This window comes from Cronobacter sp. HA18006 (assembly GCF_011605445.1).
GTDB classification, from domain to species: domain Bacteria; phylum Pseudomonadota; class Gammaproteobacteria; order Enterobacterales; family Enterobacteriaceae; genus Cronobacter; species Cronobacter sakazakii.
Window position 1 is genome coordinate 1,257,114 of sequence record NZ_JAANQB010000011.1, and the last position, 114,572, is coordinate 1,371,685.

The window sequence follows — 114,572 nt, forward strand, 5'->3', positions numbered from 1 at the left end:
GTCAGAGGAAATCGCTCGGCTGGTTGAGGAGCTATCCGCTCAAAGCGCTGACTTTGCCCGCCTGTGGCGTAACAACGATGTTGCCGGGCATGGAGAAGGGTTAAAGATGCTACATCACCCGCAAATCGGGACAATTGCGCTGGAGTTTTGCACCTTTTCTGTCGAAGGGAGGCCGGATCTGTCAATGATGCTCTTCAATCCAGCAACCGATGAAAGCAGGATGAAAATAGAGCGTTGGATCACCCAAAACCGTGCCCAGCGTGAAGGCTGAGTCAGACTTTCTTCAGTTTGCCATGATTAAACGTCCGTGCCTCGCTCAAAGCGGATGTTATCTTGCATTGAATGCCCGGAGACCATCACTTTAACCATGCCCGCGCGGTCTGTACATCAGCGAGCCATGTCGTGCAGCAAGGCGAAAGCCTCTCCCGCTTCATCTGCCACGACTGCTGGATGCCCTGCCCCAAAACAGATCGTTCCCCCAGCCCTGCTGGTTGAGTTTGTCCATCAAAGACATTAGCGCCTCGCTGTTCGCGCGAGCGCATTCTCACCAAACAGGTTCAGCTGCGCCACGCCCTGGCTGAAAAAGACACCCAGTATCCCCCGCTTTCTGGTACCGGTGGTCGCCATGCCATACGACTTCTAAAATTCGTGCCGTTCTTGACCGTGCGGGATATTTAAGAGAATTCTATAGTGTTATTACTATCTGCTATATGCCAGAACAGACGCTATGTTAAATTTGCGGTAAGTTAGAAAGCTATCTAACGTAATGCACAAGGAAAGGAGAGTAATTTGAATGGCAATCTTAGTAACAATACAGGCCGAGCTCGTAGTTGGTGAAGCGCAGGTGATAAAGAGCCTGGCTCCTGAGGGGATGCTGGCGGCAGTTTTTGAGGACGATGGTGAGACCGGATATTTCTACGCTCTTGATGAATCTGTCGACGGAAATCCGATTCAGGACGCGTTGCATATCTACAACGCCGAAGATATTTCTGACGGCCACGTTCCTTCTGATGTTAAAATTGGCTGGTCTGAAGATAGTCAAAAGTGCGTGCTACTGATTAACGGATACCCGCATGGAGCTTTTGATTTCGTCGGGAAAAATGGGTACTGCAGAAGTGGTTTTCCTCCACCAATAAACAAAATATGGTCGAAGTCAGGCCATGAGTGGAGCGATGCGGTAGACGATTTTTTTCGATGAGGTTCGGCAGGCCTGGCGCCTGCCATAACAATGTCCGCACATCGGGAGTTAATAGCTTCGCTATTATTTCAATCAGACTGGTGATGAAGGCGTTACTAACATCGTGGTGTGTGAATCAACAGGGAGCAGGTCAAAAGAGAAAGTCATATAGAGATATTTTATATCAATACACGGCAACAGAACTAACGTTCAGGTTCAGCCGATTAACTAAACATCACAGGTAAAAACTCATATCTGAGAATACATGTCCGCCCCGCTTTTACAGCTGTCTTTATGGATGGCAAATTTTCCGGAATGATAGTTCCTGTCAACAGAATTGGTTCCCGGCTGGAATGGTAAAGAGAGTTACAAAGCAGGCGCTGAGCAAAGGAGGCCAGAGAGCGTCCGCGAAAGGCAGGAACGATAACCTCGTCAGAAATTCGATAGCCACGTAAAAAAGCGACGTCTCCTCTTTCGCAAATTATCAGTCCTACACGGATTCCCTCTTCGTAAACAATATGCGCATCACCTTCTGAAATATGATTACTGAGCTCTTCCTCATCGACAGGGCACAGATTGCCTCTTAAGGCTGGGATAGCTAACAACGAATACTGATAGGCATCCATCAGAGCCCGTCGGCACCATTCAAAATCGACGTACTCAGCCAATCTCAGGGTTACTGTGTCATCCGGATATTCTGAAGCACCAGACAGCCAGGATGCATAGATTAATTGGTCTGTTATACCCTGATTTTTTTCGTGGCAGGGCGTGAGAATTCGAATGTACTGTGGCTTTAACTGCTCCCACTCCTGGCAGACAGATTTGAGTACAGAGCAATCTATGTTGGAGTCTGAAGCGACAATATCAATGAAAGGGTTATTGATATCGCCCCCGCGATAACGCGGACCAGTAAGAAACTGATGACCATCAATATTGAGTTTACGCTGTAAAAAATACTCTTGTGGTAAGCCAGTTTCTTTCCATGGAAAACGTGCTGAAAAGGTGGTATCCACACAGTATTTTTCCTGCTCATAAATCCATTTTTCAAGCCAGCTATAAAGGATGTCCTGTGGTATGGGCAGTTGAGCATACTGAGAGAGCATAAATTTTAGCATCATATTCATCTGACATAGCTCCAGGTATCAGGTCAATCTACTAAGATTGCCCTGTTTTCTGCTCAAACAGCAAGTAACTTTCCGAACGGTTTAGTCTACTTCTGGTTAAAGCGACTTGCGAGGCAATAGCCCTGTCAGCTTTGTGCCAGAAGCGGGCGTTGTTAATGGCATAATGTATGAATCCATGGAGAGCCGATCATCTATACTTCTGTTAATCTATACTGGAAATATTGTTATCACTAGATCTTCAACGGAAACGTTAGCTATATATGTTCTAACGCTCCCATTGAGCCAATATGTTTGTTGAGGCGCCCTTGCAGTTTAAAATGACATTAGAGGGTTACTCAGCTAAATACCCGCCATCGATTGGATAAACTCCTCCGGTACAGAACGCTGCATTGTCTGAAAGCAAAAACAATATGAAGTCTGCTATTTCTTGCATTTTTGCCATTCTTTTCATAGGGTGGCTATGTGCGAAACTACGTATAATCTTTTCAGGAAATTCACTCATTCGTGGAGTTTGGACATAGCCCGGAGCTACGGCATTGATTCGAATGCCCTGGCTTGCGAACTCTAATGCTGCGGTTTGGGTCAACCCAATTATGCCATGTTTAGCCACGGTGTAGGGTGCCAGTCCTGGAATGCCAACCAGACCATTTACTGCAGATAAATTAACTATAGAACCACCAAATTTTATCATCTCAGGTATTTCATATTTTAGGCAGTAAAAAACGCCGCTCAATGAGGTGGCAATAACCTTATTCCAGTTTTCAGCTGTCTGCTCTGTTATGTTTTTACCATGCTCACCAGTTAAGCCTGCATTATTTACAGCATAATCAAGCCTGCCGAAATGTCTGATAACCTCATCTATCATTTTCTTTACTTGTTCGGGTTGTGACACATCACATCCGATCCCCAGCGCTTGTTGTCCCTGTGAGGATAATCGTTTTGCTTTTTGGTTAGCCTGCTCTGACGACCGGGATACAATCACGACCTTAGCACCATGTTTGTGTAATTGATCTGCGACTGCCTCACCTATACCTGCAGTACTTCCTGTTATGACAGTAACTTTATTCTGGAAATTCATAACTCCCCCTATGAAGTAGAATTGAGTATTTCACCTGGGAGAGTATACAAATTAGCTGTGACAGTTTTTGTCAGTACTCTTTCTCCTCGCACATCCCTTCTTTTATCCTCCATTTTTTCAATAAAACTGTCCTGCTTTCTTTATACATGGAGTCCAGTTGTACCATCTCTGCAATTTTGTCAGTTCTAAAATGACGAAAATCATTTCTCATCTTACACCATGCAACCAAAAGCCAACATGACTCCATATAAGCCAACCCGATAGGCCATATAACTCGAGAAGAGTAATTATCCTTCTTGTCACAATACTTTATTTTGATTCTCTTTCGCTTTTTTATAGCATTGCGAATGTCTTCAAAAAATATCTCATTATTTTCTGAAGGACCGATCAAATAGGATTGACTTTCAATAAGGACTTTTAATTCATCAGGAATAACAGCATGTATTTTGGCAAGCGCACTCCTTGCTGTATTTTTGAAATCATAATCCGTATTATGAGATACCCAATTTAGCCCAAGTGTAATAGCATTAATTTCTTCATGCGAAAGGTTTAAGGGTGGCAAATGAAAATCAGACTTAACGATATAACCAATTCCAGCCTCACCTTCAATGCGTACCCCTTGATGCTGTAACGTTTTAATATCCCTATAAAGCGAGCGCACGCTTATTCCTAATCTTTCTGAGAGAGTGGATGCAGTGATCGGATATCGTTGCGCCCTGAGTATCTGGAGTAGTTCGAGAAGCCTTTCTGTTCTGGTCATGTTGATAAATCCATCTTTAACCTGCAACAAAATCTTAAAACATCTGTTGGATAAGCATCTTAGTGCAAAGTAGCGTACATGAACTGCCCCATTGATTAATACATCGCTATATTCGTAATACGTCCGTCGGCAGTGATAATGCGCAGAAGATCCACTCTTCGCTCAAAGCGCCCCTATTTTGCATTAATTCCTTATCAGATTACTTTTACAACCAGGGCATGCCCATTTTTATGCCAGGCGCGTTGGCTTCGCGGCTGCGCGCTATCACGCAGCCATCATTATTCGAGAGCGCCACGATGGGCTTACCGGCCAGATCCGGACGGAATGCCGTCTCGCAACTCGTATAGAACGAGTTCATAACAACCAGCGCGAACATTGCGGTGCAGAGTGTGTATTACGCAAATGACAACGCCGACGATGTCGAGGTCGTCGGCGTCATAAACAGCGATAGGCGGGTAAGCCGGGTTCTCGGCGCGCAGCTGCGCCACCGGGTACGTCACCAGCCTTTTAATGGTGAACTCGCCGCCAATACTGGCGACCATGATGTCGTTATGCTTCGCGTGCAGGCTAAAGTCCACCAGCAAAAGCGAGACGCCAGGGATGCCAGATTTTTCAATCTTATCAGCGAGTCAGGCCTGTTAAACCTGCATATTCATAATATCCTGGTACGCCGCAACCAGCTTGTTGCGCACCTGGATGCCCATCTGCAGCGAGATAGACGATTTTTGCAGGTCGACCATCACATCGTTCAGCGCCACGCCCGGCGTGCCGATTGCGAATTTTTCCGCCTGAGTGCGGGCGGCGTTTTGCGTATCGCTGATACGTCCAAGCGCGGCCTGTAACTCTCCGGCGAAACTCACGGAGGGCGGGGTCTCGACAGCATTATTGCGCGCCACCTGCATGGTGGCCTGCATCTGCTGGAGTACCCCTTCAATACCCTGAATAGCCATCTTTTACCCCTGGATGATTTTTCAACGGGGTGCAGAGTAACACTTTGTCAATGGGATAAAGGCTCTAAATAACGATAAAAAACCAACCTATTTGACCCATAGAAAAACGCGCGACAGCCAATAATGACCCTCGCCATCCAAGTGGAACTTTAGTCGTGCTTGCCGACCCGGGAGTCCGTTTTGCTTCATAACACGCATTATTCTGTCAACGCTGAGTCAAGAGGGGCGCAATGACTGCCGCAGCTTCAACTCAAACGCCACAAAATAAAACCGTAGAGTGGCTCAACCGCTTACGCGCAAACCCGAAGATCCCCTTAATGGTGGCCGGGGCCGCCGCGGTGGCTATTATTGTGGCTCTGGTGCTCTGGGCAAAACAGCCGGAGTACCGCGTGCTTTACAGCAATCTGAGCGATCAGGACGGCGGCGCTATCGTCACCCAACTGACTCAGATGAATATTCCTTACAACTTTGCGGATAACGGTGCCTCTATCATGGTGCCTGCCGAGAAGGTGTACGATCTGCGTCTGCGTCTCGCCCAGCAGGGGCTGCCGAAAGGCGGCGCCGTGGGCTTTGAGCTGATGGATCAGGAAAAATTCGGCATCAGCCAGTTCAGCGAGCAGGTTAACTACCAGCGCGCGCTGGAAGGCGAGCTGGCGCGCACCATTGAGACGTTAGGTCCGGTGAAGAATGCGCGTGTTCACCTCGCCATGCCGAAACCCTCTTTATTTGTTCGCGAGCAGAAATCCCCTTCCGCGTCGGTCACCCTGAACCTGCAGCCGGGCCGCGCGCTCGATGATGGCCAGGTCGCCGCCATCGTGCACATGGTGTCCAGCGCCGTTGCGGGCCTGCCGCCGGGCAACGTAACGCTTGTGGATCAAACCGGTCGCCTGCTGACGCAGTCCGGCACCGGCGCTCGTGATCTTAACGACGCGCAGCTTAAATACGCCTCCGATGTTGAAGGCCGTATTCAGCGCCGTATCGAATCTATCCTTGCGCCTATCGTCGGCACCGGCAACGTCCATGCCCAGGTCACCGCGCAGATCGACTTCTCTAATAAAGAACAGACCGAAGAGCAGTACCGTCCGAACAGCGACCCGTCGCAGATGGCTGTCCGCTCTCGTCAGCTGAACACCAACGACCAGGTGGGCGGTGCCTATCCGGGCGGCGTACCGGGCGCGCTCTCTAACCAGCCTGCTCCGGCCAACAGCGCGCCTATCGACGCGCCTGCCGGCCAGAACAATGGCCAGAACGCCAACGGTCAGAATGCGAATGGTCAGAACGCGCAGCGTACCCAGAGCACCAGCACCGCAGGTGCGAGCAGCGGCCCGCACAGCAGCCAGCGTGATGAAACCACGAACTACGAAGTGGATCGCACCATTCGCCACACCAAAATGAACGTGGGCGACGTGCAGCGTCTCTCCGTCGCGGTGGTGGTGAACTACCGTCAGTTGGGCAATGGCAAGCCGCTCGCGCTGACTGCCGAGCAGCTGAAACAGATTGAAGACCTGACCCGCGAAGCGATGGGCTACTCCGACAAGCGCGGCGATACCCTGAACGTCGTTAACTCGCAGTTTACCGCGAGCGATGAATCCGGTGGCGAACTGCCGTTCTGGAAGCAACAAGCATTCATCGATCAGCTTCTGTCCGCAGGCCGTTGGCTGGTGGTGCTGATTGTCGCCTGGCTGCTGTGGCGTAAAGCGGTCCGTCCGCAGCTGCAGCGCCGTGCTGAAGAAGTGAAGCGCGTCCAGGAAATGCAGCAGCAGCGTAAAGAAGTGGAAGAGTCCGTGGAAGTTCGCCTGAGCAAAGACGAACAGACGCAGCAGCGCCGCGCTAACCAGCGCCTGAGCGCCGAAGTAATGAGCCAGCGTATCCGCGAAATGTCAGACAACGATCCGCGCGTGGTCGCGCTGGTCATCCGCCAGTGGATGAGTAACGAGCTATGAGTAACGCTAATTCCAACGCTAATGCCAATGGTCTGTCGGGTACCGATAAAAGCGCCATTCTGCTGATGACCATCGGTGAAGACCGCGCGGCGGAGGTGTTCAAACACCTCTCGCCTCGCGAGGTGCAGCACCTCAGCGCCGCGATGGCGAGCGTGCGTCAGATCTCTAACAAACAGCTGACTGACGTGCTGGCGGAGTTTGAACAGGAAGCGGAACAGTTCGCGGCGCTGAGCATCAACACCAACGACTACCTGCGTTCGGTGCTGGTCAAAGCGCTGGGCGAAGAGCGCGCCTCCAGCCTGCTCGAAGATATTCTCGATTCCAAAGAGACCACTTCGGGTATGGAAACGCTCAACTTTATGGAGCCGCAGAGCGCCGCCGACCTTATTCGCGACGAACACCCGCAGATTATCGCCACCATTCTTGTGCACCTCAAACGTGCCCAGGCGGCGGATATCCTGGCGCTGTTCGACGAGCGTCTGCGTCACGACGTCATGCTGCGTATCGCCACCTTCGGCGGCGTCCAGCCGGCGGCGCTGGCGGAGCTGACCGAAGTGCTGAACAACCTGCTCGACGGCCAGAACCTCAAGCGCAGCAAAATGGGCGGCGTGAGAACAGCGGCGGAAATTATCAACCTGATGAAAACGCAGCAAGAAGAAGCCGTTATTACGGCAGTGCGCGAATTCGACGGCGATCTGGCGCAGAAAATCATCGACGAAATGTTCCTGTTCGAAAACCTGGTGGAAGTCGACGACCGCTCCATCCAGCGCCTGCTGCAGGAAGTGGAGTCCGAATCTCTGCTTATCGCCCTCAAAGGTGCCGAGCAGCCGCTGCGCGAGAAATTCCTGCGCAACATGTCGCAGCGTGCGGCCGATATCCTGCGCGACGACCTGGCCAACCGCGGGCCGGTGCGTCTGTCTCAGGTGGAAAACGAACAGAAAGCTATCCTGCTCATCGTCCGTCGTCTGGCGGAAACCGGCGAGATGGTAATTGGCAGCGGCGAGGATACCTATGTCTAATAAGCTTCCCTGGCAGCGCTGGATGCCGGATGACCTCTCCCCGCCTGTAATGCCGGAATTCACGGCATTCGACGAGACGGTCAGCGGCGAAAGCGAAGAAGTCGACGAAGAGCAGTTACGCCTGCAGCAACAGCAGCAGGCGCTGGTGATGATGCAAACCCAGGCGCATGAGCAAGGCTTTAACGCCGGGCTTGCCGAAGGGCGTCAGCAGGGCTTCGAGCAGGGCCGCCAGGAAGGCCATTCCAAAGGATTCGAACAGGGGCTCGCCGAAGCGCGCGCCCAGCAGGGGCCAATACACGCGCGTATGCAGCAGCTGGTCAGCGAGTTCCAGTACACCCTGGACGCGCTCGACAGCGTCATCGCCTCGCGCCTGATGCAGATGGCGCTGGAAGCCGCGCGCCAGGTGATCGGCCACGTTCAGGTGGATAACAACCACCTGATTAAGCAGATCCAGACGCTGTTGCAGCAGGAGCCGCTGTTCAGCGGCAAACCGCAGCTGCGCGTGCATCCGGACGATTTACAGCGCGTCGAAGAGATGCTCGGCGCGACCTTAAGCCTGCACGGCTGGCGTCTGCGCGGCGACCCGACCCTCCATCCGGGCGGCTGCAAAGTCTCCGCCGATGAAGGCGATCTCGATGCGAGCGTGGCGACGCGCTGGCAGGAACTGTGCCGCCTGGCCGCACCAGGAGTGGTGTAATGACCGCCCGTCTGACCCGCTGGCTCAATACGCTCGATAACTTCGAGACCAAAATGGCGCAACTGCCGTCGGTGCGCCGCTACGGCCGCCTGACCCGCGCCACCGGCCTGGTGCTGGAAGCGACCGGGCTGCAACTGCCGCTCGGCGCGACCTGTATTATCGAACGTCAGGAAGGCACGCAGCTCCAGGAAGTGGAAAGCGAAGTGGTCGGCTTTAACGGCCAGAAACTGTTTTTAATGCCGCTTGAAGAAGTCGAAGGCATTCTGCCGGGCGCGCGCGTCTATGCCCGTTCGGGGGGGGGCGAAGGGTTACAGAGCAGCAAACAGCTGCCGCTCGGCCCGCAACTGCTTGGCCGCGTGCTGGACGGCGCGGGCAAGCCGCTTGATGGTCTGCCCTCCCCTGACACCGAAACCACCGGCGCGCTTATCACCCCGCCGTTTAACCCGCTGCAACGTACCGCCATTGAAGATGTGCTGGACGTGGGCGTGCGCCCGATTAACGCCCTGCTGACCGTCGGTCGCGGCCAGCGTATGGGCCTGTTCGCGGGCTCCGGCGTCGGTAAATCGGTACTGCTCGGCATGATGGCGCGCTACACCCAGGCGGATGTCATCGTGGTGGGGCTTATCGGCGAGCGTGGCCGTGAAGTCAAAGACTTTATCGAGAACATTCTCGGCGCCGAAGGGCGCGCCCGCTCGGTGGTGATTGCCGCCCCGGCGGATGTCTCTCCTTTATTACGTATGCAGGGTGCCGCCTACGCCACCCGCATCGCAGAAGATTTCCGCGACCGCGGTCAGCACGTTCTGCTGATCATGGATTCGCTGACCCGTTACGCGATGGCGCAGCGTGAAATCGCGCTGGCTATCGGCGAGCCGCCTGCGACCAAAGGTTACCCGCCTTCGGTGTTCGCCAAACTGCCCGCGCTGGTCGAGCGCGCCGGTAATGGCATCAGCGGCGGCGGCTCGATTACCGCGTTTTATACCGTACTGACCGAAGGCGACGACCAGCAGGACCCGATCGCCGACTCCGCGCGCGCCATTCTCGACGGCCACATCGTGCTGTCGCGTCGCCTCGCGGAAGCCGGTCACTATCCGGCGATTGATATCGAAGCGTCCATCAGCCGCGTGATGACAGCCATCATCAGCGAAGAGCATTACGCGCGCGTGCGGACCTTCAAACAGCTGCTTTCAAGTTTCCAGCGCAACCGCGACCTGGTGAGCGTTGGGGCTTATGCCAAAGGCAGCGATCCGATGCTGGATCGCGCCATTACGCTGTGGCCGCAACTGGAAGCGTTTCTGCAGCAGGGTATTTACGAACGTTCCGGTGTAGAGGATGCGTTGCAGGCACTGGAACTTATCTTCCCGTCAGTTTGATGAGGTATGAGGGAGGTAGCCATGAAACAAAATGGCGCGCTGAACACGCTTAAAGATATGGCTGAGAAAGAAGTCGACGATGCCGCGTTGCGGCTTGGCGAAATGCGTCGCGGCTGTCAGCAGGCGGAAGAACAGTTGTCGATGCTGATGAATTATCAGCAGGAATATCGCAATAACCTGAATCAGACCATGACCCAGGGGATTGCCAGTAACCGCTGGGTGAATTACCAGCAGTTTATCCAGACGCTGGAGAAAGCGATTGAACAGCATCGCCTCCAGCTTACGCAGTGGAATACCAAAGTCGATCAGGCGCTCTCGTTCTGGAAAGAGAAAAAGCAGCGTCTTCAGGCCTGGCAAACGCTCCAGGACCGGCACGCCAGCGCGGCGCTGCTGGCGGAAAACCGGCTCGATCAAAAAAGAATGGATGAATTTGCCCAGCGGGCATCAATGAGGAAAGGCGAATGATTACGTTGCCCAATGTTGTGCTTACCAGTGACGTCGATGCGACTGGCACCGGTGCCGGGCTGAAAGGCGTCGATGCGAAAGGCGGCGACGCGGCGCAGGATTTTCTGGCGCTGTTAGGCCAGCATTTCTCAGGCAAGCTGCCGTTTGACGACGGTAAAACGCTGTCGCTCGCGCAGTTGCAGGGTGCCGGTAAAGAGACGCTGGCGGGTAAAACGCTGGCTGATGCCACGGCGGGCCAGCAAGGGGTGCAGAACGATCTCGCACGCCTGCTGGATCAACTGACCAACGGCGAGATCACCCCGGCCGATCTGACGCTTGCCGCCGGCGACGCGCAGGCAGTGACGGCGGACGCCGCGAAGCCCGCGCTGAAAACCGCCGGTCTTGACGACGATAAAAAACTCAGCGACGAAGATATGGCCGCGTTAAGCGCCCTCTTCGCGATGCTGCCGCAGACCCAGCAGCCGAACGCGGCGGCTGACGCACCAATGCAAACCCAGGCGCAGGGCGTTGCCGCGCTGAGCGCTAATGGTTTTAGCCCGACGGCAAGCCTGACCCAGACGCTCGGCAACGCCAAAAGCGATGCCAAAACCAGCGCGAAAAGCGATGACGCCGCCACCCCGCTGACGGCCGCCGCTGCGACTGCGCCGGTCACCGGCCAGGCCGCTTCGGATGTTGTCGCGCCGGTCTCGACGGTCGATAAAACCGCCGCGGATGTGAGCAGCACGCAGGTGCCGCATAACCTGAACCTGCACGCGCTGGCCTCCACGACCACGCAAGGCACCCAGAACACCACGCCGGCAATGACGATGCCGACCCCGCAGGTCACCGCGCCGCTCGGCACCCCGGACTGGCAGAACTCGGTGAGCCAGCACATCACGCTGTTTACCCGCAACGGTCAGCAGAGCGCCGAACTGCGCCTGCACCCGGAAGAGCTGGGCGCAGTGCAGATCAGCCTGAAGATTGACGACAATATGGCGCAGGTTCAGATGGTGTCGCCGCACAGTCATGTGCGTGCAGCGCTGGAAGCCGCCCTGCCGACGCTGCGCGCGCAGCTCGCGGAAAACGGCATTCAGCTCGGTCAGAGCAGCATCAGCAGCGAAAACTTTAGCGGTCAGCAGCAGCAAAACAACCCGCAACAGTCTGCCGCATCCCGTTCCGGCGGCGCTTTTAGCCTGAATGGTGAAGAAGAGGCGATTGCCGCTCCGGCAAGCCTTCAGGCAGCCGCTCGCGGCAATGGCGCGGTCGATATCTTTGCCTAACGCCAGAGGTAACGTGATTATTCCCGTTTTTTCCAGGCTTTGACTGCGCGCAGAGACGGGATAATCACTCTATCGCAGTACTGATACAGGAAACCCGAGTCTGATGACTGACAGCGCAATCACCAAAGGTAAAGGCCGTAAACGCTCCATCTGGATCCCGTTACTGGTCATTATAACTCTCGCTGCCTGTGCGACGGCAGGTTACAGCTACTGGCGTATGCAGCAGCATGGCACCACCGCGGCTAAAGCGGCGCCAGAACCGCCGCCAGCGCCGGTCTTTTTCGCACTGGACACCTTCACCGTGAACCTGGGTGATGCCGACCGTGTGTTATATGTCGGCATTACGCTGCGTCTGAAGGACGAGGCGACCCGCCAGCGTCTTAGCGACTATCTGCCGGAAGTGCGCAGCCGTCTGCTGCTGCTCTTCTCCCGTCAGGATGCCTCACAGCTCGCGACCGATGAAGGCAAACAGAAGCTGGTGGAAGCGATTAAACAGACGCTTTCCGCGCCGCTGGTGGCAGGACAACCGAAGCAGGTAGTGACTGACGTCCTCTACACTGCCTTTATTCTGCGGTAAAGCCATGGGCGACAGCATTCTTTCTCAGGCCGAAATCGATGCGCTGTTAAACGGCGACAGCGAGCAGAGCGCGGAACAGCAAGCGACAGGTGGCGATGGCGACATTCGCCCCTACGATCCCAATACCCAGCGTCGCGTGGTGCGCGAGCGCCTCCAGGCGCTGGAGATTATCAACGAACGCTTCGCGCGCCAGTTCCGTATGGGGTTGTTTAACCTGTTGCGCCGCAGCCCGGACATCACCGTGGGGGCGATTCGTATTCAGCCCTACCACGAGTTTGCCCGCAACCTGCCGGTGCCGACCAACCTTAACCTGATTCATTTAAAACCGCTGCGCGGTACCGGGCTGTTTGTGTTTTCGCCAAGCCTGGTGTTTATCGCGGTGGACAACCTGTTCGGCGGTGATGGCCGCTTCCCGACTAAAGTGGAAGGCCGCGAATTTACCCACACCGAACAGCGCGTCATCAACCGTATGCTCAAGCTGGCGCTTGAAGCCTACAGCGACGCGTGGAAAGCGATTAACCCGCTGGACGTGGAGTATGTGCGTTCAGAGATGCAGGTGAAATTTACCAATATCACCACCTCGCCGAACGATATCGTGGTTAACACCCCGTTTCACGTCGAGATTGGTAACCTGACCGGCGAGTTTAATATCTGTCTGCCGTTCAGCATGATTGAGCCGCTGCGCGAACTGCTGGTTAACCCGCCGCTGGAAAACTCCCGTCAGGAAGATCAGAACTGGCGCGACACTCTGGTACGGCAGGTGCAGCACTCGGAGCTGGAGTTAATTGCTAACTTCGCCGAGATCCCGCTGCGACTCTCGAAGATTTTGAAGCTGAAGCCAGGCGACGTGCTGCCCATTGATAAGCCGGATCGCATTCTGGTGCATGTGGATGGCGTACCGGTTCTCACCAGCCAGTACGGCACCGTAAACGGGCAATACGCCCTGCGCGTTGAACATTTGATCAACCCAATTTTGAATTCGCTGAATGAGGAACAGCCCAATGAGTGACATTAACAAACCGTCCGATGAAAATGCTGGTGAAATGGACGATCTGTGGGCTGATGCACTGAAAGAACAAAAAAGCACCGGCGACTCCGCAGACGATCTGTGGGCCGATGCGCTGAGCGAGCAGAAAACCGCGGGCAAGAGCTCGGCGGATAGCGTGTTCCGCGCGCTGGAAGGCGGCGACATGGTCGGCGCGCTCCAGGATATCAACCTGATTATGGATATCCCGGTGAAACTCACCGTGGAACTGGGCCGCACCCGCATGACCATTAAAGAGCTGCTGCGTCTGACGCAGGGTTCCGTGGTCGCGCTGGACGGTCTCGCCGGCGAGCCGCTGGATATCCTCATCAACGGTTACCTGATTGCTCAGGGTGAAGTCGTGGTCGTCGCCGATAAATATGGCGTGCGCATCACCGACATCATCACCCCGTCAGAACGTATGCGTCGCCTGAGTCGTTAAATGAAAAATCAGACCACGGTTGCACAGCCGGCAATGCCCGACGCCGGCTCATCCTTAATCCAGGTAAGCGGCGCGCTGACGCTGATTATCCTCTTTATTCTGCTGTTTGCCTGGATGGCAAAGCGTTTTGGCTTCGCGGCTAAAAGCACCGGGATGCGTGGTCTGAAGCTCAACAGCAGCCTGAGCCTTGGGGCTCGCGAAAAGATTGTGATTGTCGAAGTGGAAGACGCCCGCCTGGTGCTGGGCGTGACCGCCACCTCTATCACGCCCCTGCACACTCTGCCGCCTGCGCCCCCCGCGCAGGAGCCGGAAACCGTGCCGGGCGCTGAATTCCACAACCTGATGAAAAATCTGCTTAAGCGTAGCGGGAGAAAGTAATGCGTCGTTGGTTAAATCTTTCTTTCCTCGCGCTCGGCCTGCTGGCGGCGCCTGCGATGGCACAACTGCCGGGTCTTGTCAGCCAGCCGATATCGGGCGGTGGTCAGAGCTGGTCGCTGCCGGTACAGACGCTGGTGTTTATCACCTCGCTGACGTTCCTGCCCGCCATTCTGTTAATGATGACCAGCTTTACGCGCATCATTATCGTTTTCGGTCTGCTGCGTAACGCGCTCGGCACCCCGTCCGCGCCGCCAAACCAGGTGCTGCTGGGCCTCGCGCTGTTCCTGACCTTTTTTATCATGTCGCCGGTTATCGATAAGATCTATTCCGACGCCTATCAGCCGTTTAACGAAAACAAAATTTCGATGGAAGTGGCGCTCGACCGCGGCGCGCAACCGCTGCGTGAATTTATGCTGCGTCAGACCCGCGAGGCGGATCTGGCGCTGTTCGCAAAGCTTGCCAATACGCAGCCGATTCAGGGGCCGGAAGCGGTGCCGATGCGCATCCTGCTGCCCGCGTATGTTACCAGCGAGCTGAAAACCGCGTTCCAGATTGGCTTTACCGTGTTTATCCCCTTCCTGATCATCGATCTGGTGGTGGCGAGCGTGCTGATGGCGCTCGGGATGATGATGGTGCCGCCTGCGTCTATCGCCCTGCCCTTCAAGCTGATGCTGTTTGTGCTGGTTGATGGCTGGCAGCTCCTTGTCGGTTCGCTTGCCCAAAGCTTTTACAGTTAACGAGGTGCATGATGACGCCAGAATCGGTCATGATGATGGGCACGGAAGCCATGAAAGTCGCGCTCGCGCTCGCCGCGCCCCTGCTGCTGGTGGCGCTGGTGACCGGCCTGTTTATCAGTATTTTGCAGGCGGCCACCCAGATTAACGAAATGACGCTCTCGTTCATTCCGAAAATTCTGGCGGTGTTTGTGGTTATCGTGGCGGCGGGCCCGTGGATGCTCAACCTGCTGCTCGACTATATGCGCACGCTGTTTTCTAACCTGCCGTATATCATCGGCTGACGGCCGCGCCCATGCTGCAATTCACCAGCGACCAGTATCTTCACTGGCTGACTCTGTACTTCTGGCCGCTGCTGCGCGTGCTGGCCCTTATCAGCACCGCGCCTATCTTAAGCGAGCGCTCCATTAGCATCCGCGTCAAGATTGGTCTGGCGCTGCTGATTACCATCGCGCTCGCGCCCAATATTCCCGGCAGTAACGTGCCGATTTTCTCGCTCGAAGGGCTGTGGCTGGGGTTGCAGCAGATCCTTATCGGCGTTGCCATCGGCTTTACGATGCAATTTGCCTTCGCGGCGGTGCGCACCGCAGGCGAGCTTATCGGCCTGCAAATGGGGCTCTCATTCGCCACGTTTTTCGATCCGGGCAGCCGACTGAATATGCCGGTGCTGGCGCGCTTTATCGATATGCTGGCGATGCTGCTGTTTCTCACGGTTAACGGTCATCTGTGGCTTATCTCCATTCTTGCCGACACGTTTCACACCCTGCCCATTGGCGGCGAAGCGATTAACAGCAACGCTTTCATGGCGCTGACCCGCGCGGGCGGTCTGATTTTTATTAATGGCGTCATGCTGGCGCTGCCGATGATTACCCTTTTGCTGTCATTAAACCTGGCGCTTGGCCTGTTAAACCGTATGGCCCCGCAGTTGACCGTATTCGCCATTGGCTTTCCGCTGACGCTGAGTATCGGGATAATCGTCCTCGCTGCGTTAATGCCCTTAATAGCACCGTTCTGTGAACATTTATTCGCAGAAATATTTCACTTGTTGACTGATATCGTTAGCGAAATTCCTGCAAAGGGTTAACCCCTCTCTTTAAATGGTCATCCTAAGGATATTCCTAATATTGAAAATATATTCTCTGGCTGACCATACATCCCAGGCGGAATTAATGATTTTACGCCTCTCACAGAACCGGATCGCCTCTTTACTTTAAGAACTTTCCTGGCAAATTATACGTAACTTTACGGGATAGTTGGGGTCGCCTGAATGACTTCGATACCCGGCTGATACGATTCACGCTATCGGTCTGCGGTACGCCGTTTGACGCTTTATTATCCCGTAAATGCTGGTCTTGGCAGAACGGCGGTCGTTCTCAGGCTGGTGGAGCAATCGTTGTGCTTTAACGGATAACGCGTTTAGTGAGGGTAGGCTATGTCAACGATTATTATGGATCTCTGCAGCTATACCAGGCTCGGGCTAACCGGTTATTTATCGACAAGAGGAGTCAGAAAACGTCAGATATTTCATGCTGATAGTGTTGAAACTCTGGAAGAAGCCTGTCAGCTGCGTAAGCCCCATGTGGTGTTTATTAATGAAGACTGTTTTATTCACGATCCCGAAAGCAGTCAGCATATAAAGCACATCATTAATCAGCATCCCGGTACGTTATTTATCGTTTTTATGGCGATTGCCAATATTCACTTCGATGAATATTTACGGGTGCGTAAGAATCTGTTAATTAGCTCTAAATCGATTAAACCAGAGTCGCTGGACGCTATTCTGGGAGATTATTTAACCAAAGATATGCAGTGTATTGGGAAAATCAGTTTGCCTACACTCTCTTTAAGCCGTACTGAATCCAGTATGCTGAGAATGTGGATGTCTGGCCAGGATACGATTCAGATTTCCGATCAGATGAATATTAAGGCCAAGACAGTTTCATCTCACAAAGGGAATATAAAACGTAAAATCAAGACCCATAATAAGCAAGTGATCTATCATGTTGTGCGGTTGACCGATAACGTCACCAACGGCATTTTTGTGAATATGCGCTAACGCAGCACGTTAATTTACCCTGTACCCTACACGATTCGTCTCTGACGCTCGTCGGAACGATTACATGACTCATCATCATATCGCTCAGGCGAGGATGAACCCTGTCTTAAAAATAACGCCGCCCCGAATTAACGGAGCGGCGTAACAATAAGTAAAAAATATGACGTATTATTCTACCTTTTCGACAAATATCCCGTCCGGGTGATCTTTCTCATTAAAGAACCATATTCCCAGCGGATACTCCTCCAGTGAAACCAGATACATCGTACCTTCATTAAAAGGCTCAACGGCCAGCACCACGCCTGGACGACGCGGCCCGCCATCCGTTTTAACGGTAACCCGATCGTTAACGTTCATAACTGCTCCTCTTATCACTATTGTGCCAGTGTAGAACAAAACCGCTTTGCTGGCACCGAGCTGAGTGGCGCCTGCCAGCGGACAGCTATAATTAGTGTGATGGGGTCGTCTGAGGTGAATGCCATGAAACCGGAAAACCCAACGCCAGAAACGCCACAGGCTGATATTGACGCGCTGCTGGGCGCGATTGAGGTGATTAGCGAAGACGAGCGGCACACGCCAGAATGCGTCTCCCCGACGCTGGCGGATGCGCGCAGAAAGGATACGTGTCGGGAGCTTGGCGAGGAGTTTGAACTGGATATCCGCGATGCGGGGCCGAGCGAAGTGAACCATTGAGCATAAAAATATCCCGGCCTGGGGAGCCGGGATAAGCTTGCGAAAGCAAGAAGCACTTAAAATTCGTTACACCAGGGAAACTGATGTCGATGAACAACATACCGCAAAATTTTTGCCACACAAGGATATATTTTCTTGGTGAATAATACGCTGCTAATATTATGTGACCATATATTCACTGCAAGCCAACAACCGCGCGCCTTTCGTGGCAACGATCTCAAAATAACCCTGCAAAAAAGGCCGATTAATTGAGATTATTCCTGGTTAGCCAGGCAAATGGCTGCGCGTAAAAAGGAGCCACTATGGCGCATCTGAATGACGATTTGCTGGTGATTACCGACCTGGACGGCACGCTGCTTGACCCGAATACGCATGAATGGGAACCGGCGCAGGCGTGGCTTACTCGCCTTATCGACCATCAGGTGCCGGTGATTCTCTCCAGCACCAAAACGGCGGCGGAAATTATCGCCATCCAGGATGCGCTTGGTCTCTCCGGGCAGCCTTTTATTGCCGAGAACGGCGCGATTATTCAGCTTGACGCCGCCTGGGAGGATAGCCCTGACTTCCCTCGCCTGCTAAATGGCGTTCCCCATGACGACATCCTCGCCGTGATTAACCGCCTGCGCGACGAGCACGGCTATAAGCTTTTCTGCTTCAGCGATGTGGAGGAGAAAACCATTGCCGAATGGACCGGGCTTAGCCCGAAACTTGCCGCGATGGCGACGCTGCTGGAAGCCTCCGAGACGGTTATCTGGCGCGACAGCGACGAAAACCTGGCGCGCTTTACCGCAAGCCTTGAAGCGCTCGGCCTGATGATGATTGAGGGTGGCCGCTTCTGGCATGTGCTGGATGCACGCGGCGGTAAAGGCCAGGCGGTGAACTGGCTGAAAGAGCAGTACCGCAAGCGTGAAGGCACACTGCGCACCACAATCGGGCTTGGCGACGGGCCGGATGATGCCTCGCTGCTTGATAACGTCGACCTGGCGGTGGTGGTGAAAGGCTTAAACCGCCAGGGCGTGATGCTTAAAAATGACGATCCCGCCCGCGTCTACCGCACGACCGAGCGCGGCCCGGCGGGCTTTCGCGAAGGGCTCGATCATTTTCTGGGTAAGGCATAAGCCTTACCCCTCGTCACATACCTGGTTGCGCCCGCGCTGTTTGGCCAGATAAAGCCGGTGATCGGCTATCGACTGCAGATGCTCGAAATCGTAATCGCCGTCGCGTCGCGCCTCGCTCACGCCTACCGACACGCTGATACGAATGGTCGTATCCGGGCGCACCAGAATCTCCTGGCTGTTGATGCGCTGGCGTATCCGCTCTGCCACCTGGCGCGCCCCGTCAGCGGTCGTACCCGGCAGAATCACGCAAAACTCCTCCCCACCGACGCGCCCCGCCACATCCTGGGCGCGCAGCGAACGGCTTAACATGCCCGCCGCCCACGTCAGTACCTTATCGCCCGCCTGATGACCATAGCGGTCATTGATGCTTTTAAAGTGATCGAGATCGAGCTGGATAACCGAAAACGGTTCACTTTGCGCAAAACACGTTTTCGCCGCCATACGCGCGCGCTCAAAGAACGCGCCACGGTTGTACAGGCGCGTCAGCGTGTCATACCAGGCGCGCCATTTCAGCGAGCGCTGCATGGTCAGCATATTGCGCACCATGCCCACGATCACCCGCCAGGAGAGAAACAGCATGGCGGTAAAGAGCAGCCACAGCAGGCCAAGCACCATCGCCACTTTGCCGAATTTCCCTTCCGCGCTTTGCGACACCGTGGTGACTTTCACCAGCACACCGTCGAAATAATCGAGCTTCGCCCAGGTGATGAAGCGGGTATCCATCCGCGCGTCGCCCGCGTTGCCAAGCTCCATCTGGCGGGCCAGCATCGCTTTATCCTGCGCCGTGAAATGCAGCGCGGTGTCGCTGCCGGAAGCGGTCGTGGCTATCGGGCTTAGCTGGCTGTCGAAAAGCAGAATTTCGCCGCCGCTGTCGTCGTCATTCAGTGCGTTTTTCAGGAAATCGCGCATTGCGCCGATGGGGAAATCCATCGCCAGCACACCGAACCAGCGGCCTTTATCATCCAGCGGGATGCTGACGGTGACGCGCTGCCCCGTGGGCATGCTGAGATCGCGCCCGTGCAGCCAGCGCACGCCACGCCCAGGATTGCGCCGCCGCGACTGATCGAGAAACCAGCGGCTACTGACTTGCTGGTAGTAGAGTTCCGGTATGCTGCCGTGACCGTAAAACGGCAAATTAGTGAGGTAAAAACCGGCGCGCGACACATAAAAAGTGCGTACTTCCGGACGCTCAGCGCGGGCATCGGCGATGCTCAGCATGTGGCCGAGCGCCAGCGTCGCATTCAGCTCGCTATAGAGTAACGCGTCGTCGCGCTCAAGCAGCGTGCTCTGACCAATAAACGCGTCAGATACGCCCTGAATTTCCGGTGCCAGATCGCGCCCGGTCGGCAGCGTCCATTCAGGTTTATCGCGCTCCGCCTTAAACCCGGCGATGAGAGCGTCGGTCTGCGGGCCTTCTAACAGGTTATGCATGGCATAACGCATACCCGCGCGATAAAACAGCAGTTTATCGACGCTGTATTGCAGATTACGGTCCATCGCCGTGGCGATGCTGTCGAGCTGATTGCGCTGCGAGGAGATAAAAGCGTCCTGCAGAATAACTCCTTCACGCCAGGTCAGCAGCGTGGAGAAGATAAAGACGGCGCAGAAGCAGAAGTTGACGACCCGAATAGGGTTTTTGGTCCGCCAGCGGCTGATGAGTAACTTGTCAGGCACGTCAGACTCCCTGTACTGATAAAGGCTCGACTGGATGAAGCAGAGTGAAGGTCAGGCGGCTCAGATAATACCAGGCGGCGCGGATATTAAAAGTGTGGCCGTTTTTTTACGGATTGTCGCCTGGAAAGTAAAAGGATGTCATTGATCTGTTGCAGGATGGAGGGGGAAAAGAAAACGCCCGGCAGTGTAAACCGGGCGTTCTTTCAACGACATTCTTCGCGAGATTTCCTTTCGCCGGGCAGCAGTTCGTCTTCACGAAACGCTTCCCGCTGCACGCCGTAACCGTCATACCAGCGGCATTCCACCATGCCGCTTGAATAACCGGTCACGACCATGCGTTGACCGCTGTTTTTGCGCCGGACTTCATCGCTGACTAAAAAGACCATGCCTGCCTCCTTTATCAGTGTGAAAACATCCAGAAGATAGTCAACGCACGCGATTTTCGCCTGTCAGACATGCAGTTTCAGGAATATTCTCAATGCGCCGGTTTACCGCGCAGCCGTCCGATAAGCGAAACAACGGCGAGCACGACAGCGCCGAGGATAAAACCGAGCACCAGGTTTAGTACCGTGGGCATCACCGCCGCGCCCACGCCGCCCAGGCTCTGCGCCCAGTGTTCAATCCCGTGATGCAGCGGCGCGATGCCGTGTACCACAATACCGCCGCCCACCAGAAACATCGCGATAGTGCCGAGGACAGAGAGCGCCTTCATCAGCCACGGCGCCGTCACCAGCAGCCCTTTACCAACGCCGCGCGCCAGCGCCGAGCGTTTATCCGCAAGCCAGTACCCCATATCGTCAAGCTTCACAATGACGCCCACGATGCCATAAACACCGAGCGTCACAAGAACAGCGATACCGCTTAATATCAGCACCTGGTTTAAGAGCGGGGCTTCGGCCACGATGCCAAGCGTAATGGCGACGATTTCCGCCGAGAGGATAAAGTCAGTGCGCACCGCGCCTTTCACTTTATCGCGCTCGTAGAGTTTCGGGTCCTGCTTTGCTATCTCATTCAGACGCTGCTGTTTCTGCTCCGGTGTCTCTTTGTGTTTACGCGCGTGGATGCTGTGCATCACCTTTTCCACGCCTTCAAAGCACAGAAACGCGCCGCCCACCATCAGGAGCGGGGTAATGGCCCACGGCGCGAAGGCGCTGATGATAAGCGCGAGCGGCACCAGAATCAGTTTATTGAGCAGCGATCCTTTCGCCACCGCCCAGACCACCGGCAGTTCGCGATTCGCGCGCACGCCAGTCACCTGCTGTGCGTTAAGCGAAAGATCGTCGCCCAGCACCCCGGCGGTCTTTTTTGCCGCGAGTTTTCCCATCATTGAGATATCGTCCAGCAACGTGGCGATATCATCCAGCAGCGTTAATAAACTACTTCCGGCCAAAATTTCATTCCTTCGTGTTGTGATTCTGAAGTGTTAAGTATGGAGTAAAAGGCGCTACCCCGAAACTACCACCTTCTGTCAACGCAAAATTAACCTAAGCGAAACAATTAAAAATCTCGCCTCGGCAATAATTTTAGCGTTCACTATAAGCGTTCTTTATTTCACGTCGTGAGGGAGTATGCGTTTCGGTCGAGTATTACCGCTGCTTGGCGCACTGTTCGCGCTGTATATCATCTGGGGTTCCACCTATTTTGCGATTGCCGTCGGCGTGAAAAGCTGGCCGCCGTTTATGATGGCGGGCGTGCGCTTTCTCTGCGCGGGCGTTCTGCTGCTGACATATCTGCTGGCGACCGGCCACAAACTCCCGGCGCGTCGCCCGATGTTAAACGCGGCGCTGATTGGCGTGCTGCTGCTGGCCGTCGGTAACGGCTTTGTGACGGTGGCGGAGCATCAGCATGTGCCATCGGGCATCGCCGCCGTGATGGTCGCAACCGTCCCGCTCTTCTCGCTGATTTTCAGCCGTTTCTTTGGCATCCAGACCCGTAAGCTGGAGTGGCTCGGCGTGGCGATTGGCCTGGCGGGCATTGTGCTGTTAAACAGCGGCGGCAACCTGAACGGGAATCCGTGGGGCGCGCTGTTAATTCTGATTGGCTCGCTAAGCTGGGCGTTCGGTTCGGTCTACGGCTCGCGTATTGAATTGCCGACGGGAATGATGGCGGGCGCGATTGAGATGCTGGCGGCGGGCCTGGTGCTGATGGCGGCGTCGCTGTTGACCGGCGAGCGGATGACCGCGATGCCCGATCTCTCCGGCTTTCTGGCGGTGGGCTATCTGGCGCTGTTCGGCTCGGTGATTGCCATCAACGCTTATATGTATCTTATCCGCAACGTCTCGCCTGCGGTCGCCACCAGCTACGCCTATGTCAACCCGGTGGTGGCGGTGCTGCTTGGCACCGGCTTTGGCGGCGAGAGCCTGTCACAGATTGAGTGGATTGCGCTTGGCGTGATCATTGTGGCGGTGTTGCTGGTGACGCTCGGTAAATATCTGCGGCCGGCTAAACCGGTCGTTGAGCCCTGTGACGTTCAGAAGTAAACCTTAACCGGCGGGTGGCGCAGGCCGCTCGCCCTCAAGGGCGTGAATGCCCTGGATGTCTATTTCGGCATGCGCCCCGCCGCTGCAAATCCACTCTTCCAGCCGCTCGGCGAGCGCCGCGTCAGAGAGTTTCTCACGACCGCGTAACGCGCACTCCCACACTAACAGCACGCGCCAGCCTTCACTGAGCAGCGTGGCCACATCGCGCTTATCGCGCGCCACATTTTTGCCGATTTTATCAAGCCAGAAATCGGTGCGGGTGGCAGGCACTTTAAAGAGATAGCAGTCGTGATGATGCCAGAAACAGCCGTGGGTGAAGATAACGCAGCGGTAGTCGTCGAGCACAAAATCGGGGCGACCGGCGAGCGCGGCGTCCTGCACGCGAAAGGTAAACTCCTGCTCTGTGAGCAGCGCGCCGAGCCGCTTTTCAATGGCGGTATCGCGGGTGCCGATGGCGCGCATATTTTTACTGCGAACGGCCTTGCTATGAACGTCCGCCATCGCGATTCTCCAGCCGCAGCCGCACCGCCTGCGCGATACGCGGACGCAGTAACTTTGCGACCGCCGCAAAAGCAGGCACCACCACCGAGTTGCCGAACTGGCGATAGGCCTGGGTATCGGAAACCGGAATGCGAAACGCGCTGCCCTGCGGCGCTTCAAAGCCCATCAGGCGCGCGCATTCGCGCGGCGTCAGGCGGCGCGGGCGGCGCTGCTGGTTGGCGGCATCGTCGAAATCCCGCTCGCCAAGCGCTTTATCCCAGCCGCGGTCGATTAAGATTTCCGCGCCGTCTTTGTAATAACGCGCCGAGAGCGTACGCGCCACGCTTGCGGGATTTTGCGGGTCCACCAGACCATAACCAAAGCCGTTGCCCTTCGCCTGATGCTTCTGGGCGTAGCGGTAGAGATATTTCCACAGCGTCGGCGTCAGCACGTAGCGGGCATCGACGGTCGGGTCGAGCAGTTCACCAAACGCCGGGCGACGCGCGGGGTAAAACTCAGGCAGCGCGCGCAGCGTAAACCCGTCGTGCAGATTGAGCGAGCGGCGAAAGCCCACCAGCACGATGCGCTCGCGGTGCTGCGGCAGGAAATGTTTGCCGTCGATGATTTTCGGATCGTCCGGGCCCATTTCCGCGGCGTCTGCCACTTCATAGCCCAGCTCATCCAGCGTCTGCATGATGATGCGAAAAGTATTGCCCTTGTCGTGGCTTTTCAGGTTTTTGACGTTTTCCAGCACGAAAATCGCAGGCTGGCGCGCGGCGATAATGCGCACCACGTCGAAAAACAGCGTGCCCTGAGTTTCGCAGGCAAAACCGTGCGCGCGGCCCAGCGCGTTTTTCTTCGACACGCCCGCGAGCGAAAACGGCTGACACGGAAAGCCCGCCAGCAGAACGTCATGCTGCGGAATACACGCGCGGATATGCTCGGCGGCGGCCTCGTCGCTGATTTCAGGCTTATGGCTTAGCGTGACATCCCGGATATCTTCATTGAACTGATGCAGTTGCGGATCGCAATACCAGTTGGCTTTATAGGTGCGCACCGCGTGTTTATTCCACTCACTGGTAAACACGCACTGGCCGCCTGCGGCTTCAAACCCGCTGCGAATACCGCCGATACCGGCGAAGAGATCGATAAAGCGAAACGCGTAGTTCGGATGATGGCGCGGTGGCGTGGGCAGTAACGCCAGCAGGCGGCGATACTCTTGCGGGCCAAGACGCGCGCCATCCGCGTTGAGCTGCTGGCGCTTAAGCCTGGCGCGGCTCCAGCGCTTTTCGCCTGCCTCATTTAACAGCGCCACCACCGTTTTGGTGTCGTAAATCTCCAGCACTTTTTGCAGCAGCGCGTGTGCGCTCAGCGCAGGAGCGGCGTTGAACTCCGCGCCTGCCAGTCCGTCTTCAGTAACAGCGTGATTGTCGAGCATTACCTTCGCCATACAAAACCGATATAGGACAGAGTAACACACTTTCGCGCGGGGCTGCGGTTAAGGCGTAACCTGAATAAAGCGACGCAGTACCTCTTCATCAAGCTCACAAAAATCGCCCTTCAGCTCGGCGCAGAGCTTGGCCATGTAATGCACGAGAAAATCAGCGTTATGGCGCGCCAGCGCCCTGCCCGCCTCGGTTTGCATGGTGGAAGGCAGCGTCAGCAATTTTTTCTGGAAGTGATCGAGCGCCCAGGCGGTGTCGTCGAGTTCACGGTGTGCGGCAAGCGGATCGTCACTGTCGAACAGGGCGCGGCCAAGCGCGCCGGAGACATAAAAGACACGCGCAAGACCAATAGCCCCGAGCGACTCCAGCCGGTCGGCGTCCTGCACAATTTTGGCCTCAAGCGTCGTCGGCGCAATACCGGCGCTGAAGCTGTGCGCACGCACCGCATGGGCCACGTCGTCATACATTTCTCGTGGGAAATCGGGAAAGTGAGTGTCCAGAATCCGCAACGTCTCCTGAGCGGCCAGCGTCGAGGCCAGATGGCGCTGCGGATGGTTTTTCGGCAAATTGACGATGTCGTGGAAATAGCAGGCGGTCAGCACCACCAGACGGTTGGCCTCACTGCCTGCCATGATCTGCTGCGCGGTTTTCCAGACGCGGCGAAAATGCGCGATATCATGCGCTTTGTCATCCTGATTCCAGCTTTGATGCAGCCAGTCTTCAAAACGCTGCTGCCAGTGGGTGAGCGACATAGCGTCTCCTTCTACGCGGGTCAGTCCGGTTTTTTCTGTAATGCAGATCACAAAATTAGCATGCTTTATGCGCTTTTGCGCGGACGGCTTTCTGCAGGCGTAACAAATCGCTAAGTAAAAAGCACGTGCCGGGTAGCAGGGATAATGATTGATATCGGGTCCTAAAAGTCGCTCCTTAAAAAAGGAAGCATTCATCATTTATCTGATTTTTATTTTCACACACCGGAACCGGACTTTTTTCAGCGCTGACAGACCCGCTTCGTACCGTTCTTTTTTCTGAAAATTAATTATCCGAATAATAATTCAACAGGCAATTGTCTTTTATTGCTGATGCCTTTAACGCTTATTTATTTGATAGCGCGCACATCCAGAAAAACCAGCCACCATGCCCTCTGGACCTGTACTTCAGCCAGAACAACCCTTTATAAATAATTTCAACGCCCTACCAAGAACATTGATGAAAATAATGAAAGAAAAAATAAAATAACCAACACAAATATATTAATTTTCACCAGAATTCGCCCTGGGAAATAATTTTTGTGGCGTTTTTACATTCTGCTAATATGCGTGCCGCGGACGATGCTCCGTTACGTCATTCAATTAAACCATTCATTTATTTTATTTATGACGATAAGGAAATTAATAATGAAAAGAAAAGTACTGGCTCTTGTAGTACCCGCTTTATTAATGGCAGGCGCTGCGAATGCGGCAGAGATTTATAATAAAGACGGCAATAAACTCGATTTGTTTGGTAAAGTCGACGCGCGTCATACCTTTTCCGATAACCCGGGTGACGACGGCGACGGCACCTATCTGGAATTCGGCTTTAAAGGCGAAACCCAAATCAGTTCAGAGCTGACCGGCTATGGCATGTGGAACAACAAAATCATGGCCAACAGCACCGAGGACAGCAACACCTCTTACAACAAACTCGCGTTCGCGGGCCTGAAATATGGCGATTACGGCTCTTTTGATTATGGCCGTAACTACGGCGTGATTTATGACGTTGAAGCCTGGACCGATATGCTGCCGGTATTCGGTGGTGACTCTTACACCTACAGCGATAACTACATGGTGGGCCGCGGCAACGGGATGGCGACGTACCGCAACACCGATTTCTTCGGCATGGTTGACGGGCTAAACTTCGCGCTGCAATACCAGGGCAATAACGAAGACGACGGCAACGGCAACGAAGGCACCAACAACGGTCACGGCATCCAGACCCAGAACGGCGACGGTTTTGGTCTCTCCACGACCTATGATTTCGGTATGGGCTTTAGCGCATCCGCGGCCTATTCATCCTCTGACCGTACGTCAAAACAGGTTAATGAGAGCCGTGGCGATTCTATCGTCGCAGGCGGCGAACGCGCGGATGCGTGGGCGACTGGCCTGAAGTATGACGCCAACAATATCTATCTTGCCGCCACCTATGCTGAAACCCGCAACATGACGCCGTATGGCGACGGCGACGGCATTGCCAACAAAACGCAGAACATCGAAATCGTGGCGCAGTACCAGTTTGATTTCGGCCTGCGCCCGTCACTGGCCTACCTGCAATCCCGCGGTAAAGATCTGTGGTATGCCGGTAAGTACCAGGACAACGATCTGGTTAAATACGCGGATGTCGGTGCCAGCTGGTATCTCAACAAGAACTTCCTGACCTACGTTGATTACAAAATCAACCTGCTGGATAGCGACGACGACTTCTATAAAGATAATGGCATCGCAACCGACGACATCGTAGGCATTGGTATGGTGTATCAGTTCTAAGCGTTTTACTCATCCTTTTCAGGCCCGCCGCGTGTGGGCCTTTTTTATTTTCCACGCTTCTTCACGCGCGCCTTCACTCTCCCCTTTACCGGATGCCTGGCGGGCGCTATAGTGTGCCAGGACTGTATATATATCCATACTGTGGAGTTTTCCATGTTTGTTGAACTGGTTTATGACAAACGCAATGTCGCAGGCTTGCCCGGCGCGCGTGAGATTATCCTGGCCGAGCTGACCCGCCGCGTACACCGCATTTTTCCGGATGCTGACGTGCGCGTTAAGCCGATGCAGACAAACGGTCTCAATTCCGACGCCAATAAAAACGATCGCGAAAAGCTGAACCGGATGCTGGAAGAGATGTTCGACGAAGCCGACATGTGGCTGGTTAACGAATAAGCGACAGTAAAAAACCCGCCAGCGCGGGTTTTTTATTATTCAGGCTCACCCGGCGTCACGCCCGGCCAGCCCTTTTCTCCTGCTATGCCTTTGATTACAGAATAGAGCGGTACGTACCGCCTTCCACGCGTACCGCCGCGCCGTTTGACGCCGCGCCCAGCGGGCTTGCCAGCAGCGCCACCATTGAGGCTATCTCCGTGGCATCAATCATGCGCGCAGCAGCGAACTCGGGCGATACGTCGCAAAGAAATTCGCTTCAATCTGGGCGTCGGTCATGCCCGGTTGCGGCGCGGTCTGGCGCAAATATTCCATAATGCCTTCTGAACGCGTGGCCGAAGGCAACACGCTGTTTACCGTCACGCCGGTGCCTTTGGTTAACTCCGCCATGCCGCGCGCCACCGCAAGCTGCGCCGATTTGCTCATCCCGTAGTGCACCATATCCGGCGGCGTAAACGCGCCTACTTCGCTGGAGATAAAAATGACGCGTCCCCAGTTTTTCGTCAGCATTTGCGGGAAATAGTGACGGGAGAGCCGCACGCCGGACATCACGTTAACGTCAAACATCCGCAGCCACGCCTCGTCGGTGATATCCGCAAACGGCGTCGCCTCATAAAAGCCGAGATTGTTAATCAGAATATCGGTTTCCGGCTGTTGCGCCGTCAGCGCCGCGACGCCTTCCACGGTGCTGACGTCCGCCAGCACGCCGGTCACGGAGGCACCTTTCGCCTCCGCCTCAATGGTCGCGACCGCCGCCGCCAGTTTTTTATGGTCGCGGCCGGTGATGGTGACCGCCACGCCTTCCTGCGCCAGCGTCCGGGCGATCGCAAGGCCAATACCTGCCGTCGCCGCCGTCACTATCGCCGTTTTAGTGTTCAGTTGCAGATCCATGTTGGTTCCTCAGTGCAGTGCGTCAGAGATTAATGAAGACGTTCCAGCAGCGCCTGCGCCACCGCCGTTGCCGAAGCCGGGTTCTGCCCGGTGATGAGTTCCCTGTCCGTCACGATATGCGAGGTGAACGGCTCGGTATTGCTGCTGTATTGGCCGCCCGCCTGCTCGAGCGCGGTTTGCGGATAGAATTTCATCGCGCCGCCTTTCGGCAGCAGGCCTTTGGCAATCTTCTCTTCCGCATTGCTGATAACGGTCATCCGGTAACCCGCGTAAATCCAGCCCGGCTGCGCCGCGGCATGGCCGGTTTCCGCCAGCTGGCGGGTGAATGCCGGCGCATCCGGCAGCGTGGAGAGCAGCGCGATGGGGCCGTGGCAGACCAGCGCCGTTGGCTTACCGGCGGCATGAAACGCGGCCAGCGCCTTGCCGAGCGCCGGGCTGGTCAGCAGATCCTGCATCGGCGCATGGCCACCCGGAATGTAAATCGCGTCAAACTCGCCGTAACCCCGCTGCGCGGCTCGCGCCAGGCTGATCACCGGCGAAGACGAAGGCGACGTCAGTTTCAGTTTGTCGAGCAACGCGCGATGCATGCGCCACGCGTTCACGTCATTGTTGAAATACATTTTGTCATCAGAGGATTTATCGAGCGTCGGCGCCTGCCCGTTCGGCGTGGCGAACGTGACCTGGTGCCCGGCGTCCAGCAGACGTTTTACCGGCTGCATCAGTTCATTGAGATAAAAGCCAGTCTGAAACACTTTGCCGTCTTTCAGATCCAGATGGTCAGAATCCGACAGCACTACCAGCACGCTGGCGGCATGCGCACTCAGGGCAGAAAGACCAAGCGCTGCGGCGAGCGCGAGATGACGTACCATTTTCACCATGTACTCCTGTTGATGTGTTTAGATTTGCAAGCCTTGCCTGCAACTGGCGCACACTGTAGTGTTTCCTTATAAGTGGATAAACCACCGCTAAAGACATTCATTTGTTCTTCAGGAGACATAATGAGCCGACGTTTCGCCCATCTCAGCGATGTGGAAATCTTCGTGACGATCATTGAGAAAGGCTCCATCACCGCGGCGGCGGTGGCGCTCGGCACCACGGCATCCGTACTGAGTCGGGCGCTAACAAGGCTTGAGACGCGGCTTGGCGTACAGCTGGTGAGACGCACCACGCGTCAGCTCAGCCTGACGCAGGCCGGGCGGCACTATTACGAGCAGGCGTGCAGCGCTTTTGGGGTTTTTGAGCGCGCCGAGCGGGATATCCAGGGGCGCGGCGCGCAGACGGTCGGCCATATCCGGCTTAGCGCGCCGACCACCTATGGGCACTACCGGCTTCCGGCGCTGTTGCAGCGTTTCGCCGCGCACTATCCGGGGATTACCGTTGAGCTGAATATCACTAACCGAAACGTGGATCTGGTGGCCGAAGGCTACGATCTCGCTATCCGTCTGGGCACGCTGCCGGACAGCCGGCTGGTCGCGCGTAAGCTTGAAGAAGCACCGCTGTGCCTGGTCGCAGCACCCGCTTATTTGCGTCAGCACGGCGAGCCGCACACGTTAGCCGCGCTTGAAAACCACCGCTGCCTGCCGTTTATCATGCCAAGCAGCGGGCGTATCGCGCAGTGGAGCCTGTGCGAGGAGGGAGCCCCCATTGAGTGGACGCCGAAGGGGCAGATTCAGGTCTCGGATGACATTCTGGGCGTTATCTCGCTTGCCGTCAGCGGCGCGGGTATCTGTCAGACTTACGATTTTATCGCGCGCCCGCTCATGGAAAACGGCCTGCTGACGGAGATCCTCCCGCAAACCCGCGGCCGTACGCGCCCCTTTTCGCTTATCTACGCGCCGCACAAAGGGCTGTCATCCGCCAGTGAAGCGTTTATTCGCTTCATACAGCAGGCAACAGGCTAGTGGGGCTTATGACAACAGGACGGCACGGTTACGCCCGGTGCTTTTCGCCTGATAGAGCGCCTCGTCCGCCCCTTTGATAAGCTCGGTCAGACACGCCATTCTGCCGTCAGATGTCATGCTGTAACAGCCCGCGCTGATGGTCACCACGCCATCGGGCAGTTCGGTGTCGGGGTGTGGCAGCGCCTGCTCCCGCACCATGCTGACCACCTTTTCCGCGACGCGCAGGGCGTCGGCGGACGAAGCCTCAGAGAGTATGATTGCGAACTCTTCGCCACCGTAACGCGCCACCAAATTGCCATGGCTAAAAGAAGCCTGCTGGAGCACACCGCCGATGCGGCGCAGGCAGGCATCACCGGCCACGTGACCGCGATTGTCGTTATAACGTTTGAAAAAATCGACATCGATAAGAATGAGTGAGACGGGGTTTCCGGTGACAGCGGAGTCGGCCAGCGCCTGCTCAAGAAAGGCGTCAAAGCGCCGCCGGTTAGCAAGCCCCGTCAGACCATCGACCATCGCCATGGAATGCAGCGTGTGGTTGATTTTCACCAGCTCGTCACGCAGCGTCGCCAGCTCGTTGCGATCGCGGATATTCACTCTCACCTGTCTGAACAGCACCATGCCCATCAGGATAATGGCGGTCAACAGCGCACCGTTGATAAGCAAATCGGGAATACTGTTTTTAAGCCAGGTCGCGCGCAGATTGTCTTTGTCATACCCGGCCACCACGACAATCGGGTAACGCGTCGAGCGCGCAAAGCCGTAGATTCTGACGACCTGATCAAGCGCCGACAGCCAGGTGGCGCTGCCCTGGCGCGCTCGCAGCAGCACCTGCGTAAAAAGCGGGCTGTCAGAGAGATCTTTATTCAGCACGCTTTCGTCAAACGGGCGAATGTACAGCGGTTTGCCATCGACCAGCAGCAGCGCCAGGATGTCGTTATTCGTCAGTTCAAAATAACTGTAAAACTGGCGGAAATAGTCCATTTTCACGGTGGCCATTACCACGCCCGCAAAGCCGCCGGTGATGTCATTGAGGCGTAGCGAAACCGGTATCACCAGCTGGCCGCTGATGTTACTGCGCACCACATGGCCTATATGTATTCCCATCCAGCCATGATCTTTGTGGTAGAGAAAATCATCGCGGTCCGCAATGTTGTCCTCAGCAGGTTCCTGCCCGAAAGAACTGTTGCGCCATGCGCCGTGCGCATCGTAAATAAACAGCCCATCAAGCTGCGGCAGCCGCTGTTCCAGCTCGGCAAGCGATGCGTTGAGTTCGTGATCGGGAAGATAGCCATAAGCCAGATTGCGGCGGATCTCCTGGAGGGTCAGCTCTGTCTGGAGAAAAGTGTCATCCGCCTGGCGCACCTGCGAAAGCGACAGGTTAATCGCCTTGCTCTCGGCATCTTCAACCGTGCGCTCCCAGGAGAGATACAGCGTTACCGCATTGGCCGCGATGCTTCCTGCCAGCAGAATAAACAGAAAGAACGCCAGACTGCGCCCGAGCGGCGTATCCAGCGCCAGAATGCGGATAAACTGTTTTTTCTCAGGCACGGCGGCCACCTCCTGCGTATCCTGCCCGCGTTGCATTAATTTTACTGAAGTTTATCGGAAGCCGCGTCAGGCTCGTTTTTAACTCACTTTGAAAGCCCCCGAACGACAAGCCAGAGAATTCCGCGAGTTAACATCAATATGCATCAGATAAGAATAGACCTGATCGCGTCACAGGCGGCAGTTTTATGGCGCAAATCAATGGTAATCGTTAAGGGTTAGTTTGGGTGACTGACGCGCGTTGTCGCGTTTAAAAGAGAGGCCACCAGCAACATGAAAGCGGGTGAAAACTGCAAAGAAAGGTAAAAAGCATCCAGGCGAGAAGCGAAGCCGGGCACAATTCACGGCGCGATTAGTCTCAAACTTTTCTCAACGGGATTTTTATCACTGAAAAACGAGGTGGTAAGTGCTTGAATAGTGGCGGAGAGAGGGGGATTTGAACCCCCGGTAGAGTTGCCCCTACTCCGGTTTTCGAGACCGGTCCGTTCAGCCGCTCCGGCATCTCTCCGTACTTGAGGTTGCTATGATGCCAGGATCTTTGGCATTTTAACAGTCCCTGCCTCTTCGATTTTGTTCAAGTGACGAGTTTGCGAGCAATAAGATGATTAAGTGGCCCTGGAAAGCAAATCACACCGCCGCGCTGGCACCTCTTCCCTGGGAAGCGGCGCTCGCCATTCCGTTACTGGCGGGCCTGAGCGACGAACAGCAGCAGAAGCTGGTGCGCTTAAGCGAGCGTTTTTTACAGCAGAAGCGGCTGGTGCCCTTACAGGGTTTTGAGCTGGATGAGCTGAAAAGCGCCCGCATTGCCCTGCTCTTCTGCCTGCCGGTGCTGGAGCTCGGTTTAGAGTGGCTCGACGGCTTTCACGAAGTGCTGATTTACCCCGCGCCGTTCGTGGTGGATGACGAATGGGAAGACGACATCGGTCTGGTGCATAACCAGCGCGTGGTGCAGTCCGGTCAGAGCTGGCAGCAGGGGCCGATTATCCTCAACTGGCTTGATATTCAGGATTCGTTCGACGCCTCCGGCTTTAACCTTATCATTCATGAAGTGGCGCATAAGCTCGATATGCGTAACGGCGATCGCGCAAGCGGCATTCCGCTTATCGCGCTGCGTGAAGTCGCAGGCTGGGAGCACGACCTGCACGCGGCGATGGAAAATATTCAGGATGAGATAGATCTGGTGGGTGAAAGCGCCGCCAGCATTGATGCCTATGCCGCCACCGATCCGGCGGAGTGCTTCGCGGTGCTCTCCGAATATTTCTTCAGCGCGCCGGAGCTTTTCGCGCCGCGCTTCCCGTCGCTGTGGCAGCGTTTTTGTCACTTTTACGGTCAGGATCCGCTGCTGCGCTTACGCCTGCGTGAAACGCCCGCCCTTTCCGACGGCGGCCAGGTACATTAAAAGCGCAATCTGACGCAGAATTAAGCGTTTGAATACATAGCGTAATTTTTTGCGTTGACACTGATGCGGGGCATGATTATTATGCGCCCCGTTCACACGATTCCTCTGTAGTTCAGTCGGTAGAACGGCGGACTGTTAATCCGTATGTCACTGGTTCGAGTCCAGTCAGAGGAGCCAAATTCAAAAAAGCCCGCTTTTTAGCGGGCTTTTTGCTTTTCTGCTTCCGTTATTCTCTCCCTCTTTACCGCATATTCCTCTGCCCACCCGGCATCTCTGAGTTAATTGGTCCTTAAACGTCCGTCACGGCGCAAAACGGTTTTCACCCGGCGGCTGGCGCTGTAGTCTCAGTAACGGCTTTTTTTGGCTGCGTACGATGTGAGTAACCTTCAATCTGCTTTGATAACAATAACAATACAGAATGTTGACGAATGGACAGGACAACGATGGATTCCACAATCACAACTCCCCGCCCTGATGAGGCGCTCCCTGCCTGCAATCGCGCGCGCCGCGCGGCCTGGGGCAGCTTTGCCGGCGCGGTCGTAGACTGGTTTGATTTCTTACTCTATGGCATTACCGCGGCGCTGGTGTTTAACACCGAGTTTTTCCCGCAGATCTCACCGGCCATGGGCACGCTTGCCGCCTTCGCTACCTTCGGCGTCGGCTTTTTATTCCGTCCGCTCGGAGGAATTGTCTTTGGCCACTTCGGCGATCGCCTGGGCCGTAAGCGGATGCTGATGATGACCGTCTGGATGATGGGCATCGCTACCGCCTGCATCGGCATTCTGCCGTCGTTCGCTACCATTGGCTGGTGGGCGCCGGTGCTGCTGGTGACGCTGCGCGCGATTCAGGGGTTTGCCGTGGGCGGCGAATGGGGCGGCGCGGCGCTGCTTGCGGTGGAAAGCGCCCCCGCCGGGAAAAAAGCGTTTTACAGTAGCGGCGTTCAGGTGGGATATGGCGTAGGCCTGCTGCTCGCCACCGGGCTGGTGTCGATTATCAGCTACCTGACGACCGATGCGCAGTTCCTGAGCTGGGGCTGGCGCTTGCCGTTCCTGTTCAGCATTGTGCTGGTGCTGGCGGCGCTCTGGGTGCGTAACGGTATGGCGGAGTCCGCCGAATTTGAGCGCGCGCAGGCAGCAAAGCCCGCGCAGGCGAAAAAGCGACCGCCGGTCTTTGAGGCGCTGGTACGCCACCCTGGCGCATTCCTGAAAATCATCGCCCTGCGCCTGTGCGAACTGCTGACGATGTATATCGTTACCGCCTTCGCCCTTAACTATTCCACGCAGAATCTGGGTCTGCCGCGCGAGCTGTTTCTTAATATCGGCCTGCTGGTGGGCGGCGTGAGCTGCCTGACCATTCCGCTGTTCGCGTGGATGGCCGATCGCTACGGACGCCGCCGCATTTACATCACCGGCGCGCTGCTCGGTGCGCTGAGCGCTTTCCCTTTCTTTATGGCGCTGGAAGCGCGCTCGATTGTCGGCGTGATGATTTTCTCGCTGATGCTCGCGAATATCGCGCACGATATGGTGGTCTGCGTGCAGCAACCGATGTTTACTGAGATGTTCGGCGCGGGGTATCGCTACAGCGGCGCGGGCGTCGGATATCAGGTGGCTAGCGTGGTGGGTGGCGGCTTTACGCCCTTTATCGCCGCCGCTCTGCTGACTTTCTCCGGCGGCGCATGGCATACGGTCGCGATTTACCTGATGGCGGGCTGTCTGCTGTCGGCGCTGACCGCGCTTTTTATTAAAACGCCACAGGCGCAGTAATCGTCACGCTCCGCCAGCCCTGCGCTGGCGGGGCGTTTACCGCTAAATCTGATAATCGATCACCACGTCACTTGCAGGCTCAAGCGCCTGCTGTTTAATTTCGTCAACCGACAGCCCGGCGTTGCACAACTCAATAAAGCGCCAGACGTAATTGCGCTGAAGCTGCCCGCGTTTCAGGCCCAGCCAGACGGTGTTAGCGTCGAACAGATGCCGCGTGTCGAGCCGCGTGAGCAGGCTCTCTTCATGGGGTTCGCTCGCCTGCTCTGCCACCAGCCCAATGCCAAGACCCAGTTCCACATACGTTTTGATAACGTCGGAATCCTGCGCGCTCAGCACGATATCCGGCGTCAGCCCTTTACGGCTGAAGGCCTCATCGATGCGCGAACGGCCCGTAATGCCCTGCCGGTAGGTAATAAGCGGCCAGCGGCTAATCTCTTCAAGCGTCAGGGGGTTGGCCTGCGTAAGGGGGTGATCCTTCGGCACCAGCAGGCTGTGATGCCAGCGAAACCACGGATAAGCCACCAGGCCCGGATCGGCGCTTAAGCGTTCACTGGCGATACCGATATCCGCCGTGCCGCTTTGCAGCAGCGATTCTATCTCCTGCGGCGTGCCCTGGATGAGTTCAAGACGCACCTCGGGAAAGAGCGAGCGAAAGGTTTTAATCACCGACGGCAGGCTGTAGCGGGCCTGGGTGTGCGTCGTGGCGATGGTCAGCACGCCGCTGGCGTCGTTGGTAAAGAGATCGGCCAGGCGGCGCACGTTGCTGGCCTCGTTAAGAATGCGCTCGGCAATCACCAGCAGCGCTTTGCCAGGCTCCGTCATGCCCAGCAGCCGTTTGCCGCGGCGAATGAAAATTTCAATGCCGAGCTCTTCTTCAAGTTCGCGAATATGGCGGCTGACGCCAGACTGCGAGGTATAAAGCATATTGGCCACTTCGGTGAGATTGAAATCCCGCCTTGCCGCCTCACGAATAATTTTCAGTTGCTGGAAATTCACAGCGCCCCCGGGAGCGATTCAACATGACGCTATTGTTAAAGTCCCCCGGCGGGCATCACAAATAATAAAAAGCTGTCTGTTATTCCTTTGGGGAATATCTGTCAGCCCACCAGCAGCAGTTCGCGGTTTTCCAGCGCCGGGCGCGCCACCAGTGACAGCAGAATATCTTTCACGGCCTGCGCCTGCGGCGTTAACGGCACGCGGGAGGAGACATTGAGCGAGAGCGGCAGCGTCATCGACGGGCTGGTGATACGCGCGAGCCAGCCGTTGGTGGAGCCTGCAAGCGAGCGCGCGGCGGATTCCGGCAGCACCGTCACGCCCATGCCGCTGGCGATGGCCGCGCTCAGCGTGGACACCGACTCGATTTCGCCGATGATTTTTGCCGTCAGGCGGCGCAGCGAGAAAGCTTCATCGACGCGCTTGCGCACGGCGCTGTAATCACGCGGCAGGAAAAGATTCATCTGGGCGACGCTCGCCAGATCCACGCTCTGCCCAGGGCAATCGCGCGTGCCGACCAGGAACAGATCTTCTTTGATAAGCGGCTGGCTGGTGAGCCCGGCCACCGGCGCGCGGTCATACAGCACCGCCATATCGAGCTGGCCGCTTAGCAGTTTATCGTTCAGCGTCGCACCGCTGTCTTCATGCAGGTAAACCAGCACGTCCGGGAGTTCGGCGCGCACGGCCTGCAGCAGCGGCATGGTTACTGAAGAGGCGGCGGTACCAGGCGCGAGGCCAATAGAGACCTGGCCCTGTAGCGTCTGGCCGACATTATGTACGGCGAGCTGCGCCTGTTCGCACTGGCGCAAAATGGTGCGGGCATGCGCATAAAGAATTTTCCCGGCTTCCGTTGGCGTGACGCCCCGTTTGGTACGAATCAACAGTTGCTGATCCATCTCCCCTTCCAGAGTCGCCACCTGCTGGCTTAACGCGGGCTGCGCGATGTGCAGCACTTCCGCCGCCTGCGTCAGGCTACCGATATCGACGATTTTCACAAAGTATTTCAGTCGTCTTAAGTTCATTTTGCCTCCTGTACGGAATGCCAGAGCCAATGCCGGCGATGATGTCGTAACAGGTTTTGCAAGATGCTTGCCAGTTTTTGAAAAGCGGGAGCGGCTAATATAAATGCTTAAATTATAAGAGAAAGCGATAACTTATCGGTTTACAACGTTGAAACACTGTTTTGCTTATGCCCCATAAGAGGTACGGTTGCACCAGAAGAGTGCAAAGGCGGTAGGTATCGGCTGGTTGACGCTTTTCTCAGCAAACGAATTTTCTGGTGCGTTCAGGGCTTTACAACGCCAGGCGACCCCGGTACTATGCGCCCCGTTCACACGATTCCTCTGTAGTTCAGTCGGTAGAACGGCGGACTGTTAATCCGTATGTCACTGGTTCGAGTCCAGTCAGAGGAGCCAAATTTAAAAAAGCCCGCTTTTTAGCGGGCTTTTTGCTTTTCTGCGCTACGCTAGCAGCGCCATCCCATTGCGGGGGCGATATGGCGCAGCACCGATTCAATCACATGCACGTTGTACTCCACACCCAGCTGATTCGGTACCGTCAACAGCAGGGTATCCGCTTCGGCAATCGCGTCGTCCTGCTTAAGCTGTTCGATGAGCTTCTCCGGTTCAGCCGCGTAGCTGCGCCCGAAGATGGCGCGCGTTTTCTCATCCAGAAAACCGACCTTATCGCTGTCATCACGGCTGTTGCCAAACCAGGCGCGATCCCGACTGTCCATGAGCGGAAAAATACTGCGGCTCACCGATACGCGGGGCGTGCGCGTATGCCCGGCCTCTGTCCAGGCGGCGCGGTAGGCGCGGATCTGCTGCGCCTGCTGAATGTGGAACGGCTCGCCGGTTTCATCGTCTTTCAGGGTGGAGCTTTGCAGATTCATTCCGAGCTTCGCCGCCCAGACTGCAGTGGCGTTGGAGCCTGCGCCCCACCAGATGCGCTCGCGAAGTCCCTCAGACCACGGCTCAAGCCTCAGAAGGCCTGGCGGGTTAGCAAACATCGGTTGCGGATTGGGTTTGGCGAAGCCTTCCCCGCGCAGCACTTCCAGCAGCGTCTCAGTGTGACGGCGCGCCATGTCGGATTCGTTTTCACCGGCGGCAGGCTCATAGCCAAAATAGCGCCAGCCATCGATCACCTGTTCCGGCGATCCGCGGCTGATACCCAGCTGCAGGCGACCGCCTGAAATAAGATCCGCCTCCCCTGCGCTTTCCGCCATATAGAGCGGGTTCTCATAGCGCATGTCGATAACGCCGGTACCGATCTCAATATTGCGTGTTCTGGCCCCGATGGCGGCCAGCAGCGGAAATGGCGAGGCGAGCTGGCGCGCAAAGTGGTGCACGCGGAAATACGCGCCATCCGCGCCCAGCTCTTCCGCCGCGACGGCCAGATCGATGGATTGCAGCAGCGCATCTGCGGCGGTGCGCGTGGCGGACTGCGGCGACGGCGTCCAGTGGCCAAATGACAAAAAGCCTATTTTTTTCATGTTGATCCCGTTTTCAGGGCGAGCATATATGGCGCAACCGATATCAATCACGCCATGCCCACCGCGTTGTCTGGTTCAGATACCCTACTCTGTGCTGATAACGGGAAAGAATAAATGCCCTTTGTTTAACATAATGGTTCAAATTTCTTGAAGAAAGGGCTGGCGCGAAAGCTGAAATGGCATGACGGGTTGGCAGAATAAGGCTGACGGCAGTTTCCGATGCCAGCCTTCGTGAGCTTGCTTATCTGGCCGTTGGCCAGCTTACCGACGGAGCGCGGTTGAGTAATGGCCTTGCAAACAGATACCCCTGGAAATAGCGAATGCCCGCCGCTTCCAGCCAGCACCACTCTTCCACTTTTTCCACGCCTTCAGCGACCACCGTTATCTCAAGCTCGGCGCAGCAGCGCACGATGCCGTGCACGATGGCCTGCTTCGGGCCATGCAGGTGAATATCGGCGACGATGCAGCGATCGATTTTGATGCGGCCTGGCTGGAAGCGGGTCAGCAGCGACAGACCGGCAAACCCCGCGCCAAAATCGTCTATCGCCAGGTTAATGCCCGCGGCACGCAGCTGGCGAATGACGCACTCAAATTCATCAAAGCGCGAGATAACCTCGCTCTCGGTGACCTCAACAATCACCTGCTGCGGCAACAGCCCCTGGCGCGCAATTTGCGCCAGCAGGATCTCCACCGCATGCGGGCACTGCACCAGCGATCCTGGCAGCAGGTTAACCGAGATCATCTGGCTGCCGATATTGACCGCTTTCGCCAGTGCGAACGCGATTTCTTTGGAATGCAGATCGAGATCGTACAGTGCTTGGCTGGACAATGACGCAAACAACGCGGCGGGCGAGCCACCTTCCGGGGAGCGGATCAGTGCCTCATACGCTTTAATTTTGCAGGTCGTCGGCTCCACAATCGGCTGCAGGGCAAACTGGCAGGCGATATCCGCTACGGCAGGTACTAAGGTAGGCGGCGGTGGTGGCGGCGCAGCATCGACCCGCCAGGCATCAGGCTGAAACTGACGGGAAAGCTGCTGGCTGTCCTGGCGGCGCAAAAAAGAGCGGATAAACTGATACACCCGCGCTTCGCGGGCGAGATTAAACGGCACTACGCTTGATTTAACCACCGCCTTCAGCACCGCGTGGGCTTTGACGTTGCGCAGATCAAAGAGCGCCATGCCAACATTTTCGAAATGCCGGCGCGGGGCGTAGTCGCGCATCAGTTCAACAACGAAGTCGTGCCGTTCGTCCTGGCTGATACGACCAAAAAGGGCTTCTACCGCATGCAGCGGCCCTTCCAGCACCTGAAGAAACTGATGACCATCAAAGACAAGAATACCGCTGACCCGCATCTGCGCATTCCGCGTCTGTGCCTGCCTTACAATCACCTGCAGGCTCGCCTGGTCGATATCGCCTTTCAGCCGACTGCGGTAAATCAGGGTAGATAGCATCGTTTTCCTACGTGTTCAGGTCATATAAAAAATCAGTATACCCTGTCGCTTTTCACCGCAAGCGGCGAATTTGCCCGCAAAAAGTCGCTCACTATGGGCTATTGCGACTTTAATTAATAAAAACAGATGTATAACCAGTGAAAATATTTATTCATAAAGCGAATACGTTAAGACGTGAGCTGACCAGGCCCATTGCGCACAATCTCAGCAAGTAAACACTTTACAGATTTATGCCATTGCGCCATTCCTTTATGTTTCATAAACCTGTGAAATAATTATCAGAGACAGCCCATCTCCCCGCCGAGCTATGTGGGATCAGGAGAACCGATGAATACCACTGCAACACCACTGACGCCCGACGAGGCGCTCGACAAACTGGAAGCGTTATATGATGACGCGGTTAACGCGCTGCGCGAGGCAATCGCCGCCTATATTAACGAAGGCCGCCTCCCCGATGAGACAGCGCGCGCGCAGGGTTTATTTGTCTATCCGCAGTTGCGGGTATGCTGGGATGGTGACGGCAGCAAAGCGCAGAAGACGCGCGCTTACGGGCGTTTCACCCATCCGGGGTGTTACACCACCACCGTTACGCGTCCTGGGTTATTTCGCAGTTATCTGCGCGAACAGCTGATTCTTTTGTATGAAGATTACGGCGCGACGATTGAAGTCGGCCCGTCACAGCATGAGATCCCCTACCCGTATGTGATTGACGGCTCGGCGCTGACGCTGGATCGTTCGATGAGCGCCGGTCTGACCCGCCACTTCCCGACCACCGAGCTGGCGCAGATTGGCGATGAGACCGCCGACGGGATTTTCCACCCGACTGAATTCTACCCGCTGTCGCACTTCGACGCCCGCCGCGTCGATTTCTCGCTGGCGCGTCTGCGCCACTACACCGGTACGCCGGTCGAGCATTTCCAGCCCTTCGTGCTCTTTACTAACTACACGCGCTATGTCGATGAGTTTGTGCGCTGGGGATGCAGCCAGATCCTCGATCCGGACAGCCCGTACGTGGCGCTCTCGTGCGCGGGTGGCACCTGGATCACCGCCGATACCGAAGCGCCGGAGGCGGCGATTTCCGATCTCGCATGGAAAAAACACCAGATGCCCGCCTGGCATTTAATTACCGCCGATGGCCAGGGCATTACGCTGGTGAATATCGGCGTCGGGCCGTCGAATGCCAAAACGATTTGCGATCATCTCGCGGTGCTGCGCCCGGATGTCTGGCTGATGATTGGCCACTGCGGCGGCCTGCGTGAAAGCCAGTCGATTGGCGACTACGTGCTGGCGCACGCGTATCTGCGTGACGATCACGTGCTGGACGCGGTGCTGCCGCCGGATATTCCGGTGCCGAGTATCGCCGAAGTGCAGCGCGCGCTCTATGACGCCACGAAGCTTGTGAGCAATATGCCGGGTGAGGAAGTGAAACAGCGTCTGCGTACCGGCACGGTGGTGACAACCGACGACCGCAACTGGGAGCTGCGCTATTCGGCCTCGGCGCTGCGCTTTAACCTGAGCCGCGCGGTGGCTATCGATATGGAAAGCGCGACTATCGCCGCCCAGGGTTATCGCTTCCGTGTGCCTTACGGCACGCTGCTTTGTGTGTCCGATAAACCGCTGCATGGCGAAATCAAGCTGCCGGGACAGGCGAATCGCTTTTACGAGGGCGCGATTTCCGAACACCTGCAGATTGGCATTCGCGCCATCGATTTACTGCGCGCGGAAGGCGAACGCCTGCATTCGCGCAAACTGCGCACCTTTAACGAGCCGCCCTTCCGCTGATTAACGCAACCCCGGCGTAGCGCTGGCCGCGCCTGGGTTGTGGAATTATTCAGCAAACGGTTCAGCATTTCACATTCAGGCTTTGACAACCCGAAACGCTGCCGTTACTATGCGCCCCGTTCTCGCAATTCCTCTGTAGTTCAGTCGGTAGAACGGCGGACTGTTAATCCGTATGTCACTGGTTCGAGTCCAGTCAGAGGAGCCAGATTTTAATCCTGTGATGTGCCAGTCAATCCTGGGATGCTAAAAACAAACTAACCCGGCGCTTCTGCTAAAGATCGCCGGGTTTTTTGTATCGTAAATTTACGCGCTGGCCTCACGGCTCGCGGGATGTCTCTGCTTCGGCTTTATCCAGTTGAGCGCTGGCTTCGTCAAAGCGGGCAAACCAGGCCATGGACGACGCTTTTTCAAACTGTAAGTTTTCATAGCCTGAAAAAAAGTGCAGGCCATTATGCCCGTCATACCGCACCGGGCGAATAATCTGGTTGACCTTAATCAGGAGTGGCGATAATCCTTCCGTTTTCATGTCACCCAACGGCGGAGGAAGCTCTCCGGCCTTAAGGATCACACCGTTGCTGTAGGGCAACAGCGTGATTTCCGGCGTTTTAATCAGGCGATGCGTTAACTGCTCTGCACCCCCCAGCTTTTCCAGCCACGGGGTGCCGAGAATGGTGTACCAGCAGGCGCCTTTTAAACTATTCACTGCAACTCTGCCTTCGAGCGTACCAATAGAATCCACCATCACGCCGGAAAAACGCTGCGCCAGGGCGTACTCATACGGGAATATTCGTTCACGCGAATAAGGAAGAATAAATGACAGCCCGGCATAGCCGCTTTCCACGGCAAAGGTGTTACACAGCCACAGCAGCCAGCCTTCATATTGTGCTTTACCGTCAGGCTCTTTCAGCAGCGAGAGCGGAAATGTCAGTTTAATAACGGAGCGATCAGTATCTTTATGGAAGATACGTTTGCCCATAATTAATATACTGTAGTCAGGCGCTAAAAAGTCTTTCTCTGCGCTGCCCATATACCAGGAAAAGATCTCTTCAGGAGTTGAATCGATAATCTCCTGCCGCTTTCTGGCGTAATTTTTCTCCGTAATTCCAACCCAGTTTTGGGTGAGATGCTTTTTCAGATACGGCTTAAATTCCGTATAAAAACGATCGACACACTCCACCATCCTGCGGCGCACGTCCGGTGTATGCCCGTCCTTAAAAAATACTGTGATAATCAGACCAAGATTAACTGCCGGACTGCCGTCTCTATATTTCACTGACGCTTCCGGCAGCCACTTCTCAAGATAGTTCAGCTCAAAATCCCGTAATACCATACCTGCTCCTTTTAACCGGCACCCAGCGCCGCTGCGCCTGCGCCACCGCCGAGAATTGTTACAAGGGTTTCCCAGGCGGTTATCGCCAGACGAATAATCAGAAGAAATGCGCTAATAATGGCCTCCGGAATACCCAGCGTCACTACCAGCGCGCCGACGCAAATAGCCACCAGGATAACGCCCACCGTTTTCGCTACATTCGTTAAAATCTGTACCCAGTCCACCTGCTTGAGCAGGTCCAGCGTCATATCCGTGGCGTATTGGATTTCCGCCCATGCAGCTTTTATCCGGACATTGCTCCAGGATTTCACCGCCTTACCGGTTTTACTGGCCCATATCCAGACCTCACTTCCCTGCCGGTAGATCCACTCCCCGCTGTCGTTAAGCCAGCCTGCCGTCGAGTTCAGGAGCTGTTGTGTCTCTTTTGATAGCGAGCTCCAGCCTTCAGCGACGCCACGAATCACGCCATCGCTAAGACTGGCCACGGCTTGACCGGCGTATGTCCACGGCTCCATTCGTGCGGCTACTGGTGTGGAAGGCGGGCGAGGCATAAATATCGGCGGGTAGAGAAACAGCGGCCAGTATTTTGCCCCGCTGGTTTGCCAGGCTTTCATCGTCACATTCACGACCTGATCCACCCACTGCTTCTCTTGCGGGCGGCAGTCGTGGATCTCCAGAATGGTCATGCGCGTAGCATCGTCACCAACGATATGCATGTATTCATCAAACTGATCCTCAAGGAGTTTATCCCCCGGAAACTTGACCTCTACCAGACGGGCCAGATTGTCGCCATGCATACCCGGAGGATCATCGTGATCCGGCCCCGCCAGCCCAGGCCAGCGATCCTGTTTGTCTTTCACGATAATGACGTCAGGACGTCGATAAATTCCTTTACCGGGTACCGGGAAGGGATTGGTGGTGTGGCGTCTGCGAGCGCCGTCGTCTTGCTTCAATGTATGGCTAAGAAATGGACGTGGCGGCGTGGTGCGCATATCAAACGGCACTTCTGCTTTGTAATACCAGTAGTAATTACGGGCGATTTCATCCGCGCGGATAAGTCCGCTCATCATGAGCTGTTTAAGGCTCATCTGGTACGTTTTTCCTTCACGACAAATTTTTGCTGCCAGTTGAGGAAAACGCATGGCGTATTCCACCTTAAGATGCAGATATTGGCGGTTTTCATTAGTGGGCAGACGCGACTGTTTTTCGACCATCTCAACCCCTGTCGTCGTGCAGTCCCACGGCTGATTTTTCTCGCCGGTGGGGGTGTCGGGCGCGGTTGTCGGTATGTCCGGTAAAGCGGGCATGTCCATTATGACGGGTTCTCCCTGAGTTCGGTTTCCAGTTGATATACATTCGTTTCGCCTACAAACCACATTGACTCTTCCGGCGATGCTGTTTTGTGCAGAATATGCAGTTCCACATCTTCCGGTTGGCGGGTATAGACCGGTACAGAGCGGCCTTCAGTATCGCTGTATCCAGCAATCGTCTGGCCAGAGGGTGTGGTGAGGCGGTAAGGCGTGTTGATGAGAATATTGCCGTGCTTGTCCTGTAGCTGATAAATCGCGGAATATATATAGGCCGTTCCCACGCGTTGTACTTTTAATGGCATATTCTTCGGCGCGCCCACCATTGTCCGCTCCACCTTGCGTAAATACGTGGCCGTCGTTCCGTACTCTATTTTCCCCTGCTCTATTTTCAGGTAGCTGCCGCCGCCAATCAGCGTCACCTTCTTTTTGCCGGCAAACAGCATATCGCTTGTCGAAACCAGACTTATTTTTTGCTGCGCGCTCAAAGACATCGTGCCGTTCTGTGCCTGAAACTGCACCGGGCCTTCGCCGGAGATAACATTCAGTTTGCCTGTGTGGGCAAACAGGCCGATTTTTTCACCGGCGTTCAGGGTCATGTTTCCCATTGCGCCTGTACTCAAAGAGCCTCCGGCATTCATTACCACATTCTTGCTGGCCGTCATCTGTAGATGTTCGCCGCTGGTGAACGCCGTTCCCTGCGGGCCGTGGAAATGCACCATCTGGTTTAACGGCTTTAACCGCGCATTAAACATCGCCATCTGGCTCGCAATATCTGCTTCCAGCGCCTGTGCCTGCGCTGCGGCGTCAGCTAACTGTTGGATCTGGTTAAGGCAAATTTCTATTTCTCTCTGCGCCACCTCCCTTTCCAGCACCTCGCCTGCGGCTTTCGTCTGGCCGTCTGCAGTGACAAACAGCCCTTTCGCCACGCGGATAACGCCATATTCATCCGTTCTGAGTTCAAAACCCGCGCCACGCTGTTGACTCTGTTCATCCGTGATGTGGCCCTGATTCAGAGAAGATGCACCGTATGGAGTGGTGAGTGCGACGTGCTCCTGCCCGCGCAGATCCTCCATCCGCAGTTCATTGTGCGCCGCTGTGCGCAGAATGTTCTGGCTGCGGTTATCGCGCGTGACGATGTCGGCATGTTCAGCGTCGTGAAACGCATGGGCGATATAAGGGCGGTCGATATTGCCGTCGTCAAACGCAATGCTGACTTCGGTGCCGTCCAGAAGCGGCGTGTGCCAGCCAAAGGCATCACCCGCATACGGCTTTGCCTGACGAACCCACAGGTAGTGATAGCCAGGCTCAGCATCTTCCCGCCACTGGGTGATGAGTTCCCGCTGCGGATACGACCGCTCCAGACGGAAATCAAAATCCGGCCCTTCCAGGCCTTGCGCGCGCAGTATCTGCTCCAGCAGTTCAGGCACAGAGAGATTCTGGTAAACCGCGCAGCGGCGGGTCAGGCTCAGTAACGCCAGCCGCGAAGCGAGCGTCACCGCGTAGTGCGTCTGGTCTGCTGATGTCCCCAGCCATTCAAAACGGGTTATGACGCCATATACCACGCGGCCAGAAAGCATACTCAGGCTGGCGTATTTCAAAAGAACCTCATCAGGCGCAAGGTCGCTCTGCGGTGCAGTGAATTCAACGCGCCATTCGTATGGCTCGCTAAGGGCTTCGCGACCGTGAAAATTAAGTACGTCGGGCCTCACCCAGCTGTGAGCAATTTCAAGCGTATACCGTGAAGGCTCACCAACCCCTTTACCGGAAATAGTCATCCTTCATTCCTTTGAAAAAGATTGCCGCGTCTGGCAATCGTCCGATCAGTTTTAATAACGAAAAAAATAACAGGATAAGCCGCAAAAAATCCGGGTCAATCCGGGAAAAAGTAATAAATAATTTTTAGTCAGGTATATTTCGATGCGAATGCCTGCTATAGCCATCACGCAGAAAAAACAATGCGTAATATTTATTTTTCGCTACCGGAATATAGAGTCAATTATATTTATCATGCGAATTGATTTATTAAATAAATAATGAAAATGAATGGATATATAAACAAAATATTTTCAGGGAGTATGGAATATCGACTGGCTGGCAAAGCGTCTTCAGAAGACGCATCAATGGGTATAAAAAGCCCGCTTTATAGCGGGCTTTTGGCTTCAGGTTTACATCGCTCTCGGTTGCCCCGGCGGTGCGGGGGTGTCCAGTACCACGGGCCGCTTCGGCGGGCGTGGATATTTTTGCAGCCACTTGCCACTCACCATGCGCCAGTAGAAGAAGACGCCGCGCACGGCCCAGTCGAGGAACATGCCGAGCCACACGCCCACAACGCCCATACCGAGCACAATCCCGAGCGTATACCCCGCCACGACGCGACAGCCCCACATGCCGAGCATCGACACCCACATCGCAAAGCGTGCGTCGCGCGCGCCTTTAAGCCCCGCCGGGAGCACCCACGAGGCCGCCCAGATTGGCATAAACGCCGCGTTGAGCCACAGCAGGACTTTTACAACCTCTTTCACATCGTCTTCATGGGTGTAAAACGAGGCAAACAGCCCGGCGAACGGCGCGCTCACCCAGGCGATGGCCGTCAGCATGATTGTCGAAAGCCAGAAGACGTGGCGCAGTTCGCGTTCCGCCTGGCCAATCTGGCCTTTGCCGAGACGTTTACCGGTGATAATAGTGGAAGCCGAGCCGAGCGCGTTCCCCGGCAGGTTAATCAGGGCGGCGACCGAGAACGCGATAAAGTTACCGGCAATCACGTTGGTGCCCATGCCCGCCACAAACATCTGCGTCAGCAGTTTGCCGCCGTTAAACAGCACCGATTCAATGCTCGCAGGCAGCCCGATGCCGAGCACTTCCCAGAGAATATTGAGCTTAAGCGGCGAGAAATAGCTTTTGAGCGAGATGCGCAGCGCCGGGTTAAAGCCGATCATCAGCACATAAAGAATGGCGATAGCGCCGATATAGCGCGAAATAGTCAGCCCCAGCCCGGCGCCGATAAAACCGAGGCCGTGCCAGGAAAACAGCCCGTAAATCAAAAAGCCGCTGATCACGATATTCAGGATGTTCATCCCGCCGTTAATCAGCAGCGGGATTTTGGTATTCCCCGCCCCGCGCAGCGCGCCGCTGCCGATAAGCGCGATGGCCGCCGCCGGGTAGCTCCAGGCAGTCAGTTGCAGGTAAATGAGCGCGAGTTCTTTGACCTGCGCCGTCGCCTCGCCCGCCACCACGTCAATGATGTATTCACCGGTCACATGCACCAGCGCCGCCAGCAGAATCGAGACGATAGTCATCAGCACCAGCGACTGCCTGGCCGCCGCCCTCGCCCGCTTGCGATCGCGCTTGCCAAGGCTGAACGCCACCACAACGGTCGTCCCTAAATCGACCGCAGCGAAAAAGGAGAGCACCACCATATTGAAGCTGTCGGCGAGGCCCACGCCCGCCATCGCTTCTTTGCCGAGCCAGCTTACAAGGAACGTGCTCAGCACGCCCATCAGCAGCACGCAGGTGTTTTCCAGCAAAATAGGCACAGCCAGCGGCGTGATTTCGCGCCAGAACAGAACCCGATAGCTTTTTCTTTTCTTGTACCAGGGCGTACGAGCGATAGCCTGGCGAACGGTGGTGGTTACACTCAAAATGAACCTGCGCGTGAAAGTTGAAACCTCATTTCAAATAATGAGTTAGAACCCGCATTCCTGCAAAGGCTTTCCAGAGATATTGTTGGAAAATAGCGCGTAATGTTCAGAGAATGTCCGAACACGCAGGCCGAAGGAAAATGGCATTTGACAATTGGCGCGGGGCCGCTATGATTAGCCTCCACACGATTCCTCTGTAGTTCAGTCGGTAGAACGGCGGACTGTTAATCCGTATGTCACTGGTTCGAGTCCAGTCAGAGGAGCCAGATTTAAAAAAGCCCGCTTTTTAGCGGGCTTTTTGCTTTTGGATGCTCGCGCGCCAGGAAAGACGTGCGCCACACCGCAGACATAAAAAAACCGCCGAAGCGGTTTTTTTAACTTATTCTTCGCCTTTCGGCTCGTGCACTTTCAGCTCGCCCATCGCTTTGAGCTTTTTCGAAATCTCGCGGCGCTCTTTGGAGATCTCGGCGTTTTTGATGATGTAGTCATCAACGCGGTCTTCGTAGTCGCTCTTCATGCTGGCGATAATGCCCTGAATGGCTTCCACGCTCATGCCCGGTTTGATGTAATCGCTCAGGTTGTCGAGCAGCAGTACGCGCTTCTGGTTGTCACGAATTTTCTTCTCGACGTCCTGAATTTCACGCTGCAGCTTGTTCTTACGGCGGAACAGACGCACGAACTCAAGAACGTCCTGGAATGAAGGTTTGCTGTTTTCCATTTTTACACCCCTACTGAATTTAAGACTCGGATTCGTTTAAACAACCGCATGGCGTAAACCTTACTGTCAGCGGCGGTTGATGACAATGGTTTTATCCCGTTCAGGATGCCTGTGGTTATCATAGCCTGAAACGGTGCTGAATCGAAACAAGCGCCGGTCGTCTGCAGATTATTTGCGCAGCGCCCGGCAAATCAGCTGTGAAAGGCGCTCCAGCTGCTGCGCCAGTTCCATGCTCAACCATACATAGCCGTGAATCGGCGTTTCGACCAGCGCACCCTGCTGCCCTTCGCTCATCAGTGCGCGCAACTCCTGGGCGATTTCCGCGAGCTTCTCGCGGTTGGCCATGACCGGCGACGGGTTGCCTTCGCGCAGCGCCTGTGCAATCGCCGCCAGCGTGTTCTCCGTCATCTGCTGCGAATCGCGCAGGGTACGGGCGTTAATCATCAGGAAGTGGCTTTCGCGCGAGGCCCACCAGGCGTTGATCTGCATCTCAAGCGTACAGACCATATTGCGGCTGGTGGTCTGGATAGCCTCGAAAATCGCCCGCTGAATGTGCGTCTCCTTGCTGGCGGGCGTGATAAACGCGCGCAGCTTCACGACGCTGCCGAGGATATTTTGCAACGGTTTATCGAGTCGCGGGCGCTCCACCAGATTTGGCGACAGCCCGGCGTGATAAATCTTCGCGAAATCGCCGACAAAATTCGCCATCTGGATACGCCAGTGAATAAACGCCCGCTGCGGCCAGAGGCTTGTAAAAAGCATCGCCAGCAGCGAGCCGAAAATCACGTCGCCGCCGCGCCAGAGCGCGACCAGCATGTCGCCCTGCGGCGCGCCGACCACTACCGAAAGCGTGATGCCAATCAGCAGCGCCTGATAAGGCCGTTTGCCGAGCGCCAGAAAGCCGCACAGAAACATCGCCAGCGCGCACCACAACAGCATCAATGGCAGCGACCAGCCTTCGAGTTGCAACGCCACCAGCCCCAGCGCCGCGCCGAGAATAGTGCCGCCAATGCGCTCAAAGGCGCGCGGAACCACGTTCCCCCAGAATGAGATTGGCCCCATCACCACCACCAGCGTGATGAGCGGCCAGGTGCCTTCCGGCACGTTCAGCATCCGCACCAGTAAAAACGTCAGGATAAACGCCAGCGCAATGCGCACGCCGTGCACGATGCGGTAATGCTGGTAGAGACGAATTTCAAAAGAGGAGAGCGATTTATCGGCACGCACGCTGACTTTCCCGTTAACAGCCTTGATGAAACGTCGCTTCAGGCGAAACGCCTGAAAATGAGGGGCGCTATTTTCTGACAAAAATCGGGGAAAAGCTGTAACTTTTCAGAGAAGTCGTACGAATTATCGAAGAATTAACGTTATTTTGCCATTTACTTAACAAAAAGCGCGCCCGCCGCCATCGCGGGGGCGCGACTGTATTATTCGCCGGAGGTCTGGACCGGGATATACATGTCGATATCCCAGTAGCCGTCGCGCTTGCCGTCGTTGAGGTAAATTTCAAAACAGGGGCGCGCGGCCATCTGGTAGCGCACGTCCTGATGCAGACGCGTAAAAAACGCAAGCCACGGCGTGCCGAAATCGTTGTTCTCAACGCGGGCGCGCGCCACCGCGTACTGGCCGCCCGGCAGGTCCGTCAGGATCACGCCGACGCTGTTTTCCGGCAGAGTGAAATCCGCCGGCACTTCAACCACCGTATCGGCGCGCAGCTTCTCCGGGGCGACCTGCTGCGGATTATCGTAATAGACCGCCAGCCACGCCTGCGGCTGGATATGAAAGTTATCCACCCACAAAGAGAGCTGTTCAAACCCCTGCGGCACCGTTTTCTCCCACGGGCCGACCAGATGAAAACCGGCGATTTTACGCGTTAAGACATGCTCGATGGTGTAATCCATGTTCACTCCTCGCTGTTCAAAATAGCGAGTATAGTGTGCGGCGCTCACGCGGGTGTCTGTGAGCGCCTTCGCGTTGGGAAAAAACGCTTACAGGGTCAGATGCAGCCAGTCGCCAAAGCGCGAGAAGACGCCGCCCTTTTTCACCTTCTCAAGCGCCACCAGCGGCATACGCGCAATAATCGTATCGCCATTGTAGAGTTCTATCTCGCCCACTCTTTCATTCGCGTCCAGCGGCGCGTCGAGGCGCTCGCGATCGAGCAGATATTTCGCCTTCACATTCGCGAGCTGCGTCTTCGGCAGCGTCAGCCAGAAATCGCGATCGGTGCCCACTGCCACCTGCTCGTCTTTACCGTACCAGACGCGCTCGGTGCCCACTTTCTTGCCCTTTTGCAGGATCTCCACGGTATCGAAGGTCTGCTGGCCCCAGTGCAGCAGTTTACGCGCCTGGTCTTCGCGCCCTTTCGGGCTGTCAGCGCCCATAATCACCGCGATCAGGCGGCGCTTGCCGTCAACGCTGGAGGCTATCAGGTTAAAGCCCGCGCCGGAGGTATGGCCGGTTTTCAGTCCGTCAACATTGAGCGTTTTATCCCACAGCAGGCCGTTGCGGTTCTGCTGGGTGATGCCGTTCCAGGTCAGGCTCTTTTCGCTGTACATATGGTAAAACGCCGGCTCGCCGTGGATGATGGCGCGCGATAATACCGCCAGATCGTAAGCGGAGCTGTGCTGCCCCGGCGCGTCCAGCCCGTGTACTGTTTCAAAATGCGTGTCTTTCAGGCCGAGCTTCTGAACGTAATCATTCATCATCGCAACGAACTGCGGCTGGCCGCCCGCCACGTAATCGGCCAGCGCCACGCAAGCGTCATTGCCGGAATCGACAATCAGGCCGCGGCTGAGGTCGCGCACCGTGACACGATCGCCCGCCTTCAGGAACATCAGTGACGAGCCCTCAAACACCGGGTTATCTTTCGCCCAGGCGTCCTTCCCGACCGTCACCACGTCATCTGGCGTGATGCGATGGCTGTCGATGGCGCGGTCCACCACATAGCCGGTCATTAATTTGGTCAGGCTCGCCGGGTTACGCTGTTGATGCTCGTTATTCGCCGCCAGTATTTGTCCGGTCGTATAGTCCATCAACACATAGCTGCCCGCCATAATGGCTGGCGGTTGCGGCATGGAAAGCGCGGCGGCGTTCGCCTGCGCGGTAATACCGGCCAGCATGATGCAGGAAACGGCAATCATTGGTCTAAATTTCAACAGCATATCCTCTGTAACTTCGCGATGGGGCGCCTTTTTTACGGCAGTTTTTATTTCCTTGCTCCGCTAAATTGCAAGGAAATATGAATAAGACGCGTCTTAACTAAAATTGCCACCGTTTCGTTTACCTACCGATAACATGCTGCGGAAAATCTGATAATAAACATTTCACGTACTGTTCCGATTGTTATAAAGGCCGACTCTTTTTAGCCTGGTGACTTTTAAAAGGCTGAGGAGAAGGGTATGGCGCAGGGTAAAAGCTGGTCGCCGGAGCTTGAGGGGTTACGCGGTCTCGCGTCGCTGTGGGTGCTGCTGGGGCATATTTGTTTGCTGGTGCAGTGCCGCATTCCCCTGTTATACGATCCGGGCATGGGCGTCGATCTGTTTATTTTGCTGTCGGGCTTTCTGATGGCGAAGAATTATATGGAGCGTCGGGACATTGAGCCGTGGACCAGTGGCCATACTATGCGTAATTTCTGGCTGCGCCGTTTTTTCCGTATCGCGCCGCTCTATTATTTCCTTCTGTTGTTAGCGCTTATTTTCGGCGCGGCGTTCGGCGAATGGCGCGATGTCATCGCCCAGGCCTGGCCGTCGACGCAAACCGAAAGCCAGCGCTATGCCGATACGTCCGCGGGCAATATTCTCGCGCATATTTCGTTTGTCTTCGGCGCTATCCCTTATTATTCGTTCCGCACGGTCTTGCCGGACTGGAGCATCGGGCTCGAAATGCAGTTCTACGTGCTGTTCCCGTTCATTATGCTGCTGGTGATGCGCTGGGGATTCTTTGCCGCCGCCTTCGCGGTAATGGTGGCCTGCTTTGCGGCGCGCTGGGCATTTCCGGGGTATTTTGAGGCGTTCCCGATGCCTTCGATGATCCTGATTAAGCTGCCGCTGTTTGTCGCAGGCATGCTGATAGCCGCCGCCGTGCGCGAGAGCCGCCGCCTGTTGCTGCTGCTGGCGTTCCTGGCGCCGGTACTCGCCTGGCAGATGCATATCGCGGTGACGCCGGTTCGTCTTATCGCCCAGTGCGTGATGATTGCCGGGCTCGGCGCGCTGCTGTGGCAGGCGCAAGCGGGCTCGCTGCTGCATCAGGCGATGCGGCTGCCGCGCTGGCTGTTGACGCGCCGTATCAGCCAGTTCCTTGGCGATGTCTCCTATTCGGTCTATCTGCTGCATCTGATGATTGTGATTCCGGTCATCGGCCTGCTGGTGGAGCACAGCGCGTTTGAGCAGTACGCCTCGCCGGTGCGCCTGCTCATCGCCGCCGCCATCAGCCTGCCGGTGACGTACGCGCTGGCGACGGTTCTTTTCCATCGCGTGGAGAAACCGGGCATTGCGCTCGGCAAACGGCTGATTACCCGCAAACCGGTGCAGCCGGAGCAGGTCATGCCTTAAGGCCGCTGCCACTTCTTCCTGAGAGGGCTATGGTTTACCATAGCCCTGTTTTTTTTTACTTACTCTGGATGGTGACCTGGTGTCTGATTCTGCCGCGCAACCGACTTTTCTGTTCCACGATTACGAAACCTTCGGCAAAAGCCCCTCGCTGGATCGCCCGGCGCAGTTCGCTGCCCTGCGCACCGATGAGAATTTCACGGTTATCGGCGAGCCGGACGTCTTTTACTGCAAGCCCGCCGACGATTATCTCCCCCAACCAGAAGCGGTACTGATAACCGGTATTACGCCACAGGTGGCGCGTGCGCGCGGCGAAAACGAAGCGGAATTTGCAAGACGCATCCACGCGTTGTTCACCGTGCCAAAAACCTGCGTGGTCGGCTATAACAACGTGCGCTTCGATGACGAAGTGACGCGCAATATTTTCTATCGCAACTTCTACGACCCTTACGCCTGGAGCTGGCAGAACGATAACTCGCGCTGGGATCTGCTGGATGTGATGCGCGCCTGCTACGCGCTGCGCCCGGAAGGCATCGTCTGGCCGGAGAACAGCGACGGGCTGCCGAGCTTTCGCCTTGAGCATTTAACCGTCGCCAACGGGATTGAACACGCCAACGCGCACGACGCGATGGCGGATGTGTACGCCACCATCGCCATGGCGCAGCTGGTGAAAACCCGCCAGCCGCGGATGTTCGATTATCTCTACACCTACCGCAGTAAGCAGAAGCTGGCGACGCTGATTGATACCGTTCAGATGAAGCCGCTGGTGCACGTTTCCGGCATGTTTGGCGCATGGCGCGGCAATACGAGCTGGATAGCGCCCGTCGCCTGGCACCCGGACAACCGTAACGCGGTAATTGTGGTGGATCTGGCTGGCGATATTAGCCCTCTGCTGGAGCTGAACGCCGACGATCTGCGCGAGCGGCTCTACACGCCGAAAGCGGCGCTCGGCGACGCGAGCGCGGTGCCGGTGAAGCTGGTGCATCTCAATAAATGCCCGGTACTGGCGCAGGCCAATACGCTGCGCCCGGAAGATGCCGAGCGTCTTGGCATCGACCGTCAGCACTGCCTGAATAATCTCAAGGTGCTTCGCGATTCGCCGCAGGTGCGCGAAAAACTGGTGGCGCTGTTTGCCGACGCGCCGCCGTTCCCACCTACCGATAACGTGGATGCGCAGCTCTACGACGGCTTTTTCAGCGACGCCGATCGCGCCGCGATGCGCATTGTGCTGGAGACGCCGCCGCAGAATCTGCCGGCGCTCGATATTACGTTCGTGGATAAGCGTATTGAGAAGCTGCTGTTTAATTACCGGGCGCGTAATTTCCCCGGCACGCTCAGCGAGCAGGAACAGGAGCGCTGGCTGGCGCATCGCCGCGACGTCTTTACGCCGGAATTCCTCCAGGCCTACGCCCAGGAGTTAGAGATGCTCTACAACCAGTACGAGAGCGACAAAGAGAAGACGGCGCTGCTGAAAGCGTTGTATCAGTACGCGCAGGAGATTGTCGGGTAAGCGCGGGGGATACCGGCGTGACGGGATAAGGCGGGTGCGCTTCGCTTACCCGCCGCCCCGACCCATCGAAATCCCAATCCACCGCCCCGCCCCATCGACATCCCAACCCGCCGCCCCAAAAACTACCGGCAATAAAAAAGGCTCCCTTCGTGGAGCCTTTTCGTTATGCGTGTATCGCGGTAATTACGCGATATCTTCACGGTACTGCGGTACCGGGTTACGGAAGCTGCGGGTCACGCACGCCAGGTAAACCACACCGATACCGGCCCAGATCAGGCCCAGCACCATGGAGCTTTCTTCCAGGTTCAGCCACAGGGCACCTACGGTCAGCGCGCCGCACACCGGCAGCAGCAGGTAGGTGAAGTGGTCTTTCAGCGTCTTGTTGCGGCCTTCGCGGATCCAGAACTGTGAAATCACAGACAGGTTCACGAAGGTAAACGCCACCAGCGCACCAAAGTTAATCAGCGCGGTCGCCATTACCAGGTCGAAGTTAATCGCCATCAGCGCAATCGCGCCCACCAGCACCACGTTCAGCGCCGGGGTACGCCATTTCGGATGCACGTAACCGAAGAAGCGGTTCGGGAACACGCCGTCACGGCCCATCACATACATCAGACGCGCAACGCCTGCGTGCGCCGCCATACCGGACGCCAGTACGGTCACGGTAGAGAAAATCAGCGCGCCGACCTGGAAGGCTTTACCTGCCACGTAGAGCATGATTTCCGGCTGGGACGCATCCGGATCTTTAAAGCGCGAGATATCCGGGAAGTAGAGCTGGATAAAGTAAGTCGCGAAGATAAAGATCAGGCCGCCGATCAGCGCGGTCAGGAAGATAGCGCGCGGAATCACACGTTCAGCGTCTTTGGTCTCTTCCGACAGGTTGCTGATGCCGTCAAAGCCGGTAAACGAGAAGCACAGAATGGTCGCCCCGGTGATCATCGGGATGACGTGCGCATTCTCAGACCAGAACGGACGTGAGCTCGTCAGCGTACCCGCGCCTTCGCCGTGCGCTACACCGTAAATCACCATGCCCAGAATCACGGCGATCAGCACCACCTGCAGCACCACGATAATGGTGTTGAAGTTCGCCACGCCTTTAAGCGTACGCATGTTGAAAACGGTCATGAACGCGACCAGCAGCACCACGAAAATCCATGACGGGATTTCCGGCACCAGCGCTTCAAAGTAAATTTTCGCGAGCAGAATGTTGATCATCGGCGCGAAGAGATAATCGAGCAGCGACGACCAGCCCACCATGAAGCCCACGGTCGGGTTAATCGCTTTCTGCGCGTAGGTGTACGCCGAGCCCGCAGACGGGAAGCGTTTCACCAGTTTACCGTAGCTCAGCGCGGTAAAGAGGATAGCGACCAGCGCGAAGGCATAGGCGGTCGGCACGTGACCGTCCGTCAGGCCAGATACAATACCGAACGTATCGAACAGCGTCATAGGTTGCATATAGGCGAGGCCCATCATAACAACCGGAATCAACGTAAGCGTTTTACGTAATTCCACGCGAGAGGTTTTTGGAGTTGCATTAAGCGACATAATTATTCTCCTTTACGGTGAACATCGCCGCATAAGCGAAAAATTGCCCCATTTTCTGTATTCCTCAGCGACAACAACTGTCGGATTTTAAGTATGTATCTATCCGGTACGAAGCCCGGCCTCTTGAATTTAATTACGATGCTCTTGACTGCAAAAAAATAACCGACGCGTTGACGTCGGTTAATATCTTATTTTGCAGGGCGCGTATTTTGCACCACTTTGAGGCAAGATGACAAGACGTTGAGACCTTCTGTCACAATTTCTTTCTCAGCGGTGAGCGGGATAAGGAAACGGATGACGTTCGCACGCACGCCGCAGGTCAGTAAAATCAGCCCCTGACGCCCTGCCTCCTGCACCAGTTGCTGGGTCAATTCTTTGTCCGGACGATGGCTGTCGCGCTCATGCACCAGCTCCATCGCCACCATCGCGCCGACGCCGCGCACATCGCCGATACAATCATACTCCTGCGCCAGCTCTTGCAGACCGCTCATCAGCAGTTCGCCCTGGGCGATGGCGCGCGCGTTTAATTGCTCCTGCTCAATGAGATCGGTCACCGCCAGCGCCGCCGCGATACTTACCGGCGAGCCTGCGTAAGTGCCGCCAAGCCCGCCCGGCAGCGCTTTATCAAACAGCGCCTTTTTCCCCACCAGCGCCGAGAGCGGGAACCCGCCCGCCAGGCTTTTGGCCATGGTAATGAGATCCGGTTCGACGCCTGAATGCTCAATGGCAAACGTTTTGCCGGTCCGGCAAAAGCCGCTCTGGATCTCATCAACAATCAGCACAATGCCGTGTTTATCGCACAACGCGCGCAGCTGCTGCATAAACTCGGCAGAAGCGGCGTAAAACCCGCCCTCGCCCTGTACCGGCTCGATAATAATCGCCGCCACCTCTTCCGGTGCCACGTCCGCGGCGAAAATCCCCGCCAGCGACGCCAGCGCCTGGGTGTCGCTCACGCCGAGATATGCCGCCGGGTAAGGCGCGTGGTAAATCCCTGCCGGGAACGGGCCATAGCCTTTTTTATAGGGCTGCACTTTGCCGGTGAGCGCCATGCCAAGCAGCGTGCGGCCATGAAACGCGCCGCGAAACGCAATCACCGCCGAGCGCCCGGTGGCGATACGCGCCACCTTGATGGCGTTCTCCACCGCCTCAGCGCCGGTTGAGAGAAACAGCGTCTGGCACGGCTCGCTGATGGGAGCCAGCCTGTTCAGGCGTTCCGCAAGCTCAATGTAATTGCCATAAGGCGTTACCTGAAAACAAGGGTGCGTAAAATTATCGAGCTGCGCCTTCACCGCCGCGATAACCGCCGGGTGGTTGTGCCCGGTATTGAGTACCGCAATGCCGGAGGCGAAATCAATATAGCGCTTCCCCTCCACGTCCCAGATCTCCGCGTTCTTAGCCCGCGCCACAAATACCGGCAGCGCGTTACCCACGCCCTGCGGCACCGCTTCCTCACGTCGCGCCTGCCACTGCTGATTGCTTTGCATCATTGACTCCTGTGCGCAAAAAGCCTCCGCCCAAAAAGACGGAGGCAACATTATTTTCATCGCTATATCGGGGGGCGTTAACGTCTGGAAAAAGCGTTACGGCAGTTATTACATCGCGAAAAAGCGTGGCGAAAACCGCTTAAATAACGCCCGTTATCAAAACATAGCTCAAGGCGGAGGTTCTGCCAGAGCGGGCGCGTGGAAAGTTGACCCGCTGCGAATGCTCAACTACAGGATCTGTATCCCAGCGAAACAGGCGAGCCAGCATGACCGTAAACACACCGCCGCTCATCGGCGTATTGATGTGTCAGAGTAATCAGGACGAGCAGTTAATCTTAACGGTGGAAAATCTTTATCTGGCACCGCTTTATCACTCTGGTGCCGTGGCCATTCCCCTGCCCCACCATCTGGCGGACGATCCGCTCTACCTGGCGGCAGCGCTGAAATCGCTGAGCGGGATTTTTCTGCCTGGCAGCCCGTGCAACATTGAGCCGCACCACTACGGTGAAGAGGCGCAGGAGACCAGCAACGATCCGGGGCGCGACAAACTGGCGCTGATGCTGGTGCGTCACGCGCTGAATACCGGCCTGCCGCTGCTCGGCTCGTGCCGCGGCGTGCATGAAATGGCCGTCGCCACTGGCGGCAAGCTCTGGCGGCAACTGCATAATGTCGAAGGGCTGCGCGAGCATGAAGTGAACCCGAACGGCAGTCCGGAGGCGAAATTCGCGCCAGTACACGGGCTTGAGATTACGCCCGGCGGCTGGCTCGACAGCTGGGTCGCGCCCGGCGAAGCGGTGCGGGTCAATACGCTGCATCAGCAAGGGATACGCGAGGTGAGGCCCGGCGTGTTTATCGAGGCACGCGCCGACGACGGGCTGATTGAGGCTATCAGTATTCCGGAGCACCCGTTCGCCTTCGGGGTACAGTGGCACCCGGAATGGGGCGCGCTGCACGACGAGCCGCTCTCAAAACAGATTTTTGACGCCTTTGTGGCCGCCTGCCGCGTCTGGCAGGCTGACCATCAGGCGCTTACTCCATTGGCATAACGAGCGGGTCCGGATAGAGATACTCGAACCCCAGTTCATGGCAGATCCGGTTGCCGTCAATCAGCTTGCCTTTGGTGCCCGCCGGGCTCTCACTAAAGCGCGGCGGCTCAAGGCCAAGCTGGCGCGCCATCACCGGATAAAACTCCGCGCGCGTCGGGTGTTGCGGGGCGCACAGGTTATAAATATGCCCGCCTTTGGGCGACTGCAACAGGAGGGTAATGGCACCGATCACGTCCTCAAGATGCACGAGATTGACGCCATGTCCGCCGTTCGGGCCCGTTTTACCCGCAAAGAAACGCCCCGGATGACGCCCCGGGCCGACAAGCCCCGCCAGGCGCAAAATATCCACTGACGTACCCGGTAAATTATGCAGCCATTGCTCAAGCTCTCTTAACACGCGCCCGCTTTCAGTGACCGGATTTGCGGGCGTCGTTTCTTTGCAGATGCCTTCCGCCTCGCCGTAGACCGAGGTGGAGCTGGTAAAAATGATCCGTGGGATCTGGTGCGCCAGGGCGCTGTCCACGACCTGCTGCACCGCCTGTAAGTAATATTCGCCGTTGCCGCCGGTACGCCGCGCGGGCAGCGTCACCACCAGCGCGTCGGCGTTAAACAGCGCCTCCAGATCGTCGCTGTCGCACACCATTTCCGGCAACAGCTCCAGCTGATAGCTTTCGATACCGCACATACGTGCGGCTTCCACGCCGTCAGCCGTGGTTTTGCTGCCAGCGACCTGCCAGCCACGGGCGTTAAGCGCGAGCGCCAGCGGCATACCCAACCACCCTAATCCGACAATCGCGACCTTTTTCATTGCGTTCTCCTGCTCCGTCTTTGCGTCTGCCTCTTTTCAGGCTACGCCAGCCGCCGCAGGCTGACAATTGATGTAGTGAATATGAAAGGTTTTAATGATGAAAAAAAGCCCTTGCCTTCTCTGCCCGGTATGGTTTACGGTTAAGACAGGTTTTGAATAAGCATTCAACAAGAGAATTTTATGACACGCGTTCAGTTTAACAACCACCACCATCACCATCATCCTGATTAGTCTTTCAGGCGATGTGTGCTGGAAGACGATCGGATCTTCCAGTGGTGCATGAACGCTAAGAGAGCCCCCGGAAGATCATCTTCCGGGGGCTTTTTTATTGGGCGTTGGCAGACGAATTTAACGAGATCAACAAGGATAAGGCGAGATGACAGACAACAACCGTTTACGCATAGCTATTCAGAAATCCGGCCGTTTAAGCGATGATTCGCGCGAACTGCTGGCCCGCTGCGGCATAAAAATTAATCTGCACACCCAGCGTCTGATTGCGCTGGCGGAGAATATGCCTATCGACATCCTGCGCGTGCGCGATGACGATATTCCGGGCCTGGTGATGGATGGCGTGGTCGATCTCGGCATCATCGGCGAAAACGTGCTGGAAGAAGAGCTGCTGACCCGCCGCGCCCAGGGCGACGACCCGCGCTACTACACGCTGCGTCGCCTCGATTTCGGCGGCTGCCGCCTCTCGCTCGCCACGCCGGTCGATGATGTCTGGGAAGGCCCGGAAAGCCTGAATAACAAGCGTATCGCCACCTCTTACCCGCACCTGCTTAAACGTTATCTCGATCAAAAAGGCGTGCAGTTTAAATCCTGCCTGCTGAACGGCTCGGTGGAAGTCGCCCCGCGCGCCGGGCTTGCCGACGCCATCTGCGATTTAGTCTCCACCGGCGCGACCCTTGAGGCCAACGGCCTGCGCGAAGTGGAAGTGATTTACCGCTCCAAAGCCTGTCTTATCCAGCGTGACGGCGAGATGCCCGCCGTGAAGCAGCAGCTTATCGACAAACTGCTGACCCGCATCCAGGGCGTTATCCAGGCCCGCGAATCGAAATACATCATGCTGCACGCGCCAACGGAGCGTCTTGATGAAGTGATAGCCCTGCTGCCAGGCGCGGAACGCCCGACCATTCTGCCGCTGGCAGGCGATCAGCAGCGCGTGGCGATGCACATGGTCAGCAGCGAAACGCTGTTCTGGGAAACGATGGAGAAGCTCAAGGCGCTGGGCGCGAGCTCTATCCTTGTGCTGCCGATTGAGAAGATGATGGAGTAACCGCCATGACTTTTACGACCGTCATCGACTGGAACACCTGTAGCCCCGCACAGCAGCGCGAGCTGCTGATGCGCCCGGCCATTTCTGCCTCTGAGAGCATCACCCGCGCCGTGGCGGAAATCCTCGATAATGTAAAAGCCCGCGGCGACGCGGCGCTGCGCGACTATAGCGCGAAGTTCGATAAAACTGACGTGGCCGCCCTGCAGGTCAGCGCGCAGGAGATTGACGCCGCTGCCGCGCGCCTTGACGACAAGGTGAAACAGGCGATGGCGGTGGCGGTGGCGAACATCGAAAAATTTCACCGCGCCCAGCAGCTCGCGCCCGTGGATGTCGAAACCCTGCCCGGCGTGCGCTGCCAGCAGGTGACGCGCCCGGTGGCGTCGGTCGGTCTCTATATTCCGGGCGGCTCCGCGCCGCTCTTCTCAACCGTGCTGATGCTGGCGACGCCTGCGCGCATCGCGGGCTGTCAACGCGTGGTGCTCTGCTCGCCGCCGCCCATCGCCGATGAAATTCTCTATGCCGCGAAGCTCTGCGGCGTGCAGGAGGTCTTCCAGGCGGGCGGCGCGCAGGCCATCGCCGCCCTCGCCTTCGGCACCGAAAGCGTGCCGAAAGTGGCGAAAATTTTCGGCCCCGGCAACGCCTTTGTGACCGAAGCCAAACGCCAGGTGAGCCAGCGTCTCGACGGCGCGGCGATCGATATGCCTGCCGGGCCTTCCGAAGTGCTGGTGATTGCCGACAGCGGCGCGACGCCGGATTTCGTCGCCTCCGATCTGCTCTCGCAGGCCGAACACGGCCCGGACTCGCAGGTTATCTTACTGACGCCGGACGCGGCGATGGCGAAGGCGGTCGCCGACGCCACCGCCCGCCAGCTGGAAGCACTGCCCCGCGCCGACACCGCCCGTCAGGCGCTCGCGGCAAGCCGCCTTATTGTGGCGCGCGACCTCGCCCAGTGCGTGGACATCTCTAACCAGTACGGCCCGGAGCACCTGATTATCCAGACCCGCAACGCCCGCGAGCTGGTCGATGGCATCACCAGCGCAGGCTCGGTGTTTTTGGGCGACTGGTCACCGGAATCGGCGGGCGATTACGCCTCCGGCACTAACCACGTGCTGCCGACCTACGGCTATACCGCCACCAGCTCAAGCCTCGGTCTTGCGGATTTCCAGAAGCGCATGACCATCCAGGAACTGACGCCCGCCGGGTTTTCCGCGCTGGCAGAGACCATCGAAACCCTGGCGGCGGCAGAACAGCTCACCGCCCACAAAAACGCCGTGACGCTGCGTGTGGCAGCCCTGAAGGAGCAAGCATGAGCATTGAAGAACTGGCGCGCGAGAACGTGCGCAATCTGACGCCCTATCAGTCTGCGCGCCGCCTCGGCGGTAATGGCGATGTCTGGCTGAACGCCAACGAATACCCGCAGGCCGTGGAATTTCAGTTAACCGCCCAGACGCTCAACCGCTACCCGGAGTGCCAGCCGAAACTCGTCATTGAGCGTTATGCGCAGTACGCGGGCGTGAAGCCAGAGCAGGTGCTGGTCAGCCGCGGCGCGGATGAAGGCATTGAGCTGCTGATCCGCGCGTTCTGCGAGCCGGGGCGCGACGCGGTGCTCTACTGTCCGCCGACCTACGGCATGTACAGCGTCAGCGCCGAAACCATCGGCGTGGAGTGCCGCACCGTGCAGGCCATCGACGGCTGGCAGCTTGACCTTGCGGCGATTGCCGAACAACTCGACGGCGTGAAAGTGATTTTCGTCTGCAGCCCCAATAACCCGACCGGCCAGCTGATTAACCCGCAGGATCTGCGCACGCTGCTGGAGATGGCGCGCGGCAAAGCCGTTGTGATCGCCGATGAGGCTTATATTGAATTCTGCCCGCAGGCGACGCTCGCCGGCTGGCTTGGCGACTACCCGCACCTCGTCGTGCTGCGCACGCTCTCCAAAGCCTTCGCGCTTGCCGGGCTGCGCTGCGGCTTTACGCTTGCCAATGAAGACGTCATTAATCTGCTGCTGAAAGTGATTGCCCCCTACCCGCTCTCCACGCCCGTCGCGGATATCGCCGCCCAGGCACTGAGCCCGAAGGGCATTACTGCGATGCGCGAGCGCGTGGCGCAGGTGCTGGTCAACCGCCAGTTCCTGATAGCGGGTCTGCGCGAGACGCCGTGCGTCGAGGCCATTTTCGACAGCGAAACCAACTATGTGCTGGCGCGCATCACCGCCTCCAGCGCGGTATTTAAATCGCTGTGGGATCAGGGCATTATCTTACGAGACCAGAACAGACAACCGACACTCAGCGGCTGCCTGCGCATTACCGTCGGCACCCGCGAAGAGTGCCAGCGCGTAATTGACGCCCTGCGTGACCAACCCGGCCTTGCGGCCACGGAGCGAGTATGAGCCAGAAGTATCTCTTTATTGACCGCGACGGCACCCTGATTGCCGAGCCGCCGGACGATTTCCAGGTGGACCGTTTTGACAAACTCGCCTTCGAGCCGGATGCGATCCCGGTGCTGCTGCAACTGCAAAAAGCGGGCTTTAAGCTGGTCATGATCACCAATCAGGACGGGCTTGGCACCGACAGCCTGCCGCAGGCGGACTTTGACGGCCCGCATAACCTGATGATGCAGATTTTCACCTCTCAGGGCGTCCTGTTTGAAGACGTGCTCATCTGCCCGCATTTCCCGACGGACAACTGCGACTGCCGCAAGCCGAAAGTGAAGCTGGTGGAGCGCTATCTGGAGCCGGGCGTAATGGATGCGGCGAACAGCTATGTGATTGGCGACCGCGCCACTGACATTGAACTTGCGGAAAACATGGGTATTCAGGGGCTGCGCTATAACCGCGCCGACCTGAACTGGACGATGATTGGCGAGAAGCTGACAAAGCGCGACCGTTTCGCACAGGTCTCCCGCAACACTAAAGAGACGCAGATCGATGTGAAAGTCTGGCTCGACCAGGAAGGCGGCAGCAAAATTAACACCGGCGTCGGCTTCTTTGACCATATGCTCGACCAGATTGCCACCCACGGCGGCTTCCGGATGGAGATCGCAGTGAAGGGAGACCTTTATATCGACGATCACCACACCGTGGAGGATACCGGCCTTGCGCTGGGCGAAGCGCTGAAACTGGCGCTTGGCGACAAGCGCGGCATTAACCGCTTCGGCTTCGTGCTGCCGATGGATGAGTGTCTGGCGCGCTGCGCGCTGGATATTTCCGGACGTCCGCACCTTGAGTACCGCGCCGAGTTCACTTACCAGCGCGTAGGCGATCTCAGCACGGAAATGGTGGAGCACTTTTTCCGTTCACTCTCTTACACCATGGGCGTAACGCTGCACCTCAAAACCAAGGGTAAAAACGACCACCACCGTGTGGAAAGCCTGTTTAAAGCCTTTGGCCGCACGCTGCGCCAGGCGATTCGCGTGGAAGGCGACACCCTCCCCTCCTCAAAAGGAGTGCTGTAATGAACGTGGTGATTCTGGATACCGGCTGCGCCAACCTCTCTTCCGTGAAGTGGGCGGTGCAGCGTCTGGGTTACGAACCGCTGGTCAGCCGCGAGTCGGATGTGGTGCTGCGCGCCGATAAGCTCTTTTTGCCGGGGGTGGGCACCGCTCAGGCAGCAATGGATCAGCTGCGCGAGCGCGAACTTATTGACCTGATTAAAGCCTGCACCCAGCCGGTGCTGGGGATATGTCTCGGCATGCAGCTGCTGGGGTCGCGCAGCGAAGAGAACAACGGCGTAGAGACGCTGGGCATTATCGATGAACCCGTGCCGCATATGACCGACTACGGCCTGCCGCTGCCGCACATGGGCTGGAACCGCGTCTACGCGAAAGCGGGCGACCGTCTGTTCCGCGGCATTGAAGACGGCGCGTATTTTTACTTCGTGCACAGCTACGCCATGCCAGTGAACCCCTGCACTATCGCGCAGTGTAATTACGGCGAGCCGTTTACCGCCGCGGTGCAGAAAGATAACTTCTGGGGCGTGCAGTTTCACCCGGAACGCTCCGGCGCCGCGGGCGCGCAGCTGCTGAAAAATTTCCTGGAGATGTAAATGATTATCCCGGCATTAGATTTGATTGACGGAAAAGTGGTGCGTCTCCATCAGGGCGATTATGGCCAGCAGCGCGACTATGGCAGCGATCCGCTGCCGCGTCTGCAGGATTACGAAGCGCAGGGCGCGCAGGTGCTGCATCTGGTGGATTTAACCGGCGCGAAAGACCCGGCGAAGCGCCAGATCCCGTTGCTGCAAAAGCTGCTGGCAGGCGTGAGCGTGCCGGTGCAGGTCGGCGGCGGTGTGCGTACGGAAGAGGACGTGGCCGCGCTGCTTGAAGCGGGCGCCAGCCGTGTGGTGGTGGGTTCCACCGCCGTGAAATCACCTGAAACGGTGCAGCAATGGTTTAAACGCTTCGGCGCCGATGCGCTGGTGCTGGCACTGGATGTGCGTATCGATGAAGCAGGCCGCAAGCAAGTGGCGGTCAGCGGCTGGCAGGAAAACTCCGGCGTTACGCTGGAGGCGTTGGTGGAAAGTTATCTGCCGTTCGGCCTGAAGCATGTGCTCTGCACCGATATTTCTCGCGACGGCACGCTTTCCGGCTCCAACGTGGCGTTGTATGAAGAAGTATGCGCCCGCTCTCCGCAGGTGGCGTTCCAGTCCTCCGGCGGCATTGGCGAACTTAATGATATTCGCGCCCTGCGCGGCACTGGCGTTCAGGGCGTAATTGTCGGGCGCGCGCTGCTGGAAGGCAAATTTACTGTGACGGAGGCGATTCAATGCTGGCAAAACGGATAATCCCCTGCCTGGACGTGCGAGACGGCCAGGTTGTCAAAGGCGTGCAGTTCCGTAATCACGAGATTATTGGCGATATCGTGCCGCTGGCAAAACGCTATGCGCAGGAAGGCGCCGATGAACTGGTCTTTTACGATATCACCGCCTCCAGCGATGGCCGCGTGGTAGACAAAAGCTGGGTTTCCCGCGTGGCGGAAGTGATAGACATCCCTTTCTGCGTAGCGGGCGGCATCAAATCCCTGGACGACGCGGCGCAGATCCTCTCTTTCGGCGCGGACAAAATCTCCATCAACTCCCCTGCCCTGGCGGACCCGGAGCTCATCACCCGACTTGCAGACCGTTTTGGTGTGCAGTGCATTGTCGTAGGCATTGATACCTGGTTTGACAGCGAGACGGGCAAGTATCACGTGAACCAGTATACCGGCGACGAAAGCCGTACTCGCGTCACCCAATGGGAAACGCTGGACTGGGTAGCGGAAGTGCAGAAGCGCGGCGCCGGCGAGATAGTCCTTAACATGATGAACCAGGATGGCGTGCGCAACGGTTATGACCTGACGCAGCTTAAAAAAGTGCGCGAGGTCTGCCGCGTTCCGCTGATCGCTTCCGGCGGTGCCGGCACCATGGAGCACTTCCTGGAAGCATTTCGCGACGCGGACGTGGATGGCGCGCTGGCGGCATCGGTATTTCACAAACAGATTATTAATATTGGCGAACTGAAAGCATTTCTGATTCAGCAAGGCGTGGAGATTCGAGCGTGTTAACAGAACAACAGCGGGCCCAACTGGACTGGGTGAAGACCGACGGGCTGCTGCCGGTCGTGGTGCAGCACGCAGTATCTGGCGAAGTGCTGATGCTGGGTTATATGAACGACGAGGCGCTGCGCCGGACAGAAGAAAGCGGCAAGGTGACATTCTTCTCCCGCACTAAACAGCGGCTGTGGACCAAAGGCGAAACTTCCGGTCACTTTCTGAATGTCGTGAGCATAACACCGGATTGCGATAACGATACGCTGCTGGTGCTGGTTAACCCAATTGGGCCAACCTGCCACCTTGGCACCTCGAGCTGTTTTGGCGAGGCGCATCACCAGTGGCATTTTCTTTACCAACTGGAAGCGCTGCTGGCGGCGCGTAAAACCGCCTCGCCGGAAAGCTCCTATACTGCAAAGCTGTATGCCAGCGGCACCAAACGGATTGCGCAGAAAGTGGGAGAAGAAGGCGTGGAAACGGCGCTTGCCGCGACGGTACGCGACAAAGAAGAGTTGGTTAACGAGGCGTCTGACCTGGTTTATCACCTGTTGGTGTTGTTGCAGGATCAGGAACTGGATTTAAGCGCGGTGATAGAGAATCTGCGCGGCAGGCATAAGTAAGCATAAAAAAGGCCGGGTTAACCGGCCTTTTATCAAACAACCCGCCAGAGATATTACCCCGGTCGATGGTTGCGTACAGCATGACGAAGAAGTACAACGCCTGAGCCAATGATGCCACCAATCAGCACTGCCAGAATAAGCGTTAATGCTCTCTTCGGACTATCTCGATAAATCGGCAGGCTCGGCTTCATGACATAACGGAACGAATAGAGCGAATCAGGTTTTGACTTAAGCGCACTGACAGCAAGCAAAGACTGACGTGTCTGGTAGTAATAATCTGAAAGCGGCAGTGGACGCGTTCCTTCGTTCTTGATTATTGAAGAAAGCGCGTCGCTACCTAATACAAATAAGGTGTCTTCAGAAAGTGTTTCGGCCTGTTGAACTAGCGTATCTTTAATATTCGCTTGCTGCGCTACAAGCAATGCCTGATTAAGTACGGCAAGGCGTTTATCTTTTTGCTCTTGCGCCACTTTAATCTGCGTCGCCAGGGAAGCTTTCAGGTCTTCCAGCTTACTGTCGATGTTGACTTGCAGGTCAGCATCCAGCTCCTGCACGACCTGTTTATTAATTTGCTGGATATATTTATCTAATGTCTTCTGCGCCTGTTCAGCACCATTCGCTGTGTAGCTGATAGTCAAAGGTACCTGCTGTCCTTTCACCGTCTGTTCAATTTTCAGGCTCTCTTTTTCAGGCTGGTTTTGCAACTCATCGGCCAAAGCAGAAATGGCTGAATTGAAACGGCCAAAAAAACGCTCCTGGACATCCACAACGGTAGGCGCGTTTGTGGGGTTTTGACCATAAAGTATGCCCATTGAGTTGTTGTAATTGGCTATCTGCCCGGAGTCAGGCAGAGTAACTATCGCTTCTGAAGTCCACTTTTCTTTCGCGACGAATAAATAAGCAACAGCAAGCAGGATCGCAACGACAATACACGCAGCGATGGTCAGCTTTCCGCGCCATAACTGAAGCAGTAGATCTAACAGGTCAATTTGCTCGTTGGCGTCCGGTTGCCTGTTATTAGCAGTAGAAGAAGTGTGCACCATACAAACCTTATTATAAATTTATTTTGTTATCAAACAGATAAACAACTTTACGTGTAGCCTGCAGCGCTTAGTTTGCCAAATTCATTTCTTATGTTGATAAGACAAAGATGAAACTGCACGTAGCGGCACAATTTACCTGTAAAGTTTGTTGATTGTAAGGCTCTTTTTATATCTATTTATCCAGAAAAAAGCCCGGCCATGGCCGGGCTTTAACATTCAAAAAGTAAAAGATAGAGTTAATCCAGCCATTCGGTATGGAACACTCCTTCTTTATCGGTGCGCTTGTAGGTATGCGCCCCGAAGTAGTCGCGCTGCGCCTGAATAAGGTTTGCTGGCAGCACAGCAGAACGGTAGCTGTCGTAATAAGCGATAGCTGCGGAGAAGGTCGGCGTCGGGATACCGTTCTGTACCGCATAAGCCACTACATCGCGCAGCGCCTGCTGGTAATCATCAGCCGCTTTCTTAAAGTATGGCGCCAGCAGCAGGTTCGCAATAGATGGGTTTTCAGCATACGCATCGGTAATTTTCTGCAAGAACTGCGCGCGGATGATGCAGCCAGCGCGGAAGATCTTCGCAATTTCACCGTAGTTGAGGTTCCAGTTGTGCTCTTCAGAAGCCGCACGCAGCTGGGAGAAGCCCTGAGCGTAAGAGACAATTTTACCGAGGTACAGCGCGCGGCGTACTTTCTCAATAAATTCAGCTTTATCGCCTGCGAAAGGTTTGGCCTGCGGGCCGCTCAGTACTTTGGAAGCGGCAACACGTTGCTCTTTCAGGGAAGAGATATAACGCGCAAAAACAGACTCGGTGATTAGGGACAGCGGCTCCCCGAGATCGAGTGAGCTCTGGCTGGTCCATTTACCGGTGCCTTTGTTAGCCGCTTCATCCAGAATCACATCAACCAGGTAGTTGCCCTCTTCGTCCTTCTTGGTGAAGATGTCTTTAGTGATATCGATGAGATAGCTGCTCAGCTCACCTTCGTTCCATTCAGAGAAGGTTTTCGCCAGTTCTTCGTTGGAAAGATTCAGGCCGTGCTTCAGCAGAGAGTAGGCTTCTGCAATCAGTTGCATATCGCCATATTCGATGCCGTTATGCACCATTTTCACATAATGACCAGCACCATCCGGCCCAATGTAAGTAACGCACGGCTCGCCTTCCGCCACAGCAGCAATTTGCTTGAGGATAGGCGCGACCAGCTCATAAGCTTCTTTCTGACCGCCAGGCATGATAGATGGCCCTTTCAGGGCGCCTTCTTCACCGCCGGAAACACCAGTGCCAATGAAATTGAAGCCTTCTTCAGACAGTTCGCGGTTGCGACGAATCGTATCCTGGAAGAAAGTATTACCGCCATCAATGATGATGTCGCCTTTATCCAGATAAGGCTTGAGGGATTCAATGGCTTTATCAGTACCTTCGCCTGCTTTAACCATCAACAGGATACGACGGGGCGTTTCCAGGGACTCAACGAACTCCTGCACCGTATAGTAAGGAACCAGGTTTTTGCCCGGGTTTTCTGCAATCACTTCTTCGGTTTTTTCACGGGAGCGGTTGAATACGGATACGGTATAGCCACGGCTTTCAATGTTAAGCGCCAGGTTGCGCCCCATCACGGCCATACCAACAACGCCGATCTGCTGTTTGGACATTACATACTCCTGTCAGGTGTGGTCACTGCGAATCATCACGCAGGTAAATGTAGCTACGATGTTAACTCAGGATGGACAAATGTGGGAGCCTTTCGTCTGAGGATTACGTCTTCAACAATAATTGCTTACAAACAAATGCGGATCAAACTAACGGCTTATAGCCATTAGGGTTTTGCTGTTGCCAATTCCAGCTATCACGCATCATCTCATCCAGACTTCTTGTGGCGCGCCACGCCAGCGCTTTATGCGCCAGGGAAGAATCGGACCAGCACTCCGCGACATCGCCCGGACGGCGTTCGGTAAACGTGTATGGAATTCTTATATTACTTTGCGCTTCGAAAGCAGAAATCAGCTCTAAAACCGAATACCCTTTGCCAGTACCCAGGTTATATATGTTACATCCGCTATCAGCATTCATTTTTTCAATTGCTGCGACATGACCTTCAGCAAGATCCATCACATGGATATAATCCCTTACTCCCGTTCCATCATGAGTGGGATAATCATTACCGTATATAGAAAGCTTTTTAAGCTTTCCAATAGCAACTTGACTTATATACGGCAATAAATTGTTAGGGATACCATTTGGATCTTCACCAATTAAACCAGAAGGATGGGCACCAGCCGGATTAAAATACCGAAGAATGGTAATGTTTAATTGCGGTTGCGCTTTGGCTGTATCCGATAAAATCTGCTCAACCATAAGTTTTGACGTACCATAGGGATTAGTAGTACCGCCTGTTTTGCAATCTTCTGTAAGAGGGATACGCTCTGGTTCACCGTAAACGGTTGCCGATGAACTAAAAATCAGCTTATAAATACCATGCTTCATCATTTCTTCAAGGAGAATAATACTTCCCATAACATTATTCTCGTAATACTTAGTAGGGTACTTTATCGACTCGCTCACAGACTTCAAACCAGCAAAGTGGATTACCGCTTCTATTGTATTCTCTGAAAAAATTTTCCCTAGGAAGATTCGATCGGTGATATCGCCTTGATAATAAACGATATCACGTTGCGTGATCGCTTGTACTCGACGTAAAGATTCATATGAAGAATTACTGAGGTTATCTAAAACCACAACATTGTAACCTCGCTCCAGAAGGCATAATACTGTATGTGATCCAATATAACCGGCACCGCCCGTCACCAGTATTGACATATCTATTCCTTAAAAATAAGTATAGCTATATTTGCCCATAGAAAGTGTTCGTTATGAAGAAAGAAGGTTTATCAATTTATCGCAGGCTTGTTCTTCATCAAATTTTTCTAACGCTATAGTACGGCTTGCCAATCCCATCTGAACAATCAGCTCGGGTTGCTTAATAAAAGATATCATCTTGTTAGCAAGCTCATCTGCATCCCAGGGCGGAATCAAAAAGCCATTGTATCCAGCGATGACGGTTTCTCTACAACCCGGCACGTCTGTAGTAATAATTGGTCTTCCTATTGCCATCGCTTCTTGTGTACTACGTGGGACCCCTTCACGGTAAGAGGGCAGAACAAAAATGCTGCTATTAATTAAGTGACTTTTAATGTCCGATACCTGACCTAAGAAATTCACATCACCTTTTTTAATCCAGGCTTCAAATTCCTCACGAGTAATGCCGCCAGGGTTATCATCAAACGTCCCTGCAATACTAAATTGCACATCAGGATATAGACGTTTTACTTTCTCAGCAGCGAGAACGTATTCTCTGACACCCTTTTCAACTAGTAGCCTGGCGACCATAGTAAAATGAATGACATCTGTACGCGCAGGCACATAACTGTATTGTTCAAGATTAACTCCAATTCCGCCTACAACTTCAGTCGACTTGACCTGAATACGATGTTCAATTAGTAAATCTTTATAATCATCGCTGTTAAGAAACAATACTTTTCGTGTCAAAGGCAACGATAACTTATAGAGTAATGTTTGTATTTTTCTGACAACTCTCTTTTTGAAGTTTTCCTGAGTAGCGCCTTTGGTAAAACAATACCCTAATCCCTCTAATAACACATTAACATTTTTTACGCCAGCGAGACGTGCTGCCAATGTACCAAAAATAATAGGCTTGGGAAAAAAGCAAAAAACGACATCAGGTTTAATTTCTTTTATTGTTTTAGCGAGCCTGATAGTATTAATCGCATCCGAGACAGGATTCATACCAGAACGTGAAAATCGATAACAGCCCGGATGTGCGCCTAATTCAATTATTTTTTTGAATGCATTGACGTCACTGTCCATCGTTAAGGTATGAACAACTGCCCCCTCTTCAATAAACTTCTCTATAAGACGCTTTCTGAAAAGCAAAATGGTACTTGTCTGGTTACCAATTAATAGCACTTGCATATTTCAAACCTGCTTAAGTGAATATATATCCAGCCAATTATTAACAATGGAATCGATAGAAAAGGTATCGACAATGTGATTTCGGTTTCGCTGCATAATTTTTGTTTTAGTATTCGCATCAGAATTCGTCACTTCAATTATTTTGCTAGCCAACGCATTTGCATCCGAAATTGGTACAATAAAACGTTTATCGCCGACAACTTCAGCAACTCCGCCAGCGTTAGTAGCGACGATAAGACGTTCACAAGACATTGCTTCCGCAACAACCAGACCAAATCCTTCCCACTGCGATGAAGAAACATAGATATCACATGCTGAATAATATCGAGCAACATCCATTATTCTGCCGAGTAGCATGACAGCGCTCTGAAGTTGCAGATCAATAATATTCCGTTCAACTTGATGTCTGGCTTCTCCTTCTCCTATAATGACGAGCTTGTAATTATCAGGCAATTTTTGCATTGCGCTTAACAAATTAGGATAATCTTTCGCCTCTGTAAGTCTCCCTACAGCTAATATAAGAAAACAGTTATCATTGATATTGAGCTGCTTACGCAATTCGTTTCTTATATTTTCATCATATTTGAATAAATCCGTGTCGATGCCGTTATAAACCACTCGTGATTTATATTTTCGAAAAGCCTTTTTTTTAATAAAATCAGTAAGTGCTTCATCGCTGACATTCGTAGTTATGTCACACAGGCAGTCGGTAACCCTGTAAGCCAACATACGAACCTTTCCACCTTCATTTTTGCTATGCGCGGTACAGACTAGTTTATAATTTCCCGGTGCGATCAGTCTGGCCAGCCTTGCAATAATATTTGCGTGGAACATATGCCCATGCACGATCTGCGGCTTAAAATCTTTAATAATCTTAGCGAGGCGCAGTACGGCGTTTAGCAAACCCAATGGATTCTTTTGCATTCGTAAATTGATAAGCTTAACCTCGTTACTCTTAGGGGTTACTTCTATTTCACCGTTAAGAGCAACTATAGCCACGTCGTAATTGCGTTGAACTAACTTATCAGCAAGTAGACATAGTTGCTTTTCGGCACCGCCCAGACCAAGGCCGGTGATAACGAATAATACTTTTTTTTTCATAAAATGTTATTCATATCCTGCGTGGCATCATAATACTTATCATTTGCAAGTTTCCGGACATAATCATCCTCAAAAAAGGATAGCAATCTGAAAGTCATATTACTAAATTGTACAGGCGCCTGCTCATTTCTAAAGTAAGAAATAAAGTTTAGGGTCAACATGCCTGAAAAGAATAATGCCAATATGAGTGTATTGTAGCTTCTAATAGAGAATAATCTTGTAGATTCTCCTTTTGGTACTACGCAAAATACATAAATAGCAATAAAATAGAAAAAGAAACAAACCCTTGCAAGGAAAGTAATTGAACCACTAAATAAGTGAATGGTTGCCCCTACGAAAATTAGCCGTGTTAATAATCTCACTGACGCAACACGATCAATACTTGCACGATAGATGAAATAAAACAGGACGAATATTAAGTCAAGGATATTTAACCAGCCAAAACTTAGGCTAATAGGGTTTTGCTGGAGATAATACGCAATTTTTGTAAAGGCAAGATTGGCATTCGCCAATGCTGTCACAATAGCAGCTCCGGTAAAGAAGAACCCTATAAAACCTACAATCGAAACTAGCGTCAGCAGGGTAAAAGTCGTGACATTACGGAATGATGCCAAAGCTATAGCGGGGAAAACAATCAGAGAAGATACATGAAAGCAAGCCGCGAGAAAAATCCAAAAAATCAACCAATTTATTTTTCCGTCATTATTATATTTGAGCAATGCATAAAAAATGATAATACATGCTATGAATTGACGAAGTTGCTCCAATATCAAGTTATAACCAAATATCAAAAATAAACATGCCCAAAAAAGCGGTTCGTTCGTTTTGAATCTCTTTATAATGAGGCAAAGAATGCTAAAAGTAATCAAATAAAACAGGAGTATAGCCAAACCATAGTTATTATTTGTTAAAAATAAAATCCCTTCAAAAAAAAGAACAAAGCCGAATTCAAAAGATGAATACGGATCACCTTCATCAACGAATTTTAAATAATAAATGCTCCAGTCCATTCCATTTAAGTAATACGATGTAAAAAACAGACTAAATAGAATGACAAATAGAAACCGAAGAATTGTTTGCGAACTAAAAGCGAACTTATTCCAGATCAGAGATAATAATAGCAATGGCGATGTAAGAAGTAATATAAACATATTATTGCTTTAAGCTCTCATACAAACGAATAACCAGATTAAAAGGATTTATTGTTTTCAGATACCTATAAAAAGCTGTTCTTTTTAGTGAGCAATGTAGATTAAACTTGTGATGTAAATAAGCTAAGTAATGCTTCCGCATTAAGCGAAATTCATTCAGATGTTTTAAATCATTAATCAGAACGTTATTTACTTTTGGGTTAGCTAAAGAAGTAATCTGCGAATCATGTAATCGATATAACACTGTTGTATAGTCAAAAAATAATGTAACTGCATTCTTCTCAATTAATTTTAGCCATAAAGGAAGATCTTCAAGTAATCTATAGGAAGTATCAAATCCATCGAAATGACTTCTATTAATAAAAGCGCAGGGGGCGACATTATTAAAATGGAGCATGGCAAGTTGCCGTTTTAACCACGATGCTCGCATTTTGCATATGTCACGAGTCCAGGATAAAGGATAGCGACTGGATTTCTTTACGTTTGCACCAAAAGTTTCGAAATAGGTAAATACCGCTCCAATATTATCCCAGTGCGCATATAAGTTTAGGCGTTTAATGAACTCAGAAATTGCCTCGGGTAGAAGAATATCGTCTGACCCGATACACTTTATCCACTTACCTTTTATTAAGGGCAGGCTATTATTCAAATTTGCAGGGATACCACTATTCCTTTCACTTTTCACTAAAGAACAAGGAATCGAAGGATGACTAATTTTCTTTTCATCGCACCATTGTTCTATTATCTGCACACTGTTATCGTTTGAACAGTCATCAACAATAATAATTTCAATGTTCTGATAGGTCTGATTAATGCATGACTCTAGCGTTTCTAAGATATATTTCTCTGCATTAAAAGACGCAACAACAATCGTTACAAGCGGTTTATTCATATTCTCACAAGTAAATAATAAATTATAAATAATTGCACAGTAGATTTTTTATTTAAACGAACACTGTGATTAATATTGTCCAACCGTAAATCGTCAACCGCTTTTTTAATAGCCTTGCGCCATTCTGCTTTAACCTCCTTGTTGAAAAGATGTCTCCATCTAATATAGCGAACCGATACACCCCAGACAGTACTGACAAGTAATTTGTACGCTTCACTTATATAGTCAAAACTTCCTGACTTTTTCTCTGCAGCCAAATAACCTTTAAGATAACAAGCGTTATTAATCACTTTGTAATAATTAATATTTACTTTCCTGGTTGTCGACTCAAGATTATGGATAAAATAATATTTTCCAGAAGATAAAAAAATCAATCTGGCCATACCAAAACAAATTCGTGAAATTATTTCGTCATTATTAATATAATTAATTCTGTCTTTATTATATTTGTAATAAGTATTATACGCTTCAGTCAGGATTTTTTTCTTATAAATCCCAAAGCCGTGTAACCCCCATGAAGATATACAGTGAGTTAATGCATCCTCGCCTTTGATCAATGTCGAATCCGTATAATATTTAAATGAAGTTCGATTAAGATCAACGTGCGATTTAGTATGTATAAGCTCAAATAATGATATCCCTATATCATCATTTTCAAGCATCGGCTTTATTGCTTGTTCCAGCGCATCGGCGCTGAGCGCATCATCACAGTCAACGAATGCGATATAAGTACTTGTCGCCGCATTGATTGCCTTCTCTCTTGCCTGAGCCGCGCCCATATTTTGCTGCTGCACTAGAGTTAATTTGTATTTTGAAGAGGTATAATTTTTTACTATGGAGGCGGTATTATCCTGTGAGCCATCGTCTATAACCACCACTTCAAATCCACTCAGCGTTTGCTCATTCAGATTTTGCAGTATTTTAAGTATATTTTTTTCTTCATTATAGGCAGGTACAATAACACTCAAGCCATTACTGGATACAATCATTAATATGAGTCACCTTAGTTTTTAGATGCCAATAATAAATGCACGCTGTCACTATAAAATACAATGAATAAGTTATACAGTAAGCGATGCTTACACCTTCCAATGCGAAATGGCTAACAAAGATTTTAACTAAAACCGGGAACATTATTGAAAAAATAATTTCCAGAATGGCATTTATTTTGAAATAACCTTTAGCCAGGAGAATGGTGGCAAAAAGCCAACTGCATATTCTTAAAAAATCACCAATATTTTGAAATAAAAAAAGATCTCGTGCCTTTGTAAAATCTGCAGTAAACAACACTTTAATAATAATGTCTTTTAAAATGAAAATTGAAAAAGCCATAATCAAAGCAAGAGGAACAACAACGGTAGCGCCGGTTTTTAATATTGATATATATTCATTGTATGATTTAGCTGCGGCTGTTTTGGGGAAATAGTATACCGTTAATGCTGTTGTTAAAACTGCAAGATAAGCTTCAGAAATTTTTGCCACAGCCTGCCAGTAACCTGCATCCTCTAATGAAAAATCATTTGTTAATATCGTACGTACAGTAATCAGGGATATTGGGCCTGTCAAAGCACCTATGATTCCCATAAGGAAGTATTTACGCATTTCTGCGATATGATGTGTTGGAACCTGGCCAACCCAATATTTCCATTTGAACCACGGCCTTTTCATTATAATAAATATAAGCCATGTCCCCGCTACTGCATTATTTAGAGCTGCCGATATCAACGCGCCCTTTAGGCCGAAAAAATATACTAATCCGGTCATTGACAAGAGAGATGATATGATAGCAAAAATATTAGCCAGGAAAAATTTATTATACTCATTTAACCCATTAAGCACGCCCAAAAATATATTATTAATAATATTTAATGGAAGCACGCATAACGCTACTATTATCAGCCAGTAAAGATCGGTCCGATGAAAAAGATATGCTGAGAGTTTTCCTGAAAACAAGACGCCGATGCTAATGATAAAACAGCAAGCTATCGTAGAAAGTTTTACCGAAGCACGCCAATAAGGCTGAGCTTTAGAGTAATCGTTTTTATTCTCAGCAGAATAACGATTTACTCCTTGAGAGACTTGGGAAGAAATGAATCCATTAACAAAGGTGACAAAGTTCTGTAGTTGCCCAAGGTTAGCAATTCCAGCTGGGCCTGTATAAATTGCAACAACTTTTGAAATAAGCAGTCCGCAAACTAAACGCAAACAAGTTACAATCCCGCTAAGGATTGTAACTTTTGCAAAATTCAACTTTTCCATCCATTAACCGCTTCAATAACAGCATCGACATCTTTAGAGCTCATTGTTGGATCCATAGGTAATGATAAAACTTCTTTATGGATACATTCTGTGAGCGGCAAATGGATATGATTATATTCTTTATATGCAATCTGATGGTGTGGAGCGAGCGGATAATGGATAAGAGTTTGAATACCTTTTTCCATTAAATAAGATTGCAAATTCTCTCTTTCTGTTGTGCGGATAACATAAAGATGCCAGGCATGAGAATCCTTTCCTTGAGCGACAACAGGCAAATTTATATGGCTATTTTCAATTCCACCTGTATACTTCTGAGCGATCGCTCTTCTGATTTCATTCTCTTTATCAAGATATTTTAATTTAACATTCAATATAGCTGCCTGCATCTCATCGAGACGGCTATTCACACCTTTATATCTATTTTGATATTTTACGTGGGAACCATAGTTTCGGAGAGCTTTGAGAACATCAGCCAGATTATCATCATTAGTAGTAATAGCTCCCGCATCGCCTAACGCGCCTAGATTTTTGCCCGGATAGAAACTGAAAGCAGCCGCGTCTCCCCAACTCCCTGCTTTTTTATTCTTAAGCTCAGCTCCGTGCGATTGAGCGCAATCCTCCAACACAAGCAAATTATGCTTGTCTGCTATTTCCATAATCTCATCCATTGGAGAGATCTGTCCGTACAGATGAACCGGCAGAATAGCCTTGGTTTTTTCTGTGATAGCCTGTTTTACTGTTTTGGCTGAAAGGTTATACGTTTGGGGGTCCGGCTCAACCAAAACAGGAACAAGTTCATTTTCAGTAATTGCAAGTATGGAGGCAATGTATGTATTGGCTTGAACAATAACCTCATCACCTTTTTTGAGCTGGCCTGTTTCGATCCAAGCCCGTAATACAAGATTCAGTGCGTCAAGGCCGTTCGCAACACTGATACAATGTTTTACACCACAATATTCAGCGAATTGTTTCTCGAAGTTTTTGACTTCTTCGCCCAGAATATACCAGCCAGATTTAATTACGCGTTCGCATGCCAGCAATATTTCACTCTGATATTGCTCATTTATTTTTTTTAGATTTAAAAAAGTCACCATGTCATTATGCCTCTAAATATTTGTAATATTTATTTTTAAGCTCTATGTAGTCTTCATATTCAAAAATGAAGTTAAAATTTATATCATCTTCAGATACAATCTTAGCGCCTGTTTTTAAATGAAAAGAAATCACACCCACATTTTTTTTATCGACCTGAAAATAAGATGACTTAAACTGTTTATCTTCAAAAGCAAATTTGTAAACGAGGCAGGCACTCTCTATAGCAGCACTTTTTGTTTTATGTTCATTCAGTATCCAACTACCCCAACAAAATCGCTTATCGTTAGTCAAACCGTAGATTCTAACTGTGCCAACCTCGCAATTCCCTTCATTTTTTTCGATAATAAAGTAAAACTCTTCATTAAGAAGCTCACGCTTTTTGTATTCCTGCAGCCATTCCTTTTGCGTTTCTGCAGAGCCTGAAACCTTTGAAATATGTTGATTCAACGAATCATTTATTCTGAGTGAATAGATGAATTCGGCATCAGAAGCGTCAGCAAAACGTAAGTGAATAGTTTTTGACTTTAAATTATCCATTTGTTACTCGCTGTTTGAATTCCTCATAGTTGCGAATATAATCACTTTCATCGTAATAATCATCCGCCAATACCATGAGTACACAGTTTTCGGAATAATCAAACATTTCATGCCAGATCATAGGTTCTATCATCAGCCCTTGAGTGGGATTATCTACTAAAATTTCAATAGATTCATTACCATCATCAAGCAAAAATTTGCAATGACCTTGTACAGGTATGGCGAGCTGACGTAATTTTTTGTGAGCATGAAAACCGCGTCTGACATCCTTTTTTGTATCGAACATGTAATAAATTCGTTTTACATTAAAAGGAACACTTTTTTGTTCTTCCAGAACAACTAACGCGCCTCGCTCATCACCATGCTTAGGGAAATTGATAATTTCTATTTTCATATTAATTAATAAGTTTTAGTAGATATTTGCCGTAATGGTTTTTCTTAAGCATTTGCCCGCGCTCGCGAAGTTCGTCTACTGTTAACCATCCATTACGCCAGGCTATTTCTTCGGGACAGGCCACCATCATGCCTTGTCGCTTCTGAACTGTCTCAACAAAACTGCCAGCCTCAATTAAGCTGTCATGCGTGCCGGTGTCCAACCAGGCGAAGCCACGGCCAAGTTGCTCAACATGAAGTTTATTTCTTTTCAAGTACTCTTCATTTACGGTTGTAATTTCTAATTCGCCGCGTGCAGAAGGTTTTACATTTTTAGCAATTTCAATTACGTTGTTATCGTAGAAATATAAACCAGTCACCGCCCAGTTTGATTTGGGCGCTTTCGGTTTTTCCTCGATAGAAATTGCTTTATTGTTTTCATCGAATTCAACTACGCCGAAACGTTCAGGATCCATAACCTGATAGCCGAATACGGTAGCCCCATCATTACGCTCAACCACGCTTTTGAGTTTAGGGCTAAAACCTTGGCCGAAGAAAATATTATCGCCCAACACTAAGCAAACAGGGTCTTTGCCAATAAATGCTTCTCCAATGATAAAAGCCTGAGCAAGACCGTCCGGTTTTTCTTGTATTTCGTAGGATAATTTTATACCGAACTGACTTCCATCGGACAGGAGCCGTTTAAAGCTATCTTGATCTTCTGGAGTCGTAATAATAAGTATATCCTGTATCCCTGCCAACATTAATACTGACAGTGGATAGTAGATCATAGGCTTATCATAAATAGGGAGGAGCTGTTTTGAGACGCCCATGGTTACGGGATATAAACGAGTTCCTGAACCACCCGCCAGTATTATACCTTTCATATTATTCTAATCCTAAACGTTCGCGCTGATAGCTGCCATCCTGCACCCTTTGGCACCACTCTTGATTTTTTAAATACCATACAATCGTTTTTTTAATACCAGTCGCAAACGTCTCTTGTGGTGTCCAGCCAAGCTCGCGATTAATTTTATCGGCATCAATTGCATAACGTCGGTCGTGACCAGGACGGTCCGCTACATAGATAATCTGCTCACGATATGGCTTTGCCTTAGGCACCATTTCATCCAATAGGTCACAGATAGTCTGTACCACATCGATGTTTTTCTTCTCATTATGGCCACCGATATTATAAGTCTCGCCAACCTTGCCTTTAGTTACTACGGTATAGAGTGCGCGTGCATGGTCTTCAACATATAACCAATCGCGAATTTGATCGCCCTTACCGTAAATGGGCAGCGGTTTGCCCTCCAGGGCGTTAAGAATGACCAACGGAATCAACTTTTCTGGGAAATGGTATGGACCATAGTTATTTGAGCAATTAGTCACAATTGTCGGTAAGCCATAGGTGCGTAACCACGCGCGGACCAGATGGTCGCTTGAAGCCTTAGAAGCGGAATAAGGGCTACTAGGCGCGTAAGCCGTCTCTTCTGTAAAAAGCGGCAAAACCTTATTTTGATGCCACTCATCCGGGTGCGGCAAATCACCATAGACTTCATCTGTGGAAATATGGTGGAAACGAAAAGCTGCTTTACGCGTTGCGTCTAACTGCGTCCAATAAGTACGTGCAACTTCAAGTAGGGTATACGTACCTACGATATTCGTTTCGATAAAAGCAGCTGGACCTGTAATGGAACGATCAACATGGCTTTCCGCTGCAAGGTGCATGACCGCATCAGGTTGGTGCTCAACAAAGATTTTTTCAAGCGTTAAACGGTCGCAAATATCGGCTTGTACAAAGCTATAACGACGATGACCGGCAATCTCAGCAAGCGACTCGAGGTTTCCTGCATAGGTCAACTTGTCAACATTAATCACTTCATCCGGAGTATTATTAATAATATGGCGAACCACAGCTGAGCCAATAAAGCCAGCCCCACCGGTAACAAGTATTTTCACGTGAAATAGTCTCGCTGATTAAATAAATTTAACTTTCATTTTTAGCTCTGTAGAAATATTCCTTGCTCTACTTTTACACATGACTGTTTTCGAGGAATATTTCAACAATGCTACCGCCCCTGGCTCTACAGCTACCAGTGCACTGAGGGTTGGCTTGGGTTTTGCCGCCACGAATTCCCATCAAAAAAACCGTTTTACTGCATAATTAGCGCTAAATGGATGCTAATTTTGCGCGCTTCGGACAGTAGAAACAAGAAGAATGTTGGTTCTACAAAGCCCCTGTCCACTTTTAATCCTTTGTTTTAAAAGCTTTAATAAAAAAACGGCAACGAGTATTGAGTCTCAGACCCGAACGCTCAGATTGCCGTTTCTCACTTTAACTTCCTCGCCAGCCTTAATGCTGGCAATTGCCATTACGCCAGCAGCTTCTTAATGCTGTCGCGAAACTTCTGACCTTCTTTCAGGTTACGAAGGCCATAGTTTACAAACGCCTGCATGTAGCCCATTTTCTTGCCGCAGTCGTAGCTTTCACCCGTCATCAGCATCGCTTCTACGGGCTGCTTCTCATTGAGGCGCGCAATGGCGTCGGTCAACTGGATACGGCCCCAGGCGCCCGGTTCGGTTTTCGCCAGCTCTTCCCAGATATCCGCCGAGAGGACATAACGGCCCACGGCCATCAGATCGGAGTTCAGCGTCTGCGGTTGATCCGGTTTTTCAATGAAGTCAACGATACGGCTTACTTTACCTTCGCTGTCCAGTGCTTCCTGAGTGGTGATGACAGAGTACTCGGAAAGATCGCCCGACATCCGTTTCGCCAGTACCTGGCTGCGGCTGGTTTCATTGAAACGCGCCACCATAGCGGCAAGGTTATAGCGCAGCGGGTCGGCGGTGGCATCGTCAAGAATGATATCAGGCAGCACAACCACAAATGGGTTATCGCCAACGACCGGGCGAGCGCAAAGAATGGAATGGCCAAGGCCAAGCGGCTGCGCCTGACGTACGTTCATAATGGTCACGCCCGGCGGGCAGATAGACTGAACTTCCGCCAGCAACTGACGCTTAACGCGCTGTTCAAGCAGCGCCTCAAGCTCATAAGAGGTGTCGAAGTGGTTTTCCACTGCGTTTTTTGAAGAATGGGTCACCAGTACGATTTCTTTGATGCCTGCAGCCACAATCTCATCGACAATGTACTGAATCATTGGCTTATCGACGATTGGCAGCATTTCTTTCGGAATGGCCTTCGTGGCAGGCAGCATGTGCATACCCAAACCCGCTACCGGAATTACCGCTTTCAAATTAACCATTTACTCTGTCACCTCAAAATTGGGTTGATGAATTATAGACTGTTGGAATCTCAAAGCCAGCATGAATTGTCAAAAGTTGACGCTTAACCGAGGTGTAACTAATTTCCCTTTACATAAAATATGACGCTTTGATTAGCTGAGGACTCAGAATCCTCGCAAAGTTGATAAAGGCTCACTTCTGGGCTACCGCCAGCTTAAAATTCAACCTTTGCGCGCTAACATGCTGCTGATCCACCCGATCTATATCTACCGACTGCCGGCCTCTTTCATCGATTGCGTGAATATCCGCCAGCGAAAGCAGCGTATCTTCCTTCGCCATAAAGCGCCCCCGCACATCCTTGCGCAAATCAAAGTGCATTTTTAGCGCCGGGCCAACGGCGGAATCCTGCATGACGCTGACATTTCTGAGGAAAAGATGTTGCGGCTTGTTATGGAGCTCAAGCGTAGCGCGCTTCATCGTCAGGTTGGTGATAGCGACGAACGATGTCGCGTTGCCAGACGAGATTTGAATGCCCCGGCTCTTATAAGGCATGTGGGTATTATCGAGGTGGATATCGTTGAGCTTGAAGTTTTGCGGGATGGAAAGGTAGTTACCCTTAACGACGCCATAACCAATCAACATGCCTGCGCTGTTGGTCATATTTACTTGATCGATAATAAAGTTATCGCAGCCATAAATCGCCACCGTGGCGTTATCGATACCCGCTTTTTTACTGAAGGTGTGATTAATATTCTTCGCTTTGATATTGCGAATCACAAAATGTTTGCCGTTTTCTACATGCACCAGCTGGCGACAATTACTGCCGGTGATATTTGCCACAACGAAGTTTTTCACCGCCTGGCTTTCAGGGTAGTCGTTATCATAGGTGCTGCCGGCAAGCCCAATACCGATCCCCCAGTTGATTTTGCCGTTGGTGCAGTCGATATGGTCAATCACATGGTCTGAGATAAGGATATCGCTGTCGTTGATAGCCACGTTCCATTCAATGGCGTCGCCCTGTAAGTGCGTAAAGCGGCCATTGGTAATGCGCACGCCCTCCATTTTGTCGCGGAACCCCTGACGGAGGATGCCGTAATTGGCATCGTGCACAGTGATGTTATCAATCAGGAGGTTACGCATCGTAGCCGGCTCCTTCTGGCCGATATAAATCTGCGCTACCGGGCCGAAACCGCTTAAGTCTATCCCCTTGATAACACAATCGGAACCGCGGACATCCAGCGTAATATTGTGCAGGCGGCCGCCCTGCTCTCCCACAACCTGACAGCCATCCTGCAATACGAAACGTCCTTTCCCATTGCCCTTGATGCCGCCGCGCACCAGCAACGTTTTTCCCGCCGGAATAAAGACGGCGCTGTTGAAGTTATCGCACACCATATCAGCAGGCACTTCTACCGTCTGCGCCTCGGCGAAAGCCTGTTTAAACGCGGCAGGCATGTCGTTGCGGTTGTACCGGGCAATACTGACGCTGTCGGCGCGGCTTTGCGCGCGGGCGGCGAAGGGGAAGAGCGGAAGAAGCGCCAGCGCGGAGCTGGCTTGCAGAAGGGAGCGGCGGGAAAGAAGGAGTGAAGTTTTTATCTCTTTACGCATGATACCTCAGGCTCTATAGCGCTTGCAGCAGACCGGCAAGCTCACGATAAATGACCTGCTGATTGAAGTCAGTTTCCACTTTGCGGCGGGCGAGGCTTAGCATCGGACGAAGCTCCGCTTCCTGCAGGCTTGCGAAAGCCTGCAGGCGCTCAGCCAGCGCCGCAGCGTCATTCTCCGGCACCAGCCAGCCCGATTTGCCCGCGTCGATAAGTTCCGGGATGCCGCTGTGCAGGGTTGAAACGACAGGAATACCGACCGCCATCGCCTCCATCAACGCCACCGGGATACCTTCCATATCGCCATCAGCGCCAGTGACGGAAGGCAGCAGGAAGAGATCGGCCTGATCGAGCATCGCTTTCACCTCATGGCTTGGCTTAAAGCCCGGCATGAAAACGCGATCCTGCAAATCATGTTGTTGGATAAGCGCGCGCAGGCGCTGCTCCCAGGGACCGATACCCAGAATGTTGTAACGAAAGTTCACGCCGCGCGCTTTTAACAGGCGGCAAGCGTCAATCGCCACATGCAGCCCTTTTTTCTCGGTAAGCCGGGCGACAGAGATAATCTCCAGCGGCGAACCGGGCACTTTAAGCGGACGCAGGGAGAATTTCTCCATGTCGACACCCATACGCGACACCGCAATTTTCTCGTCCGGACAGCCCATCGCCTTCAGCCGGCTGGCCCACAGCTCGCTGATGGGCAACATCAGGTCGCCACGGCGAAAAAGCTGTTGATATTCGGGCGTGTAGTGCGCGAGCGCGTCGCGGTGCGAAATATCGATGCCATGGAAGACGGTAGCGATTTTGCCCTGCAAAATCCCCAGCTCGCGCAGCTTCGCGGCGGTAACGCCTGCCGGGCCGAAATGGGCGATAAACACATCGGCCACGAGCGGCTCTTTTACCCGTCCACAAATGGCGGAGAGGATCAGGTTACGCGCTTCATCGCCGTAGCGTTTTTTATCCAGCGCTTTCCAGGTGCGGGGGCGCAGCGCCCCCTTTAAGGTGTTGCCCGCCCGCGAGCGCAGCTTCGCCAGCTTGCCTTCGGGCTCATCCAGCAGCCAGGTGGTTTTTTGCGCAAGGCCGTACTGAGTGTAGGCCGCGTGCGTATTCTGCATGTCCCCTTTTTGCAGAGCCACAATCTCCACCTCATACCCCATGTCGATAAACGCGACAATCTGGTTGAGCACGAACGTTTCCGACGCCACCGGGAATTTTAGCAGGAAGAAACCAACCTTCATTTCCCCTCCCGCGCGCGTTGCAGCACAGCCTCCACCATGCGCAGGCCGTTTTCGCGCTCAGCCTGCACCGCCGTCTCCAGGCGTTGGTTAATCTCCGGCAGCTTCTCTAGCGTTTCGCTCACCTTCTGCTGGAGAGAGCCATCAAGCAGGTTGCGAATTTCCACCGCCATTTCCGGCATGCCGAGCTGCTTCATGATGCCCGCAGACTTGTGTTCATAGTTGATGGCGATGGCTGGCGTGCCGAAGTTCATAGAGATAATGGCGGAGTGCAGACGGGTGCCAACAGTGAGCTGGCAGGCGCCGAGCAGCTTGCCCATTTCCAGATCGTTAAGTTCATCCATCACGACATGATAATGTTCCGGCTGCGCAATCAGGGATTGCAGCTTAAGCGCCACCATGCGGTCATCTTTGTTATAGCTGTCGATGCCGGTACAGGTGGAGAGCGCCAGCACCTGATAACCGTCGGCGATAAGCTGATTGACCATAATGGCGAAAGCTTTTTCATAAGCCTGCTGCGTGGTGCCAAGGCGTTTGTCGAACGGCGCGAGGTCACGCAGGGTAATCGCCACGGTTTTGCGCTGGCGAATCACGTTCAGCCAGTGGTCAACGGCGTATTCCAGCGTTATATCGTTAGCCTCGCGGTCCACCAGCCAGGCGGTATCCACGCCCTGCTCTACCTTCTCCGTATTAATACCGGACTTTTCCATCAGATCGCGGCTTACCGTTTCGCGCAGCACCAGCGCATCGGCATGGCTAAACACATTGTTAGCCACTTCGTTAAACTGCGGGTCGTTGAACGGCCCAACGCTGTGGCCAATCATGTAGATAGGCTTCTTCGCCATAAAGCTGCACAGCGCATGTTCAAACTGGGAAACGCCATACAGGTCGACAAAAAACGAGCCGCCCACCTGAATAATGGCGTCATACTGCTCAAGCGTATTAACGAAATCCGTAAACGCTTTCGGTACCGAGACCTTACTGAGCTCGCCGCGCTCGGTCACTTTCGCCAGCAACACTTTATGTTGATACTTGCGACGCAGCACTTTTTTCACGCGGCCCATCACGCCCGCCGCGTTATTCGCCTTTTTCATGTGTTCATAGAGGCCATCTTTTATTACCGGGCGGCCTAACAGGCTTGCGGAGCTTACCGGGTAGCGGCTCATCACATCGATTTTTACGCTTTTATCCAGCGAATGGATGGCGTCAATCAGGCCGCGGAGAATGGCACTGTCGCCACGGTTACCGCAGGTATGGTTACCCAAAATTAAAATCTTCATTATGACCTCGTCATCTTAACAACAGCGCGTGTTTAAAATTCAGCTCACGCGCAATAAGGCTTTCAACTTGTCGCTACGGCACAGCTGTCGCTTAATCTCAAGCACCAGCGGTTCACGAGAAAAAAGCAAGGTCAGCGCAAATGCCGCGACGCCAGCAACCACCTGAAGAATTAGCAACGCCGCGAAAGGGAGTTGCCCCGGGAGGAAATACCCCAGCCCGCCGCTCACCAGAACGGTGGGCAAAGATAAGCGGAAAGGTAACCAGATGCTGTAAATGTAGTCGCGATAACTCGGTCCAAGTATCGGTTTAATAAGAACAAAATAGGTCAGTACGGTATTAATTATCTGCACCGACAAAAAGCCGATGGTCACGCCCAAAACGCCGCCCATATGACCGCCGACGACAATGGCGGGCACAAACAGCACCGTTTTAAACAGGTTGAATTTAAAGCTGATATCCATGCGCGCTTTCGCCATCAGCAGCGAGCCGATGGGGTTGCCGATGGCGCGCAGCAGCCCGACGATGCACAGCAGTTGCAGCACCGGCGTAATAAACAGCCAGCGCTCGCCGAACACCACCCGCACGAAAGAGTCGGCAACCACCAGCAGCCCCAGCAGTGCCGGGAAGTTGATAATCCCCACCATGGAGATGAGTTTGTAATAGTTCACGCGCAGTTTCTCGGTATCGTCCTGAATCTTGGCGAAAGCCGGGAACAGCACGCGGGTAATAATCGGGTTGAGCTTGGCAGGCGGGACTACCGCCAGGTTATAGGCAAGGTTAAAGCCCCCCGCCGCACCCGCGCCAAGAATTCGCGCCAGCACCAGCGTCGAGAGGTTGGTGTTGATGTAGTTCACTACGCTGTCGGCAGTGAGCCACGCGCCAAACTTGAGGTTAGAGGCAACAGAAGGGAGCGAGAAGTGCAGCCCCGGGCGGTAGATTTTACGTCCAGCAAAACCAAACAGCGCGGTGCGCACCACGGTATTGACCAGATAACCGATAATCGCTGTCATCGCCACCGGCCAGTAATGCGCGCTAATCACCGTGAAGGTAAAGCCCGACAGCACCGCCAGCGTCTCTATCATGCCTATCTTGTTAAATTCCAGCTCCTTTTGCATCAGGGCGCGGAATTGCTGACCGTGGGGGATGACCACAAAAGCAAAGGCCAGCGTTTTGATAAGCGGCGCGAGATCCGGGTTATGCAGCAGCGCGGCGATAACGCCGCTCAGCGAGAAAACCACCACGCACACCAGCACGCCAAGCCCGACGTTTAGCCAGTAGAGGGTTGTTAACTCAAGATGGCTAATCTCTTTACGCTGGATAATCGAGTTGGCGATACCGAAGTCGGAAAGCGTATCGGCAAGGGCGATTATCACAAGCGAAATGGTCAGCAACCCGAACTGGTGGTTATCCATCAGGCGGGCCAGCCACGTCATCTGCAACAAGCCGAGGGCGATGATGATGACGGTGGAAATAGCGGACCATTTGGCGCCGCTGATGGTTTTTTCTCTGAGGCTCATGACAAATCCTTAATACGCCGCTTTGTTCACAAAGCCTTTGAAGATGGTGAGAAAGACGATTTTGATATCAAGCCACAGGCTCCACTCGCGAATATACTCGAGGTCAAATTCGACACGTTTTTCCATCTTCTCCAGGGTATCGGTCTCGCCGCGCCAGCCGTTGATCTGCGCCCAGCCGGTAATGCCCGGTTTCACTTTATGGCGCAGCATGTAGCCCTGAATCAGCGCGCGATACTGTTCGTTATGCGCCACCGCGTGCGGACGCGGGCCGACAATCGACATCTCGCCGGTGAGCACGTTGATAAACTGCGGCAGTTCATCAAGCGAGGTACGACGCAGGAAGTTGCCCACTTTGGTGACGCGCGGGTCGTTCTGAGTCGCCTGCTTCACCACCTTGTCGTTTTCCATCACGCGCATGGAGCGGAACTTCCACACCATAATTGGCTTGCCGTCCATACCGTAGCGGGTCTGGCGGAAGATAATCGGGCCCGGCGAGCTGAGCTTCACGGCGACCGCGATACAGCACAGCACCGGCGAAATCAGCAGCAGGATCATCGAGGCCAGAATGATATCTTCCACGCGCTTGAGGATGCGGTTGATGCCAGAGAGCGGCGTGTCATACAGCGGCACCACCGGCACGCCGTTCACGTCGTCCAGGCGCGAGTGCAGAATGTTGAACGTAAACACGTCCGGGATCAGCATCACAGAGCAGGTGGTATCGGAGAGCCGGCGCACCAGCTTCTTCATCGCCGCCTCTTCGCTCATCGACATCGCGATATAGACGTTGTGGATCTTGCCCGCACGGGCGTCTTCCACCAGCTGCTCAAGGTTGCCGGCCCAGCCAGTCGGCACGCCGCCTGGCTCCGGGTCGTGGTAAATACCGACCACATCAAAGCCCAGCCAGGGCTCGTTGCGAAAACTCTCGGCCAGCTGCTGGCCCACCGGCTGCGCGCCCGCAATCGCGACACGGCGGGTGTTGTAGCCGCGATTACGCAGCCAGCCCGCGCCAAAGCGAATCGCCGAACGGCAAATCACCATGCCGGCGCCGGTCAGCAGATACCAGGCGAAATAGACGCGGAACGGGCTTTCGAAGTCGGGGTTAAACGCCATCAGACCGGCGCTGAACACCACGCTCATGGTCCAGTTCTGCAACAGCAGCAGCAGTTCGGTCGAGATTTTGACGCCGCGCCAGGAGCGATAGAAATCGGTGATCCCGCCAATCATCTGGAAGACAACGAGGGTGGTCAGGGCCATCAGAAGATGCATGTAGAAAAACGGCAGCTCATTGATCCTGCACACCACCCACAGTCCGACGAACATAATGGTTATGTCGGAGAATCGTTGCACCAGAGAGATTAACGATGCATTTGTCTTGGCTCGTTCGCGCTTTTTTAGATTTGTCATCGTCGTACCTTCAGGCGCCGTAAGGCGCAGTTAAGCGGCTGCCCGTCTCCCGGCTGGCTTGCGCCTGCGGGGGAAACGGGCGGCCGCGCCGTTTTACTGATTCAGCAGAGCCAGAATTTCTTCGGTTTTCGCCTGCATTAACGCGGTATCGCCGCGCGACTCCACGTTAAGACGCACTACCGGCTCGGTATTGGACGAGCGCAGGTTAAAGCGCCATTCGCCAAACGCCATGCTGATGCCGTCGGTGTGGTCGGTCTCGCTCGCCTGCGGCGCGTAGTGATCTTCCACACGCTTAATCGCCACGGCAGGCTCTGCCAGTTTGCTGTTGATTTCGCCGCTCGCCGGGAACGCCGCCATGCGGTCGCGTACCAGCTCGCCCAGCGACTGGCCTTTCAGGCACAGCAGTTCGGTGACCAGCAGCCACGGGATCATGCCGCTGTCGCAGTAGGCGAAATCACGGAAGTAATGGTGCGCGCTCATCTCGCCGCCGTAGATGGCGTCTTCCTGGCGCATACGCTCTTTGATAAACGCGTGGCCGGTTTTGGACATCACCGGCACGCCGCCTGCGGCTTTCACCACGTCGACGGTGTTCCAGGACAGACGCGGATCGTGAATGATTTTCGCGCCAGGGTGTTTTTCGAGGAACGCTTCGGCCAGCAGGCCGACAATGTAGTAGCCCTCGATAAACTGCCCGGTTTCGTCAAACAGGAAGCAGCGGTCGAAATCGCCGTCAAACGCGATGCCCATGTCCGCGCCGTGTTCAATCACCGCGTTACGGGTGTCGTCGCGGCACTCCGGCAGCAGCGGGTTAGGAATACCGTTCGGGAAGTTGCCGTCCGGGGTGTTATGAACTTTGATGAACTCAACCGGCACGCCCTGCGCGTTAAAGCGCGCTTCGATAGCGTCCACGACCGGGCCCGCCGCGCCGTTGCCGGAGTTAATCACCAGTTTCAGCGGCTTGAGGTTGTTAACGTCGATATAGCCCAGCAGATGGTCGATATACGCGTCGCGCAGGTCGATTTTTTTGTAGCTGCCGCGCTTCGCCTCGTTCACCGGCGGAAAGTCATTCGCTTCCGCGAGACGCTGCACGTCGCGAAGACCAGTATCGCCGCTGATGGGGCGCGCGCCTTCGCGCACCAGCTTCATGCCGTTGTAGTCCATCGGGTTGTGGCTCGCGGTCACTTCGATGCCGCCGTCCACGCCCAGATGGAAGGTCGCGAAGTAAATCTCTTCGGTGCCGGACAGGCCGATATCCAGCACGTCCACGCCCGCGTCCTGGAGGCCTTTCGCAAGCGAAAGCTTCAGGGATTCGCTGGTCAGGCGCACGTCGCCGCCCAGCACGATGGTTTTCGGTTTCAGGAACTCGCCATAGGCGCGGCCAATACGCCACGCGATATCGTCATTCAGTTCTTCGCCCAGACGCCCACGAATGTCGTAAGCTTTAAAACACGTTAACTTTTCCATTTTTTATCTCTTGGGTTGTCTTTTTTGTCGGAAAAAATTCTGCAAGCTTCTGCACGCCGGTGTCGCGTCCCCGGTCGCGACTGGCGAGACCGGGGCGCAAACCGTGCCGCAGAATCACACCCGCCCGTAACGGTCAGCGAAGCGAATCACGTCGTCTTCTTCCAGATACGTGCCGGAGCGCACTTCAATCAGATCCAGCGGGATCTTGCCGGGGTTTTCCAGGCAGTGGGTGGCGCCGAGCGGGATGTAGACCGACTCGTTCTCACCCACCAGTTTCACCTCGTCGTTAATCGTCACTTTCGCGGTGCCCGCCACGACTATCCAGTGTTCGGCGCGGTGATGGTGCATCTGCAATGAGAGCCCTTCGCCCGGCTTCACGGTGATGCGTTTCACCTGGTAGCGGTCGCCCTGATCGATGGAGTCATATTTGCCCCACGGACGGTACACTTCGCGGTGGATGTGATGCTCGTGACGGCCATCGGCTTTGATCTGCTCGACCACTTTTTTCACGTCCTGGACGTGGTTACGGTCGGCAATCAGCACCGCGTCTTTGGTCTGGACCACGACGAGATCTTTCACGCCGACGGTGGTGACCAGGCCCGACTCGGCATAGACGTAGCTGTTCTCGGTGTTGTGCGAAATCACGTCGCCGTGATGCACGTTGCCTTCCGGCGAGCGGCTGGAAATCTCCCACAGCGACGACCAGGAACCGACATCGCTCCAGCCCGCGTCCATCGGCACCACCACTGCGTCGGCGGTTTTTTCCATGACCGCGTAGTCGATAGACTCTTCCGGGCACGCCAGGAAGGCTTCTTCATCGACGCGGATAAAGTCGAGATCCGGGTCAACCGCGTTCATGGCGTTTTCACAGGCGTCCAGAATATCCGGGCGGTATTTAGCGAGCTCTTCCAGGTAACGGCCGGCGCGGAACAGGAACATGCCGCTGTTCCAGTAATATTCGCCGCTGTTGACGTAAGAACGGGCGGTTTCCAGATCCGGTTTTTCGACGAACTGCGCGACGCTGAAGGCGACGGCGTCTACCGCCACTTCCGGGTTGCACACGTCGCCGCGGCGGATATAGCCGTAGCCGGTTTCCGGCAGGTTCGGCACGATGCCGAAGGTGACCAGTTTGCCGCTCTCGGCGAACGGCATCGCGGCGCGCACGGCGCTGCGAAACGCGTCTTCATCCTGAATCACATGGTCGGCGGCCAGCACCAGCATCAGCGGATCGGTGTCCGGGCTGTTGCGTTTCGCCGCCAGCGCCGCCAGCGCGATGGCAGGCGCGGTGTTGCGCCCGGCAGGCTCAAGAATGATGTTTTCGGTGAGCTTGTTCAGCTGGCGCAGCTGCTCGGCGACAATAAAGCGATGCTGTTCGTTACAGATAACCACCGGGCTTTCGCACTGCACGCCGTTTAAGCGGCAGACGGTGGTCTGAAGCATTGTCAGATCCCCTTTCAGGCAGAGGAACTGTTTTGGGTAAAGCACGCGGGAAAGCGGCCACAGACGGCTGCCGGAGCCCCCTGCCATAATTACCGGAAAGAGTTTTGACTGACTCATGGCTTAACCCCGAATATCAGCGATAAATTGGCTTAACACGTTCTCTTTTTCGAGCGTGCGTTCGGCATATTCACGTGCCACCGTGTTGTCTTTGGGCAGCGCCAGCGCGCTTTCGATCCCCTGCGCCAGCGCGTCGACCGACTCCGGCTCCACGCAGACGGCGATGCCAGGCTCGGCGATACAGAGCTGTCCGAGCTCGGTGTCGTGCTCAGCGGTGATCACCGCATTGCCGCCCACCGCCAGAATGTTAGTGAGCTTGGACGGCAGAACCGCGTCCGCCGCGCCGCGCTTCTGGATAACCAGATGGCAATCCGCCATCTTGAGCAGCGCCGGAAGGGCTTCATAAGGTTGCAACGGGAAGAACCGGACGTTGGTCAGTCCGCGCTCCGCGACCATTTTCTCAAGACGCGCCTTGCCGCCGCCCTGGCCGACAATGGCGAAAATCCACGGCTGGTCGGTAAAGCGGGCCGCCACCTCAATGGCGTTTTCCAGGCCCTGTTTCTCCCCGATGTTGCCGGAATAAAGGATGATTTTTTTATCCGCCGGCAGGCCCAGCTCGCGGCGCAGCGCGTCAACCTCTTCGGTTTTCACATCACGGAACCGCGCCACTTCTGACCAGTTCGGGAAGAAAATCACGCGCTCCGGGGGAACCCCTTTTTCTTTGGCTTTGTTCATCATCGAGCGCGAAATAGTCGAAACGTTATCGACGTTATGCAGACCACTGCGCTCAAAACGGCTGGCGAGACGGGCGATTTTGCCCCCCTTGCCGCGGCCCGCCATGCCAAGACCGAGCATGGCGTCCACTTCGTAATCCTGAATGTGCAACACGGTTTTCGCGCCGGAGAGCTTCGCCAGCAGGCGCATGCCCGGCGTGCAGAACAGTGTCGGCACCACGCCGATGATGCGATCCGGCTTCCAGCGACGCTGGGCAAGCAGCGGGAAGAATGAACTCGCCGCGAAGCTGCCGAGATGGATCAGGCGTTTTAACGTAGAAGGCTGTTTCGGGACATAAAGCGGGCAGCGCCACACCGTGGCGGCGCCCTGCTCTTTGCGCCAGCGCCAGGCGGAGTAGTTCTCCCCCACTTTCCAGGCCGGGTAGTAAGGCGGTGCGGTAATGACCCGCACCTCATGGCCCTGACGGGCCATCCATTCCACCATCTCGCCGGTGTACTTACCGATACCGGTCAGCTCCGGCGAGTAGTTGATGCCGTAGACCAGGATTTTCATAAGCCTGGTACTCCGGCAAAACGTTCAGCCATAAAGTAGGCGCGGCTGTTGTCGTGCACATCTTCACTGGCCACAATCGAGGCGGGCGACTGCCAGCGGTAAGCTTCGTGCTGCTCTTTGGGCAGGTTGAGCTCATCCGCGTTTACGCGCAGGCGGAACCCCAGCACGATGTAGTGGGTGGTGAAGTCGGTCCCGGAGAAGTTGTCGTCATAGAAGTGCTGCCAGACGCCGTAAAACTCTCCCTCCGGCATCGTAAAGCGTTTGCCAAGCTCCGCCTGCGTCAGGCGTTCAAACGCCTGCGCCAGCGGCTCATCTTTCTGAACCCGACCGCCTGGCACGAACCAGAAGCCCTGCGCCGGACGATTGGTGCGATGACCGAGCAGGAACTCCCCCTGATCGTTCTCGACAATCAGATCGATGGAGATAAGCGGCGTGGAGCGCACCACGGTGGCAAAATCTTCCTGACTTAAAAACATCCTTACCCCCGGAAACGATGCTGGTTTTCAAGGAACCACTGGTAAGTGCTGGCAAGGCCCGCCTCCAGTGAAATCTCGTGATACCAGCCCAGTGAGTGCAGACGAGTCACGTCGAGCAGCTTGCGCGGCGTACCGTCCGGTTTAGACGCGTCAAACACCACGCGGCCTTTGTAGCCCACCACTTTGGCGATGGTCTGCGCCAGCTCGCGGATGGTGCAATCCACGCCGGTGCCGACGTTGATGTGCGACAGCATTGGCTCGGTGTTCTCCTGCCACACCTCGCGATCCAGCTCCATCACGTGAATGCTGGCAGCGGCCATGTCATCCACATGCAGGAATTCACGCATCGGCGTACCGCTGCCCCACACCACCACGTCTGCGGCGTTTTCCTGGGTCGCTTCGTGGAAGCGGCGCAGCAGCGCCGGGATCACGTGCGAGTTGCTCGGGTGGAAGTTATCGTTCGGCCCGTACAGGTTGGTTGGCATCACCGAGCGGTAGTCGCGGTTATGCTGGCGGTTGTAAGACTCGCACAGCTTAATGCCCGCGATTTTGGCGATGGCGTACGGCTCGTTGGTAGGCTCCAGCGTGCCCTGCAGCAGTTCGCTTTCCGCAATCGGCTGGTTCGCCAGCTTCGGATAGATACAGGACGATCCGAGGAACAACAGCTTGTTCACGTTGTTCAAATGAGCCGCGTGAATGATGTTGCTCTCAATCATCATATTTTCGTAGATGAAGTCCGCCGGGTAGGTGTTGTTGGCGACTATGCCGCCCACCTTCGCCGCCGCCAGGTAAACCTGATCCAGCGCGGCGTCCGCGAAGAACGCGTTCACCGCCGCGCTGTCCAGCAGGTTCAGCTCGTCACGCCCTTTGAGCACCAGCTCGACGTCGTCGCGCTGCTCAAGCTGGCGAACGATGGCCGACCCCACCATCCCGCGGTGGCCGGCCACAAAAATACGTTGCTTTTTCATGCTCAGGACTCCAGCGCGATGGCAACCTCGTAGCCGTGAGATTTCAGCAGCGAGTGTTTCTTCGCGGCTTCGAGATCTTTCGCGACCATTTCAGAGACCATTTCCTGCAGAGTGATTTCCGGTTTCCAGCCCAGTTTTTCGTGTGCTTTGGTCGGGTCGCCCAGCAGGGTTTCCACTTCAGCAGGACGGAAGTAACGCGGATCAACCTGAACGATCACATCGCCCGGTTTCACGCCCGGTGCGTCATGGCCGGTCACGGAAACCACGATGCCTTTCTCTTCCACGCCTTTGCCTTCAAAGCGCAGTTTGATACCCAGCTGTGCGGCCGCCATTTCGACGAACTGACGTACGGAGTACTGCACACCGGTCGCGATAACGAAATCTTCCGGCTGTTCCTGCTGCAGCATCATCCACTGCATTTTCACGTAGTCTTTGGCATGGCCCCAGTCACGCAGGGAGTCCATGTTGCCCAGATGCAGGCAGGATTCCAGGCCCTGTGCAATGTTGGCGATAGCGCGGGTGATTTTGCGGGTCACGAAGGTTTCGCCGCGGCGCGGGGATTCGTGGTTGAACAGAATGCCGTTGCACGCGTACATGCCGTAGGATTCACGGTAGTTTACGGTGATCCAGTAAGCGTACAGTTTCGCGACCGCATACGGAGAGCGCGGGTAGAACGGTGTGGTTTCTTTCTGCGGGATTTCCTGCACCAGGCCATACAGCTCAGAGGTGGATGCCTGATAGAAACGGGTTTTCTTCTCCAGACCCAGGAAGCGGATGGCTTCCAGCAGGCGCAGGGTGCCCATGGCGTCCACGTCTGCGGTGTATTCCGGGGATTCGAAGGAGACCGCTACGTGGCTCATCGCACCCAGGTTGTACACTTCGTCCGGCTGCACTTCCTGCAGGATACGGGTCAGGTTGGAGGTATCGGTCAGGTCGCCATAGTGCAGGTGGAATTTCGGGTTGCTGCTGTGCGGATCCTGGTAGATATGGTCAACGCGCTCGGTATTGAAGGAAGACGCGCGGCGTTTGATACCGTGGACTTCATAACCTTTCTCAAGCAGAAACTCAGCCAGATAGGAGCCATCTTGTCCGGTTACGCCGGTAATGAGAGCAACTTTACTCATAATTTGTTTTTCCTCTGTTTAAATCGGACTTTGCCTGGCTCACCAGGCCGTTTATTAATTCAGGGATCAGTGTCCTGCTCCCCTTTCCCAAACCCTCTCGGCTTGAGAGGGGAAATCGGTGTGGCGTGAAGGGTTACTCTCCTTCCACCCGGTCGCGAACGATCTGCGCCGGATTGCCACGACAAATCTTGTTCGGCGGCAGCGTCTTAAATACGCTGCTGCGCGCGCCGACCACCGTGCCTGCGCCGATAGTGACGCCCGGTGCGACAAACACATCCGTCGCAAGCCAGGCCTTTTCGCCAATCACAATCGGCTCGGCGGTAATATCAAAATGCTTACTCATGTAGTCGTGGCTGCCGGTGCACAGGTAGCATTTCTGCGACACCACGGCGTTGGCGCCGATGGTGATATCCCCGAGCGTGTACAGCACCGCGTCATCCCCGACCCAGGCGTAATCGCCAATGGTTAATTTCCACGGGTAGGTAATTTGCACCGAAGGACGAATTACCACGCCTTTGCCAATTCGCGCGCCAAATAACCGTAATAAAAAAGCGCGCCAGCGATATAATATTTGCGGAGACCAGGCAAACAGCGTCGCCTGAACCGCCCACCACAGTTGAACCTTAATAGGGTGCCCACCCCGGAAGCCTTTCGGCACCGAGAATCCGCTTAAATCCTGCATATGCTTTCCTTATGGCAAGGCTTTATGCTTTGTTATACAGCGCCTTAGCTTTTCCGGTCGTACGCATGCGTAATAAATAAGAAAGTTCTGTTAATATTCCAGGAACCCGTAATATGTTGCGCTGAACTTTTTTAGCGTCCTGACATAATTCCAGATTATTCGAGGTTGACACGCCGCCCATAGAAAATTCTGATACCAGCCCTTTCAGCTTTTTAAAGCCGTAGCCTGATTTATACATTTTGGCGGTTAACGCGTAATCGGATGAGACTTTATATTGCAGATCGTAGGGGTACTTTTTAAGCCCGGAAACCGGGAAGAAAATGGCCTGATGGCTGGCAGGAAGGCTGTGGTAAATATACCAGCCGCTTTTCGCGCTGCGGCGAATTTTATTGCCATCGCCGAAATCAAGCAGCGCGTCGCCAATATACATCGCGTTTTCATTTGCCGGTGCGGCAGCCAGCTGGCGCGCCACGTCAGCGACGGACGGGTGAAATACGTCGCCGGAATTCAGAAAAATCGCAAAGCGACCGTGGGCCATTTCGATGCCTTTATTCATCGCATCATAAATGCCGTTGTCTTTTTCGCTGACGAAGCGCAGGTTGTACTGACCGTTGAGATCTTCCAGGAACTGCGCGGTGCCGTCGTTAGAGCCGCCGTCCACGACAATCCATTCAAACTCGATCTCACGAGCCTGCGCCAGGTGGGCCAGGGACTGCCAGGTCTTCACCACCCCTTCGTAATTGCGCCAGGCGACAGTAATTACACTTAAAAGCATCCGGGCCTACCTCATCAGGAATCTGTAATGTTTAACGCTTTACGCAGAATAAACGGACAAACAATTAAGAACGCATATTCCGGGCTAAAAATCGAACCGGTAAAAAACAGGGATACAGGTGTAAATAACCACAGCTGTACACGAAAATTCTGATTATTACCAAATGCGTTAATCATCATTTTCCCGACCCTGAACATATACCAGCCGGTGAGTAACACTGCGAACCATGAAAAATAAATGATTAGCAGGTAGAGCCCATTGTCTATTGTTTTTCCGACGTCCGCACCGTTAAAAATTCCGAATGATGCGACATATTCGTAAAGCGAACCAAAACGCACTACACCATCGATATTCGTCAGCGAATATCCCACCATCACCAGCGGTCCGATGATGCGATAATAGGATGACGAACCCTCTGTGCCTAAATCACCGATACGCTCCGCGATATACGGGAAGGCGAACACCACGCCCACGATAAAGACAGCCAGGGAAATAATTGCCAGCGGCAACTTTTTACGAATCGCGTTTTTATTAAGATACTGAAACGCCCACTCAAGCAAATAAAACAGGATAAATGTCATCACGCCCGAAAACGAACCCGATAAGACTATCCCTAAAAGAATCATACCATCGGTTTTTGGGGTTTTGATACCAAACTGTTTGATGCTGAGCCAAATTGAGATTAATGCCAGAGCGAAGAACGCCGGCTCGAAATACATCGCCGTGGTGCGCTTGCCGCCAAACTTAATGAAATTGAGTACATAGCTGTTGCTGTAGATGAGGAACTTCGAGATGTTCTCCATCAGACTACTGCCGCCAGTGAGGATAATCTGCGCCATCTCCAGCGCCGCCAGCGTGACGATAAAGCCCACCACCAGGTAAAACATCCGCAGAATTTTGCGGTAGTTACGCGGCGAGATGGTCTTGAAGCGAATGCTCCATGTCATCCCGATGATGATAACGATGTAGAGAAACAGCATCGTCGAGGTGACATATTTACTGGCGTCGAGCGACTTACCAAACACGTAGTTAAAGAGCGTCAGGCCAGCGCCGATCCCGAGCGCGATCATCAGCTTCTTCAGGTTGATTTTGTCGACGAACAGCAGCAACAGCACCGGCAAAAACGTCACAATCGTAATCGGGAAACTCTCGCCGAGCTGCGCCAGTTTGACGTTCACCACCAGATAGATGAACGGCAGCAGCAGATAGCTACAGATTCTGATAGAACGAGACATATTCCTCCAGCATCTGTTGGCCGCTGTACGCTTCCCGGCTACGCGCCCGGAAGGCCTCAAGCGTCGTGCCGAAAACCGCTTCGGCGATCTGCGCTTTACCGCGCTGCGCCAGCTGCAACGCTTCACTTTCATCGACCGTTTTACCGCCCGATTTATTGAGCACTTCCTGCGCCGCCTCGCTGTGCGTGGCGATGACCGGCACACCGATGGAGAGCGCTTCGCACAAAATCAGCGGGTAGTTATCAACGCGCGATGTAAAGAGCAGCGCGTCCATCTGATTCAGCTCATTCATCAACTTGCGTTTGTCGGTCAGAAAGCCGTGGTTTACCACGTTGGCGCCTTCAAACGGCGAGAACTTGCCGAAGGTGTGGACTTCCACTTTGTCGCCAAGCGCCACCAGATCGCGCACCAGGCGCTGATTGGTTTTGCCGTCGTAACGCAGATCGTGCGCCACCACCGCGATTTTCGGCGCGCCGGTGCCCGGCGGCATCAGCGGCAGTTCGGCGAGAATGGCTTCTGTCGCCACATCGATGCCGTTATTGATAATTTTGCAGCGCCCTGCCCCGTAGAGGCTGTTAAAGGCGTCGGCCACATGCTGGCTTGGCGAAATAAAGTGGCAGCCGAGCGCCAGCATGTCGCGAAAACGCTGGCGTTTGTTATCGACCAGGCTGTGCGCGCGGTCGATTTTCACCGGCGGATAGTTATCGAGCGTCGGGCACTTCTGGCAGCCGGTTTTCCAGCCTTCGCACCCGTCGAGAAACGCGCAGCGGCCAGTCACGCTCCAGTGATCGTGCAGCGTCCAGACGAAAGTGACATCACGCTTATGCGCTTTGAGCTTCTGGCAGAACGCCACGACCTTATCGAGATTCAGCCAGTAGCTGTGTAATACATGAAAGTGCAGCACCACCGGCCCGTCGGTGCGGGTAATGCGGCGATAAAGGCTGTCGAGCGAGCCAAAGAGATCCTGGTTGACGAAACGGAACAGCGCGATATTGGCAATGGAGGTCAGGCGCGGCGTATGTTTTTCCACTTCCGGGAAGTTGTCGTGACTGACGCTCTTTTTGCCGCCCTTGCCGTAGCCGTAAATAAAACGGGAGCGCATTCCTTTTTGCAGGGCGCGCTGGTGAAGATCCAGCGCCACGCCTGCCGCGCCGCCTTCTGCGAGGCGGACATTAAATTGTAATATGTTCATTTAATTACCTTCACCCGCGCTTTTTCGCCGACCACCAGCGCATTGTCCGGCACGCTGTCCAGCACCACGCTGCCTGCGCCTACCGTGACGTTATTGCCGATGGTGATATCGCCAATGATCACTACGTTCGCCCCAAGCTCCACGCCGTTACCGATAACCGGGCAGGCGAGATTGTCCGCGCCGCGGTTGCCGATGGTGACGCCGTGACGAATGGTGAAATCATCGCCCGCCACCACGTTTTTATTGATAACGACGGCGTAGCCGTGGTGAATAGTGAAGCGGCGGCCAATGGTAGCGGCGGCCTGAATTTCATACCCGAAGAGACACTCGGTAAAAAAGCGGTAGAGCAGCAGCACGGGCGCTGCCCACAGGTTGTTAAGCACATTTTTTTTGCGCCACACCGAGCAGAAGTGCGCGATGCGATAGGCGACCACCATGCAGCAGGGGCGCAGGTTCCATGAATTCGCGCGCAGATCCTCAAGCAGCATTATTTCCCCCGCAGGCTGTCAGCCAGACGTTTGGTATTACGCACCGACAAAAGCGTCAGCAGCGTGCGCCAGTTCATGCGTTTATTACGGATCTGATAGAGCGTAAAGAGCTGATACTTTTTGCTGGCGCGGTCGAATTTATCTTTATGTTTGCGGTAGAAGTGGAAATACCCGGCAAACTTTTTCGCCGATTTGGTTATCTGCATTTCGCCGTGGTTGATATGCAGAATATGCGTCGCCTCTTCTACTTTCCACGGTTCGCCGTAGGTCACGACCATACGCAGAAACATGTCGTAGTCCTGCGCGGCGGCGAGCTCGTTATCAAACAGCGACTCTTTGAAACGCCACGCCCAGGTGAACACCTGGTTGCCGACGATGTTGCGCTTAAAGAACAGCTTCAGCGACCACGGCGATTTCGGGTAGAGCGGCAGGCTGGTCGGCTGAGAGTAGACCTGGCCTTCGCACAGATAGTCGTTGGCGTAGAGAAACGCGTGCTGATTGAGCTTCTCTTTATGCGCCAGGAAAACGGACAGACGGTTCGGCATCCATTCGTCGTCATCGTCGATGCCGGTAATGAAATCGCCCTTCGCCTGCAAAATGGCCTGGTTGCGCACCGCGCACGCGCCGGAGTTAAAGTCGTTGCGCGTGTAGCTGACGCGCGGATCGTTAAGCGCCAGAACGAAGTTTTGCAGCTGTTCCCAGTTGCTGGAGCAGTCATCGACAATGATAAGTTCCCAGTTGTCGTAGTCCTGGCGCAGCACGGAATTGATCGCCCGGATAGCCAGTTGCTGGCGATTCCACGTCGGCATGTAAACAGAGACTAAGGGGCGCGCGGTGCTGGTCATTGTGGTTTCTCCGAATGCTTAATGGATGTTATGCACGTTGCCGCAAGGGCGTAGCCGCGTAAGGCTGCGCCGTGTTCGTTGCCCTCACCCCCGCCCTCCTCCTCTTAAAAGAGGAAGAAAATAAGCCTGCCGTTTGGGGTTGTTTACCCTCCCGCAGGAAGCGGGAGGGCGGAGTGAGGCGTGACGCCGCTACTTGTGGTCCGATTTGTACTCGTACTCGTAGTAGCCGTAGTCCTGATAGCCAGTCGCGCGACGGAAGATGGAGTTGAGAATCACCCCCTTCACCTGGATGCCGTTCTGTTCGAAGCGGCTCAGGCTGGTCTGCACTTCTTTCAGGGTGTTCACCGCATAGCGCGCGACCATCAGCGTGGTGCCTGCGTGGCGGCCTACCACGGCGGCATCGGTCACGGCCAGAATCGGCGGCGTATCGATAAGCACCATGTCGTAGTTGGCGCTCGCCCATTTCACGAGTTCCGCAAAACGTTCGCTCATCAGCAGTTCCGACGGGTTCGGCGGCACCTGACCACGCGGCACGAGATCGAAGCCCGGCACAGAGGTTTTCTGCGCGCAGCGGCTGATATCGCCCTGGCCTGCCAGTACATCAGAGAGCCCGTTCACATTGGTGGTGCCGAGCAGCTCATGGGTGTAGCCCTTACGCATATCGCAGTCGATAAGCAACACGCGCTTGTGCGTCTGGCTGATGACCGCCGCCAGGTTGGCGCAGACAAACGTTTTACCGATTGACGGGCTCACACCGGTCAGCATCAGCACATTGTTTGGTGCCTGCATCATGGCGAAGTGCAGACTGGTGCGCAGGCTGCGAATCGCCTCGATGGCGAGGTCGGTCGGGTTACCCACCGCCAGCAGCTGGCTCTGTTTAAAGCGTTTCACGCCTTTAACGGTTTTCACGCTGTCGCGCGATTTCTGCCACTCAGAAAGCGGGATGCTGGCGTACACGTTGATTCCGGCTTCTTCCAGCGCCAGCGGGCTTTCGATACCGCGATTAAACAGCGAGCGGAGCAGCACAATCACGATGGAGAGCAGCAGGCCGAGAATAATGCTGCCAAGCACGATCAGCGCTTTCTTCGGCTTCACCACGCCCGGTTGCGTAATCGCCGGGTCAACGATGCGCACATCGCCCACGGTGCTCGCCTCGGTGATTTTCAGCTCCTGCTGTTTGTTCAGCAGTTGCATATACACCTGCTGGCCCGATTCCACATCACGTGTCAGACGAACGATTTCCTGCTGGGTTTTCGGCATCGCGGTGACGCGGTTATTCAGCTTCGCTTTTTCATCTTCCAGCGCTTTACGTTTTTCGAGCAGCGTGCGGTACGCCGGGTGCGCTTTGGTGTAGAGCTTGGAGATTTCCGCCTCTTTGAACGTCAGCTCATTAAGCTGGGCGTCAATGTTCACCATAGAATCCAGCACCGCTTTGGCCTCCAGCGGCAGGTCTACCGAATCCTGCTGCTGGCGATACGCGTTGAGCTTGTTCTCAGCGACGTCCAGATTCGCGCGCACTTCCGGAAGCTGTTTGGCGAGGAACGCCAGGCTTTTGGCCGCTTCTTCCGATTTACGCTCGATATTCTGCTCAAGGTAGTTGCGGGTGATGCTGTTGAGAATATCGCGGATCTGATCGCGATCTTCGCCCATATAAGTGAGGCTCAGCACGCCGGTGTCTTTCCCCGTTTCGGTGACCGTCAGGTTGTTTTGCAACTGATTGATCATGCCGAGCGTGGAGTATTTGGTGACGGTAAACTCGCTGCCTTCCTGCGCGTGGATCTCGCTCACCACCATTTTCACGCCGTCTTTTCTCAGCGGTTTGCCCACTTCACCGCGGGCGCTAAAGCCGCCGCTGCTGGTGAGCTGATACTGTTTCGGGCCTGTTACCTCGACCGTGAACTCATCATTCGCCATGCTTTTTGGCAGGTCGAACGTGGTCACTTTAAGCGTCTCGTCGGCGCGTCCCATCAGACGCTCCCAGCCTGCGCCAAACAGCGGGAAGGTCTTTTTCTGTACGGCGATGTCGAGATCGAGATCGTCAACGGTTTTGCCGAGCACCAGACGAGACTGGATCAGCTGAATTTCCGCATCCGATGCGGGCGGCTTGTTCTGAAGCGCCGTGCTGATGTCCTGCACCAGCGAGTTGCCCTGATTCTGCTCTATCTGTACCAGCGCGTCGGCGCTGTAGATGGGAGTGGCGAACATGACATAAATCAGCGCGCCCAGCGCGAACAGCGCCGTAATGCCAAGCACACACCAGCGCGCTTCCACTACGGTGCCGACCAGGCGTCCGATATCTATCTCGTCACCGCCCTCCACCGGGGCGGCAGAATGTCTCACTTTTTCAGTCATCGTTATCCCTGCTGCGTTTTCAGTGCCTGCGCCCACTGGCGGGCAGAGTGATCCAGAAGTCCGTAAACCGCTTCAAAGGCGTCCCGGCTCTTACGATACGGGTCGGGAATATCGCGCTGGTCGTCCCAGTGACCGAACAGCATCACTTTGCCGCGCATCTCCGGCGCCATTTCGCAAATCGAGGCGACATGGCGCTTTTCCATCGCGAGGATTAAGTCATAGTCGCGGCACATGGCGCTGGTTATCTGGCGGGCCTCATGGCCCTCCAGTGAGAGGTCATGTGCGGCCGCCACGCTGACTGCGCTGGCATCCGCGCCCTTCCCAACCAGCGCGCCAAGCCCGGCGGACGCGACCGTCACGTCCGGCAGGTAGCGCTTAAGCAGCCGCTCCGCCGTGGGGGAACGGCAGATGTTCCCCACGCAAACCACAAGTATTTTGTTGAACATAGGCATTACCACTTGTGAATGTCGTTAGCTGTATCCGTCATATAACGGACGCCACTGATGGTCGGCAGCAGCTGGTTGATAAGACGGTTCCAGCGCGCCACCGGTGCGGTGGTGACATAGACCACGTCATACGGTTGCAGACGGAATTCCGTCGCCATAATGAGCGACGTCGCGTCAGACATATCAAGCTGGTAGATGTTGGCAATCTTGCCGCCGCGCTGGTTGTCGCCGCGCAGAGGACGGATAACGAAGATGCCGCTCGCGTTAGACGTTGTCAGATCGATGCCTTCGGCCTGGCCGAGCGCTTCGGTCAGCGTCATGCCGCTGAAGTCCATTTTGAGCGTGCTCTGTTTCTTCACTTCGCCCATCACGAAGACTTTCAGATCGTCGTTACGTGGGACGAATAAGATGTCGCCCGGATAGAGCAGATGGTTCTGGCTCAAATCGCCGTTCTGCATCAGCGCCTGCAGGGAGATGCGGCGCTCCTGGCCATTATGGGTCAGCACGACGTTGCGCCAGTCGGCGGCATCCGTCAGGCCGCCCGCGGCGTTGATGGCGTCCAGCACGGTCAGCGGCACGTTGGTAATGGCCTGCTGGCCCGATTTCGCCACCTGGCCTGAGATATAGGCTTTCTGCGAGCGGAATGCGGCGATATTAACGTCCACCTGCGGGTCAGCGATGTACTGCGCTAAACGGCCGGTAATATCGCTGCGGATTTCAGCGAGCGTTTTGCCTGCCACGTGGACTTTACCAATGTAGGGATAGAACATGGTGCCGTCCGGCTGGACCCAGTTACCGGTGTCGCTGGAGCTACGGTACTGGCCCGCAGGCGTGGTGAGTTCCGGGTGATCCCAGACGGTGACGTTCAGTACGTCGCCCGGCCCTACGCGATACTGGTAGTTGGCAATCTCCTGGTCGAGAGACATATTCGGCTGGGCCACATTCGGACGAGGACGTAATTGTTCTACCAGTCGCGGCGTCAGCGGATATACGTTCACCATCCGGTCAAGATCAAAGTCTGCATCCTGTTGCTTGATCACGTCCTTTCCCATCGTTGACATATTGCTGCCGGGAAAAACAGTGCAACCGCTCATCAAGGTTACAGACACCAATAAAGGCATCAATTTCAGTCTGGATTTCATCATTGAATTTTTATCACTTTGGCAGAGTAATTATTCTGACCCTTTAAATAAGCCACCGTACCGCTTGTTCCTGCATCAAGAATGCGGCGTCAGGCGCCAGAATATAACTGGAATCATTCCTAAAAGTCGCTTATTTACCCATATACTATTGACAGAATAATTGAGGCTAATTGACAGACTTCAGGCACGCTACCGCCCTTGGCTTTCAGTTACCAATCTACTGCAAAAACAGACGGTTATATTGACACACCCCTGTGAAGCCTCTTCCAATTGGATTTATCTTATTGAAAGAGACGGTTCATTACGCTGGCGCACTGCTCATCCAGAACGCACAAAGATAAATCCTTGTGTGCCGGTGGGAATAAGAAATGCTGAATGGATTGTTGCAGCTAAAGTTTTACCAGGCAAGTTAACGCACCGTTGCAGTGCTGTTTTTAAGAATAATATGAACGCCCCATTTTATTACTTTTAGGATTTTCTTCATGTTGACAGGCAGGGGCAGTTAAACTACGCAGACATTATAATTAAGAAATATCCGGGTAATATTATTATTTCATTCTTTTTCATTATGACCACAATATGGCATCTGGCTATTAATTAGCATTTATTTGCCATTTTTGGTTAATTTCCCGCCACACTACATCGTTAAGATAATTCTGCCTCGCGTTGCATTTTAAGCGCGACTTATCCAGGATCATCAGACTGCTATTTATCTTAAAAGGTAACTGACCTCATATGGAATGGATTGCCGACCCCTCTATCTGGGCAGGTCTGGCCACGCTGATTGTGCTGGAGCTGGTGCTCGGAATCGACAACCTGGTGTTTATCGCCATCCTTGCTGAAAAACTGCCCCCCGCCCAGCGCGACCGCGCGCGCGTCACCGGTCTGATACTGGCGATGATCATGCGACTCGGCCTGCTGGCCTCGGTGTCGTGGCTGGTAACGCTCACTACGCCGCTGCTGACAATAAAAAGCTTCAGCTTCAGCGCCCGCGATTTAATTATGCTGCTGGGCGGCCTGTTCCTGCTGTTTAAGGCGACCGTCGAACTTAACGAGCGGCTTGAAGGCAAAGACACCGAAAACCCGACGCAGCGGCGCGGTGCCCGCTTCTGGGCGGTGGTGGCGCAGATTGTCATCCTTGATGCCGTATTCTCGCTCGATTCGGTGATTACGGCCGTCGGCATGGTGGATCACCTGGCGGTGATGATGGCGGCAGTGATTATCGCCGTCTCCCTGATGCTGCTGGCGAGCAAGGCGCTGACGCGCTTTGTGAACAATCACCCGACGATTGTGATTCTCTGTCTCAGCTTCCTGCTGATGATTGGCTTTAGCCTGATAGCCGACGGCTTCGGCTTCCATATTCCGAAAGGCTATCTCTACGCGGCGATTGGCTTTTCCATCATTATTGAAGCGCTCAACCAGCTCGCGATTTTCAACCGCCGTCGTTTTCTCTCCACCGCCAACCAGACGCTGCGCCAGCGCACCACGGAAGCGGTGATGCGCCTTATCAGCGGCAAGAAAGAAGACGCCGATCTCGACCCGCAGACGGCGTCACTGATTGCCGATTACGACAACCATCCGCTGTTTAACCGTCAGGAACAGCTGATGATTGAGCGCGTACTGAACCTTAACCAGCGTACCGTCAGCAGTATTATGACCTCCCGCCATGACGTCGAGCATATCGACATCAACGCCCCCGAGGCGCAGGTGCGCGCGCTGCTGGAGCGTAATCAGCACACCCGCGTGGTGATCCGCAGCGACGAGGATGAAGACGATCTGCTTGGCGTGGTGCACATCATCGACCTGCTGCAACAGTCGCTGCGCGGCGAGCCGCTGGATCTGCGCGTGCTGGTGCGCCAGCCGCTGGTCTTCCCGGAAGGGCTGCCGCTTTTAAAAGCACTGGAGCAGTTCCGCAACGCCCGTACTCACTTCGCGTTTGTGGTCGATGAATTTGGCTCGGTGGAAGGCGTGGTGACGTTAAGCGACGTGATGGAAACTATCGCCGGTAATCTGCCGAACGAAGTGGAAGAGATTGACGCGCGCCACGACATCCAGAAAAACGCCGACGGCAGCTGGACGGCCAACGGCCATATGCCGCTGGAGGATCTGGTTCAGTATGTGCCGCTGCCGCTGGATGAGAAGCGCGAATACCATACGCTCGCGGGGCTGATGATGGAGTATCTGCAACATATTCCGGGCGTGGGCGAGACGCTTCAGGTGGGACATTACCAGTTAAAAACGCTGGAAGTGGAACACCACCGCATCCAGAAGGTGCAGATAACCTCGCAGACCGCGCCGCAGGAACTGTCTCCCGGCGCGGCGTAACGCCATAAAAAAAGCGGCCATCAGGCCGCTTTTTTGTGTGAGTTATTGTGTGATAGCTCTTAGAGCTTATCGAGCAGTTTTTTCACATCCTTCGCGTCACTGCTGTCTTTGTGACGCTCGCTCCAGTCACTCAGACGGCGCTTCGCTTCATCCTGCAGATGTTTACGCAGTAACTGGTCAACCTGAAGATTGTAGTTAAGCGCGTTCCACGGGCCGTAAACCCGCAGCGGCACCGGCGTGGTTTTCAGCCACTGCACCAGTTTGTCGTCGCCTTTCCAGCCGTCCGTCACCTGAACCTTAAAGCGTGTGTCGCACTGTTCACGCACCAGATCGAGCGTGCCCTCGCCGCTTAAGGCCAGCAGCGACGATTGCCCCTGCATCTCATCAAGCGTGAGCTCGCCGTGATCCAGCGTCGCGTGCGTGGTGAAGCTGTCGAGCGTGGTGGCGTTGTCGAAATCTTCACGCGCGCTCACGCCGCCGCCGCTGCGCTCCACCGCCTGCTGGATGAGCTGCTGGAAGTTTAGCCCTTCCATGCGGCTGCCCTTGAGCGCGAGCGTCGCCTCGCCTTCCCAGTTTTCACGAAACGCCTGGGCGTCGATGCGGTCACCCTGAAACTTACCGTCAACGCTCATTTTACCGGTCAGCGCGATAGGATAGTTAAAGGCGTGCAGGATATCGCCCACCTCAATCTCTTTCGCGTTAACCGTAAAACGCGCTTGCGGCACATCGTCACGCGCATCCAGCGTTCCCGGCAGCGACAGCTCGCCCGTGCCAAGCTTACCGCTGAGCGCAGAGAGCGTCAGCAGCCCCGCCTGGTTGCGCATCTGCGCGTTCACGTCGCTGAAGGTCAGCCCGCGCCAGCGCACGCTGTCGGCTTTAATCGTGGCGCTGGCGTTGAAACCGCGCAGCCCCGTATAAGGCGCCTCTTCCACTTCATTCGCAATCACCGGGCGCGGGCGCGCATTCTGCTGGCCCTGCTGGGCGACGGCGGTGGTCGTGGCGGCGTCCGGCGCAAGCAGTTTTTCCAGATCGAGCGCGCTGAAATGCAAATCGAGATCCCAGCCCGGCGTGTCGCCAAGCGTCACGCTCCCCTGCCCGGCGAGCTGGCTGTCGTTGGCCTTAAGGTTGAGCGCGCTGAATTCCAGCCGTTTGTCACCCTCAAGCCAGCGGGCCTGGAGCGTGCCGTTGCCCACAATGCCATCGCGCGGCAGATCCGCGCCGCGCAGTTCCCAGGAGAGCTGAGAAACGGTGGCGCTCAGCGTCTGCGGATAGTCGGCTGCATTGAGCGCAGCGCTCAAGGAGAGCGTTAAATCGCGCTGGTCGCGGCTCACTTTGCCGCTCAGCTCAAGCTGCGCGTCGTGATGCTCGTTCTGCTCCATTTGCAGATTGATGTTACGAACGGTGATCTGCTCATCATCTTTATGCTGGAACACCAGCACGCTGTCCGCGACTTTAAGACGGGCGATATCAAACGACCAGCCGTGGGAATCTTCCACCGGCGGCGCGCTGTTTTTCGGCCCGACTGGCGCGCCGGGTTCATGCCGCGCTTCGCTCTGGGGCGTGAGCTGAACCACCGCGCCTTTCAGCATGACCTGACGTACCGAGAGCTGATGCGAGAGCAGCGGAAACAGCGCTACGTCGAGGCGCATGTTATCGGCGCTGACCAGCGGCTGGCTGGCACCCGGCGCGGTGAGACTCATCCGGCCTGAGAGAATGCTGAGCTGCGGCCAGACGTGCCAGCGCAGCGGGCCGTCCAGCCTGAGCTGATAGCCGCTGCGCCGTTCCACCTGGCTTATCATGTAACTGCGAAAATCGTTGGGATTTACCAGCATCACCAGCGCGGAGAGACCGGCGAAAAACACCACCAGTAAGATCATCAGCGTGGTCAGAACTCGTCTCATGGCATCCTCTGCAGACCGGCCCGCGGGCGCTTAGTCTTTGTCTATACGGCTGGCGACAGCACCCTGCTGATCGCGGTATTTCGCATCCTGGCGACGGTTGTAAGGCCGCGCCGCCGGGCCGGAAAGCGGCTCGAAACTGAGCGCGCCTATCAACATGCCTGGGCGCAACGCCAGGGGCAACTTACCTGAATTATAGAACTCCAGCACGATACAGCCCTGCCAGCCTGGATCGATACGGTGCGCGGTCACGTGCACCATCAATCCAAGCCGCGCCAGTGACGAACGACCATCGAGCCAGCCGACCAGATCCGCCGGCAGCGTGACGGACTCATAGGTCACCGCCAGCGCCAGTTCGCCCGGATGCAGGAAAAACGCCTCGCCGTCGTTAAGCACGATTTCATCGCTCATCACGCGATCGAGCGCCGCGCTCACTTCATCTTTCGGGCCGCTTAAATCGATATACGCAGCGGTATGGCCGCGGAAGGTGCGGAATTTATTGCCAAGACGCACATCCACCGTGGCGCCGTTAATGCGCTCCACCGGCGGACGCGGGGTAATCGCCAGTCGGCCTTCATCCAGCCAGGCTTCAATATCTCGGTCACAAAGACGCATTACACTCTCCTGATGTGTTCAGGCTTCCGGCATATGCCGAAAGCCTGAGGGTAACTTCTGGAACGGTACACGCAAAACGCAGCTTATTCAAAGAACTGGCTGATTTTCGCCTTGAGAATATCGATAGCGATGCGGTTTTTACCTCCGCGCGGCACGATGATATCGGCGTACTGCTTGGAAGGATCGATAAATTGCAGGAACATCGGGCGCACCGTTTTCTGATACTGCGTCATCACAGAGTCCATAGAACGGCCGCGCTCGTTGACGTCACGCTTAATGCGACGCATCAGGCAGATATCGAGCGGGGTATCGACGAAAATCGAGAAATTCATCTCTTCACGCAGACGCGCGTCGGTGAGCAGCAGGATCCCTTCCAGAATAATCACCTTTTTCGGTTCGATATGTACCGTCTGCGCGGTACGGGTGTGCTCCACGTAGCTGTAAACCGGCAGCTCGATGGGTTTACCTGCTTTCAGCATTTGCAGGTGTTGAAACAGCAGGTTGTGATCCATCGCGTTCGGATGGTCGTAGTTGGTTTTAACCCGCTCCTCCATGGACAGATGGCTTTGATCCTTGTAATAGCTGTCTTCTGGAATAACACCAATGTGTTCATCACCGACCTGCTCACGCAGCTCCCGATAGAGGGTACTTGCGATAAGGCTTTTACCTGAAGCCGATGCGCCGGCGATGCCGATGATGACGCATTGATGGGACTTGTCAGTCATAAATTAGCGACCTGGTTTACATAATAAAGAGAAAAGGAAGGGTGACGCCGTCGCGTCAGACGCGGCAATTATAGGGATTTCACGAAATTGATACCAGTCGATGCTGCAATCGTGAGAATAAGTGCGCAAATTCTGTCGCACATGGCAGGTGAAAAGCCCTGTTTTTGGCTGCGCAAACAGGGATTAAGCGAGGCGCAAACGGAGCGGTGCGCTTTTTATTATTCACCACAGTTAATTTATGAGCAGACGCCATAGGAATTGTAAATTGTTTGTACTAGCATAACCGAAACATTTTTCCTGATGCGTTCGGGTATTGCACCTGACGGCAATGCCTATGCGGATTATGTGGTAATGATTAAAAAAAAGAACAAGCAGGAACTGGCGGCCACGCCGCATCCTTTGCTGCGCTTAGTCAGTCTTGGCTTGCTGACTTATATTTTTACGCTCTTCTCGCTTGAGCTGACGCTATTCGACACGCTGCTGGCCCCGCTGTGGTTCCCGACCTCCATTATGATGGTGGCGTTCTTTCGCCACGCCCTGCGCCTGTGGGTGCCGATTGCGCTGGTCTGCGGCGCAGGCACGGTGCTCGCGACGCTGACGCTGTTCCCGCCTGGGCACCTTGAGCTTTCGTATACCGTGATAAACATCGTCGAAGCGCTGGTGGGCGCCATACTGCTGCGCAAACTGCTGCCCTGGTATAACCCGCTTAAAAACTTAAATAACTGGCTGCGGCTGGCATTCGCCAGCGCCGTGGTACCGCCGCTGGTGGGTGGCTTATTGCTGGCGGCCATCAGCGAGGGTCACGTGACGCTGCGCCTGGCGCTGGTGTGGATCTTATCGGAAACCATCGGCGCGCTGGCGCTGGTGCCGCTCGGCCTGCTGTTTAAAGCGCGCTATCTGTTGCGCCACCGCAGCCCCCGCCTGCTGGCCGAAAGCCTGGCGACGCTGTGCGTCACGCTGCTGTGCAGCTGGCTCGCGCTCCACTATATGCCGTGGCCATTTACTTTTGTGATTGTGCTGCTGATGTGGAGTGCGATTCGCCTGCCGCGCCTGGAGGCGTTTACCGTCTTTCTCGCCACCGTCATGATGGTTTCTTTCGTTATTGCCACTAACCCCGCGCTGCTAGATTTGCCCCATCAGGGCATGGTGGTCAACGCGCCGTGGCTGCCGTTTTTGATGATTCTGCTGCCCGCGAACGTCATGACCATGGTGATGTACGCCTCGCGCGAAGAGCGCAAGCTGATTACCGAGAGCGAAACGCGCTTTCGCAACGCGATGGAGTATTCCGCCATCGGCATGGCGCTGGTCTCCACAGAAGGCGGCTTTTTGCAGGTCAACAAGGCGCTCTGTAACTTTCTCGGTTATACGCCTGAGCAACTCGCGCACATGAGCTTCCAGCAGCTCACCTATCCTGAAGATCTGCATGCCGATATGGAACAGGTGGAGAAGCTGCTGAACGGCGAAACGAACAACTACTCGCTCGAAAAACGCTACTACACCCGTGCGGGCGATGTGGTGTGGGCACTGCTGGCGGTCTCTATCGTGCGCCAGCGCGACGGCTCACCGCTCTATTTTATCGCCCAGGTTGAAGATATTACCGAACTCAAGCGCACCGAATGGGTGAACAAGCGCCTGATGGAGCGCATCACGCTTGCCAACGAAGCGGGTGGCATCGGCATCTGGGAGTGGGAGCTTGGCACCGACGTGCTCGCCTGGGACCAGCGCATGTTTGAGCTTTACGAAGTGCCACCGCATACGCGCCCCACGTACCAGCTGTGGAAATCGCGGCTGCTGAAAGAAGATGTCGCCCACGCGGAAGCCACGATTCAGGAGGCGCTACGCGCGCGCATGCCGTTTAAACTTGAGTTTCGCATTCAGGTGAAAAACGGTGTTCGCCACATTCGCGCGCTCGCCAACCGCGTGCTCAATAAGCAGGGCGAAGTGGAGCGTCTGCTCGGCGTGAATATGGACATGACCGAGGTGAAACAGCTCAACGAGGCGCTGTTCCAGGAGAAAGAGCGCCTGCATATCACGCTCGATTCCATCGGCGAAGCGGTGATTTGTACCGATGTCGATATGAACGTCACCTTTATGAACCCGGTCGCCGAGAAGATGAGCGGCTGGCGTCAGGAAGAGGCGATTGGTCAGTCAATCCTGACGATTTTGCGCATCACTTTTGGCGATAACGGCCCGCTGCTGGACGATATTCACAGCGGCGAAGCCACGCACGCCGGGACCGGCATTGAACAGGACGTAGTGCTGCACTGCCGCAGCGGCGGTAATTACGATATCCACTATACCATCACGCCGCTCAGCACGCTGGAAGGGGAAAATATCGGCTCGGTGCTGGTTATCCATGACGTGACCGAGTCGCGCAAAATGCTCCGCCAGCTGAGCTACAGCGCCTCGCATGACGCCCTCACCCATCTCGCCAACCGCGTCAGTTTCGAGACGCACCTCAAGCGGTTACTGCAAAGCGTTAGCGACACCCATCAGCGCCACGCGCTGGTCTATATCGATCTCGACCGTTTTAAAGCGGTGAACGACTCGGCCGGACATGCGGCGGGCGATGCCCTGCTGCGTGAACTGGCCTCGCTGATGCTCGGAATGCTGCGCACCACCGACGTGCTGGCGCGTCTCGGCGGCGATGAATTCGGCCTGCTGCTGCCGGATTGCAGCCTGGAGAACGCCCGCACCATCTGCGAGCGCATTGTGGCGGCCATCAACGAATACCCGTTTGTCTGGGAGAGCCGCCTGCACCGCATCGGCGCCAGCGCCGGGATCACGATTATCGACGCCTCGAATAATCAGGCGCAGGACGTGATGTCGCAGGCGGATATCGCCTGTTATACCTCGAAAAACGCCGGGCGCGGCGTGGTTACGGTCTAC

107 protein-coding genes, 5 tRNA genes, 2 pseudogenes and 1 other annotated feature (2 of these 115 cut by a window edge) are annotated in these 114,572 nt (G+C 54.4%); of the genes and pseudogenes, 43 read left to right on the top strand and 71 right to left on the bottom strand.

Features of this window, described 5'->3' with window-relative positions:
* Window positions 1-271, top strand: the end of a protein-coding gene (locus G9X48_RS07720; protein ID WP_007868925.1) for a helix-turn-helix transcriptional regulator. 569 nt of this gene lie to the left of the window's left edge; 271 of the gene's 840 nt are visible here — the last part of the coding sequence; the start codon falls outside the window, past its left edge; the stop codon is at window positions 269-271.
* 85 nt (window positions 272-356) lie between these two features.
* On the opposite strand, the gene G9X48_RS21640 is transcribed toward G9X48_RS07720, so the two are convergent.
* The gene (locus G9X48_RS21640) at window positions 357-542 is read right to left on the bottom strand and encodes a DUF4113 domain-containing protein (protein WP_306460295.1); all 186 of its coding nucleotides are present in this window, start codon (window positions 540-542) and stop codon (window positions 357-359) included.
* 251 nt (window positions 543-793) lie between these two features.
* Here G9X48_RS21640 and G9X48_RS07730 point away from each other — a divergent pair, with 251 nt between their 5' ends.
* Window positions 794-1,198, top strand: a complete 405-nt coding sequence (locus G9X48_RS07730) for a DUF2251 domain-containing protein (RefSeq protein ID WP_004386784.1) — start codon at window positions 794-796, stop codon at window positions 1,196-1,198.
* A 203-nt stretch (window positions 1,199-1,401) separates the two neighbouring features.
* On the opposite strand, the gene G9X48_RS07735 is transcribed toward G9X48_RS07730, so the two are convergent.
* From G9X48_RS07735 to fliE, 6 genes and pseudogenes are all read right to left on the bottom strand, one after another.
* The gene (locus G9X48_RS07735) at window positions 1,402-2,301 is read right to left on the bottom strand and encodes a hypothetical protein (RefSeq protein WP_007868931.1); all 900 of its coding nucleotides are present in this window, start codon (window positions 2,299-2,301) and stop codon (window positions 1,402-1,404) included.
* A 331-nt stretch (window positions 2,302-2,632) separates the two neighbouring features.
* Window positions 2,633-3,379 carry an SDR family NAD(P)-dependent oxidoreductase gene (locus tag G9X48_RS07740; protein ID WP_038880128.1) on the bottom strand — a complete coding sequence of 249 codons (747 nt, stop codon included), beginning with the start codon at window positions 3,377-3,379 and terminating at the stop codon, window positions 2,633-2,635.
* Between the two features lie 70 nt (window positions 3,380-3,449).
* Window positions 3,450-4,139: a YafY family protein gene (locus G9X48_RS07745; RefSeq protein WP_038880125.1), complete on the bottom strand. Its 690-nt coding sequence runs from the start codon at window positions 4,137-4,139 to the stop codon at window positions 3,450-3,452.
* A 211-nt stretch (window positions 4,140-4,350) separates the two neighbouring features.
* Window positions 4,351-4,515 (bottom strand): annotated as a pseudogene (locus G9X48_RS07750) (DNA polymerase V subunit UmuC); the annotation flags it as partial.
* Entirely contained in the window at window positions 4,442-4,756 is a 315-nt protein-coding gene (locus tag G9X48_RS07755; protein WP_312579982.1) for a S24 family peptidase, read from the bottom strand. The pseudogene G9X48_RS07750 and the gene G9X48_RS07755, both read right to left, overlap by 74 nt.
* 21 nt (window positions 4,757-4,777) lie before the next feature.
* Window positions 4,778-5,089, bottom strand: coding sequence for a flagellar hook-basal body complex protein FliE (gene fliE / locus G9X48_RS07760; RefSeq protein WP_004384862.1), 312 nt, complete (start codon window positions 5,087-5,089; stop codon window positions 4,778-4,780).
* 230 nt (window positions 5,090-5,319) lie between these two features.
* On the opposite strand from fliE, the gene fliF reads away from it, so the two are divergent.
* From fliF to rcsA, 14 genes are all read left to right on the top strand, one after another.
* Window positions 5,320-7,032 carry a flagellar basal-body MS-ring/collar protein FliF gene (fliF, locus tag G9X48_RS07765; RefSeq protein ID WP_029039567.1) on the top strand — a complete coding sequence of 571 codons (1,713 nt, stop codon included), beginning with the start codon at window positions 5,320-5,322 and terminating at the stop codon, window positions 7,030-7,032.
* Window positions 7,029-8,051 carry a flagellar motor switch protein FliG gene (gene fliG, locus G9X48_RS07770; protein WP_004384858.1) on the top strand — a complete coding sequence of 341 codons (1,023 nt, stop codon included), beginning with the start codon at window positions 7,029-7,031 and terminating at the stop codon, window positions 8,049-8,051. Before fliF ends, fliG begins: the two co-directional genes overlap by 4 nt.
* On the top strand, window positions 8,044-8,748 hold the full coding sequence (fliH, locus tag G9X48_RS07775) for a flagellar assembly protein FliH (protein ID WP_004384855.1): 705 nt from the start codon (window positions 8,044-8,046) through the stop codon (window positions 8,746-8,748). Before fliG ends, fliH begins: the two co-directional genes overlap by 8 nt.
* Window positions 8,748-10,118 carry a flagellar protein export ATPase FliI gene (gene fliI, locus G9X48_RS07780; RefSeq protein WP_012124387.1) on the top strand — a complete coding sequence of 457 codons (1,371 nt, stop codon included), beginning with the start codon at window positions 8,748-8,750 and terminating at the stop codon, window positions 10,116-10,118. The genes fliH and fliI overlap by 1 nt, the downstream gene beginning before the upstream one ends.
* Window positions 10,119-10,139: 21 nt before the next feature.
* Window positions 10,140-10,583 (top strand): flagellar export protein FliJ, encoded by a 444-nt coding sequence (gene fliJ, locus G9X48_RS07785; protein WP_004388146.1) that lies wholly within the window; start codon window positions 10,140-10,142, stop codon window positions 10,581-10,583.
* Window positions 10,580-11,842 (top strand): flagellar hook length control protein FliK, encoded by a 1,263-nt coding sequence (gene fliK, locus G9X48_RS07790; RefSeq protein ID WP_054625874.1) that lies wholly within the window; start codon window positions 10,580-10,582, stop codon window positions 11,840-11,842. The genes fliJ and fliK overlap by 4 nt, the downstream gene beginning before the upstream one ends.
* A gap of 103 nt (window positions 11,843-11,945) precedes the next feature.
* Window positions 11,946-12,419: a flagellar basal body-associated protein FliL gene (gene fliL / locus G9X48_RS07795; RefSeq protein ID WP_004388144.1), complete on the top strand. Its 474-nt coding sequence runs from the start codon at window positions 11,946-11,948 to the stop codon at window positions 12,417-12,419.
* Between the two features lie 4 nt (window positions 12,420-12,423).
* Complete coding sequence (fliM, locus tag G9X48_RS07800) at window positions 12,424-13,428, top strand: flagellar motor switch protein FliM (protein ID WP_004388143.1); 1,005 nt, start codon at window positions 12,424-12,426, stop codon at window positions 13,426-13,428.
* The gene (fliN, locus tag G9X48_RS07805; protein ID WP_004388142.1) at window positions 13,421-13,885 is read left to right on the top strand and encodes a flagellar motor switch protein FliN; all 465 of its coding nucleotides are present in this window, start codon (window positions 13,421-13,423) and stop codon (window positions 13,883-13,885) included. The genes fliM and fliN overlap by 8 nt, the downstream gene beginning before the upstream one ends.
* Entirely contained in the window at window positions 13,886-14,263 is a 378-nt protein-coding gene (gene fliO / locus G9X48_RS07810) for a flagellar biosynthetic protein FliO (RefSeq protein ID WP_007868947.1), read from the top strand. It abuts the gene before it with no gap.
* On the top strand, window positions 14,263-15,000 hold the full coding sequence (fliP, locus tag G9X48_RS07815) for a flagellar type III secretion system pore protein FliP (RefSeq protein ID WP_007868948.1): 738 nt from the start codon (window positions 14,263-14,265) through the stop codon (window positions 14,998-15,000). The genes fliO and fliP overlap by 1 nt, the downstream gene beginning before the upstream one ends.
* 11 nt (window positions 15,001-15,011) lie before the next feature.
* Window positions 15,012-15,281 carry a flagellar biosynthesis protein FliQ gene (gene fliQ / locus G9X48_RS07820; RefSeq protein WP_004388139.1) on the top strand — a complete coding sequence of 90 codons (270 nt, stop codon included), beginning with the start codon at window positions 15,012-15,014 and terminating at the stop codon, window positions 15,279-15,281.
* 11 nt (window positions 15,282-15,292) lie between these two features.
* Window positions 15,293-16,081, top strand: a complete 789-nt coding sequence (fliR, locus tag G9X48_RS07825) for a flagellar biosynthetic protein FliR (RefSeq protein WP_012124383.1) — start codon at window positions 15,293-15,295, stop codon at window positions 16,079-16,081.
* 348 nt (window positions 16,082-16,429) lie between these two features.
* Entirely contained in the window at window positions 16,430-17,053 is a 624-nt protein-coding gene (gene rcsA, locus G9X48_RS07830) for a transcriptional regulator RcsA (RefSeq protein WP_004388137.1), read from the top strand.
* Window positions 17,054-17,221: 168 nt separating this feature from the next.
* On the opposite strand, the gene dsrB is transcribed toward rcsA, so the two are convergent.
* Window positions 17,222-17,410, bottom strand: a complete 189-nt coding sequence (gene dsrB, locus G9X48_RS21270) for a protein DsrB (protein ID WP_004388136.1) — start codon at window positions 17,408-17,410, stop codon at window positions 17,222-17,224.
* 123 nt (window positions 17,411-17,533) lie between these two features.
* Between dsrB and G9X48_RS21275 the strand changes: the two genes are divergently transcribed.
* On the top strand, window positions 17,534-17,746 hold the full coding sequence (locus G9X48_RS21275) for a DUF2525 domain-containing protein (protein WP_004388135.1): 213 nt from the start codon (window positions 17,534-17,536) through the stop codon (window positions 17,744-17,746).
* A 302-nt stretch (window positions 17,747-18,048) separates the two neighbouring features.
* Window positions 18,049-18,864: a mannosyl-3-phosphoglycerate phosphatase-related protein gene (locus G9X48_RS07840; protein ID WP_007868953.1), complete on the top strand. Its 816-nt coding sequence runs from the start codon at window positions 18,049-18,051 to the stop codon at window positions 18,862-18,864.
* Between the two features lie 3 nt (window positions 18,865-18,867).
* On the opposite strand, the gene dgcQ is transcribed toward G9X48_RS07840, so the two are convergent.
* The 3 genes from dgcQ to G9X48_RS07855 all read right to left on the bottom strand — a co-directional run bounded on the left by dgcQ (window position 18,868) and on the right by G9X48_RS07855 (window position 21,928).
* Entirely contained in the window at window positions 18,868-20,538 is a 1,671-nt protein-coding gene (gene dgcQ, locus G9X48_RS07845; RefSeq protein ID WP_007868956.1) for a cellulose biosynthesis regulator diguanylate cyclase DgcQ, read from the bottom strand.
* 203 nt (window positions 20,539-20,741) lie between these two features.
* On the bottom strand, window positions 20,742-20,924 hold the full coding sequence (locus tag G9X48_RS07850; RefSeq protein ID WP_007868958.1) for a DUF2158 domain-containing protein: 183 nt from the start codon (window positions 20,922-20,924) through the stop codon (window positions 20,742-20,744).
* A gap of 89 nt (window positions 20,925-21,013) precedes the next feature.
* Window positions 21,014-21,928 carry a DUF808 domain-containing protein gene (locus G9X48_RS07855; RefSeq protein WP_004388132.1) on the bottom strand — a complete coding sequence of 305 codons (915 nt, stop codon included), beginning with the start codon at window positions 21,926-21,928 and terminating at the stop codon, window positions 21,014-21,016.
* Between the two features lie 178 nt (window positions 21,929-22,106).
* Between G9X48_RS07855 and yedA the strand changes: the two genes are divergently transcribed.
* Complete coding sequence (gene yedA, locus G9X48_RS07860) at window positions 22,107-23,018, top strand: drug/metabolite exporter YedA (RefSeq protein ID WP_007868962.1); 912 nt, start codon at window positions 22,107-22,109, stop codon at window positions 23,016-23,018.
* A gap of 3 nt (window positions 23,019-23,021) precedes the next feature.
* On the opposite strand, the gene G9X48_RS07865 is transcribed toward yedA, so the two are convergent.
* The 3 genes from G9X48_RS07865 to G9X48_RS07875 are packed head-to-tail and all read right to left on the bottom strand — an operon-like array spanning window position 23,022 to window position 25,695.
* Window positions 23,022-23,519 (bottom strand): very short patch repair endonuclease, encoded by a 498-nt coding sequence (locus tag G9X48_RS07865; protein WP_007868965.1) that lies wholly within the window; start codon window positions 23,517-23,519, stop codon window positions 23,022-23,024.
* Entirely contained in the window at window positions 23,503-24,936 is a 1,434-nt protein-coding gene (locus G9X48_RS07870; RefSeq protein ID WP_227003058.1) for a DNA cytosine methyltransferase, read from the bottom strand. The genes G9X48_RS07865 and G9X48_RS07870 overlap by 17 nt, the downstream gene beginning before the upstream one ends.
* 60 nt (window positions 24,937-24,996) lie before the next feature.
* Window positions 24,997-25,695, bottom strand: a complete 699-nt coding sequence (locus tag G9X48_RS07875) for a phosphohydrolase (RefSeq protein ID WP_007868970.1) — start codon at window positions 25,693-25,695, stop codon at window positions 24,997-24,999.
* A 645-nt stretch (window positions 25,696-26,340) separates the two neighbouring features.
* On the opposite strand from G9X48_RS07875, the gene ompC reads away from it, so the two are divergent.
* A complete protein-coding gene (ompC, locus tag G9X48_RS07880) occupies window positions 26,341-27,465 on the top strand; it encodes a porin OmpC (protein WP_038880114.1) in 1,125 nt (374 codons plus the stop codon).
* 153 nt (window positions 27,466-27,618) lie between these two features.
* Window positions 27,619-27,858 (top strand): DinI family protein, encoded by a 240-nt coding sequence (locus G9X48_RS07885; RefSeq protein WP_007794693.1) that lies wholly within the window; start codon window positions 27,619-27,621, stop codon window positions 27,856-27,858.
* Between the two features lie 94 nt (window positions 27,859-27,952).
* Here the strand turns inward: G9X48_RS07885 and G9X48_RS07890 are convergent.
* Window positions 27,953-28,746: pseudogene (locus tag G9X48_RS07890) on the bottom strand (SDR family oxidoreductase).
* A gap of 29 nt (window positions 28,747-28,775) precedes the next feature.
* Window positions 28,776-29,624, bottom strand: coding sequence for a type 1 glutamine amidotransferase domain-containing protein (locus G9X48_RS07895; protein WP_038880110.1), 849 nt, complete (start codon window positions 29,622-29,624; stop codon window positions 28,776-28,778).
* A gap of 120 nt (window positions 29,625-29,744) precedes the next feature.
* Here G9X48_RS07895 and G9X48_RS07900 point away from each other — a divergent pair, with 120 nt between their 5' ends.
* Window positions 29,745-30,647: a LysR family transcriptional regulator gene (locus G9X48_RS07900; protein ID WP_004387294.1), complete on the top strand. Its 903-nt coding sequence runs from the start codon at window positions 29,745-29,747 to the stop codon at window positions 30,645-30,647.
* Between the two features lie 6 nt (window positions 30,648-30,653).
* Here G9X48_RS07900 and G9X48_RS07905 read toward each other — a convergent pair whose 3' ends face one another.
* Together G9X48_RS07905 and G9X48_RS07910 are read right to left on the bottom strand one after the other, a co-directional pair.
* Window positions 30,654-32,231, bottom strand: coding sequence for a sensor domain-containing diguanylate cyclase (locus G9X48_RS07905; RefSeq protein WP_202632300.1), 1,578 nt, complete (start codon window positions 32,229-32,231; stop codon window positions 30,654-30,656).
* 379 nt (window positions 32,232-32,610) lie between these two features.
* Window positions 32,611-32,700: transfer RNA gene (locus tag G9X48_RS07910), tRNA-Ser, on the bottom strand.
* Between the two features lie 93 nt (window positions 32,701-32,793).
* Between G9X48_RS07910 and mtfA the strand changes: the two genes are divergently transcribed.
* The 3 genes from mtfA (at window position 32,794) to shiA (ending at window position 35,354) form a co-directional block, all read left to right on the top strand.
* On the top strand, window positions 32,794-33,591 hold the full coding sequence (mtfA, locus tag G9X48_RS07915) for a DgsA anti-repressor MtfA (RefSeq protein WP_004387292.1): 798 nt from the start codon (window positions 32,794-32,796) through the stop codon (window positions 33,589-33,591).
* 101 nt (window positions 33,592-33,692) lie between these two features.
* Window positions 33,693-33,768, top strand: a tRNA-Asn gene (locus tag G9X48_RS07920).
* A 266-nt stretch (window positions 33,769-34,034) separates the two neighbouring features.
* Complete coding sequence (gene shiA / locus G9X48_RS07925) at window positions 34,035-35,354, top strand: shikimate transporter (protein WP_038880107.1); 1,320 nt, start codon at window positions 34,035-34,037, stop codon at window positions 35,352-35,354.
* Window positions 35,355-35,396: 42 nt separating this feature from the next.
* Here the strand turns inward: shiA and cbl are convergent, their stop codons facing one another.
* Window positions 35,397-36,350 (bottom strand): HTH-type transcriptional regulator Cbl, encoded by a 954-nt coding sequence (cbl, locus tag G9X48_RS07930; RefSeq protein WP_004387291.1) that lies wholly within the window; start codon window positions 36,348-36,350, stop codon window positions 35,397-35,399.
* 101 nt (window positions 36,351-36,451) lie between these two features.
* A complete protein-coding gene (gene nac, locus G9X48_RS07935) occupies window positions 36,452-37,369 on the bottom strand; it encodes a nitrogen assimilation transcriptional regulator NAC (protein WP_004387290.1) in 918 nt (305 codons plus the stop codon).
* Between the two features lie 317 nt (window positions 37,370-37,686).
* Here nac and G9X48_RS07940 point away from each other — a divergent pair.
* Window positions 37,687-37,762 (top strand) — tRNA-Asn (locus tag G9X48_RS07940).
* A 50-nt stretch (window positions 37,763-37,812) separates the two neighbouring features.
* On the opposite strand, the gene G9X48_RS07945 is transcribed toward G9X48_RS07940, so the two are convergent.
* Entirely contained in the window at window positions 37,813-38,838 is a 1,026-nt protein-coding gene (locus G9X48_RS07945; protein ID WP_105629614.1) for an LLM class flavin-dependent oxidoreductase, read from the bottom strand.
* 241 nt (window positions 38,839-39,079) lie between these two features.
* Entirely contained in the window at window positions 39,080-40,291 is a 1,212-nt protein-coding gene (locus G9X48_RS07950; protein WP_007869003.1) for a diguanylate phosphodiesterase, read from the bottom strand.
* A 327-nt stretch (window positions 40,292-40,618) separates the two neighbouring features.
* Between G9X48_RS07950 and G9X48_RS07955 the strand changes: the two genes are divergently transcribed.
* Together G9X48_RS07955 and G9X48_RS07960 are read left to right on the top strand one after the other, a co-directional pair.
* The gene (locus tag G9X48_RS07955) at window positions 40,619-42,073 is read left to right on the top strand and encodes an AMP nucleosidase (RefSeq protein WP_004387287.1); all 1,455 of its coding nucleotides are present in this window, start codon (window positions 40,619-40,621) and stop codon (window positions 42,071-42,073) included.
* A gap of 129 nt (window positions 42,074-42,202) precedes the next feature.
* Window positions 42,203-42,278: transfer RNA gene (locus tag G9X48_RS07960), tRNA-Asn, on the top strand.
* Window positions 42,279-42,389: 111 nt separating this feature from the next.
* Here the strand turns inward: G9X48_RS07960 and G9X48_RS07965 are convergent.
* From G9X48_RS07965 to G9X48_RS07980, 4 genes are all read right to left on the bottom strand, one after another.
* Window positions 42,390-43,403, bottom strand: a complete 1,014-nt coding sequence (locus tag G9X48_RS07965; RefSeq protein WP_007869007.1) for a DUF3396 domain-containing protein — start codon at window positions 43,401-43,403, stop codon at window positions 42,390-42,392.
* An 11-nt stretch (window positions 43,404-43,414) separates the two neighbouring features.
* The gene (locus tag G9X48_RS07970) at window positions 43,415-44,716 is read right to left on the bottom strand and encodes a VRR-NUC domain-containing protein (RefSeq protein WP_032988345.1); all 1,302 of its coding nucleotides are present in this window, start codon (window positions 44,714-44,716) and stop codon (window positions 43,415-43,417) included.
* Window positions 44,716-46,488: a type VI secretion system Vgr family protein gene (locus G9X48_RS07975; protein WP_105629613.1), complete on the bottom strand. Its 1,773-nt coding sequence runs from the start codon at window positions 46,486-46,488 to the stop codon at window positions 44,716-44,718. Before G9X48_RS07975 ends, G9X48_RS07970 begins: the two co-directional genes overlap by 1 nt.
* A 390-nt stretch (window positions 46,489-46,878) precedes the next feature.
* A complete protein-coding gene (locus G9X48_RS07980; RefSeq protein WP_007869069.1) occupies window positions 46,879-48,351 on the bottom strand; it encodes an EmmdR/YeeO family multidrug/toxin efflux MATE transporter in 1,473 nt (490 codons plus the stop codon).
* Window positions 48,352-48,541: 190 nt separating this feature from the next.
* Here G9X48_RS07980 and G9X48_RS07985 point away from each other — a divergent pair.
* Window positions 48,542-48,617: transfer RNA gene (locus G9X48_RS07985), tRNA-Asn, on the top strand.
* A gap of 113 nt (window positions 48,618-48,730) precedes the next feature.
* On the opposite strand, the gene G9X48_RS07990 is transcribed toward G9X48_RS07985, so the two are convergent.
* From G9X48_RS07990 to dacD, 4 genes are all read right to left on the bottom strand, one after another.
* The gene (locus tag G9X48_RS07990) at window positions 48,731-49,069 is read right to left on the bottom strand and encodes a DUF496 family protein (RefSeq protein ID WP_004385327.1); all 339 of its coding nucleotides are present in this window, start codon (window positions 49,067-49,069) and stop codon (window positions 48,731-48,733) included.
* 168 nt (window positions 49,070-49,237) lie between these two features.
* Window positions 49,238-50,296 carry an FUSC family protein gene (locus G9X48_RS07995; protein WP_032988343.1) on the bottom strand — a complete coding sequence of 353 codons (1,059 nt, stop codon included), beginning with the start codon at window positions 50,294-50,296 and terminating at the stop codon, window positions 49,238-49,240.
* 200 nt (window positions 50,297-50,496) lie between these two features.
* Window positions 50,497-50,970, bottom strand: coding sequence for a DNA gyrase inhibitor SbmC (gene sbmC / locus G9X48_RS08000; RefSeq protein WP_004385325.1), 474 nt, complete (start codon window positions 50,968-50,970; stop codon window positions 50,497-50,499).
* Between the two features lie 87 nt (window positions 50,971-51,057).
* Window positions 51,058-52,230 carry a serine-type D-Ala-D-Ala carboxypeptidase DacD gene (gene dacD, locus G9X48_RS08005; RefSeq protein ID WP_146090758.1) on the bottom strand — a complete coding sequence of 391 codons (1,173 nt, stop codon included), beginning with the start codon at window positions 52,228-52,230 and terminating at the stop codon, window positions 51,058-51,060.
* 237 nt (window positions 52,231-52,467) lie between these two features.
* Between dacD and G9X48_RS08010 the strand changes: the two genes are divergently transcribed.
* Both G9X48_RS08010 and sbcB read left to right on the top strand, forming a co-directional pair.
* The gene (locus G9X48_RS08010) at window positions 52,468-53,619 is read left to right on the top strand and encodes an acyltransferase (RefSeq protein WP_007869080.1); all 1,152 of its coding nucleotides are present in this window, start codon (window positions 52,468-52,470) and stop codon (window positions 53,617-53,619) included.
* Between the two features lie 79 nt (window positions 53,620-53,698).
* On the top strand, window positions 53,699-55,126 hold the full coding sequence (sbcB, locus tag G9X48_RS08015; RefSeq protein WP_007869088.1) for an exodeoxyribonuclease I: 1,428 nt from the start codon (window positions 53,699-53,701) through the stop codon (window positions 55,124-55,126).
* Between the two features lie 183 nt (window positions 55,127-55,309).
* On the opposite strand, the gene G9X48_RS08020 is transcribed toward sbcB, so the two are convergent.
* The gene (locus tag G9X48_RS08020) at window positions 55,310-56,671 is read right to left on the bottom strand and encodes an APC family permease (RefSeq protein WP_007794764.1); all 1,362 of its coding nucleotides are present in this window, start codon (window positions 56,669-56,671) and stop codon (window positions 55,310-55,312) included.
* A gap of 188 nt (window positions 56,672-56,859) precedes the next feature.
* On the bottom strand, window positions 56,860-58,155 hold the full coding sequence (gene gabT, locus G9X48_RS08030; protein ID WP_007869091.1) for a 4-aminobutyrate--2-oxoglutarate transaminase: 1,296 nt from the start codon (window positions 58,153-58,155) through the stop codon (window positions 56,860-56,862).
* Between the two features lie 266 nt (window positions 58,156-58,421).
* On the opposite strand from gabT, the gene G9X48_RS08035 reads away from it, so the two are divergent.
* Window positions 58,422-59,201: a gamma-glutamyl-gamma-aminobutyrate hydrolase family protein gene (locus G9X48_RS08035; RefSeq protein ID WP_007869093.1), complete on the top strand. Its 780-nt coding sequence runs from the start codon at window positions 58,422-58,424 to the stop codon at window positions 59,199-59,201.
* On the opposite strand, the gene G9X48_RS08040 is transcribed toward G9X48_RS08035, so the two are convergent.
* A complete protein-coding gene (locus tag G9X48_RS08040; protein ID WP_004385874.1) occupies window positions 59,185-60,009 on the bottom strand; it encodes an SDR family oxidoreductase in 825 nt (274 codons plus the stop codon). The two genes, G9X48_RS08035 and G9X48_RS08040, sit on opposite strands and share 17 nt — an antisense overlap.
* 180 nt (window positions 60,010-60,189) lie before the next feature.
* On the opposite strand from G9X48_RS08040, the gene hisL reads away from it, so the two are divergent.
* From hisL to hisIE, 9 genes are all read left to right on the top strand, one after another.
* The gene (hisL, locus tag G9X48_RS08045; protein WP_071601073.1) at window positions 60,190-60,240 is read left to right on the top strand and encodes a his operon leader peptide; all 51 of its coding nucleotides are present in this window, start codon (window positions 60,190-60,192) and stop codon (window positions 60,238-60,240) included.
* Window positions 60,216-60,338 (top strand) — a sequence feature (His leader region). Its footprint overlaps the gene before it by 25 nt.
* A 47-nt stretch (window positions 60,339-60,385) precedes the next feature.
* Window positions 60,386-61,285 carry an ATP phosphoribosyltransferase gene (hisG, locus tag G9X48_RS08050; RefSeq protein WP_004385872.1) on the top strand — a complete coding sequence of 300 codons (900 nt, stop codon included), beginning with the start codon at window positions 60,386-60,388 and terminating at the stop codon, window positions 61,283-61,285.
* Window positions 61,286-61,290: 5 nt separating this feature from the next.
* A complete protein-coding gene (gene hisD / locus G9X48_RS08055) occupies window positions 61,291-62,595 on the top strand; it encodes a histidinol dehydrogenase (protein ID WP_032988340.1) in 1,305 nt (434 codons plus the stop codon).
* Window positions 62,592-63,674, top strand: coding sequence for a histidinol-phosphate transaminase (gene hisC / locus G9X48_RS08060; protein WP_007869096.1), 1,083 nt, complete (start codon window positions 62,592-62,594; stop codon window positions 63,672-63,674). Before hisD ends, hisC begins: the two co-directional genes overlap by 4 nt.
* Window positions 63,671-64,738, top strand: a complete 1,068-nt coding sequence (gene hisB / locus G9X48_RS08065) for a bifunctional histidinol-phosphatase/imidazoleglycerol-phosphate dehydratase HisB (protein WP_007869103.1) — start codon at window positions 63,671-63,673, stop codon at window positions 64,736-64,738. The genes hisC and hisB overlap by 4 nt, the downstream gene beginning before the upstream one ends.
* Window positions 64,738-65,328 (top strand): imidazole glycerol phosphate synthase subunit HisH, encoded by a 591-nt coding sequence (gene hisH / locus G9X48_RS08070; RefSeq protein WP_007869104.1) that lies wholly within the window; start codon window positions 64,738-64,740, stop codon window positions 65,326-65,328. The genes hisB and hisH overlap by 1 nt, the downstream gene beginning before the upstream one ends.
* Complete coding sequence (gene hisA / locus G9X48_RS08075; protein ID WP_007869106.1) at window positions 65,329-66,066, top strand: 1-(5-phosphoribosyl)-5-[(5-phosphoribosylamino)methylideneamino]imidazole-4-carboxamide isomerase; 738 nt, start codon at window positions 65,329-65,331, stop codon at window positions 66,064-66,066.
* Window positions 66,048-66,824, top strand: coding sequence for an imidazole glycerol phosphate synthase subunit HisF (gene hisF, locus G9X48_RS08080; RefSeq protein WP_007869109.1), 777 nt, complete (start codon window positions 66,048-66,050; stop codon window positions 66,822-66,824). Before hisA ends, hisF begins: the two co-directional genes overlap by 19 nt.
* A complete protein-coding gene (gene hisIE, locus G9X48_RS08085; RefSeq protein WP_007869111.1) occupies window positions 66,818-67,429 on the top strand; it encodes a bifunctional phosphoribosyl-AMP cyclohydrolase/phosphoribosyl-ATP diphosphatase HisIE in 612 nt (203 codons plus the stop codon). Before hisF ends, hisIE begins: the two co-directional genes overlap by 7 nt.
* 53 nt (window positions 67,430-67,482) lie before the next feature.
* Here the strand turns inward: hisIE and wzzB are convergent, their stop codons facing one another.
* The 35 genes from wzzB to G9X48_RS08260 form a co-directional block, all read right to left on the bottom strand.
* Window positions 67,483-68,472, bottom strand: coding sequence for an LPS O-antigen chain length determinant protein WzzB (wzzB, locus tag G9X48_RS08090; protein WP_024561409.1), 990 nt, complete (start codon window positions 68,470-68,472; stop codon window positions 67,483-67,485).
* Window positions 68,473-68,708: 236 nt separating this feature from the next.
* On the bottom strand, window positions 68,709-70,115 hold the full coding sequence (gene gndA / locus G9X48_RS08095; RefSeq protein ID WP_024561408.1) for an NADP-dependent phosphogluconate dehydrogenase: 1,407 nt from the start codon (window positions 70,113-70,115) through the stop codon (window positions 68,709-68,711).
* 142 nt (window positions 70,116-70,257) lie between these two features.
* Window positions 70,258-71,280: a UDP-glucose 4-epimerase GalE gene (gene galE, locus G9X48_RS08100; RefSeq protein ID WP_032988336.1), complete on the bottom strand. Its 1,023-nt coding sequence runs from the start codon at window positions 71,278-71,280 to the stop codon at window positions 70,258-70,260.
* A 51-nt stretch (window positions 71,281-71,331) separates the two neighbouring features.
* A complete protein-coding gene (locus G9X48_RS08105; protein ID WP_007869129.1) occupies window positions 71,332-72,453 on the bottom strand; it encodes a glycosyltransferase family 4 protein in 1,122 nt (373 codons plus the stop codon).
* A gap of 3 nt (window positions 72,454-72,456) precedes the next feature.
* A complete protein-coding gene (locus tag G9X48_RS08110) occupies window positions 72,457-73,554 on the bottom strand; it encodes a glycosyltransferase (protein ID WP_007869131.1) in 1,098 nt (365 codons plus the stop codon).
* On the bottom strand, window positions 73,551-74,705 hold the full coding sequence (locus G9X48_RS08115; RefSeq protein WP_046377387.1) for an EpsG family protein: 1,155 nt from the start codon (window positions 74,703-74,705) through the stop codon (window positions 73,551-73,553). The genes G9X48_RS08110 and G9X48_RS08115 overlap by 4 nt, the downstream gene beginning before the upstream one ends.
* A 1-nt stretch (window position 74,706) precedes the next feature.
* A complete protein-coding gene (locus G9X48_RS08120; RefSeq protein ID WP_007869137.1) occupies window positions 74,707-75,597 on the bottom strand; it encodes a glycosyltransferase in 891 nt (296 codons plus the stop codon).
* Window positions 75,594-76,586: a glycosyltransferase family 2 protein gene (locus tag G9X48_RS08125; protein WP_007869139.1), complete on the bottom strand. Its 993-nt coding sequence runs from the start codon at window positions 76,584-76,586 to the stop codon at window positions 75,594-75,596. Before G9X48_RS08125 ends, G9X48_RS08120 begins: the two co-directional genes overlap by 4 nt.
* On the bottom strand, window positions 76,570-77,856 hold the full coding sequence (locus G9X48_RS08130) for an O-antigen translocase (protein ID WP_032988332.1): 1,287 nt from the start codon (window positions 77,854-77,856) through the stop codon (window positions 76,570-76,572). The genes G9X48_RS08125 and G9X48_RS08130 overlap by 17 nt, the downstream gene beginning before the upstream one ends.
* Window positions 77,844-78,950, bottom strand: coding sequence for a DegT/DnrJ/EryC1/StrS family aminotransferase (locus G9X48_RS08135; protein WP_032988331.1), 1,107 nt, complete (start codon window positions 78,948-78,950; stop codon window positions 77,844-77,846). The genes G9X48_RS08130 and G9X48_RS08135 overlap by 13 nt, the downstream gene beginning before the upstream one ends.
* Before the next feature lie 4 nt (window positions 78,951-78,954).
* Complete coding sequence (locus G9X48_RS08140) at window positions 78,955-79,488, bottom strand: GNAT family N-acetyltransferase (RefSeq protein WP_007869143.1); 534 nt, start codon at window positions 79,486-79,488, stop codon at window positions 78,955-78,957.
* Window positions 79,481-79,882 (bottom strand): FdtA/QdtA family cupin domain-containing protein, encoded by a 402-nt coding sequence (locus G9X48_RS08145; RefSeq protein ID WP_032988330.1) that lies wholly within the window; start codon window positions 79,880-79,882, stop codon window positions 79,481-79,483. The genes G9X48_RS08140 and G9X48_RS08145 overlap by 8 nt, the downstream gene beginning before the upstream one ends.
* Before the next feature lies 1 nt (window position 79,883).
* Complete coding sequence (gene rfbA / locus G9X48_RS08150) at window positions 79,884-80,747, bottom strand: glucose-1-phosphate thymidylyltransferase RfbA (RefSeq protein WP_038880095.1); 864 nt, start codon at window positions 80,745-80,747, stop codon at window positions 79,884-79,886.
* Window position 80,748: 1 nt separating this feature from the next.
* Window positions 80,749-81,822: a dTDP-glucose 4,6-dehydratase gene (rfbB, locus tag G9X48_RS08155; protein WP_007869148.1), complete on the bottom strand. Its 1,074-nt coding sequence runs from the start codon at window positions 81,820-81,822 to the stop codon at window positions 80,749-80,751.
* 413 nt (window positions 81,823-82,235) lie between these two features.
* On the bottom strand, window positions 82,236-83,126 hold the full coding sequence (galF, locus tag G9X48_RS08160) for a UTP--glucose-1-phosphate uridylyltransferase GalF (RefSeq protein WP_007869151.1): 891 nt from the start codon (window positions 83,124-83,126) through the stop codon (window positions 82,236-82,238).
* A gap of 172 nt (window positions 83,127-83,298) precedes the next feature.
* Entirely contained in the window at window positions 83,299-84,714 is a 1,416-nt protein-coding gene (gene wcaM / locus G9X48_RS08165; RefSeq protein WP_024555786.1) for a colanic acid biosynthesis protein WcaM, read from the bottom strand.
* A 13-nt stretch (window positions 84,715-84,727) separates the two neighbouring features.
* Window positions 84,728-85,948, bottom strand: a complete 1,221-nt coding sequence (gene wcaL, locus G9X48_RS08170; protein WP_024555785.1) for a colanic acid biosynthesis glycosyltransferase WcaL — start codon at window positions 85,946-85,948, stop codon at window positions 84,728-84,730.
* Window positions 85,945-87,225, bottom strand: coding sequence for a colanic acid biosynthesis pyruvyl transferase WcaK (gene wcaK / locus G9X48_RS08175; protein WP_007869157.1), 1,281 nt, complete (start codon window positions 87,223-87,225; stop codon window positions 85,945-85,947). Before wcaK ends, wcaL begins: the two co-directional genes overlap by 4 nt.
* 39 nt (window positions 87,226-87,264) lie before the next feature.
* Entirely contained in the window at window positions 87,265-88,743 is a 1,479-nt protein-coding gene (locus G9X48_RS08180; RefSeq protein ID WP_007869159.1) for an MOP flippase family protein, read from the bottom strand.
* Window positions 88,744-88,752: 9 nt separating this feature from the next.
* Window positions 88,753-90,147: an undecaprenyl-phosphate glucose phosphotransferase gene (wcaJ, locus tag G9X48_RS08185; protein ID WP_032988327.1), complete on the bottom strand. Its 1,395-nt coding sequence runs from the start codon at window positions 90,145-90,147 to the stop codon at window positions 88,753-88,755.
* 93 nt (window positions 90,148-90,240) lie between these two features.
* The gene (gene cpsG, locus G9X48_RS08190) at window positions 90,241-91,611 is read right to left on the bottom strand and encodes a colanic acid biosynthesis phosphomannomutase CpsG (RefSeq protein WP_007869166.1); all 1,371 of its coding nucleotides are present in this window, start codon (window positions 91,609-91,611) and stop codon (window positions 90,241-90,243) included.
* 114 nt (window positions 91,612-91,725) lie between these two features.
* A complete protein-coding gene (cpsB, locus tag G9X48_RS08195) occupies window positions 91,726-93,168 on the bottom strand; it encodes a mannose-1-phosphate guanyltransferase (protein ID WP_032988326.1) in 1,443 nt (480 codons plus the stop codon).
* Between the two features lie 3 nt (window positions 93,169-93,171).
* Entirely contained in the window at window positions 93,172-94,395 is a 1,224-nt protein-coding gene (gene wcaI / locus G9X48_RS08200) for a colanic acid biosynthesis fucosyltransferase WcaI (protein WP_054625875.1), read from the bottom strand.
* The gene (locus G9X48_RS08205; protein WP_007869177.1) at window positions 94,392-94,871 is read right to left on the bottom strand and encodes a GDP-mannose mannosyl hydrolase; all 480 of its coding nucleotides are present in this window, start codon (window positions 94,869-94,871) and stop codon (window positions 94,392-94,394) included. Before G9X48_RS08205 ends, wcaI begins: the two co-directional genes overlap by 4 nt.
* 2 nt (window positions 94,872-94,873) lie before the next feature.
* Window positions 94,874-95,839 carry a GDP-L-fucose synthase gene (locus G9X48_RS08210; RefSeq protein WP_004386769.1) on the bottom strand — a complete coding sequence of 322 codons (966 nt, stop codon included), beginning with the start codon at window positions 95,837-95,839 and terminating at the stop codon, window positions 94,874-94,876.
* A gap of 2 nt (window positions 95,840-95,841) precedes the next feature.
* Complete coding sequence (gene gmd, locus G9X48_RS08215; RefSeq protein WP_004386768.1) at window positions 95,842-96,963, bottom strand: GDP-mannose 4,6-dehydratase; 1,122 nt, start codon at window positions 96,961-96,963, stop codon at window positions 95,842-95,844.
* A 133-nt stretch (window positions 96,964-97,096) separates the two neighbouring features.
* The gene (gene wcaF, locus G9X48_RS08220) at window positions 97,097-97,645 is read right to left on the bottom strand and encodes a colanic acid biosynthesis acetyltransferase WcaF (RefSeq protein WP_004386767.1); all 549 of its coding nucleotides are present in this window, start codon (window positions 97,643-97,645) and stop codon (window positions 97,097-97,099) included.
* A 22-nt stretch (window positions 97,646-97,667) separates the two neighbouring features.
* The gene (gene wcaE, locus G9X48_RS08225; RefSeq protein WP_007869214.1) at window positions 97,668-98,420 is read right to left on the bottom strand and encodes a colanic acid biosynthesis glycosyltransferase WcaE; all 753 of its coding nucleotides are present in this window, start codon (window positions 98,418-98,420) and stop codon (window positions 97,668-97,670) included.
* A gap of 14 nt (window positions 98,421-98,434) precedes the next feature.
* Window positions 98,435-99,655, bottom strand: a complete 1,221-nt coding sequence (gene wcaD, locus G9X48_RS08230; protein ID WP_007869217.1) for a colanic acid polymerase WcaD — start codon at window positions 99,653-99,655, stop codon at window positions 98,435-98,437.
* The gene (gene wcaC, locus G9X48_RS08235) at window positions 99,630-100,847 is read right to left on the bottom strand and encodes a colanic acid biosynthesis glycosyltransferase WcaC (RefSeq protein WP_007902942.1); all 1,218 of its coding nucleotides are present in this window, start codon (window positions 100,845-100,847) and stop codon (window positions 99,630-99,632) included. The genes wcaD and wcaC overlap by 26 nt, the downstream gene beginning before the upstream one ends.
* Window positions 100,844-101,332, bottom strand: a complete 489-nt coding sequence (gene wcaB, locus G9X48_RS08240) for a colanic acid biosynthesis acetyltransferase WcaB (protein ID WP_029464221.1) — start codon at window positions 101,330-101,332, stop codon at window positions 100,844-100,846. Before wcaB ends, wcaC begins: the two co-directional genes overlap by 4 nt.
* Before the next feature lie 2 nt (window positions 101,333-101,334).
* Window positions 101,335-102,180, bottom strand: coding sequence for a colanic acid biosynthesis glycosyltransferase WcaA (wcaA, locus tag G9X48_RS08245; protein ID WP_166499920.1), 846 nt, complete (start codon window positions 102,178-102,180; stop codon window positions 101,335-101,337).
* Window positions 102,181-102,369: 189 nt separating this feature from the next.
* Window positions 102,370-104,532, bottom strand: a complete 2,163-nt coding sequence (gene wzc / locus G9X48_RS08250) for a tyrosine-protein kinase Wzc (RefSeq protein ID WP_038880084.1) — start codon at window positions 104,530-104,532, stop codon at window positions 102,370-102,372.
* A gap of 2 nt (window positions 104,533-104,534) precedes the next feature.
* On the bottom strand, window positions 104,535-104,978 hold the full coding sequence (gene wzb, locus G9X48_RS08255) for a low molecular weight protein-tyrosine-phosphatase Wzb (RefSeq protein WP_004386760.1): 444 nt from the start codon (window positions 104,976-104,978) through the stop codon (window positions 104,535-104,537).
* 5 nt (window positions 104,979-104,983) lie between these two features.
* On the bottom strand, window positions 104,984-106,123 hold the full coding sequence (locus G9X48_RS08260; protein WP_004386759.1) for a polysaccharide export protein: 1,140 nt from the start codon (window positions 106,121-106,123) through the stop codon (window positions 104,984-104,986).
* 732 nt (window positions 106,124-106,855) lie between these two features.
* Between G9X48_RS08260 and G9X48_RS08265 the strand changes: the two genes are divergently transcribed.
* Entirely contained in the window at window positions 106,856-108,445 is a 1,590-nt protein-coding gene (locus G9X48_RS08265) for a TerC family protein (protein WP_046377192.1), read from the top strand.
* 59 nt (window positions 108,446-108,504) lie between these two features.
* On the opposite strand, the gene asmA is transcribed toward G9X48_RS08265, so the two are convergent.
* From asmA to udk, 3 genes are all read right to left on the bottom strand, one after another.
* Entirely contained in the window at window positions 108,505-110,346 is a 1,842-nt protein-coding gene (asmA, locus tag G9X48_RS08270) for an outer membrane assembly protein AsmA (protein ID WP_032988320.1), read from the bottom strand.
* Between the two features lie 30 nt (window positions 110,347-110,376).
* The gene (gene dcd / locus G9X48_RS08275; RefSeq protein WP_004386756.1) at window positions 110,377-110,958 is read right to left on the bottom strand and encodes a dCTP deaminase; all 582 of its coding nucleotides are present in this window, start codon (window positions 110,956-110,958) and stop codon (window positions 110,377-110,379) included.
* Window positions 110,959-111,041: 83 nt separating this feature from the next.
* Window positions 111,042-111,683: a uridine kinase gene (udk, locus tag G9X48_RS08280; protein WP_004386755.1), complete on the bottom strand. Its 642-nt coding sequence runs from the start codon at window positions 111,681-111,683 to the stop codon at window positions 111,042-111,044.
* A 300-nt stretch (window positions 111,684-111,983) separates the two neighbouring features.
* Between udk and G9X48_RS08285 the strand changes: the two genes are divergently transcribed.
* On the top strand, window positions 111,984-114,572 hold the 5' portion of the coding sequence (locus G9X48_RS08285; protein ID WP_072186876.1) for a diguanylate cyclase. The gene runs 801 nt beyond the window's last position; the window shows 2,589 of its 3,390 coding nt (coding positions 1-2,589); the start codon lies at window positions 111,984-111,986; its stop codon lies off the right edge, out of view.

What these genes read in the sequence shown, in the direction of transcription:
- G9X48_RS21640 (WP_306460295.1), bottom strand. Translation starts at nt 542, where the DNA reads ATGCGCTCGCGCGAACAGCGAGGCGCTAATGTCTTTGATGGACAAACT.
- G9X48_RS07730 (WP_004386784.1), top strand. Translation starts at nt 794, where the DNA reads ATGGCAATCTTAGTAACAATACAGGCCGAGCTCGTAGTTGGTGAAGCG.
- G9X48_RS07735 (WP_007868931.1), bottom strand. Translation starts at nt 2,301, where the DNA reads ATGAATATGATGCTAAAATTTATGCTCTCTCAGTATGCTCAACTGCCC.
- G9X48_RS07740 (WP_038880128.1), bottom strand. Translation starts at nt 3,379, where the DNA reads ATGAATTTCCAGAATAAAGTTACTGTCATAACAGGAAGTACTGCAGGT.
- G9X48_RS07745 (WP_038880125.1), bottom strand. Translation starts at nt 4,139, where the DNA reads ATGACCAGAACAGAAAGGCTTCTCGAACTACTCCAGATACTCAGGGCG.
- fliE (WP_004384862.1), bottom strand. Translation starts at nt 5,089, where the DNA reads ATGGCTATTCAGGGTATTGAAGGGGTACTCCAGCAGATGCAGGCCACC.
- fliF (WP_029039567.1), top strand. Translation starts at nt 5,320, where the DNA reads ATGACTGCCGCAGCTTCAACTCAAACGCCACAAAATAAAACCGTAGAG.
- fliG (WP_004384858.1), top strand. Translation starts at nt 7,029, where the DNA reads ATGAGTAACGCTAATTCCAACGCTAATGCCAATGGTCTGTCGGGTACC.
- fliH (WP_004384855.1), top strand. Translation starts at nt 8,044, where the DNA reads ATGTCTAATAAGCTTCCCTGGCAGCGCTGGATGCCGGATGACCTCTCC.
- fliI (WP_012124387.1), top strand. Translation starts at nt 8,748, where the DNA reads ATGACCGCCCGTCTGACCCGCTGGCTCAATACGCTCGATAACTTCGAG.
- fliJ (WP_004388146.1), top strand. Translation starts at nt 10,140, where the DNA reads ATGAAACAAAATGGCGCGCTGAACACGCTTAAAGATATGGCTGAGAAA.
- fliK (WP_054625874.1), top strand. Translation starts at nt 10,580, where the DNA reads ATGATTACGTTGCCCAATGTTGTGCTTACCAGTGACGTCGATGCGACT.
- fliL (WP_004388144.1), top strand. Translation starts at nt 11,946, where the DNA reads ATGACTGACAGCGCAATCACCAAAGGTAAAGGCCGTAAACGCTCCATC.
- fliM (WP_004388143.1), top strand. Translation starts at nt 12,424, where the DNA reads ATGGGCGACAGCATTCTTTCTCAGGCCGAAATCGATGCGCTGTTAAAC.
- fliN (WP_004388142.1), top strand. Translation starts at nt 13,421, where the DNA reads ATGAGTGACATTAACAAACCGTCCGATGAAAATGCTGGTGAAATGGAC.
- fliO (WP_007868947.1), top strand. Translation starts at nt 13,886, where the DNA reads ATGAAAAATCAGACCACGGTTGCACAGCCGGCAATGCCCGACGCCGGC.
- fliP (WP_007868948.1), top strand. Translation starts at nt 14,263, where the DNA reads ATGCGTCGTTGGTTAAATCTTTCTTTCCTCGCGCTCGGCCTGCTGGCG.
- fliQ (WP_004388139.1), top strand. Translation starts at nt 15,012, where the DNA reads ATGACGCCAGAATCGGTCATGATGATGGGCACGGAAGCCATGAAAGTC.
- fliR (WP_012124383.1), top strand. Translation starts at nt 15,293, where the DNA reads ATGCTGCAATTCACCAGCGACCAGTATCTTCACTGGCTGACTCTGTAC.
- rcsA (WP_004388137.1), top strand. Translation starts at nt 16,430, where the DNA reads ATGTCAACGATTATTATGGATCTCTGCAGCTATACCAGGCTCGGGCTA.
- dsrB (WP_004388136.1), bottom strand. Translation starts at nt 17,410, where the DNA reads ATGAACGTTAACGATCGGGTTACCGTTAAAACGGATGGCGGGCCGCGT.
- G9X48_RS21275 (WP_004388135.1), top strand. Translation starts at nt 17,534, where the DNA reads ATGAAACCGGAAAACCCAACGCCAGAAACGCCACAGGCTGATATTGAC.
- G9X48_RS07840 (WP_007868953.1), top strand. Translation starts at nt 18,049, where the DNA reads ATGGCGCATCTGAATGACGATTTGCTGGTGATTACCGACCTGGACGGC.
- G9X48_RS07850 (WP_007868958.1), bottom strand. Translation starts at nt 20,924, where the DNA reads ATGGTCTTTTTAGTCAGCGATGAAGTCCGGCGCAAAAACAGCGGTCAA.
- yedA (WP_007868962.1), top strand. Translation starts at nt 22,107, where the DNA reads ATGCGTTTCGGTCGAGTATTACCGCTGCTTGGCGCACTGTTCGCGCTG.
- G9X48_RS07865 (WP_007868965.1), bottom strand. Translation starts at nt 23,519, where the DNA reads ATGGCGGACGTTCATAGCAAGGCCGTTCGCAGTAAAAATATGCGCGCC.
- G9X48_RS07870 (WP_227003058.1), bottom strand. Translation starts at nt 24,936, where the DNA reads ATGCTCGACAATCACGCTGTTACTGAAGACGGACTGGCAGGCGCGGAG.
- G9X48_RS07875 (WP_007868970.1), bottom strand. Translation starts at nt 25,695, where the DNA reads ATGTCGCTCACCCACTGGCAGCAGCGTTTTGAAGACTGGCTGCATCAA.
- ompC (WP_038880114.1), top strand. Translation starts at nt 26,341, where the DNA reads ATGAAAAGAAAAGTACTGGCTCTTGTAGTACCCGCTTTATTAATGGCA.
- G9X48_RS07885 (WP_007794693.1), top strand. Translation starts at nt 27,619, where the DNA reads ATGTTTGTTGAACTGGTTTATGACAAACGCAATGTCGCAGGCTTGCCC.
- G9X48_RS07895 (WP_038880110.1), bottom strand. Translation starts at nt 29,624, where the DNA reads ATGGTGAAAATGGTACGTCATCTCGCGCTCGCCGCAGCGCTTGGTCTT.
- G9X48_RS07900 (WP_004387294.1), top strand. Translation starts at nt 29,745, where the DNA reads ATGAGCCGACGTTTCGCCCATCTCAGCGATGTGGAAATCTTCGTGACG.
- G9X48_RS07905 (WP_202632300.1), bottom strand. Translation starts at nt 32,231, where the DNA reads ATGCAACGCGGGCAGGATACGCAGGAGGTGGCCGCCGTGCCTGAGAAA.
- mtfA (WP_004387292.1), top strand. Translation starts at nt 32,794, where the DNA reads ATGATTAAGTGGCCCTGGAAAGCAAATCACACCGCCGCGCTGGCACCT.
- shiA (WP_038880107.1), top strand. Translation starts at nt 34,035, where the DNA reads ATGGATTCCACAATCACAACTCCCCGCCCTGATGAGGCGCTCCCTGCC.
- nac (WP_004387290.1), bottom strand. Translation starts at nt 37,369, where the DNA reads ATGAACTTAAGACGACTGAAATACTTTGTGAAAATCGTCGATATCGGT.
- G9X48_RS07945 (WP_105629614.1), bottom strand. Translation starts at nt 38,838, where the DNA reads ATGAAAAAAATAGGCTTTTTGTCATTTGGCCACTGGACGCCGTCGCCG.
- G9X48_RS07950 (WP_007869003.1), bottom strand. Translation starts at nt 40,291, where the DNA reads ATGCTATCTACCCTGATTTACCGCAGTCGGCTGAAAGGCGATATCGAC.
- G9X48_RS07955 (WP_004387287.1), top strand. Translation starts at nt 40,619, where the DNA reads ATGAATACCACTGCAACACCACTGACGCCCGACGAGGCGCTCGACAAA.
- G9X48_RS07965 (WP_007869007.1), bottom strand. Translation starts at nt 43,403, where the DNA reads ATGGTATTACGGGATTTTGAGCTGAACTATCTTGAGAAGTGGCTGCCG.
- G9X48_RS07970 (WP_032988345.1), bottom strand. Translation starts at nt 44,716, where the DNA reads ATGGACATGCCCGCTTTACCGGACATACCGACAACCGCGCCCGACACC.
- G9X48_RS07975 (WP_105629613.1), bottom strand. Translation starts at nt 46,488, where the DNA reads ATGACTATTTCCGGTAAAGGGGTTGGTGAGCCTTCACGGTATACGCTT.
- G9X48_RS07990 (WP_004385327.1), bottom strand. Translation starts at nt 49,069, where the DNA reads ATGGAAAACAGCAAACCTTCATTCCAGGACGTTCTTGAGTTCGTGCGT.
- sbmC (WP_004385325.1), bottom strand. Translation starts at nt 50,970, where the DNA reads ATGGATTACACCATCGAGCATGTCTTAACGCGTAAAATCGCCGGTTTT.
- dacD (WP_146090758.1), bottom strand. Translation starts at nt 52,230, where the DNA reads ATGCTGTTGAAATTTAGACCAATGATTGCCGTTTCCTGCATCATGCTG.
- G9X48_RS08010 (WP_007869080.1), top strand. Translation starts at nt 52,468, where the DNA reads ATGGCGCAGGGTAAAAGCTGGTCGCCGGAGCTTGAGGGGTTACGCGGT.
- G9X48_RS08020 (WP_007794764.1), bottom strand. Translation starts at nt 56,671, where the DNA reads ATGTCGCTTAATGCAACTCCAAAAACCTCTCGCGTGGAATTACGTAAA.
- gabT (WP_007869091.1), bottom strand. Translation starts at nt 58,155, where the DNA reads ATGCAAAGCAATCAGCAGTGGCAGGCGCGACGTGAGGAAGCGGTGCCG.
- G9X48_RS08035 (WP_007869093.1), top strand. Translation starts at nt 58,422, where the DNA reads ATGACCGTAAACACACCGCCGCTCATCGGCGTATTGATGTGTCAGAGT.
- G9X48_RS08040 (WP_004385874.1), bottom strand. Translation starts at nt 60,009, where the DNA reads ATGAAAAAGGTCGCGATTGTCGGATTAGGGTGGTTGGGTATGCCGCTG.
- hisG (WP_004385872.1), top strand. Translation starts at nt 60,386, where the DNA reads ATGACAGACAACAACCGTTTACGCATAGCTATTCAGAAATCCGGCCGT.
- hisD (WP_032988340.1), top strand. Translation starts at nt 61,291, where the DNA reads ATGACTTTTACGACCGTCATCGACTGGAACACCTGTAGCCCCGCACAG.
- hisC (WP_007869096.1), top strand. Translation starts at nt 62,592, where the DNA reads ATGAGCATTGAAGAACTGGCGCGCGAGAACGTGCGCAATCTGACGCCC.
- hisB (WP_007869103.1), top strand. Translation starts at nt 63,671, where the DNA reads ATGAGCCAGAAGTATCTCTTTATTGACCGCGACGGCACCCTGATTGCC.
- hisH (WP_007869104.1), top strand. Translation starts at nt 64,738, where the DNA reads ATGAACGTGGTGATTCTGGATACCGGCTGCGCCAACCTCTCTTCCGTG.
- hisA (WP_007869106.1), top strand. Translation starts at nt 65,329, where the DNA reads ATGATTATCCCGGCATTAGATTTGATTGACGGAAAAGTGGTGCGTCTC.
- hisF (WP_007869109.1), top strand. Translation starts at nt 66,048, where the DNA reads ATGCTGGCAAAACGGATAATCCCCTGCCTGGACGTGCGAGACGGCCAG.
- wzzB (WP_024561409.1), bottom strand. Translation starts at nt 68,472, where the DNA reads ATGGTGCACACTTCTTCTACTGCTAATAACAGGCAACCGGACGCCAAC.
- gndA (WP_024561408.1), bottom strand. Translation starts at nt 70,115, where the DNA reads ATGTCCAAACAGCAGATCGGCGTTGTTGGTATGGCCGTGATGGGGCGC.
- galE (WP_032988336.1), bottom strand. Translation starts at nt 71,280, where the DNA reads ATGTCAATACTGGTGACGGGCGGTGCCGGTTATATTGGATCACATACA.
- G9X48_RS08105 (WP_007869129.1), bottom strand. Translation starts at nt 72,453, where the DNA reads ATGCAAGTGCTATTAATTGGTAACCAGACAAGTACCATTTTGCTTTTC.
- G9X48_RS08110 (WP_007869131.1), bottom strand. Translation starts at nt 73,554, where the DNA reads ATGAAAAAAAAAGTATTATTCGTTATCACCGGCCTTGGTCTGGGCGGT.
- G9X48_RS08115 (WP_046377387.1), bottom strand. Translation starts at nt 74,705, where the DNA reads ATGTTTATATTACTTCTTACATCGCCATTGCTATTATTATCTCTGATC.
- G9X48_RS08120 (WP_007869137.1), bottom strand. Translation starts at nt 75,597, where the DNA reads ATGAATAAACCGCTTGTAACGATTGTTGTTGCGTCTTTTAATGCAGAG.
- G9X48_RS08125 (WP_007869139.1), bottom strand. Translation starts at nt 76,586, where the DNA reads ATGATTGTATCCAGTAATGGCTTGAGTGTTATTGTACCTGCCTATAAT.
- G9X48_RS08130 (WP_032988332.1), bottom strand. Translation starts at nt 77,856, where the DNA reads ATGGAAAAGTTGAATTTTGCAAAAGTTACAATCCTTAGCGGGATTGTA.
- G9X48_RS08135 (WP_032988331.1), bottom strand. Translation starts at nt 78,950, where the DNA reads ATGGTGACTTTTTTAAATCTAAAAAAAATAAATGAGCAATATCAGAGT.
- G9X48_RS08140 (WP_007869143.1), bottom strand. Translation starts at nt 79,488, where the DNA reads ATGGATAATTTAAAGTCAAAAACTATTCACTTACGTTTTGCTGACGCT.
- G9X48_RS08145 (WP_032988330.1), bottom strand. Translation starts at nt 79,882, where the DNA reads ATGAAAATAGAAATTATCAATTTCCCTAAGCATGGTGATGAGCGAGGC.
- rfbA (WP_038880095.1), bottom strand. Translation starts at nt 80,747, where the DNA reads ATGAAAGGTATAATACTGGCGGGTGGTTCAGGAACTCGTTTATATCCC.
- galF (WP_007869151.1), bottom strand. Translation starts at nt 83,126, where the DNA reads ATGGTTAATTTGAAAGCGGTAATTCCGGTAGCGGGTTTGGGTATGCAC.
- wcaM (WP_024555786.1), bottom strand. Translation starts at nt 84,714, where the DNA reads ATGCGTAAAGAGATAAAAACTTCACTCCTTCTTTCCCGCCGCTCCCTT.
- wcaL (WP_024555785.1), bottom strand. Translation starts at nt 85,948, where the DNA reads ATGAAGGTTGGTTTCTTCCTGCTAAAATTCCCGGTGGCGTCGGAAACG.
- wcaK (WP_007869157.1), bottom strand. Translation starts at nt 87,225, where the DNA reads ATGAAGATTTTAATTTTGGGTAACCATACCTGCGGTAACCGTGGCGAC.
- G9X48_RS08180 (WP_007869159.1), bottom strand. Translation starts at nt 88,743, where the DNA reads ATGAGCCTCAGAGAAAAAACCATCAGCGGCGCCAAATGGTCCGCTATT.
- wcaJ (WP_032988327.1), bottom strand. Translation starts at nt 90,147, where the DNA reads ATGACAAATCTAAAAAAGCGCGAACGAGCCAAGACAAATGCATCGTTA.
- cpsG (WP_007869166.1), bottom strand. Translation starts at nt 91,611, where the DNA reads ATGGAAAAGTTAACGTGTTTTAAAGCTTACGACATTCGTGGGCGTCTG.
- cpsB (WP_032988326.1), bottom strand. Translation starts at nt 93,168, where the DNA reads ATGAGTCAGTCAAAACTCTTTCCGGTAATTATGGCAGGGGGCTCCGGC.
- wcaI (WP_054625875.1), bottom strand. Translation starts at nt 94,395, where the DNA reads ATGAAAATCCTGGTCTACGGCATCAACTACTCGCCGGAGCTGACCGGT.
- G9X48_RS08205 (WP_007869177.1), bottom strand. Translation starts at nt 94,871, where the DNA reads ATGTTTTTAAGTCAGGAAGATTTTGCCACCGTGGTGCGCTCCACGCCG.
- G9X48_RS08210 (WP_004386769.1), bottom strand. Translation starts at nt 95,839, where the DNA reads ATGAAAAAGCAACGTATTTTTGTGGCCGGCCACCGCGGGATGGTGGGG.
- gmd (WP_004386768.1), bottom strand. Translation starts at nt 96,963, where the DNA reads ATGAGTAAAGTTGCTCTCATTACCGGCGTAACCGGACAAGATGGCTCC.
- wcaF (WP_004386767.1), bottom strand. Translation starts at nt 97,645, where the DNA reads ATGCAGGATTTAAGCGGATTCTCGGTGCCGAAAGGCTTCCGGGGTGGG.
- wcaE (WP_007869214.1), bottom strand. Translation starts at nt 98,420, where the DNA reads ATGCTTTTAAGTGTAATTACTGTCGCCTGGCGCAATTACGAAGGGGTG.
- wcaD (WP_007869217.1), bottom strand. Translation starts at nt 99,655, where the DNA reads ATGTCTCGTTCTATCAGAATCTGTAGCTATCTGCTGCTGCCGTTCATC.
- wcaC (WP_007902942.1), bottom strand. Translation starts at nt 100,847, where the DNA reads ATGAACATATTACAATTTAATGTCCGCCTCGCAGAAGGCGGCGCGGCA.
- wcaA (WP_166499920.1), bottom strand. Translation starts at nt 102,180, where the DNA reads ATGACCAGCACCGCGCGCCCCTTAGTCTCTGTTTACATGCCGACGTGG.
- wzc (WP_038880084.1), bottom strand. Translation starts at nt 104,532, where the DNA reads ATGACTGAAAAAGTGAGACATTCTGCCGCCCCGGTGGAGGGCGGTGAC.
- wzb (WP_004386760.1), bottom strand. Translation starts at nt 104,978, where the DNA reads ATGTTCAACAAAATACTTGTGGTTTGCGTGGGGAACATCTGCCGTTCC.
- G9X48_RS08260 (WP_004386759.1), bottom strand. Translation starts at nt 106,123, where the DNA reads ATGATGAAATCCAGACTGAAATTGATGCCTTTATTGGTGTCTGTAACC.
- G9X48_RS08265 (WP_046377192.1), top strand. Translation starts at nt 106,856, where the DNA reads ATGGAATGGATTGCCGACCCCTCTATCTGGGCAGGTCTGGCCACGCTG.
- asmA (WP_032988320.1), bottom strand. Translation starts at nt 110,346, where the DNA reads ATGAGACGAGTTCTGACCACGCTGATGATCTTACTGGTGGTGTTTTTC.
- dcd (WP_004386756.1), bottom strand. Translation starts at nt 110,958, where the DNA reads ATGCGTCTTTGTGACCGAGATATTGAAGCCTGGCTGGATGAAGGCCGA.
- udk (WP_004386755.1), bottom strand. Translation starts at nt 111,683, where the DNA reads ATGACTGACAAGTCCCATCAATGCGTCATCATCGGCATCGCCGGCGCA.